The sequence below is a fragment of the Paenibacillus sp. LC231 genome, from assembly GCF_001860525.1.
GTDB lineage: Bacteria > Bacillota > Bacilli > Paenibacillales > Paenibacillaceae > Paenibacillus_AQ.
Genome location: NZ_JFOM01000049.1, coordinates 57,672 through 173,014, shown reverse-complemented (window position 1 = coordinate 173,014; position 115,343 = coordinate 57,672). Strand labels below are relative to the sequence as shown.

Here is a 115,343-nt window from a genome sequence, read left to right as displayed (position 1 = left end):
AAACGACATCTAATAGCGAATGGAGACGATGAATATGCTGCAAGGTTTAACAAGCGCAGGACTCGGAAAACTTGAAAGCGATTTACAGTTTATCGAACTCGCGGCCAAATACGAATTCCAATGCATCGATATCGATGCCAAAGGTCTTGTAGACCGCCTTGGCGTGGAGGCGGCAGCCGATATGCTGAAATCCCGCCAACTGGAGATCGGGGCCATTGGCCTTCCCGTAGAATGGAGAGGAACGGACGAGCAGTTCCTAAGCGGCCTCGAGAAACTCCCGGCAGCTGCAGCTGCTGCCAAGGCTCTCGGATGCACACGCTGCTGTACATACATTCTTCCTTCCACCGATGCACACGCTGCTCATTTCATGGCGCTGGCCACTACCAGACTGCGGGCTTGTGCCAACATTTTGGGGGCATACGGAATTCGATTGGCCTTGGAGTTCGTAGGACCGCATCATCTGCGCACCCAATGGAAGAACCCGTTCATCTGGACGGTACAAGAAACTTTGGATTGGATTGATGCCATCGGGGAGCCGAATGTCGGGCTGCTGTATGATGCATATCACTGGTACACCAATGAGATGACGGTTGCGGATATCCGGCAGCTGCGCGCCGAACAAATCGTTCATGTCCATATCAACGATGCCAAGAACATACCCGTGGGAGATGTGCTTGATAACGATCGGCTTTATCCGGGTGAAGGCGTTATTAATCTGCCTGGGTTCCTTCAGGCTCTGAATTATATCGGCTATGCAGGCCCGGTGACACAAGAAATATTGACGCCTTCCACGCCGACCGGGACCCCTGAAGAATTGGTTGCTAAATCACGGCGAGCCTTTGACAGCGTATTCGGTGCTGCTGGACTGTAGTAGAGGATCCAGGCCATATAACGGAATGATTCCTCTTGTTCAGGGCACACTGAAACGGTAGATTAAGTACCTTTTCGGGAGGTTTCAGGTATGAACGGATTTGAGAAAGAAGAACGGGATAAATTTACGGATCTATCCACCGTGGAGTCACAGCGGAACGATTTAACCGCGGAGGAATTCCCGGAGGGTCCTTACGGATCCAGCCTGCGGACCGAAACGCTTGGTAAAAGCAGTCCATGGAGAGCGGATCAAAGACCACCGAACTCCTTCGATTACGAAAACAGAGGTCTCCACAAAGAGATGAAGCGAGATTATCCTTCGGAAGACCAGATCTTGCAAACCGAGTTGGACGAGGACTGACCCGCTCATGTCGCTAAATCCCCCTCTTTATCCTTTAATAGGACAAGGAGGGGGATTTTTTGCTAAAAACAGCCGCTGCAAGAAAGCATACCGCCTCTTCAGCATACATAAAATGGCATGAGAAAACCTGATTCGACGCGCCTTGATGGAAGAGGTTCCGTCATGACGGCGGGTTCACATCAGCATCAGGTTTGCACTCAACATATCGTTCACACTTGGCCGTTTGCCTAATTACCAAATAAGGAAGGCGAGGTGGACACCTTGTAGGAGGGGATCTGAATGCCTAGCCTGAAGCGTAAAGATGACTTTGTCGTTTATGTGGTAACATTGTCCAATATGAAACGGTACATCTCGATTGAATTCATTGGGGGGACATGCGGGTACATCATCGGTCAAAGGGGACTGCATTCCGACATCTTCGGTATGCTCGGCAGCATGGCGGCACCCATGGCTATCCGGGCCGTGCTCCAATGGCAGGCACCTAAACCGAAGCGAGCCTCTTCCCGGAAGAGGCTCGCACTTTTGTTCCTTCTACATTAACACGCTTTACAAGTTCTGCTGCAGCTTGCCATCTCCCCCTACGGCATCAGCGCCTGCCTTGGGATCAGCATCGGAACCAGCCGTCTCTTCTTCCAGCATTTCTTTGCTGCCTCTCCGGAACTCCTTGATCGTTGTTCCGAGCGCCCTTGCCAATCGGGGCAGCTTGGACGGGCCGAACAACAACAGACCGATCAGTACCAATACAGCTAGACCTGTAAATCCGATATTCAACGGCATGAATCCAGTCTCCTTTCGCCTCTTTTTTCACACTAGCCCATAGGCCTGTTCATAAAATTTGCCCCTGACGGAAATGACAAGGCTTGCCGATCCGCCGCTTTCCTTGGGAAGCGCGGTAAGCAAACTCGCGGCTGGCCCGTCCCCGCTCCGAAGCTCCAGCTTGAGGACATTGGAATAGTTTTTCATCCGGTAAGGAACATTCTGGGACGCGTAGGCGGCTGGCCGAATCCAAAGCGCGGTATCCGAGGTCCTGTTCAAGGTCACTGCGGCTTCCGCCTCCTGATAATCCGGGTGATTGTCGATGGCCGCAGCCGTAAACAAGGCATATTTGCTCTGGAATGCTTTCTCCCCCAAGAACATCCCTTTGGAGAAATCATCGCTTCCCGTTCCGCCGGGAAGCGGAAGGGGCGTCCAGGACCGGTAATCCCATGAAGCCTCCTGAACAGCGTAGCGGAAGAGCGCCTCTACATCGAAGGAGCGTGCCGTCGAAGGCTGCATCGCACCCGCCTTCGTCAGCCGATGTTCAATGACTCCGTTATTATTTCGGAGCTCCACCTGAAAATGGTATTCCCTAAGATGGATATGCCCGAGCCTCCGCATTCCCGGAACGATCCATGCACCCTGGCAGTGCTCCATTTCCTGAAACTCCGTTTTTGAGCGATTGTATGGAAATTCACAGTTAATGAGCCGGGGGAGAACCGTGTATGGGCTTGCCCTTACCGGTCCGCTTTCCGCCCGGCAATTGATGAAAGTCGGCCTGATGACCCGATCCAGCACGATGGAAGCACTTTCCCGCGTCTGGATGGAGCAGTTCACGAATCTCGGATGGTTGATCCGGTAAGGAACACCGCTTCCGATGAAGCCGTCAATTTTAATCGGTGTGCTGTCCGGTTCGATCCGGCTCTCCCAGCCTGGGGCGAACCCGTTGGAATGATGATCCGTACCGGAAAAAAAGGAGTCGGACACAAGCAAATGCGATAATCCGAACTGTCCCTCGGTCCGGGCATCGTCAACGGGAGGGGTAAAGCCTGCGGCATCCGGCGGATTGCCTTCGTCACCGCCCAGAACGGCGAGCCCGATTTTGCCCTGAAACAGGCAATCTTTAATGGTGGCATATTCAATGGAGCCGTATTCCGCGGTTGCCGATAACCGCCCCGATGCATCCAGAAACACCCCCGCTTTCTGCCAGTAGCCGACAACAGAGACGCGATCCAGCTTCACATGAGTAGCATTATCAATCCACAGCCCAACATCGAACATGGCATGTTCATCCGTATGCTGGGTCGTAATATTCCCTAGCGCGTCGCGAATCTTGAAGTGGGACAGGATCTTGAGGTCGGACAGCTGGGTACCGTCTGCATCGGCATCCAGCTTCACGGCGCAGGTAAAGTCCCGAAAATCGTTCCGGTTGCTGGAATACGTCCGGGAACCGTTTCCCGTAAACATAAGAACGGTGCCGTTCTCCATATCCAGGATGCTATCCGGGACTTCATTGCGCCTTTGGCCAAAAGCATACCACGAGGAAGCACCGCTTCCGCGGACAAACGTATTACGGGGGATGATCAGCGTATCGGTCAATCGAAAAACCCCCGGCGGGAAAAACAAACTCTTTCCTCTGGCTGCTTCCAGAGCCGAACGAACCGCTTCCGTATCGTCGGACATTCCGTCGCCTACTGCACCAAACCATGCAGCGTTAACGCTTCCGTCATGCAGTCGCTTAAAGCGGGCTCCGGCAGCGGATGCAACAATCGTTCCGGTATTATCGGGAGAAGTGTTATCTGCAGGATCATATATGAAATGCCCCTCCTGTCCCGGGTCCGTAACGAAATAAATCAAATCCTCTCTCGGCTCCTCCATACCCCGGAGTTCAGCCAAGGTAACGGCAATGATATAACTCATGTTCATTAACAATGTTGGTTTGATTTTGTCATCGTCTCCATAAACGGCATCGGTTACAGCCGGAGCGCCTTGACCAAAAGCCGTTCTCGCCAATGGACCTTTCAGAAAATGCTCAGCTGCCAATGCCGCCCCCGCAAATCCGAGGGCGGACAGCATACTGCGCCTGCTCATTGGACGCTCCATCAGCGGCTGCTGCGCACGTTCACCTTGGACGTCATCACTTTCATGCCGACTGCTCATCATCGATCCCCCCATCATTCATCTTCTTAAACCTTGACGGTTTGCAGCCAAACCTCCATCGCCTTTTTAGCCTCGAGTGTGGTAACGCCGCCGGATCTCACCGTCGATCCCATGGGCACGCCTTGAAGAGCGGCCAGCATTTTCGCCGAGGAGGGGTAACCGAATCGGAGCAGCGCGTCGAGATATACAAGCTCCCGGTGAAGCTTCTCCGCATGGGCCGATCCTTGCGAAGCCGCCCTCCAGAAGTCTAAAACAGAGCCTGCTCCGGCAGCCGAAACGATGGCCATGATTCCCTTAGCGCCTTGGCGAATGGCTTCCAGCATGAACGGAGTGTTCGCCTGGTAAACAATCGTATCAGGAGCCGCCTCGATCTTACCCATAATGCCTTCCATCGTACAGGTTGTGTCCTTGATCCCGATCACGCTGCCAGTATCCGTTAACCTGGAATAGACCCAGGGTTCTATTGCATAGGGCTCCACCAAGGGCCACTCATAGAGTATGACCGGACATTCCGCTATATCGGCCAGCCCCGCGAAGTGATCCGCGAGCTTGCCTTGGTCTACCCCCATGCCGGCCGAGGGGACAAGAACCACGCCCGCAAGCCCCGTATCCATCACTTGCTTCAGCTCTTCCTGCTGCAGCTTCGGAGCCTCAAGATTGCCCGTAGCCACAACCGGTGTGTTCCCCGCCAGCTTCACAGCCCTTCTCATCAGCTCCAACCGTTCCGTTAATGTCAGCCATTTCATTTCGCTGCTGCCGCATACGGCAAACAAGCCTTGGGGCCGGAAGGACAGCTGCCACTCCACGTAGCGTTCATAAGCCTCCCAATCGATGCTTCCGTCCTCGTGAAACGGGGTTAGCAGTAGGGAGAAGACGCCCTCGAACTTCTTGGTTAACTCCGCTTTTTTGGTCAAAGCCCATATCCTCCTATCCATATACGAGAGATCGAAAATTCCGAATGTTGTGGAACGTAATCAAGTTCCCATTATGCGCATCCTTGGCTCTGGCATCGCCCGATCGGCTGGCAATGAGCAGATCTTCCCCGTCGATGGCCATGCTGGCATAATGCCGCGACTGCTTCGGCGAGGCTCCGATCGACACGATAGCCGCAAAACACCAGTCGATGCAATTCGTTGAGTAATGGAGCTGAAGACGGTGCCGCTCGTTGTTCGGCAGATCGAAGCGCTCCGCCGGCAGGCGCTCCTTGCGCGTCATGCTGTCTCTGGACTGCGAGCTGAGCAGCCAATACAACCTGCTCACCTCGTCAAATAACAGATGAAACTTCATTTGCCCTCCCGGGCACGGGACAAACACTGCTCGTTTGCCGGAAGGCGTCGTCTCCAGCATCGTTGTCATTGTGCCGTCGTCGTTCTCCACTACTTTGGCGATGGCGGCAAAACCGGTACCTCCCGTATGAGCTCTCGCCCACAGATGAAACGTCCTGCCCTCGGGATCATACCAGTAATGGTCAGGATCGGTGAATTGAACGACGTTCGTTTCCAGCCAGCCGACGGGCGGGCAATTCAACTGACCCTTGAGGTAATCCGAATTTTCGGTGAAAAAGGGGACGCCAAAATAATCGAGACGATCCGACGGAAAGGCATCGACGGCTGTTAAGCGGGAAGCGTAAGTCCAGCTGACCGGCTCCAGCAGGTCAGCGTCTTCCCGCGCCCGCATGAGGACCGGCTGGATTTCGCTAACCGGCCACACCGTCATGTCATGCTGCCGAATATCCTCCATGACCAGGTATACATTCCCCTTGGCATAATGGACATTGCAAGGAGCCTGGTGCCAATCCCCTTCATCGGTCAGCTGGACCGGCTCGGACCAGGTAAGCCCCCCGTTATCGGATCGGATGATCATCAGATTGACGCAGTGCCCTAGAATGTAAAGTGCTCCTCCGGCCAGAAAGGGGCGTGCATGCATAAAGGGGAAGTCATGCGTATGCTGCCAAGTACGCCCTTTGTCGTCCGACACAAACACTTTCCCTTGTGTAATAAACCCTTTGCGTGAACCTTTCGGCCCCGGAAGATCGGGGACTCCCTTTCCTCCGAGATCCATTGTTAATACGAGCCGTCCGCCTGGCAGATTAATAATGGCAGGTGAGTAACAATAAACGGACTGTGGATCCGGCGACTCGAATACGGTGACATAATCATCGGCACACGGCCTAATCATGTGCGCGGTTTCTTCCATGTTCATGCGGTTACCCTCCCGATTCGGTTGTTATATGGGGCAGTAGCTTAACGCACGCTGCCGCCACCTTTGATGTCAACTACGGATATAACGGTCATATGCCTGCTGTTTGATTTCGATCATTTCATCCAATCCCATTCGCTTTAAATCTTCTACGTATTTGTCCCATTCAGCTTCAATGCCGCCTTCCACAATCCATTTGGCTTCCATCTTTCGGACATACGTCATGATGTCGGTTGCCAGTACGCCAAGACGTTTGTTCTCTTCCGCCGTCATATACAAATTAGGGTATGTCCGATCCTCCGGAACGATATAAGGCTTATAAATTTCATAAAATCCGTTGCGCAGTTTATCGCTTTCGCTCTTCTCCAGCTTTTGCAGCCATTCGCTGGAGACCAGAAGCGGGAAAGCCGTCGAAGGCGTCGTGCTGCCGATCCAAGTGGAGATATCCATTCCGTCCTGAGGCGGCACGATTTCAATCTTGCCGTCCGACTTCTCCTTCAGATGGCTGCCGAAGGGACCATATTTAAACTGCATCGCCGATTTCGGATCGTTCAATGTGTCGACCAAACGCATCGTCGCTTCGGGGTACGGGTTGTTCTTCGTAATCGAGAAGAAGTTGAGAATGATCCGGTTGTCCTGCCTTCTCCACAGTTGGTGACCCTCCGGTCCTTTCAGCGGAGGCATCGCCACGTATTCATGAACTCTGTCCCCCAGCTCATACGTTCCGTTAAAAGAGGCGATCAAACCGGCCTTCGGCGTCTCGTCCTTCGTCTTGGATAGCATCTGTTTGGCATCCTGGGTAAAGGATTCCTGATCCAACAGCCCTTCCTCGTATAAGCGGTTCAGGAACGCGATTGCCATCTTGTACTCGGGAATGGCCGGCTCGAACACCACCTTCTTATCTTCGACGGAGAAGCCGGTAAGCGCATCGGCAAGCCCAAACGCCCCAAACAGCTCATAGTACCCATTCGTCGTCGTGTTGTGACGGAAGGTTGACGGGATTTCATCCGCTTCGCCGTTCCCGTTCGGATCTTGCTCTTTGAACGCCTTTAGCACTGCAATCAATTCATCCGGCGTTGTCGGCACTTCAAGGCCGAGTTTATCCAGCCACGTTTTATTCAACAGAAATGTGTTCCGATATTGAAAATGGGCCTGATCTTCAAACCACGGGATGGAATATATGTGTCCGTCCGGCGCCGTAGCCATCCGCCGTACTTGCGGATTCTCATCCAAAATTTTCTTGATGTTCGGCGCGTATTTGTCGATCAAATCCTCCAGCGGAATCAGAACGCCCTCCGTTCCGTAATCCACCACATCCTGTGTCGTCAGCCCGTTGAAAAATGCGTCCGGGAATTCTCCGCTGGCCAGAATTAAATTTTTCTTCTCGGTCCAGCTCTCAGACGGGATCTGTTCCCACTCGACATCGATATTCGTTTTTTCCTCCAGGTCCTGCACCAGCACCATTTCGTTATAATCCTTGTGATAATGCTGTTTGACCACCGGAATCCGGATGCGGATCTCTTCATTGACGACCGGAAGTCCCGTTTCGTTGAAATTCGCTTCGGTGCTTGGAGCCTGTGCACCTTCCTTTGCTTCATTTCCGCTGCTGCAGCCCGCCAGAAGAAGAGCCGCCGCCACCGCGTATGCCGTAGACCTCGCCATCCATCGTTTCAAGATAACCACCCTTTCGTGATCTTTGGATTAGCCTTTCAAAGAACCAATCATGACACCTTTCACAAAATACTTCTGAACCATCGGATACAGGATGAGCACAGGAATGCTGGCTACGATGATGACCCCGTATTTGATGGATTCCGACAGGCTGTTGCTGGCACCGAGATCCAGGTTCATTAGTTCCTGCACCTCGTTCTGGATGAGTATGTTCCGCAGGACCAGCTGAAGCGGGTACTGAGCTTCATCCCTTAAATAGATCAGCGCGCTGAAGAACGAATTCCAATGGCTTACCCCGTAAAACAGGACTAGAACGGCCAGAATGGATTTTGATAATGGAAGCGCCACTTGCAGAAAAAACTTGAAATCCGAGCAGCCGTCCATGGCTGCCGCCTCCCGGAGTTCATCCGGAATGTTGTGTTGGAAGAAGGTACGGGTAATAATCAGATTCCAGACACTGACGGCCCCTGGTAATATCAAAGCCCACATGGAATTCATCAAGCCCAAAGATTTAACCAGCAGGTAGGTCGGAATAAGCCCTCCGCTGAAAAACATGGTGAACGTAATGAGAAACATGAACAGATTCCGGCCGTACATGTCTTTGCGGGACAGGGGATAAGCCCCCGTAACGGTTATGGCTACATTGACCGCAGTCCCGACCGTCATGTAAACGAGCGTATTTTTGTATCCGACCCATATCGTCTGGTTCTCCATTATCCTCTGATACCCCTCAAGGGTAAAATCGACAGGAAACAGCCATACCTTGCCCCCGCTTACGCTAATCGGATCACTTACAGATGCGATGATAATAAAATACAATGGATATAGGATCACAATGAGCAGCAGTGTAAGAAACGCATAGTTGAATAAATCGAACACTCTATCCGCCCTTGATCTGGAATGCATGCCGGAGCTCCTCCTTTCTACCAAAGACTCGTTTCGGTCTGTTTTTTGGCGATCCGGTTGACGGTGACGAGCAGGATAAAATTCACGATGGAATCGAACAAGCCTACCGCCGCCGAGAAGCTGTATTGGGTACCCAGCAGCCCTGTCTTATACACATAGGTCGATATCACTTCCGACGAGTCCAGATTCAAGGAGTTCTGCATCAAAAAGGTCTTCTCGAAACCGACCGTCATGATCGAACCCAGCTGCAGGATGAGTACAATGATGATTGTCGGCAGGATCGAGGGGATGTCGATGTAGCGTATTCGCTGCAGTTTGGTCGCCCCATCGATGATGGCGGCTTCATGAAGCCCCGGATCCACCCCTGCCAATGCAGCCAAATAGATGATCGCCCCCCAGCCTGCCCCCTGCCATACGCCAGAAAGAACATGCAGTGTCTTGAACCATTCGGGCGAGCCGAGAAAAAAGACAGGATCCCCTCCCAAACCAACGATAAGATGATTGATCAATCCGCTGCCCGGGGACAGAAAAATCGTCAGCATCCCCACAATGACAACCGTCGATACAAAGTGAGGCGCATAGGTTACGGTCTGGACAAACCGTTTAAAACGGTGACTGGACAGTTGGTTGAGCAGAAGCGCAAGCAGGATTGGTATCGGAAATCCTAGAGCCAACCCGTATAAACTCAAGCCCAGTGTATTTTTGATTAAAGTCCAGAACTGGAAGGAATTAAAAAAACGCTCGAAGTGTTCCAAACCGACCCAAGGACTTCCGATAATTCCCCTTGTCGCCAAAAAGTCTTTAAACGCGATCTGCACGCCGTACATCGGTATATATTGAAAAATCACGAAGTACGCAAGCGTAGGTAAAAACAATAGGTACAGCTGGTAATGCACCCTGATTTTTCGCAGAAACAGCTTCATCCGTCGTATCACCCCCTCTCTGTACACCAACATAAAGGGAACGGCGGGAGGTGTAAATTTACCGTTTATGTACAGGATAAACGGGATGTGACAACGGAGTTGACGGCTTCTGCCGCCGATTGACGAACGGCATTGATCAAATATGACCTGTATATGCAAGCGTTTACAATCACTTGTGCTTCATGGTACGGTAATCGCCGGGCGTCATGCCTTCCTGCTCCTTGAACTTTCTAATAAATCCGGAGACGCTTCCGTATCCGATTCGGTCCACCACTTCCTGCAGGTTCCCTTCCCCATGCTTTAACAGCTCCTTCGCCTTTTCCATGCGCAGCCGGTTCACGTAATGAGAAATGGTGAAGCCCGTCTGCTCCTTGAAATAACGGCTCAGATACGAGGCGGACATCCCCAGCTCATCCGCCAGATTTTGCACCGAGAACTGCGTGGATCCGAAATGCTCCCCGATATACAACTTCATTTTCTCCACAGGCTCTCTGTTTCCGCTCTCCTTGCGTTCGCTTAAAATTCGGCGGATATCCGCGGAGATGTCCTTTACCAGTTCGATCAGGTCATCCACGGTTTCAAATTCCGTCAGTTTCACCACATCCGGATATCTCTCAGCCAGCGCCTCTTCATCAAGTTCCATGTCCTCCAGAATAGCCAGGATCACGTTGATCAGATCAAAACAAATGCACTTGACCATAAATAACGGAAGCTGCTCTTTACGAATCCGGTCGATCAGCTGACGGAGAAACACTTCTATGCCGCTGGTGTCGCTTTGGTAGATGAACTGCTTCAGCCGGTTCCATTGGCTCTTCGAATAACCGTTCCGGTTCGTCTCGGCTTCAGAAACGGCTTCGCGGAAAAAAATCAGGCTTCCCTTCCCCTTAATCAGTCTGTAATTTAGCGCTCCGCAGGCTTCGATATAAGATTTGCCCAGCTCCTCCAGCTTTACGTAAGAGTTACCGACCCCGATGGTAACATCCATGCCGAGTGAACGGCTAAGGGTCTCATGGGTCATCTTCAGCAGCATCTCCATCGTTTCAACAACTTCGTCTGTTCCCATTACCAATACGAGCTGCTCGGCTTCGAGCCCCTCGATACCGAAAACCTCCGTGCCCTGAGGGAGGGCTTCACACCATCCGTCCGGCAGTCCCGCAACCGACAGGTGTCCGTGATTTTTCGGAAAAAGAAGCACCATGACGGTATAAAACACGCTCTCTAATCGGAGCCCTGCCAGCTCTCCTTTTCCGCGCAGATCATCTTTGCTTTTGTATTCGCCTTTAAGCAGGTTCAGGATCAGGTAATACTTGAGTGCTGGACGGCTTCTTTCAATCTTCCGGTTCAATTCATCGTTGTTCTCGGACATCACATCCAGCGCTGATCGAATCGATTCAATCTCGCCAAGCCTACTCCCCGGGGGAATGTTCACTTTACTGTCGGCAAGCCGCTTTAGCATCCGGATCGGCTTATAATTCATATGGGTGGCAAAGAAAATAAGAATGCTTCCCACCAGCACAAGCAGCAGCAACCCGTAAAATGTCCTGCTTTTGGCCTGCTCCACCTTTAGCATGACCGTATCCTTGTCCACCAGCGTGATATAGGTCCAGCCGAACTTGGCAGATTCATCCTGAAACACGAAATATTCACGCTCTTCAACATTCAGCGTGCCTTGACCCTCGCTGTTTGCTTGCAAACGTTCTAGCAGGATTTCGGTTTTGCCCGGATCCATGCTCTGGGAAGAGGTGATCAGCTCCCCCTTCTCGTCCAAAATGAGCGTGTTGCTCCATGCATCCTCAAACTTCTTTTTAATTAATTCCTTAAAACGGTTTTCGTTGATCAAATATATGACCGTACCGAACGAATCGGATGGATTCGGGCCGATCGGCATCACGTAGGTAATATAGCGTTCGCGGCCACCAACCGCTGTTCGTACATCTTCGGATTTCCGTACGTAGGGAATGGTCGCTTCGTTAATGTCCCGATAGAATTGCTCCGGCTCCCAGTTTTCGAAGGTGTAGATTTTGTCTGTGAATTCGGCTGCGTCGTACGTGCTGTAAGGTGAATATACTTTATGATGTCCATGGAAATATAACAGGAAATTGGAGATGAAGGTGTTGGCGCTGACATAATTTCGCAGCTGGGAGATGGTGTCAAGCTCGGTAAACGGATTTTTTGTCACCTGGTAGGGGGTGAGGCGGGTGTTGCCCGAAATATGGAAGGCGATGTTGTGAAGCTCGGTCATCTTGACATCCACATTCTCTTTCACCTGGGAGAGCAGATTCAAATTGCTCCGGGTTACTTCGTCTTCCAGCAGCTGAATGAAGTACTGGTATACAAAAAAACCGACCATCATGACCGGAAGCAGTAAGATGACCACATACGTAACGACGTATTTGTACAACAGTTTGGAATTGAACCGGCTTAAGCCCATTTGCATTCCCCCTTTTTTCATCTATAGGATTTATTTTCATTGTAAGTGAATTATCGCATATGTAAATGCTCCGGCGCTGTCCATAAAACGGCGATAATGATTGGAGCAGGTTTGAAATGATGCTCTCCGCGGAAGAAAACCGCTTGTCCATTACGCCTTAACAAAATGCACCTATCCTCTGCACAACTCTTGAAGAGCCAAGCTTTAGATAGATGCAACGAGCCATCATGGCTTATCCGTTCTTGAAAATATTTCAACACCGCTTCTTCCTACCGTTTCTGCTTGTAAAACTCATGATACAGCTTCATCAATGCCCGCTTCTCGATCCGTGACACATAGCTGCGCGATATGCCGAGTTCCTTGGCGATCTCACGCTGCGTCCGTTCTTCTCCGCCCGCTTCCAGCCCAAAACGACCAATAACGACTTCCTTCTCCCGGTCGTCCAATATATCGAGGTTCCGATAGATCTTACTCTTCTCAATCTTTAACTGCACGGCATCCACTATATCATCCGCTTCCGTCCCTAAAATGTCAATTAATGTAATTTCATTTCCTTCTTTGTCCGTTCCTATCGGATCATGGAGGGATACGTCCTTGCGGGTTTTCTTGAGTGAACGCAAATGCATCAGTATTTCATTTTCTATACAACGGGCAGCAAATGTCGCCAGCTTCGTACCTTTGTTCGGCCGAAAGCTTTCAATCGCCTTGATGAGTCCTATCGTCCCGATGGAAATCAAATCTTCCAAATCCTCGCCGGTGTTATCAAACTTTTTTACGATGTGTGCGACCAGCCGAAGATTATGCTCAATCAGTTTATTCCGCGACTGAGGATCGCCTTCGGCCATTCGCTGCAGATGTTTAGCTTCCTCTTCCTCGGTCAGAGGCTGGGGAAACGCGTTGTTTTTCACGTACGAAACGAGCAGGGTCAACTCTTTTATGAACAAAGCAATTGCGGTAAACAATCCAGGCACTTTGGGACACCTCCTGCGAAGTTACAATGCAACCGGCCCTTATCGCGCTCGGTCTCTCGGTCTTCTCATTGTATGTAGGCAACGGCCCAGAAGTGCCTGTACGCGGGAAAGTGATTCGTAAAAACGTTTGCCGATTCCTCAACCAAACAGCAAACAACAGCGGCAAAGAGTCATCCCTTTCAATACATACCAATATATCATGTTATAAAAATAGTCCATAACGACCCATGAATTGCTTTTGCCGCCACGGGATGTTTCTAATTTAAATTCATGCTTTTATCTCAAATCAATCATTCAATATCCGGCATGTCCACATCAAAACGAGGGAAGTTGACTTTTGGCAAATATACAATTAAGAACCGGCAGAATGACCGACAAGATATTCATTATACCCATACAATATAACAGCCATAATTTTTATCTATATAATATATTGACATTAAATTGGTATGTAATTATATTGAATGTAAGCGTTTTATATAATAACCTTACAAAGTGATTCCCAACCCTGAAGAATGAAGGGAGCAGAGCTTACCATGTACACGTTGGACTATTTTTCTGTATTACATGATTTGAACCGCACGATCATCGAAGGCACCTCAGCTTACCCGAAGCTCGGACATATGTTTAGAAACATGCTGGACAATACGCTGAGTTCGACCATTCAACGACAGCCCGACGGTACCACCTTTGTCATCACCGGCGATATTCCGGCCATGTGGCTGAGGGATTCGGCTGCCCAAATCCGCCCCTTCCTCGTTCCGGCGGGTGAAGACGACAAGCTGGCCGATTTGATCGAGGGGCTCGTTCGCAGGCAAACGGCATTCATCCTGCTTGATCCATACGCCAATGCATTCAATGATTCGCCTTCCGGTCAAGGCCATCAGAACGACCGTACCGCCATGAATCCATGGCTATGGGAGCGCAAATATGAGATCGATTCGTTATGTTATCCCCTCCAGCTTGCTTACCTGTTATGGAAAGAAACCGGCAGGACCTCGCATCTGGATCAAACGTTCCATTCAGCCGCCAGGGTCATTCTGGACATCTGGCGAACCGAGCAGCATCATGAAACCGACTCGCCTTATTTCTTCGAACGCTTCGATTGTCCTCCAAGCGACACGCTGCCGCGCGGCGGCAAAGGTGCGGAGGTGGCTTACACGGGAATGACTTGGTCCGGCTTCCGCCCGAGCGACGACGCCTGCGCCTACGGATACCTCATACCGTCCAATATGTTCGCTGTCGTTGTGCTTGGTTATCTGGCGGAGATTTGCCGTGATGTCCTGCGCGATTCCGAATTGGAAGCGGAGGCGGAGAAACTAGCCGATGAGATCCGTCATGGCATCGAGTCGTACGGCGTGGTCGATCATCCCGAATACGGCAACATTTATGCCTATGAAACGGACGGGAAGGGAAACCATCTGCTGATGGATGATGCCAACGTTCCCAGCCTTTTGTCCATTCCGTATTTGGGCTATACAAGCGCTGATGACCCGATCTATCAGAATACCCGCAGATTCGTGCTGAGCCACGCCAATCCGTACTATTATCAGGGCACTGCCGCTGCGGGTGTTGGAAGCCCCCATACGCCTGATCGTTATATCTGGCCGATTGCGCTTGCGATTCAAGGCTTGACGACTACCGATCGGGAAGAGAAACTTCGACTGTTACGGCTGATGGCGGAGACCGATGCAGGCACCGGCATGATGCATGAAGGATTTCTGGTCGATGACCCAACCCGTTATACCCGCCCATGGTTTTCCTGGGCTAACATGATGTTTTGCGAGCTGATGATGGATTACTGCGGCCTTCGGGTCAAAGCAAATGGTATCGGAGGAGGTCGTCGGGATCACCATGGGAACCAATAGGAAGCTTCGCGGCTGGGTCATCGGATATTTGTTCATTTTACCGTCCATTATCGGCTTCAGCGTTTTTGTCGCCTACCCCCTGTTGTCGTCCATGTATTACGCCTTAACAGAATGGAGCGGGTACGATTCTCCCCGTTTTGTCGGCTTTGAGAACTTTAGATACCTGTTCACCGAGGATCCTGCTTTTTGGCCTTCGATCAGGGCGACGTTTTACTTCGTAATCCTGAGTGTTCCTTTATCGCTGATCCTAGGCTTGTTGTTGGCCATGATGCTGAACAAAAACTTAACTGGCATCAAATGGTTCCGGACGATTTTTTATCTGCCCGTCGTCGTTCCCTCCATCGCCACGCTCACATTGTGGCAATTTATTTATGAGCCGCAATATGGTCTGGCAAATTCACTGCTAAGAGAGTTCGGTCTGCCGCCTGGCACTTGGTTAACCAGCGAAACGACAGCGCTTCCATCCATCGTGTTAATCGGTTTATGGCAGGTCGGATCCAGTGTCATCATTTTTCTGAGCGGTCTGCAGTCGGTGCCCCAGGAAATGTATGAAGCGGCGGAAGTCGACGGAGCCTCCCGGTGGCGGATGTCGCTAAACATTACGCTGCCCATGATCACTCCGATCCTGTTCCTGCAGCTTATCCTCGGCATCATCGGCGCATTCCAGGCGTTTAACCAGGTTCAGGTGCTGACCGGGGGCGGCCCGAACTTTTCCACCTCCCTGCTGAATTACAAAATCTATACCGACGCCTTCAATGGAAGAATGTTTGGCTATGCCATTGCGGAGGTGTGGGTGCTGTTCGTCATCATCATGATTTTTACCGTTATATCCTACCGGTACTCCAACCGGTTCGTTTATTACGAAAGCGATAAATAAGGGGGTAAGAAGTGATGCAAGCGGAAGTACGGCACAAACAACGAGGAAATCTGAATGCAGCGGACATACGCGTTAAGCGAAGAGTACGGTTGAACTGGATAGACGCCTTTCGTTTTGTCTTATTGGCTATCGGCGCCATTGCGATGCTGTTTCCCCTCTTCTGGATGGTTACGATTGCGCTGAAGAGCAACAATGATGTGTTCAAGATTCCGCCCGAATGGTTTCCTCGGGAATTTCATTGGTCCAATTTTGTAACCGGTACGAAGGAAATCAACTTTTGGCAAACGTTTGGAAACTCCCTGTTTATCGCGATTACCTGCACGATCGGGCAGATTATAAGCTCGGTGCTGGTGGGCTACGGTCTCGCACGGCTGAAGTTCCCGGGACGTAAACTGTGGTTCTCGCTTTTTGTAGGGAGCCTCATGCTTCCCGGATTCGTTGGCATGATCCCGATGTTTAACCTGTACACCAGCATCGGATGGTACGATTCCTGGCTGCCGATCATCGTGCCCGCCTTTTTTGGAAACGCCACGTTCTCGTTCCTGTTTGTGCAGTATATCAGAACGATCTCCGTTTCATTTGACGAGGCTGCCAAAATCGACGGGGCATCTGACCTTTATGTGCTGCTCAAGGTGCTGGTGCCTATGTCCATGCCGGTCATCATGACCATGGTGATCTTTGCATTCCAAGGGGCGTGGAATCAATATTTGGAACCCCTGCTCTATATTATCGATCCAAGCAAATGGACGTTGTCACTGGCGATGGCTACCTATACGGGCACCTATGCGACAGCCTGGAATCTGTTTATGGCCGCGGATTTAATTTATATTCTGCCGATGCTGCTGCTCTTCTTCTTTGGCCAGAAGTTTTTTATGCAGGGGCTGGGCTCCATGAATTCCGCGGGTTTAAAGTAAAACTTCCGACCGTATGGGAGGTGATGCCGATTCTTGCTTGACTGAAGTAAAAAACATGGGATGTTCAGTTCATTAAATTACCATTGGGGAGGTCTTTCAATGAGACAGGGTGTTAGAAGGTGGGCCAGCGGAATCATCGCTTTACTGCTAATTTCAAGTCTGCTGGCCGCTTGCGGCGGCAACAGCGGCGGAGGCTCCGGTACGGCGAGCCCCGGGAACACGCCATCCGGGGAAGATAACGCCGGGTCCAAGAAACCCGTCGAAGTCACGATGATTACCTGGGAGTCGGCGGCCATGAACGAAAAAATCATGGCCTCCATGAAAAAATTCGAAGAGGAAAACCCCGACATCAAAGTGAAACTCATCCCTACTCCATTGGACAATTACGGTGTCAAGATTAACGGAATGATCACGGCGAAGAAAGCGCCTGACATCTTCATGACCGGAAACGACATGCTGCTCGATAATGCCGGCAAAGGACTTCTCTATGACTGGACGGAGCTTGCAGCACAGGACAAAGCGTTCATGGAGGGCTTTTACGACGGCGTGGTAGACAGCTGGTACTATGAAGGCAAGTTGGTCGGATTGCCTGGACTCTTGAACACCTACGGCATTTTTTACAATAAAAAATCATTCCAGGATGCAGGCCTCCCGGAACCGAAAATCGGCTGGACCTACGATGAATTCTTCACGGCGATGGAGAAACTTTCGAGCAATCAGGGCGGTGTGCAGCAATTCGGTTATTACGCCCCCCTTGACCCTTTCCACGTCTCTCTCTATTCGGTTTCCACCGGCGGCGCTCCCTTCGCTGATGCCATCATCAATCCAACGAAGGTGGAAATCAGCGAACCGTTCAGGGAAGGCGTCGAGAAATATAAGTCAGCCATTGCAAATGGCTATATGAATCCCCCCACCTTTGACTTAACCAATGCCATGAGTTCATTCAAACAAGGTAAAGTCCCGATGACCCTGCAGGGGCAGTGGGTAGCCGATGACTTGATCCGCACGGCTCCGAAAGAATTGGAATGGGGCTACGTTCCGATGCCGATCGTAAACAGCCAGACCGAGATTTATGACGCCGTAGGCTGGTCCAGTCCGGCAACGCTCAAAAATCCGGAAGCGGTCTGGAAAGTGCTCAAGTACCTGGATTCCAAAATGTACGAGGAAGTCCTCCCTTCAACTCCGGTGGCTCCTGCAGCCTATCAAGCCTCTTCCGCTGCTTATTACGAAGCGCTGAAAACGGCCGGACATCCTGAAGTGGGCGAAGGCCTTGATCATATCCTGAAATCCCAGAATACGCAGCCGGTTCGCTTCCTGTCAACATGGGCAGGCAAAGCGTACCCGTTCATCGAAGCATCATGGAAAAACATTCTGATGGGCAAAGCCCCGATCACCGAACTGGATGTGATGGCCGAAAAAATCAATAAAGTGATTACGACCGGCAAGTAGATAGTAACCGGGTATCGCTAAACTCATGAAGCCGATCATGAATGGAACGGATCGGCTTCGATTTGAAAATAAAGGAGGAACATTCATGTCACTCAAATCAGGTCAACTATTCAAGTTTCTGGCGCTGCCTCTGGCTATCGCGCTCATGCTCGGCTCCATGCCCGGCATCGGGTCGTCCAAGGCCTACGCCTATACCGCATCGGATGGGGATACAGCGATGAGAGCATTTAACGATACATTCTGGGATCCAAACGCCAAGATGTTCTGGAAGGACTCCAAGCGCGAAAAGCATCAGGACTTCTGGGTGGAAGCAGAGCTGTGGGAATTGGTCATGGATGCGTATCAGCATACATCCGATCCCGCCTTGAAAGCCGAGCTTAAAACGCAGATCGACGATGTGTATGACGGCACCGTTGCGAAGTACGGCCAAGATTGGACGAATAACCCGTTCAATGACGATATTATGTGGTGGGCGATGGGAAGCGCCAGAGCCTATCAAATCACCGGGAATCCAAGATATTTGGAGGCCGCAAGAGATCATTTTGATTTCGTGTACGATACGCAGTGGGATGAAGAGTTCGCAAGCGGCGGCATTTGGTGGCTGAACAGCGAGCATAATACCAAAAATGCATGCATTAATTTCCCGGCGGCGCAAGCTGCACTTTATCTTTATGATATTACGAAAGATGAACATTATCTGAACGCGGCAACCAAAATATTCAGATGGGGCAAAACGATGCTGACGGACGGAAACGGAAAAGTGTTCGACCGGATCGAAATTGAGCATGGCGCGGTTCCGGATGCTACCCACTACAACCAGGGTACATACATCGGGTCGGCCGTTGGATTGTATAAAGCGACCGGAAATGCCGTTTACCTCGATGACGCGGTCAAGGCCGCTAAATTCACCAAAAACCATCTGGTGGATTCAAACGGGGTGTTGAATTACGAAGGACCTAACGGAGATCTGAAAGGCGGCAAAACGATCCTGATGCGAAATCTGGCCCATCTGCAAAAGACGCTGGATGAAACCGGCCAATACCCGGAATTCAGCGCTGAATTCGACGAATGGCTTGCATTCAATGTCGAGATGGCCTGGAGCCACCGCAATGCGGATCATATCGTGGATGGAAACTGGGCGGGACAGCTGCTGTCCGGAACTTATGAATCCTGGTCTTCAGCCGCTGCCGTTCAAGCTTTAAACGTGATCAAGCCGATGGAAGCGGAGCTTCGTTATGCCGTTAAAAACCCCTTCGAGAAAATCGAAGCGGAACGCTACAATATCGGGACCGGATTCGTTCTGGAAGGGGCGTTCGAAGACTCGCTGCAATTAGGCGGGATCCAGCATGGCTCTTATGCCGCTTACAAAAATGTGGATTTCGGATCAGAAGGCGCGATCGGCTTCATTGCCAGAGCGTCCAGCGGAACGGGCGGAGGTAACATCGAGATCCGGCTTGATTCCAAGGACGGCCCCAAAGTCGGGACGTTGAACGTAGAGGGAACGGGCGACTGGAATCATTATATCGATGCCGTCACCCTCCTTAAGGATGAACAAGGAGCGCCAAGCACGATAACTGGCGTCCATGATCTGTATCTTGTCTTCACCAAGACGAATGACGATTATTTATTCAATTTAAACTGGATTCAATTTACGACCACGGATCCGACGGAAACTGACGCCTATGCCAAACTGAAGGCCGGAAATTATGACAGCAGCGAAGGACTTAGCAAACATGCCGAGTTCGGATATTTGGACGGAATCCATCACAATGCCTATGCCTCTTATGAAGGAATTGATTTTGGATCCGGCGCGGCTGGTATCACTGTTCATGTGGCGAGCGGAAATCAAGGCGGCACGATCGAGGTTAAATTGGACAGTCTGGATGGACCTACCGCAGGTGTCGTTCCAATTCCGGCGCTGGGAAGCTGGGATAACTGGGTCGATATCATGGCGAATATCGATGACAGCTTGGCTGTAGGCGTTCATGACGTATACCTGGTTTTCAAGGGAGCAAACGGCAGCGACTATCCTCTCAATCTGGAGTGGTTCACCTTTACCACCATGAAAGGAAAAGCAAGGGATGCTTCCGGCAAGCTGGAAGCAGAAAACTATACGAACGGGGTAGGGTTCGGCAGAGAAACCGGCGGCGGGGAAACTTACCTGGCCGGGATGTTTGGTCCGAATAACCCTTATGCCATGTACAACTATATCGATTTTGGCAGCGAAAGCCCTACGCAATTCCATGTCAACGCAGCCAGCGCCACGGCTGGCGGGACGGTCGAGGTCAGACTGGACAGTCTGGGCGGTCCGGTCATTGCAACAGCCACCGTCTCCGGGACCGGCGGATGGCAGAATTTCAAAGTTTTCTCGACGGATGTAACTGCCCCTGTAACGGGAAAACATATTGTATTCCTGTCTTTTAAAGGGGGAGACTGGTTATATAACTTGGATAAATTCACATTTGGCGATCCGGCCGTATTTACAGAAACTCCACCTCCTCCTATACCTGAAGAGGACCATATTGCTCCCGGGGAGGTAGAGAATGTTCAGGCGAAGCGCGGCGAAGGCAGCATCACGCTGTCTTGGGATGGTCCCTATGATATCGATGCTCAAAAAGTGCAAATTACGCTGCAGAGCGATGGACAGCAGGTCGGCGACGTCATCGAGGTGAATCGGGGAATTCAAACAGCAGTGATACGGGGAATCGAGGCGGGCAAGGATTACTCGCTCTTCATCCGGTCCGTTGATCGGTCCGGGAATGTTTCGCAGGGAGTCACCATCGAGGTTACCGATTCTCCCTCCTTCTCTCTGACCGCCAATGGAAAGAGCTTTGAAGATGGCGATGCTTTGGAGGATTACATGGTCCTCAGCTTCAAAATCATGGACACTTCCGCCATTCGATTTGCCGAAATAACCATCAACGGCAAAGCCTATACGCTGGATCCATTGGCCAAGGATGCCATCGACATCGATCTGGCCGGGAAATTGGGCGACATAACGGCAACCGTTACGACTGAAGACCGCTCCGGTAACAAGCTTCAGAAAACAATCCAGTTCCAAGTCATCACGAGCGTGCATTCCATGAAGCAATTAATCGCCCGATTCGTGGATTCAGGAGATGTACGCGGAGCGATCATTCCTCAGCTGACCAACGCACTTAACCAGGTACAGCATCATCTGGATAAGGGAAGACAGGATCAGGCTGTCAAGCATATGCTGAATTTCACCAAGCACCTGAACAAGGAGGCGATGGGGCGTAACGTCAGTGATCAAGCCAAAACAGCATTGAATACCGATGCTGACTTCCTGCTCCAAGATTGGCAGGCTGGCTTGAAGTAAACAAAATACGCTAAAGCGGCAACCATGCTAACATATAAAAAAAGTGACTCCTGATGATTTGGGAGTCACTTTTTGCTTTAATTTACCTGTACTAATGAATCTTGCGGTCCATACGCGCAAGGCCTGTCACACGTAGTACTGATAAGCAGAGGCTAGGTAAACTAGATAGCCTTCACAAGTCCGGGCTGCTTAGCCTTTCAAACAACCAGTCGTACGAAAACCGGCCGCTAATTTCGTGTGCTCCGGGGAACAGATCAGTTCGCAGCCTCTCCTCCGCACCGGTGCGCCGATATATTTCCCTGAGCTCATGAGCTGCTGCTTCAAAGCCGGCAGCAGGAAATATCCGATCATGGGTTCCAGACTCCAGAAACAAGGGCTTGGGACAGATCAGTCCCAACCATTCCGGCAGCTCGGCATGGTTCAGGATGCCGGGGATGTAATTGCATAGACAGTGCTGCATCGCCATAATGCTGTCCTTGAAAGTATTGGGGTACCCGGCAAGCACGGCAGCCCGTATTCGTTCATCCAGCGCCGCGCTCAAGAACGAGATTAGCCCGCCTCCCGAAAAACCCATGATGCCGATTTGGTCAGCCTGAACCTCCGGGCGTTCGGCCACGTACTCCAGTGCCTTCAGCGTCTCGGCTACGCGGAGACCAGCGAGCGTCTTGCCATGCATCATCAGCTGGGTGGACAGCCGGTGGCAGGAGTTCGGGGCATCCGGATTCCGCGCGAGATCCGCATCAAGGCGCCGCTCACCGAAACCGGCAACATCCGGAGCGATCACCACCATGCCTCGTCTTACCAACTGGACAGCAAAATGCCGATGTATACCAGGTGTATCGGGATCGCTTGATCCGTCCTGCCTCAGCCCAACAATCTCCCTGCTTCCATAGCCATGACCATGAACGGCGACGGCTGCTGGCATCGGCTTCATCTGATTCCCTTCCGGAATTAATACATATGCCGCAAAGGACACGCCCGGTATGGCGGATAGCTCCACCCTCTCCCGAATGTACCCATCACATTGCACCTGTTCGAGCAGTACAGGCTTATGCCTCTCATTGGATTCGAATTCGCCGATCAATTGCCGAAGCGTCTGCTTCAAATGCCCTTTGCGCTCTTCAGCACTCATGGAAACCTGCCTGTCTTTCGTTCGTCCCATTGCTTCGTTATACATGGATTCCAGCAAAGCATCTGCGCGCCACATCCCATATTCACCGCCTTCCATTTACTCCCTGTTTTTAGACAAGGTGTTCCCCTGGATCAGATCATGCATTTCACCTGTATATCTGGGCATCAAGGCCCCATATTCACCAGAACGGCTTCGGGCCCGGTCGGTCTCCGGCTTCCCCCTTTGGGCTCCATGCTGACGACAATCCGCTTCGCTTTCTCTGCTCCGTAACCGTAGTAATAGCTCTTTCCCTGCGGGCCCTGTACAAGCATAAAACCTGCGCTCGACAGCCGATCCTCATCCTGAAGCCACACCTGATAGTCTTTCTCCTCCAAGGAATGCAGGCCATTGACAACGATCAGCATTTCTCCCGAGCCGCGTTTCAACCATACTGAGCCGCTGCCGTAGAAAGGTTCAATCGGCTGTATGACATACCGCTCGGTATCCTCGCTTTGCATATCGGCAATGCGCTGGCTTACCGCATGTTCGAAGGCCGCATGAGTCTGCCCCTCGTTTCCCTTCATGATGAATAAACCCGCAATCAACAGAATGAGCAGCGCTCCCGACAACGCCTGCAGGACAACGTGCTTTTTGATTCGGAGTCGGCCTTGGATTGACCGTATATAAGCCGCACGCATGAGCCTGCTGCGCACCCGGCTTTGAGGCATAGGTTCATCAGAGAATTTATTCTTATTCGTTGACTCACCAATGGCCATTCCCGCGCCTGCCGGCTGTGTCGATCTGACGAGCGGTTCTCCATGATCACAACCTCGATCCAGCTGTGACTCATGTTCATCGACAGGATAAGAAGGCATGGCGAGATCTACAGCCCCCATTAGCTTCGCCCATTCCGCCGCTGTCCCGGAACATATCTCACATTCTTTAAGATGTCGCTCGATATTCATGCGCTCCGCGTACGGCAATCGCTTCATAACGTAATCAACAAGCTTTTCCTCGGGGTATAACGGGCAGTCAACGTTGTCTTGAGCGAGAAACTCATGGTCTTGCTTTGAATGTTTCATGCTGCGAGCTCCCCCCTTCCTTCCCGCTCATCGCTTCCAGCCGCCGCCTGACATTGTGAATGCCGTACCGGATTAAAGATTTAACTGTTCCGACAGGCCGGTTTAACAATTCCGCCATTTCCCGGTGGGAGCGCTGCTCGACATAACTCCCGTAAACCGCCATCCTCTGAAGGGGCGGAATCCCCTGAAGCGCCTCCTTTACCTGCTCCAGCTCCACCCGGCGCAAGGCGGCCAGCTCTACCGATTCCTGACCTTCGCCCCATGCCGTTTCCGGCAGAGCCTCTTCCATCCATTCGGCTTCAGCCATACGCTGCCGTTTGCGCAGCCGATCCATCGCCCTGCACCGCGTTCTCACGGCCAGCCAAGCCTCAACGCTTCCGCGTGCAGGATCATACTGATCCGCCTTATGCAGCACTTCCATGAAGATATCCTGGCATAGTTCCTCCGCCTCGGCCGGATCCTTGGTCATCTGCAAAGCCAGCCGGTAAACCAGGCGGGCATGGGTATCATAGAAGCGCCGGAACGCTGTGGCCGAACCTTCTGCAATCTCCTCCAGCCACATCGCAGAATGATCGTTCATCCCCGAACTCCCCCTAACCTGTTCTCCTCTCATACATCATGATGGCCTGCCTGCGCACGGCCATTTCCGATCAATATTTTAGCAAACGCTCCTTGTCTTTTGAATAAACCGGGGCACTTTTCAGCTTCCTTTAATGAATTTTTTAGGTAATTTTAATCTTTCCGATAAATCCAAACCCGGTGCTTCCAACGTACTCATTATGAATCATAAATTAGGAGGGGTAGTGTCATGAAATTGCTTAGAAAGAGAACCAAGCAGCTGAACCTGCTGCTCTTGTTCATCCTGGGTACTTACTTGTTTAGTGGAGGAAATACCGCGTTCGCCGCCGGGGAAATCACCTTGTACACACCTTACACCTCGATTTCCGTTCCACCGGGGGAAGTCATCAATTATCCCCTTGAAGTCAAAAACAATACGAGCGGCGTCATTACGGTCCCGCTCCAAATCAACAGCCTGCCGAGCGGCTGGAGCACCAAGCTTAACGGCGGAGGCTGGCAGCTGAAAGAAGTGTCCGTGAAGCCGGGCGAATCGGAATCGGTGTCCTTGGAGGTTACCGTACCGCTCAAAGTAGATAAAGGCTCCTACCGGTTTCAAGTAACGGCGGGATCCATGGCCAGTCTGCCATTAACCGTGGATATCACGGAAAAAGGAACCTATCAAACCGAGCTCACAACCGATCAAGCCAATCTGGAGGGGCATGCCGATTCCACGTTTACCTACACGGTGAATCTGCAAAACCGAACCGCCAATAAACAAAACTATGCCCTCCAGGCCGATGCCCAGGCGGGTTGGAACGTTACATTCACCTCAGGCGGCAAGCAGGTATCCTCCGTCGAAATCGAAGCGGGTGCAAGTCAATCTATCACCGTCGATATCAAACCGCCTGCCGAAGTGACGGAAGGTTCCTTCTCCATTCCGATCCGTGCCTCCAATTCATCGACATCCTCCGAGCTTGCGCTGGAAGCCGTCATTACGGGATCTTATGGGCTGGAGCTTACAACACCAAGCGGTTTGCTCAGTACAAACGTCAATGCGGGCGGCAGCAAAACCATTGAGCTGCTGGTCAAGAATACGGGGACCGCACCTCTCTCGGATATTAATCTTAGCTCCGATACGCCGGTGGACTGGGAAGTAAGCTTCAACCCGAAAACGATCGAAAATCTGCCCGCAGGCAAATCCACAACGGTTGAGGCCAAACTGACGTCAAGTGACAAAGCCATTGCGGGTGATTATGTCACCAACCTGAAGGCCGCCGCGGCTGAAGCAAGTTCCGACGCCCAATTCCGCGTTGCCGTCAAAGGCTCCATGCTGTGGGGCTGGATCGGCGTGCTTGTCATTGTTGCTATTCTGGGAGGCATCTATGTTCTCATTCGTAAATACGGAAGGAGATAACCTTGATGGATACGGTCATTGACATTCACGAATTAACGAAGAGTTACAGCGAAACGAAGGCGGTAGACCGTTTATCCCTCCAAATTAAACGCGGCGAGATCTTCGGTCTGCTCGGCCCGAACGGTGCGGGCAAGTCCACCACGATCCTGATGCTGCTCGGACTCAGCGAACCGGATTCAGGAACCATTAACGTGCTCGGCCTCAATCCGACAAGAGAACCGATCCCGGTCAAGCGGCGGGTCGGATACCTGCCTGATGACGTCGGCTTTTACGAGGACCGAACCGGATTGGAGAACCTGATGCTAACGGCCCGGCTGAATCGAATCCCCGATTCCCAAGCCCGGGAAAGGGCACTGGAGCTGTTGGAGCAAGTCGGGCTCACGCAGGCAGCCCATAAGAAGACAGGAGCCTATTCCCGCGGGATGCGACAGCGGCTCGGGCTCGCGGACGTCTTGATGAAATCCCCGGAGATTATCATCCTCGATGAACCGACCTTGGGCATCGATCCAACAGGAATGGAGGAGCTGCTGCGTTTGATACGGAAGCTAAGCCGTGAGCAGGGCCTTACCGTACTGCTATCGTCCCACCAGCTGCACCAGGTTCAGCAGATTTGCGACCGCGTCGGCCTGTTCGTGCGGGGACGGCTTCTCGCCGAAGGGGATGTCGAGGGGCTGTCCCGGACCCTGTTCGCCGATGATCCGATTATGATCACGGTGGAGCTGAATGAGCTGCGGCCCGAATTGCGGGATGAGATCAGCGCCATCGAAGGGGTTCACCTGATCGAGGTTCCGGCTGTCGAAAGCGATCCGGCTGAGCATGCGTACACCCGGATCAGAGACCTTCCAGCTAGGGTTCTGATCCGGGCCGATAGGGATTGCAGCCCTGAAATTGCCCGAGCGGTTGTGAATGCAGGTGTCCAGCTGTTCTCGCTGAACCGCCAGCAGTACGGTTTGGATGAAATCTACCACCGTTATTTTGCAGGAGGTGATGAGCATGGCAGAGCGAAGAGCGCCGAGCGTACAGGATAAGCTGGCTGACATTGGCCGCCGGCTGCAGTCCTACTCTGAAAACATCAAAAAAACATTTTCCAAGCGAACCAACACGCCCGGTCAATTAGCGACAGGAGAATCAGTCAAATCGACCACGCCTTCAGCTTTCGGCGTGCTGGTCCGCAAAGAGATCGCGGACCATATCCGGAGCTGGCGCTTCATATTACTGCTGGGCATCATTGCCTTAACCTGCGTGGCTTCGCTTTATACGGCTATGAACAGCATCCGGGAAGCTCTCGGCTCGGAGAACGGGGTTGATGATTTTGTCATCCTGAAACTGTTCACCCTCTCGGACGGAACCCTTCCGACCTTCATCGGATTTGTCGGTTTCTTAGGTCCATTGCTCGGAATCGGCATGGGCTTTGATGCCATCAACAGTGAACGGAACAAAGGGACGCTCAGCCGAATCATGGCCCAGCCGATTCACCGCGACGACCTGCTCAATGCGAAGTTTGCCGCTTCCCTGATCGTGATCAGCATCATGTTTATCACGCTCGGGCTGCTGACCATGGCGCTGGGCACCCTGATTATCGGCATACCGCCAACCTTCGAGGAATTTTTGAGAACCATCAGCTTTCTGGTCGTGACCATTTTTTACGTTGGCTTCTGGCTGAATCTGTCCATTATGTTCTCCGTAAGATTCCGCCAGCCGGCGACCTCCGCCCTGTCAAGCATTGCGGTCTGGCTGTTCTTCAGCTTCTTTTTTGATATGATCCTGCAATTGCTGGCACGAGGATTGGCTCCGGACTCCGCCTCAGCCACGGCCCATGATGTCATGAGCTATCAGAATCTGATGCTCTGGCTTGGCCGGCTGTCGCCATATACCCTGTTTAATGAAGCAACGAGCACTCTGCTGATGCCGTCCATCCGCAATCTCGGACCGCTCACGCAGGAGCAGGTGTACGGTGCCATTGCTAGTCCGCTGCCGTTTGGTCAAAGCCTGCTGCTCGTCTGGCCGCAAATTACCGGACTGACCGCAGCCACGCTGATCTGCTTCGCCATCTCTTACGTCCTGTTCCTCCGACAGGAGATTAGAGGCCGGTCCTGATCTTTAGGTTATGCGAACAAGCTCATATGAATTTTTCAGATGAGCTTGTTTTTTGCATGAGTTCTCAAGTTATGCTGCTCAGTCCTACCTTCCCTGCACGACCGCTTGCGACAGGAATCCGATCTTCTGCAGCCAGCCCGCGCACAGGCCCGTCCATTGCGAAACACTGGCATCTTCTTCCGCAAGACCAAGACCATGCCGGCCCTCCGGAAAAACATGAAGCTCAAACGGGATGCGCTGCTTGCTTAACGCTTTGGCATACATAAGGCTGTTCTCAACGGGAACCGCGCCGTCGTCAGCGGTATGCCATAGAAAGGAAGGAGGGGTCTCCGGTTTCACCGCAAGCTCAAGCGACAACGCATTTCTCAACTCTTCCGGCGGGTTCTCTCCCAACAGCCTGGTCATGGAGCCCTCATGGTAATAATCCTTAAAAGAAATGACCGGGTAACACAGGATGGAAGCGTTCGGGCGGGAGCTCTGCCGGTCCACAGCATCCACGGCCTCCGGGTTTCCTTCGTCGAAATGAGTGCTGGCGCTCGCCGCGAGATGTCCGCCTGCTGAGAACCCAAGGATTCCGATACGATCCGGATCGACGTTCCACTCCTTGGCGTGATGCCTTACAAGCCGGACTGCACGCTGGGCATCGCCCAGCGGATAGGGATGGCGATAAGGGGCCACACGGTAATGAACGACAAAGGCGGATAGCCCAATTGAATTCAGCCACATGGCAATCGGATCACCCTCATGATCCGCGCGCCGCTCGTACCCGCCCCCCGGAAGCACAAGCACGGCTCCGTGAGGGGTTTCATTTTGTAATAGATAAGGTGTCATGTAGGGTATGAACTTCTCTTCCACCGATTCATGTCCTGGAATATCCTGTTCCCAAAGTTTCATCATATCCATTCCTTTCTGTCTTCATATCCAGTCGTCTATCCATTCATTTCTTCAACATTTCTTTCAGCTTTAGGCACTCAGAGACCAAGCAAATCCAGTCTCAGCGGTGTAAACGTATCCAAAAGAGCGGAAGGTTCCAGAGCTTTTACCCCATGCTCCGCCCCGCCGGGAATGACGATGGTATCTCCCTGCCGCACCAGGGTCGTCTCACCGTTGATATAAAATTCGATGGCACCCTTCAGGCAGTAGCTCATCTGCTCATGGGGATGACTATGCAGTGCACCTTCCGCCCCTTCTTCAAAATGCACCTCCATCATCATCAGCCCCGTTCCGGGTTGAAACACCTTCCTTGTCACCCCAGGCTCCGCTTGTTCCCAAACGCCGATTTGCGCCATGCTCCTCCTCCTCTGCTAATCCAAGTACCGAATTTACGTGTTCATCGATTCATTAAATAAAAAAACCTTTATACTTCTTCGCCGAAGGGCCTATGTATTCCTATTATCCAAGTCATAAAAATTCAGAGCGTCATCCCGGCTGACTGATCCAATACATCTAGAGGTCCTGGCTCATAGATCATCTACCCGTACCTGCTCGTAGAGATGAGAACACAGAATCCGCAATATCCAGCTTTCGTCCCTGCAGCCCCCCGAGCTCATGCAGCGTATAGCGGATAAGAATCGCCTGTGTTCCCGCATTCATGTCCCCTTCAATCTCACCCTTGCCCAGTGGAACCGCCTCCGGCATGTCAGGATAATACTCACCTTGCTTCACTTGAGCCACATTCGGTGCCGGCGGGGAGTGATCGATTTCCCTGGAAAAGCCGCCGTCCGCCCGCTTGAGCCGCGCCATATTCCGCAAGGTGATTTCCGCGATCTCCAGAACGTCCTCTTCCGGAATCAGCAGCTTCATCGAGGTCAGAAGGCTGATCGGGTTCCGAATATAACACATGTCAACGGCCTTCTCGCTCCGCAAAGCGTGCAGCAGGGACCGGTATATTTCCGGCGTCTGCGGCAGTGGAGCCTGAAACCGGTTATAGAACGTCAACAGCTTGAAGGTTCCCGATATTCGGACATAAGGCGTGCCTTCGCCCCACAGCCCCGTCTCCGGATCTTGTATGCTCTCAAAATACGACAGCGCCTCACGTAAAAACGGCTCCCTCTCATCCTGCGGCATTTGGGATAAATAGGGTGCTGAGTTACACAGCCGGTCGCAGCCGCGCCAGCTGTTCGCAAGACTGATGGAACGCAGCCACTCCGCATAAGCCTCAGGAGCGCGGCAGTATGCCGGAGCCATATTCCGATTACCCGGCAACGGATGCAATGGGGCTGCGCCCAACGTTCGGAGTGCTCCTACGCTGTAGCCAAGTGCACGGCCCACCATCACATCGTCTTTTCTCATCTTGGGATCAGCATCATAGAAATACCCCGTCCCAGGGTCTTGCTTGGACTGGAAAAAACGCACAAGATCCGCCTTGATGTCATCGGTCAGCCTTTGCTGAAGTCCGCAGCGCTCGATAATGCTCAATGCTTGTGCCGTCGATTCGATGTCCGTCGTGAACGCATCGGCATCCCTGGAACTGCGGGCGTAATAAAAACCGCCGGAAGCAGCGTCATACTGTCCTTCGAGCCATTCGAAGAAACCTTCAAACAGCCTGTCGCCCCCCTCCAGAATGTTCTCTAATCCCTTTGTCATGGCCTATCCCTTCTTTCAGCTGATGATGACGTTATATGAAAAATCCCGAAAAATCACCGTGCCTTTGCCGACGGCATCCAGTCCGATGCGGAGGCTCTGAAACCCGCCAAACGTGTTGTGATGGAATCCTGAAACATCTGCCACTTTGTCATACCGGATCCATTCCACCCCATCGAAGCTGTAATAGAATGAAACGATATGCGCATCGTTAACCAACCGCAAAAAAGCCCTGCGAGTATGGTTCTGCATCGTGCCGTAGCCCTTGAATGACCGGAAATGCCTCACTCCATGCTCGTTGACTCCCATACCAAGATATGCCGCATCGTTATAATAGAGGAGCAGGCGGCCTTCTGCCGGACCCTCCACGATGATCTCAACCTCTGCTGAATAACGCTTATGGCCCGCCATATAGAGCAGCGGAGAAGATTTTTCCTCCTCGGAGGCGGCCTCGGCTACCAATTCATGATTCCCCGGACGGAACCGTGCAGAAGGCTCCACGCCTTCGCACTGCCAGTGCAACCCCAGCTCAGGACCGTCAAAGGGATCCCTGAATGAGGCTCCTTGATTCCCAGCATTGGCTTCTCCTTCATCATGCGGCCGATCGTACTGGTCAATAAGACTCTCACGGCCTCCTGCAGCACGAAACCATCCATCGGAAGTCCATTCGATCGGTTCAAGCAAGGTCTGTCTGCCCAGTGAATGGAACCCATTGGCATAAGCATGGTAGATCATCCACCACTGGCCGTCCGGCGAGTCGATCAACGAGGCGTGTCCTTTGGACCACCAGCGTTCATCCCTGGATTCCGTATGGATAATCGGGTTGTACGGAGAGTGTTCCCAGGGCCCCCATGGCGTTCTGGATCTTGACGATACGGCCATATGGCTTGTAGGCGGACCGGCCGTCCCTCCGACGGCTGCCGTCAGATAGTAATAACCATCGTGAACGGTAATTTTCGGCCCCTCCAGGCTGTACGCCTCCACGACCCAATCGTCCGGATACCGCCAGCCGTTATACACATGTCTGACTTCACCCGCGATCGCGAGTCCGTCCGCCGTAAGCTCTACAAAATCACCGCCTGACATATGCAAATAACGCTTCCCGTCCGGTCCTGCCGTATGCCCTGGATCAATTCCCTTGATCCCCAGATTGATCGGTTTGCTCCACGGTCCCGCCGGACTGGACGCGGTCACGACCCAGTTCGTCCGCCCAGCCGGATAATAAATATAATACATCCCGTTATGCGCTACGAAATCCGGCGCCCACACATTCCCCTCGTAGTGGGGCAGCGCAGCCCCAACTCGGCTCCAATTGAGCAAATCGCGCGAATGCCAGATAACGAGCCCGGGCGTCAGCTTGTAGGAGGAATGCGTCATGTAATAATCCTCGCCGACCCGGATGATCGACGGGTCCGCATAATTGCCGGCAATGATCGGCGCATATCGTTTCTTTTCCAACACCAACCTTCGCTCCTCTCTATCCCTTGATGGAACCCAGCAGCGCACCCTTCGCAAAATGCTTCTGCAGGAACGGATACACGCACAGAATCGGAAGCGTAGCAATGACGATGACCGCCATCTTCACCGTCTGCTCCGGCGGTCGGACAAATTCGTCCATGCCGGAGGTGTCCGCCGCCAAACCGCTGGCCAGGATCACGATCTGCCGCAGGATGACCTGCACCGGCCATTTGGCCGCATCATTCAGGTACAGAATCGCCGACATATACGTGTTCCAGTAAGTAACCGCATAAAAGAGCGATATGGTCGCAATGGCAGGCATCGACAGCGGAATCACGATTCGAAACAGGATGCCCCAATCGCCGGCCCCGTCGATCTTCGCGGATTCCTCCAGTCCCTCAGGCAGGTTCTGAAAGAAGTTTCGCATGATGATAAGATTGAAGGCATTGATCGCTGTAGGGACAATCAGCGCCGCATACGTATCGATCAGCCCCATCTCCTTCACCACGAGAAACGTGGGGATCATTCCGCCGCTGAACAGCATCGTGAACAAGACCATGAACATGATGAAATTTCGGCCATCCAGATCCCTGCGCGACAGCCCGTAGGCCATCAAGCAGGTTAACAGCATGCTGAACAAGGTGCCTAAGAAGGTGACTCCAACGGAAACGCCAAGCGAGCGAAATACCGTATTGGTTGAAAACACATATTTGTAAGCATCAAGGGACCAAACGGTCGGAAACAGGACAAACTGCTTCTGCGCCAGCTCCGTCACCGTTGTGAAGGATCCGGCGATGACGTGAAGGAAAGGCAGGATGGTAACCAGGCCAATGATCAACAGCAGCGTATAATTCACGATATCGAAGATTCGGCTCGATATCGTTTTATCTTGTACCATAACGGTCCACCTTTCTGTAGTTAATAGATGCCTTCTTCTCCGGCTTTTTTGGCCAGCCAATTGGCCAGCATTACCAGAATGAGACCGATCAGCGATTTAAAGAACCCGACCGCCGTACTGAAGCTGAACTGACCTTGCTTAAGACCTGCGGTATAAACATACGTATCGAATATCTCCGCCACATCCCGGTTCATCGAGTTTAAGAGGAGATAGATATGTTCGAACCCAAGTTCCAGCACGTCGCCGATTTTCAAAATCAACAAAACGACGATCACGCTTCGAATCGAAGGAAGCGTAATATGCCACATTTGCCGAAAGCGGCTCGCCCCGTCAATCCGGGACGCTTCGTATAGACCGGGATCAATCGCCGCCATGGCAGCCAAATAGATGATTGTTCCCCAGCCTGCCTCCCGCCAGATAATCTGCAGGACATACATCGGCCGGAACCATTCGCTGCTCATCAGAAAATTGATTTTTTCGAATCCGGCCATAACCAGCAATTCATTAATGATGCCGCGATCCATCGAAAGCATGACAAACGAAATGGATACGATGATAACCCAAGACATGAAGTGGGGAATGTACACCAGCGTCTGGATAAAACGTTTAAACACTTCGCGCCGAACCTCGTTGAGCATTAAGGCAAGAATGATCGGCACCGGAAAATAGAATGCCAGGTTCAAAAAAAACAGCAGCAGCGTGTTGCCCAAAATCGTGAAAAACATCGGCTCGGTAAACAGCCGTTCAAAATGCTTGAGCCCCACCCAGGGGCTTCCCGTAACGCCGAGATAAGCCTGATAATCCTGGAAGGCTATGATCAATCCCGACATCGGGATATATTTAAAGATCAGGAAGTATAAAAATCCCGGAAGAATCATGAGGTAGATCGCCCGGTTTTTTATTATTCTTCTCATTCGACCGGTCTCCGGTATTTTACGGGCGCTCTTGCTCAACCCGGTCTTCACTGCGGTTTCGCTCATGATCTCAGACTTCCTTTCTGTCCCGAAGCCTGCCGGAGACTGCAGCATTGCAGTCTCCGGCCGTTCGGGATGCTGGCTTGTTCATTATTTGGAAGATTCGTAGGAAACGTTGAACTCATCGATGATTTGCTGACCGCCGCTCTTAAGCCAGTTATCCACCACAGCCTGGAATCCGGCCTCATCGATATCGCCAAGCATAAATCGATACGTGCCGTCTTTAATCATCTCCTGCAGCTGTACGCCCTTTTCGTTAAATGTCTTGGAATCCAGTGAAGCCGAAGGATCCTCTATGAGGTATTCATTATTCTCCATAATCATTTCCTCGGATTTCGCTTTGACCGGGAGCATATGCTTCGCCTCATAAAATCCTTCAATCGTTAACGGTCCACCGACCTGCATGGCTTGATAAGGCTTCACTTCGCGATCAGTCAGCTTCGTGTCTTCCGAAGGGATCACCTTGCCTTCCTCCAGCTTGTGATGCTGTCCTTCAACCCCCCAATAGATGAGGTTGCCAAGTTCCGTACTCATCAACTGATCCATGAAGGCAAGCACATCCTTTAGCTCTTCTTCCGATTTGATCGCTGTTTTCGGAAAGAGAATCACCGAGCCATAGCCGGGAACCGACCAGATTCCGAAGCCATTCGGGCCACCTTCGATTTTATTCTGAACATCGAGCTCCGCATCCGGATTCACTTCGACGACCTTGGGATGAAGGCTGGATACGTCCCCCATCGCTCCGATATAAACGCCCGACTTTCCGGTAATGAACAGATTTTGTTGATCGGTTTTGCTGGTAACCGGGAAATCCTGATTGATCAGACCTTCCTGGTGAAGTTTCTTGAAGAATTTCATCGTCTCCATATATTCGGAGAACATAAATTCGGGAGCCAGCTTACCGTCCTTCTCGCCCCAGTTATTCGGCGTGCCGAGCCACGAGCTTATCGTTTTGAATGCGCCATAAATCAGGTCATTTCGATCCGTCAGCGGGATGGTGTCATCTTTGCCGTTGCCGTCAGGATCCTTCTCCTTGAACTGCTTCAGCATATTATAGAATTCGTCCACATTGGTCGGGGCGCTGAGCCCAAGCTTGTCGGCCCAATCCTTGCGGTAAATGATGCCCTGGCGTGACAAAGGCACTTCACGGTAAAGCGCATAGATTTTGCCGTCCACCGCCGTGTTCTTTAACACTTCAGGTTTCAGCTTGCTGAGGTTCGGATACTGATCCAGCAATGGCCCGATTTCCCAAAATTGCCCGTTACGGATCGCATCACGCATATTCACAAGCGAAGCGGCATTCTTCAGGTACGTCACCTGCGGCAGCGTTCCGGTTGCAAAGGAGGCATTGACCTTTTCATCATAAGTGCCGTCCGGCACCCACTGAATGTCGAGCTTGGTGCCCGTTTTCTCTTCCAGCAGCTTCTCAATCATGTCGGAGGGAACTTCAGGGGTATGGAGGTTGGCCATAATCGAGATGGATACCGGTTCGTTCTTGTTCTCGCCTTGGGCCGAACTTCCGTTTGAGCTGCCGGTTGCTGCAGGGGCGGAGTTGCCGCCACAGCCAGCCAACACGGATAAAGCGGTTACAATTGCCAGGATGGTACTGGCTTTCTTCTTCTTCATCTTCTGACCTCCGTTTTAAATTTGAATAGGGACTGACAAGAAACAGCTTAGTTGAGGGAAGCCCGGTACGTATATAATCCTGAGATTGGATATGGAGAGTTCGGTCACGCCCGACATTTAATGCTGCGGAATCAAATCTAATGATTATGTTGTCAATGAGATCGCTCACGCAGTGCAAAACAAAAATACCGCCGGGGACATTAATCCCCTAGCGGTATTTATCATGTAAATAGGGTCCGACCGTGCTTCGGTAGGAAGCATTATATTCCTCGATAATCTGCCTGCCCCCCTCTTCCAGCCAACGGTCGATCTCGGCCTCGAAACCCTGCTCATCGATCATTCCTAACATAAATTGATAGGTGGCATCCCGTATGCGTTCATTCAACCTGACGCCAATTTCGTTATACATTGGAGACTCCAGCGGTGCGGTGGGATCGTAAATGAGGAAACTCTCATTATCGTAAATCAGCCGCTCGGCTTTATCCTTAACCTGATTCGTGTTAACCGGCTGCAGCATGCCCGGTATGGTGCTGAATCCTCCGGCCATCAAAGCCTGATAGGGCTTTACATCCTTTTCCCTTAATTCAAAGGCATCCACCGCCATCGCTTTGCCATTCTGAACGGTATAATGGATCCCTTCGATTCCCCAATACATCAGGTTTGCAAGTTCAGGACTCATCAGCGCGTCATAGAAGGAGAGTACGCTCTTCAACTCCTCTTCCGTAGCAATCGCGGACTTCGGAAACAGAATCACCGTCCCGTACCCCTGCGAAGCCCATATCCCGTACCCTTCCGGCCCGAGAACCCGATTGTGAACGTCCAGCACTGCCTTGGGATCATTCGCCAGCAGCCTTGACTCCAGGGACAGGACATCTCCCATCGCGCCGATATAAACCCCGGCTTTTCCCGTTACGAACAGCTCCAGCTGGTCGGTCTTGCTGGTAATCGGGAAGTCTTCATTGATCAGTCCTTCGTTATGAAGCTTCTTGAAGAACTTCATCGTTTCCATATATTTCGGAAAGACGAATTCCGGCTGCAATGAATCGTTATACCATCCCCAATTGTTCGGTGTTCCATAATAGGAGCTTATTGTCTTGAAAGCCCCGTAGATTAAATCGTTGCGATCCGTCAAACCGATGGTGTCATCGATACCGTTATTGTCCGGATCGTTATATGTAAACCCTTTCAACATTTCATATAAATCATCAAGCGTTTCCGGTGCCGATAGCCCAAGGCGATCTGCCCAGTCCTTACGGTAAATGATGCCTGAACGGGCTAAGGCTCGCTCCTGGTACAGGCTGTAGAGTTTACCGTCGATGGCCGTATTCTTCAAAACCTCGGGCTTCAATCTCTGCAAATTCGGATAGTCCTTAAGATACGGGCCGATTTCCCAGAATAGCCCGCTCCGAATCTCATCCCTGAAATAGGATAAGGATGCGGCATTCTTCAGATACAGCGCTTGCGGCAAAGTCCCTGTTGCAAGCGAAGCAAACACCTTCTCATCGTAACTCCCGTCGGGTACCCACTGAATGTTAAGCTGCACGCCCGTTTTTTCCTCGATCCATTTCTCGATCCGATCGGAGGGAACCTCGGTGGTGTGCAGGTTGGCCATAATTGAAATGCTGGTTTTGCGATCAGAAGACGTACTTCCGCCATCCGCTCCCGATGATCGTGCCATGCTGATGCACGCGGCCGACACCATCAGGATAGCAAGCGTAAGAATGACATAGTTTGACAGACGGGTCATCAATCCGTTCTACCTCCGTTCCCCCATGTTTCTTGCGGATCCCGTGTGTTTGGGATGATCCTAACATATGTACATCTTTTTTCATGACAAACCGTGATGATCAAATACAGTGATTATTCTTTTTGAAATGATTATTGAATGTAACCCGGGTTGCCCATACAATGATTATACACTTTGTTAAACAGGAAGGTGTACCTATTGCATCCAAAAAGTAGCTTTTATTCTAAAATGGTCCTGTACGGCTGTTTCATCAGCATCATTCCTCTCGTGGCCCTCGGCTTCTTCTCGTTCATGAAATCATCCACCTCCGTCCAAAATCACGTCAACAGCAGCAATATCCAGATTATGAATCAAACGAACAGCAATCTCGAACAGGTGCTGCGGACTGTGGATTATACACTGAATTACGTCATTAATTCCAATATTCTGCAAAGCGCGTTGTATCGGCCCCTGTCCTATTATGACTTCCAATTGTATAACAAACTGAGAGAAGAGATGAGTCTGCTGCAATCTCCGGAGACCAAGGTTACAGACGTCATCCTTGCGAACACGACAACCAACTGGCTGATCAATAACCGGGGCATGTACAAATTTAATGAATACGCTTCCAAGGATGCGCTGTTGACACTCATGGAGCTTCAAGGGAACTCCAATTGGGTGATGCTCGAAACGGAATCTCTCGGGTCCAGCGATACGCTCAGTTATGCCTGCCCCTACACGATTGCGCTGGTGAAGAAAATGCCGCTCTCCTCCTCCAGCGCCCGGGGTGTCGCACTCGCCACCATTCCCAGCTGCAGTCTTGCGGCTATGATGGATACCCCTTCCGAAACCCGGGAGGTGATGGTTCTGGACCATAATTACCGGATCGTTGTACATCCCGAGCAAGGAAAGCTCGGGCAATATCTGACCGATACCGGGTATGCGGAGACGGAGCTGGACCATTTTGACAGTAAATCGGGGCAGTTCGAGACGAAGATTGACAACAAGCCGGTGTCCGTAACGTTCGTCCGGTCCGATTTTAACGGCTGGTTGTATGCCTCCTTTACCGAAATGTCCGCCATTACCAAGGAGTCTCGCTCCATCGGCTGGTTTACGCTGTATATCTGCATGCTGATGATCGGTTTCAGCATTCTGCTGGTTTGGCTTGGAACGCGGAAGATGTACACGCCCATCCGGCACATTTTTGAAAATATCGTGGAGCGTCTGCCGGAAATCCAAGCCAACAAAAAGAGCGAGCTGCAAATCATCGATGAGCATATCCGGGATATGTTCAATTCAAACACAAAGCTCCGCAGCGAGCTTCGGCAGACCAGCCAGCAGGTGCGCACCTTTTTTCTCCATAAGCTGTTTCTGGGCAAGAGCAGTCCGCCCGAAGTCATGGAGCAGATCGAGCTGTTTGGCTTCAAGGAGCAGATATCCGCTTGGGAGCACCTGGCGGTGTTTACCCTCCAGATCGATATGCTGGACGAAACCCGGTATGAGCGCAAGGATAGTGACCTGCTGCTGTTTGCCATCAACAATATCATCGAGGAGATGATCCCCTCCTCCCATCGCCTCCCCTCTGTCATTATCGATCTCACACAGGTGACGCTCATCGGACGAGGCGGCATCACGCTGGAAGAATTCAATGACTATATCTATACATTATCGGAGGAGATCCAGAAGACGACGCGCAGTGTTCTCGATCTGGAGGTCAGCATCGGCATCAGCCTGCCTTACGAGAACCTATCCAAAACGGCACGCGCTTACCAGGAAGGGCTCGAAGCCCTTAAACACCGCATCAAGCTGGGAACCGGTGTCATTATCCCTTATTTCAGCCTGAACTCGGGCAAGCACACACGGGTCTATTTCTACCCGATGCAGGTGGAGAACGAGCTGATTGATGCCATCAAGCTGGCTGATGAAGATCGAGCAGCGGAGCTTCTAAAGCAGTGGCTGCTCGAAGTGTTTCGGAAGGATCGGACCCCGCATGATTATCAAATCTCGCTCATCCGGCTGTTAAATGATCTGATGATTGTAATGCAAGAGAACGGGATCATGCTCGAGCAGCTCGACATCCGGGACAGCTCTCTCGTGGAGGAGCTTCTTCGGCTCTACACCAATCACGATATCGAAAGCTGGTTTAAATCCCGCATCATCCGGCCGATGGTTAGTGTATTCCGGGATCGCCAGGACTCTCAATACCAGAATCTCTCCGAGCAGATGATCGAGATCATCCGCAATGAGTTTGATCGCAATATTACACTCGAGGAATGTGCTTCCCGCCTCCATTACAACAATTTTTATCTTAGCAGCGTGTTCAAAAAAGAAACCAATATGTCGTTCAGCGAATACCTGTCCCAGTACCGCTTCAAAATGTCCAAGAAATGGCTTGTCGAGACCGACATGCCCATTAAGGATATTGCGGAGAAGCTAAGTTACAACAATTCGCAGAACTTTATCCGCTCCTTCCGCAAGCTGGAGGGGATGACGCCCGGTCAATATCGCAGCAAATACAAAACCGGACAATAAGCCTTAAAAAACGGCATCAGATTACCAAAAAAGGTCACCTGTGTCCCGTACTTTTCCTGCTGGAGAGAGTCTACAATTAGAATAGTCACTGATTTGTTGTGCTGATCTTGTGGATCATGTATGAAACTATCCCAAAAGGAGAATCTGTCAATGATACGAGAATTGCAGGCCGATATCGTCATTCTCGGCGGCGGGACAGGGGGAACAGCCGCTGCGCTTGCCGCCGCTAAATCAGGAAAGACGGTCATCATGACCGAGGAGACCACTTGGATCGGGGGACAGCTAACCAGCCAGGCGGTTCCGCCCGACGAGCACCCGTGGATTGAATCCTTTGGCTGCACGCGCAGTTACCGGCAGTTCCGCGAAGGCGTCCGCCAGTACTACCGCGATTTTTTCCCTATGACTCCCAAGGCCAAATCCAATGTGCAATTAAACCCCGGCAGCGGCATCGTGAGCCGGCTGTGCCATGAGCCGCGCACGGCCCTCGCCGTCCTGCAACAAATGCTGGCCCCGTACATTCACAGCGGTCGGCTTAAGATCCTCTACCAATATGCGCCAGAGTCTGCCGACGTTTCAGGGGATCGTGTGAACAGCGTAACCATTCGTCATCTTAAGACGCAGGATCAAATTGCACTTCACGCTCCGTTCTTCGTGGATGCCACCGAGCTCGGCGATTTGCTTCCGCTGGCGGGCATCGAATATGTTACCGGCGCCGAGTCCAAATCCCAAACAGGGGAACCGCATGCCGTTGACGGCGATCCCCTGCCGCAGGACATGCAGGGCTTTACGTATTGTTTTGCCGTGGATTATCTGGAGGGGGAGGACCACACGATCGAGAAGCCTGCCCTTTACGATTTTTGGCGGGAGTATAAACCCGATTTCTGGCCGGATAAGCTGTTAAGCCTGACCGCCGTCAAGCCGTCCACGAATGAGCCGGTCGAGTATGAGATCTTTCCGGGACACGGCAAGTTTCCGCTCTATCAATACCGGCAAATCCTGGACCCGAAACATTTCGCGGAAGGTACGTTCGAAAGCTCGGTATCGCTTGTGAACTGGCCGCAAAACGACTACTGGCTGGGCTCCATTATCGATGTGCCGAAGGAAGACGCTGCCCATCATATCTATCAAGCCAAACAGCTTAGCTTGTCCCTGCTGTATTGGCTGCAGACCGAGGTGCCTCGGCCGGATGGCGGGAAGGGTTATCCCGGACTGCGCCTGCGTCCCGATGTGGTCGGAACGGAAGACGGGATGGCCATGTATCCTTACATCCGCGAGTCGAGAAGAATTCAGGCCGAGTTTACGGTGCTTGAGCAGCATGTGGCAACCGAATCGCGACCAGACGGCGTTGCCGAAACGTTCCACGATTCCGTCGGCATCGGCTGTTACCGGATCGATCTGCATCCGAGCACGGGCGAGCGCCCATACATTGATATCTCGTCCCTGCCGTTCCAAATCCCGCTGGGCAGCTTAATTCCGAAACGGATGAAGAATGTGCTGGCTGCCAGCAAAAACATCGGGGTCACCCACATTACGAACGGCTGCTACCGGCTGCATCCCGTAGAATGGAACATCGGCGAGGCCGCCGGATATTGCGTCAGCTACTGCCTGGACCATGATATTCTGCCGACGGAAGTCCGGAACGACGAAGAAAGACTCGCCAGCTTCCAGCAAAAACTCGTCAGTGAAGGCATCGAGCTGGCATGGCCGGCACTGCGCCCTGTCTGATCCACCACTATTATAGAAACGCCAAGAAACCAGCTCAAGGGCATCGTCCTTGGGCTGGTTTTTGCTGGTTCCGTTCATAACTCATAACTCATAACTCCTCAGCGGTTACGAATTGGACATCCTTAGGGAAATGACGGCTAATGCCGCACACCGACAGCTTGTAACCTTCTTCCACCGCATACTGTCTAAAATAATAGGCCTCTCCGTTCTCGCCAAGCACAGGTGCCCACTCGCTGCCTTGCAGCGCCAGCGCAAAAGAATCCAACGGCAAATGCAGGCCCTTGCCAACGGCCTTGATATAGCTTTCCTTTAACGTCCATAGATCAAAGAAGCGGGAAAGCCGGACGGAAGGATCACAGTCTAACAGCGCATTAAACTCGGTTTTATGGAAATAGCGCTTGGCGATATCCATATCGATGGCCTCCATTTTCTCCACGTCAATCCCTACCGGCGTGCTGCTAACGGCGCACACGATCCAATGCCCGGAATGGGAGACATTAAAATGCAGGTTGTCATAATCCTTTAAGAACGGCTTGCCATAAGCGTTCCTTACGATTTCCATATGCATCGGGTCAAGTCCCAGCTTATCCCGAAGGATTCGATGGACCATAGCATCACCCAGTACTGATCGCTGATAATCGCTCGCTCTTCTGAATTTGGATACATAATCCTGTCGATCGGGCGATAACGTATCGAACAAGGCACGAAACGTCTCATCGCGAATTTGGTCCGAATTCTTGATTGCATATACTTCAATATGACTTGGTTGGTCAGCATGAAAAGTATTCATAACTCCCTCCTTTCAATATAAAACATAGTCACGTGTTCACTTCGATATGTACGTTCAGATCCCCTGCTTGCTTTATTAGACTCCCTCTTCCCAATTCCAACTGTAAACGGACGAACAGATCAATAGATTGACAAAGGAAAGAATTCCCGAACATAATGGATGAATATCTTACAGGGAGAAAGGTGGGGGGGCGAGTGGACATGCAATGGGTTTTGGATCAAGCGGTCGACTTGTTTAAGGAGGAGCTCGGCGACAATCTGGTCGGCATTTACTTACATGGCTCGTTAGCTATGGGCTGCTTCAACCCGGACACAAGCGATATCGATCTGCTGCTCGTGGTAGCGGACAAGCTTACCCGGGATCATATGAGACGGCTGGCCAAAAAAATCATAGCGTTCCACGATGGAATGCCCAATCGACAGGGGTTGGAGCTGAGCCTAGTCCTCGAATCCAGTCTGCAGGAGCTCGTCTATCCGCCTCCATTTGAATTCCACTATTCCGCCTTTCATCGCGAGAAATACCTGACCGAAGACGATTACCTATGCGGCGGATTCCAAGACGCCGACCTGGCCGCCCATTACACCGTAATTTTTCATCGGGGCATTGCCCTATATGGCAAACCCGTTCAAGAGGTCTTTACTTCCGTTGACCGGCAGCATTACATACAAGCTATTCTCCATGACGTGGAGGGTGCGGTACAAGACATCACTGACTCCCCTATGTACTACACGCTAAACCTGTGCCGAGTGCTGTACTATCTGAAGGAAGGCGTGGTTTCCTCCAAACAAGAAGGCGTTGAATGGGGGCTGCGCACGCTTCCTCCGAAGTATCATCGGATTATAGAACGTGCCTTGCATCAATATAGCGGCGGAGCCCAGAATCCTGCGGATTCCGAACCGGATGAACTCATCGCGTTTGCCGGCGATATGCTGGAGCAAATCCATGAGGATCTGGAATAGGAATCGCGGGGATCGCGTGCCGGACGCTCCTGAAGGAATGACCTCCATTTATGCGGAAGAGCTCCACTTAAACTAAGAAAGTCTCAGAGGGGGAAGTTTTCCCCCTTAACCAGGGTTTACTGAGATACCCGGACGCTGCACAAATCAAGCTGAAGGGGTTTAAACAAGGATGCTTTGCCATGATTTAAATCCAAAAAGTGCTCAATACAATCACCAACAGGATAAATAATACCAAGACAATGCCTACTGAAGTTCCATATCCGCCGTGACAGCATTTATCGTAACTCATCGATATTAACCTCCTTGCATTGTGGAATGGTACAGTTTATGTACATAGATGCCCTTAGACAGGGCATTTCGGCAATGATGGTCAAAATGTGTTTTTGTCCAATATCTATGCCATGGCTCACCTCCTATTTATTGGAACTTTGTGAAGACTCCTGTGTAATATTTACTTTAAGGAGCTGATCACATTCTGAAGAGAGGTGCGCAGTATGAAAAAATTCAGGTCTGGAAGATCCCGTTTAGAAAACTCGGCAAACATCGTTCCCCTCTTATCGGATATCGTGTTATAAATCCCAAGACTGATGATGAAAATATTAAACTGAAGGCTGGATGGATGGCCTCTGCGACGTACTGTAACCCCATTTAGAATTAGAATGTCTACTACGGTCTCATTATCAAAAAGGGGGTAATTGGTTGAAGGTTTTTTTAAACTGTATTCGGTATTTAATTATCCCGCGTCCTTTTCGATTATTGGTTCTGTGGGGTTGAATTGTATTATTTATATCTGTTGGAATTAGATTCAGTTGGTTCTTCTAACTCACTTATACTTGATGACTTTATTATATTGGAAAGTTTCTTATGGATAAATTAACGCTTGTAATCGTGAAGTCTCTGGCAGTTGTTATATTCATCCTTCTATTTATCGGTGTTTTCTTACTTGGCAGATTTGTTGGTAACGCAACTCCTTGGTACATAACAACCTCTTTGCTCATACTGCTGATTCTTAGTTGGATTCACTTAAGAATAAAAATAATCACTAATGATACGGATCGATGCTCCATCCGTATTTGACAGATCGTTTTTTTGTGCTGATACTGAGCACCTATGTACAACAAAGACCCGTTCGTTATTAACGAACGGGTCTTCTGCGTTTAACGGTTAATGAATTCAGCCATTTGCAGCATTCGAGTTAATACGACCGCTCCCTCAGCCCGGGTAGAATGGGCTTCCGGAACGAACCGGTCAGAAGAACGTCCTTCCATCAACCCGGATTTGACGATGGCCGACACGGCCTCTTCGGACCAGGACGCAATGCGTTCGCGATCCTTGAACCCTTCCAAAATGGTGTCCGTATTTCCTGTCTCCAGATCCGTACCGGCAAGCTTCAGTGCACGGAGCAGCAAGACACTCATCTGCTCACGGGTGATCTCCTCGTTCGGACGGAACGTACCGTTGCTAAAGCCTTCGATCAGCCCATGCTCCACTGCCGTAGCGACTGCGGCTGCATACCAATCGTTTGCCTTCACGTCCTGGAAGCTCGCATGGTCACCCTGATCCTTCAATCCGAGCGCACGGACGAGCATCGCCGTGAACTGCGCTCTCGTGATCGGTTCGTTCGGGCCAAAACGAGTATCACTTAATCCCTCGATCAATTGTTTCGAAGCCAGCAGCGAAATGTCCTCGCGGGCCCAATGGCTGCTTAAATCCTCAAACGTCTTCGCATGGGAGACAACGGAGTAAACGCCGCTATCCCTCCACTTAAACTCCGCTTGGGATTTACCGTTCGACGTGCGAATGAGCGCCGGTACGAAGACCAGCTTGCCGGATGCCGGATCCATCCGCAGCACCGTCGTTTGGGATGGACTGACGACACTGGATAGAGCCTTGGTAAACTTAGCGTAAGGTCCCTTAAGCGCTGGCTGCGCAGATAACGTATCCCCCTGTTTCCAAGCTAAGGTTATGGAAAGTGATGCATCCAGCTTGGAGGCTCCTGCCTCCAACGCTGCCTTTACCCGATCCTCTTCTTCTTTTGAAGCTAAAGCGACGCGAATTTGCAGACTTTCCGCCGTACCTCGTTGTTGTAAAGCTTCCGACAGCGAATGCAGCGGAATTTCCAATCGGCCTTGGGAGGATTCCAGCACGATGGAGCCCCCCGAAAGGTCCTTCACGGCAGCACTCAACCCCTGAACAGGCAAGTGAAGAACGACGGAATCCGAAACGTCGGTCACCGAATACGTAAGCACGCGTGAAGCCGCCGGCAGCTTGCTGAGCCGTTCCACGTCGCTGAGCATGCCCTTCTCGCTCGCATCCGCTACGATAACCGTCCCACCGCCCGGTGCCGTCTCTTTCTTGATGCTCAACCGCTCGGGTTCCGACGGTTTAGGAGGTGGTGTTGTCGATCCTCCACCGGGTGAACCGGATCCTCCGCCCGGAGTACCCGGATCGGATCCGCCGTCTCCCGTAGTAGTCCGGATGACCTCAAACGTCTTGCTGTTGGTTTTGAATTCGTCAACGAACACGTCCACGGTAATCGAATTGACGCCTGTTTGCAGAGGCACATTAGCTGTAAATTCACCTTTCGCTGACAGAGTCGCATCGGCGCCGTTCACCTTGACAGTTGCATTACCGGGCCCGAGAACTTCCACAAGCCCTTTCAGTGCAAGCTGGCTGTCGCGGGTCTCTTTGCCCTCGTCATCCATCAGCCCGCTTAATACGGCTGAACGAACCTGATCCCCGGTATTGTAAGCATTGGCAACGAGCTGACGCAGCGTTCTCGTGCCTGACGGGTCCAGAGTGGAAATGACAAAACCTCCCTGCGGAATAACACTGTTATTCTCTTCTGGCGCTCCCCAGCTCCAGTTGATCGCTTGGTTCCGGTTGACCACGCGGGTCACGTGGCCCGTGTTGTCCACCACCACTTCAACCCCGAAGCGGTTCGTGCCCGTGGAGTATCCGAAGGCTTCCGTCATCACGTTGACATTGCCCTCGATTCGGTTGATATTATAGAAATTGCCTTCCAGGAACGAATCCGGACTTCCCGGCAAGCTCATCCCGAGCTGGTAATCCTTAACCCACTCCTTATCTTGGAGAGCAGCCGCCGCGATCGGCCAGTTGACCTGGGATGCGTCAAACAGCATCAGGCCGTTCGTGGACTTCAGCCCTGCCTGGAACACTTCGCGCTGCACGGCCGGCGCCTGCACATTGTTCATGGCAATGCCTGCATACAGCGGAATTTCACCGTTCGTTACGATATTGCCGAGCGTTATATATTTCTGGATTTCCTGGCTGGTGGTTTGATAAGCCCCGATCATCAGAAAGTCCAAATACTCGATATACCCGGTTTGATAGTATTCCGGCGTATACACCGATTCGTCCGGCATGCCGAGCGCGGGATTGAACCGGAAGTTCTTGCTGCCCCAGTTCACGCCGTTCAAATAATACGTTTCATACCAGGATCCAACATAAGAGGATACCTCGATCTTTCTGCCTGTTGAAACTTCATAGGAATCCACCAGATCCTTCACTTCGCCGAAGAAGCTCTGAATCGTCCCCGAGCGGAATTCCCACCAGTCCTGAATCAGCGGGCCGTATACCCGAACATTGTTTTCATAGTAAAAGATATCGTTTGGCCATTGGTTAAGCTGCTTGCCTCGGGCCTGCAAAAACTGCTCGAACTTCACGCGGGTTTCGTCGCTGAAGTCGGCCCCCTCGTTGTCATATCGGCTCCGGTCATGGACAACGCCGTCCACATTATAGTTCTTAATGATTTCTTCGAATGTTCGAAGCTGATAATTGCGAACCTCGTCATTGGACGGGTTGACAAAGGCTACCAAGCCCTGCTTTTTGCTTTCGCGCAGACGCTTGATCTCGCCATTGTTCTCCGCGAAATATACACGTTCCTCCCAATCGAGGTGATCGTTCAGAACCGCATACTCGTTATGGGCAATCGATCCTTCGGCAAACACGTTGATCGCCGCATGAATCTCTAATCCCAGTGCGTGACCATGATCAATAAACTCCTGCAATAAGTCCAGATCCGGACTTGCGCCTGCTTTTTCGGGTGCCTTGATCTCGCTGACATAAGGTCTGCCCGTCAAATCGTTCTTCTTATAAGAGACATAACCTTCAACGCCCTTCACATCAAATGCCACCGAGGTAACGCCCGTTTCCTTGGCTTTTTGCAAGAATGCCAAAACATCCTCGCTCGTTTTAAACTTTCTGACATTGGAAGCCTGGTCCACCCAGAGAATGACTTCTTTTTCCGGGGAGAAATCAGGTCTTGCAAACACCGCAAGATGACGTACATCCTGCTCGATGTCATTCTTCATCACTTTGACTTCGATATAATTGGTGCCGCTTGTTAACGTGTAGTTATGCGTGAAGGTACCATCCGCTTCAAAAGGCACCTCGTTACCGTTCACTAGGAGTTTGATCGCGGTAATGTCGTCCATGTTGTCGATGCGCCCCGTGATAGCGGTACTGCCCTCTGTTACGGTGTACATCGTCTGGTTATCCAGCGTGAGCCGTGCAATAAGGCCATTGCCGCTCATGATATCGCGTACCTGAACCACTTCCCCGTTCTTCCGCAGCTTGATCATATCCCCGACCTTAAAATTCTCGGCTAAATAGCGCTTGATGTTATTACCTGCATAGCTGTTGTCCTGTGCCATCAGCACATAACCGCCTTCGGGAATTTCAAGCTCGGTCGGCCCTGTCCATACAGGCGGCTTCCCGTTGATCGAAGGATTGATCACCCGTAATACGCGGTTGTTGGCATCCACCTGCACGGCGACATTGGTCTGAGGAATCGTGATGGAATTGCCGTAATCTCTTGTAAAAATCGCCACGATGTTTGGCACGCCCGTGACATCCTTGTCGACATAGTCCAGCTTCTTGCGCGGACCTTCAATGTCGATCGTAATATCCTTCGGTGCCGCTTCGACTTCAATATAATCCTGGTTCTCGATCGGTTCGTACACGATATTCAGTGTTTGGACTGCCAGTTCGCCATCTCCCTTAAACAGTTTCACCTCAGCCGCGTTCGGGCCCGGCTCCAAATAAACATTCGTGCGAAACATGCCTTCCGCCGTAATCGCAGTTTCATCGCCATTAACCGTTACGCTTAAATCCTGATCTGCGGCATAATTTGCCACAAAACCCGCAATCTCAATGACCGGAATATCCACGGTCGTATCAGTTAGTGTAATCAGATGCAGTTCGGGTGGCAGCGGATCCGGACCTGGACCCGGCCCCGGCTGCTCCGGCAGGAAATCAGCCGCAGTCACTTCTTCGCCCGCCCGCATCAGCTTCACCGTATCTCCCGTTTTGTTATGATTGAAGAGAGGTTTCTGAAAAGCAGATTGATCCCACGCATTGGCGCCGCCAGCCACTACAACGTAACCACCGGCCGGAATTGGAAGCAACGTTCCCGGATCCCAAGTAGTCGGAGGATCGACGTCCGGTCCGAGAATGTCCAGCACTTGACCGCCGGCATCCACAGAGACCGCAACATGAAGCGTAGGCACCCATACCTCATCGGTATATACGGAACCCGTAACCGTTGCGCCGCTGGTATACAGCGCCAAATAATCATTTTTCCCTTCCACCGTATCGCCCGCCACGTTGATATCCGTGAACTCCAGACTCTCTCCGCCTTGGGAGACCAGGGTAACCGGTTCGGGACCCTCGCTTTGAACCGGAGGAATTTCGTTATCCGCGAACGCGGAAGAACCAACCGGAACGATGAGAGAAACGATCAGTGACAGACTGAGAAACAGCGCGATCCGCCTGCGAAATAAACGATACATCAAATGATTACCACCCTTCTCCTATTCAGAATGAACGATCACGTAAATATAAATTCAACAGTCACCCCCTTTACGAATTTTGAAAAAGCAGCTGCTTGCGCAGACTGCTTTTTCGTTTAGGTCATTTACTTCGTGGATTGAAACCATTCATTGGCTGCGGTCACCATATCGGCTCCACCTTCAGCTCTCCATTGAGCCAGGAATTGATCGTAAGCATCAATCGGCTTCGCTCCGGAAATGAATTGCAGCACATTGTCATCGAGCAGGGTCGTCAATTTCAGCAGGTTTTTGGATACAGCTTCAATTGGCGGTGCCGTTGACATCGGATCTACAACGATGATGCCTTCGGCATTTTTCTGGAAGGCTTCGAAATGCGCTTGCAGAATCGGATCCTTACGAACGCGTGCCTGCCAGTAGATTGGGTACTTCTCTTCGTCTACCCCTGTCAAGAAGCTGCTCGCATTATTCAATTCATCATTGAATATCGGCAGAATCGGATAGTACTTTCCGTCCTTTACTTCGTGATGGACGCCTTCTTTACCCAGCGCGATGCCTTTGAATGTCTCTGGCTCCAGCTTCGCGTTCAGGAATTCCATGGCGGCTTCCTTGTTCTTCGAGGATTTCAGAATGGCTACATACCAAGTGGTGTTCGCTTTGGCTCCGACCACCGCTTTGCCGTCCTTGCCTTTCAGATAAGGAATAATGGACGTTTTGGCTTCCGGGAAGTTTTTCTCCAGCGCAGCAATCGTTGTTCCGGCATTCCACCAAGCCAACTTATACATGGCCGCATTGCCGCCCGAGAATTTCTCGATGGACTTCTGTGCGGTATTGATCGGTGTTTCAGTGTCCAGTAGGCCTTCTTTATACAGTTTGTTCATAAAGGTAATGTATTCTTTCATCTCCGGCTGCTCGGCACGATGCACCAGCTTGCCGTCGACCTCTTTCCAATCCGTCAAAATGCCGAATGTCGTGGCAATGTCTCCGTACAGGGAATCCTTGCTCATGGTGAGCGGAATTACCTTTTTCTTCTCTTTGATCGTTTTGAGCACATTATAAAGCTCATCGGCAGTCGTAGGCATGGACAGTCCCAATTCGTCCATCCAATCCTGTCTTACCACAAGTTCCTCCCCGATGCTTACGCCAGCTCCGGTCTCGGGAATGCCGTAAATCTTCCCGTCGATGGTGGCACTGCCGAAGGATTCCTGCTTAATGGATTGCTTGATATAGTTGCCGTGGGATTCCAGCAGCTCATCAAGCGGCTCGAGCGCTCCCGCAGAGGCCAGATTGTAGAACTGCGCTGCATTCAATTTCACAAAATCATAGTTATCTTTGCTGGATACGAGCAGGTTCAGCTTCTCATCCGCGTTCTCGGCCGGCAGCAGTTCGTATTCCACATTAAATCCGGTTCTTTCCTGGATGTACTTGGCCACATACTCAGTCTTCGGATCAAACAATCCATATTGCATGATCATGCGCAGACCCGGTTTTTCAGCCGTTGTGTCTTTGTTCCCCTCATCCTTCGGGGTGCTTGCCGGTGTGTCCGATGGTTGAGCCGCCGGCGTGTCCGTCGTGCCGCCTCCCCCGCCGCCGCATCCGGACAGCGCCAGCGTGAATCCGAGAATCCCGGCCAGTACCGCGGATTTTTTAATCTTGATCATGGATAACCCTCCTTGTGATTGAGAAATTCAATGAATTCTGCCATCTGACAATACGAAGCGCATCACCACCTTTATTATGTAAGCTCTGATAATCTAGCCTTTAACCGAACCTACCAGCACGCCTTTGACAAAATATTTTTGCAGGAATGGATACACCAGCAAAATCGGGATCGTTGCCAGCAGTATCGAGGAAGCTTGTATGGACTGAGGTGTTGCATTAATCGCGGCGTCGACATTATCCTTCAGGAAGTCCCCGCTGGACGAAACCAGCAACTCCTTCAAGTACAGCTGCATCGGCTTGATCGCCGGATCGGTAATGTAGATCATCGCCGCAAAATAGTCATTCCAGAAAGCAACCGCAAAGAACAATCCGATCGTTGCCATAACGGGAAGCGAGAGCGGTACAATGACCGAGACCAGGATACGGATATTCCCCGCGCCATCCAGCTTGGCGGACTCCTCCAGCTCATCCGGAAGCCCCTCGAAATAGTTTTTAATGATGAGCATGTTGTACACGTTCACCATCGCCGGAAGGAATAAAACCGGGAAGGAGTTCACCAGATTCAAATTTTGCATGAGCAGGTACGTCGGAATCAGTCCGCCGCTGAAGAGCATCGTGAATACGAAGATCAACAGCAGGCCTTTCCGTCCCCGCAGCCGGTATTTGGACAACGGATAAGCCGTCAACGTAGTCAGAAACAAGCTGCAAGCTGTTCCGATGATCGTCAGAAAAATGGATACCTTGAGCGAATTCAAGAACATGGAATCCTGCAGCACGTACTTGTACGTTTCGAATTGAACCCCGACCGGGAGCAGCCCAACCTGACCCGATATGACAGCTCCCTCGCTGCTCAAAGATTTTGCGATCAGGTTCATGAAAGGCAGCAGGGTCGTTAAGCCCATCACGATGAAGAACGTATAATTGAATACCGAGAAGCATTTTTCCGAAAACGACGTTTGGATGACACCTCGGGTGGTGTTTGTTCCTTCCAAAGCTTTTTTGTGATCCATTTGCGCCACCCTTTCTTTACCAGATCCCGCGCTGTAAGTATTTTCTGCTCATGGCATTGCCCATGATGACCAATGTGAAGGATATAACGGCTTCGAACAAGCCAACCGCGGTCGAGAAGCTGTAATCCTGGTTCCCGAGACCCTGCCGGTATACATAGGTTCCAATGACATCCGATACCTGGTACACCACCGGATTGTACATGACGAGAATCTGTTCCGTTCCCGCTTCCAGCACGTTTCCGAGCCGCAGAATAAACATCAGGACAATAATCGGTGCGATCCCCGGGAGCGTAATGTGCCACAACTGCTTCCATCGTCCGGCCCCGTCGATCTTCGCGGCTTCATACAGCATCGGATCGATCATTGTAAACGCTGCCAAGTATACGATGGTGCTCCAGCCCGTTTCCTTCCAGCCTGCCGAGGTGATCAGCACGCCTCGGAAGACGCTGTTATCCAGGAAAAACGCAATCTGCTCCATTCCCAGGGATACCAAAACTTTATTGACGATTCCTCCGTTCGTTGAGAGGATATCGATAAACAATCCGCCGACGATGACCCAGGACAAGAAATGCGGAAGATAGATGACGGTTTGCACCGTGCGCTTAAATACCATATTCCTCAGCTCATTGAGCATCAGGGCGATAATGATGGGGAGCGGAAACAAGATCACGATTTTCAGGAAGCTGATGATGACCGTATTTTTGAATACCTGAGCAAAGTCCGGCGACGTGAACAGCTTCTCGAAGTGCTTCCATCCTACCCACGGGCTGTCGGCAAATCCGGTGAAGATGTTGAAATCCTTAAATGCAATCGTTATGCCGTACATCGGCGTGTACTTGAACAGCAAAATGAACAAGATGCCCGGTACGAGCAGCAAATAAAGATCCCACTCTTTCCATATGTCCGACCCTAATCGGCCCCAGTACCCTCGTTTTTTCTTCATCTCTCTATACGGTGCCGGCGATGGTTCTATCGTGGGTTTCATCGACTCGTCTCCCCCTTTCTATTGATTCAATCTCCTTGGTTACTACAAATTGTAATTCCCGGCGCAGGGACTGAGTAGGCGAGGATCATTACTATTTATGGTAATATGATGTTGTGTTGGGGCATGGACGTCAGTAATTATGCCATGAGGTTGCGGTGGGTGTTTCATGATGTGTTAACTTGTCACGATCGGCTAACCGTTGCTCCACTGAAATTCAAAACTGAAAATACACTGCCAAAAAAAGAGGATTGTTCATCACTCCGCATGCGGATTGTTCTTCCGATCCCTGTTACCCCCGGTTTTCTTCCGAATGAAAGAAACAATGTTGAAATCCGGGGATAAAGGGGACCGCTGCCGCTTCTCCAGAACAATTCCGCCTGCTCCGTTGAAGCTTGCTCAAGAATGATGTTGGCATTCGAAGACGGCAATACCGTGCTTCGTCGCCAAGGTGTGCCTCGCTGCTTTACGCCAAGCTTGGCCTCCCTACAAGCCCCCAAACCATACCCGTGCGGGTGATTACTTCTGCCCTGCCGATGGTTGGGGCTGGGGGTATAAACCAAACGAGCCGTTCGGGATGTACGCCCCGAACGGCTCGTTTGGTTAGTTTATGTAACTGCGCACGCTCTGCTGTGCTGCATTTTGCCCCCTCCCCCCGTTATCATGGGGGAGGATGGGGACCCACGCGGACCAGCGGAGAGGACGAATCGATTCCGGAAAAGCGAATGCGGTCGCCTTTGGAGACGAATTTCTTCCTCTGTAAAATCCATTCCAGGAAATTCGGCGACAACAGCGATTGGAGGAACGATACGACCGCGCAGCGGGCTTTCAATCTCTCCCTTCCCCCAACCTCTAGGGGGAGGCTTTTGGGTGGTTTGGACCCACGCGGACCAGCGGAGAGGACGAATCGATTCCGGAAAAGCAAATGCGGTCGCCTTTGGAGCTGAATTTCTTCCTCTGTAAAATCCATTCCAGGAAATTCGGCGACAACAGCGATTGGAGGAACGATACGACCGCGCAGCGGCTTGAAGAGGTTAGCAAGTGCCCTTACTTTTTTGCCCCACACACCCAGTCCATCCCCCAAAACTCATCCCTTAAACTCCCCCGGATTCACCCCCCAATACTTCCGAAACACCTTGGTGAAATAACTGACATCGCGGTACCCGACCAGCCGGGCGGCATCGTACACCTTAAGTCCTTCCTGCAGCAGCGACTTGGCCCGCTCCATTTTGCGTTCCAGCACATAGGTCGAGAAGACAACCCCCATTTCCTGCTTGAACAGCCGGCTGAGGTAGGAAGAATTGACATAGAGCCGATCCGCCACCGTATGCAGCGTAATTTCCTGATCCATTTCCTCCTCAAGCAGGTTCAGAATATCCTTCACCACCTGATTGCTCGTCGTTTTCCGCTGCTCGCTCATAAAGGAGACGATATGTTTCACCGTGCGCTCCAAGAGCGACCAGGTTTGCATTTTGGTGCTCAGCAGCTTGACGTTATGAAAATATTCGATATCCTCGCCGACGACTTTTTTTACCGTCCAACCCTGCTTCTGGATCATCCGGGTAAAGAAGCTGTTCATGAACAGAACCGCCTCATGAAATTCGTCCGAGGATTCGGATCTGGAGAAGGCTTCTTCCCATAACCCCTTCAGCGCCTCCAGCGCTTTCGTCTCGTCGGCCGTTTCCAGCGCGATCTCCAGCGTCTTCTCCAGATTCTGCTGCACGATCACGCCCTGGATATCCCGCTGGAGCTGCTCCCGGTAAGGAATCGCAAGGTCGTGTCCATACACGACGCGCTCCTGAAGCGCCCGGCAGGCCTGCGCATACAGCAGGCTCATATCTTCAATCGCCCCGATAGAAGCACAGATGCCGGCACTTGCCGTCAACTTCAGCACTTCCTTCGTCTGGGAGAGCAGCTTGGATACATCGGCATTCAGCCGCAGCATGGCCTCATTGGCGTCTTGATTTTCCTCCACGATCCACACCATCAGCAGCATACTCCCGGAATCCGACGTGATCCAGAGAGAGGGATGGGACAACAGCTCCTTGGCCAGGCACTGCATCGTAAACTGCAGCAGCTCGACATCTCCCCGTTGAAACCGGGTCTCATCCTCGGGCAGCGGATCCAGTTCGACCACAGCTACCGCAATACGGTCATGCTCCTGCAACGGAATATATAATTCATTGCTCTTGTTAAGAACATCCTGTTTTGCATATTTGCCGCTCACCCATTGAATAAAAAAGAGATTTTGCAGATGCGGAAGATTGTCCTTCCATTTTTGCTCCAACGCCGCCTTGCGCTGCCACTGCTCCAAATCCTCCCGAAGCTGCTGCCTCGCTTCAAGCACCGCTTCGAGAATATCCTCCTCGCCGGCAGGCTTCAATAAATATTTGGACACCCCGTATTCCAGCGCCAGCTGCGCGAACTCGAAGTTGTCATGTCCGCTCAGAATGATCATTTTCGTCAATCGGCTGATATCCTGCCGGCTTCGCAGCTCGCTGAGGAGTGTCAGTCCATCCATTTCAGGCATCTGCACATCAATCAGCATGATATCCGGTTTCTTCCGGCTTACAAGCTCAAGGGCTTCGACACCGTTGGACGCCATACCCACCACTTCAATTCCATGCTTGTCCCACGGGATATTGTAAGCCAGTGCATTACGCAGCCGGGGTTCGTCTTCCACAATCATGAGATTCATTCAGGTCCTCCCCTTTCGAGCGATCTATATATGAGTACCTACTTCAGGTTAACTTCCTTGCAGCGATCCAGCGGAATGGAGATCGTGACGGTTGTACCTTCGCCTGAGACACTGTGAACCGTGAGTTGGGCTTCCTTGCCATAATACAGCTTCATTCGGCTCAGCACGTTCCGAAGACCGAACAGATCCTTCATATGCTCTTCATCCTGGGAAGACGCCGGCACGCTGCGCGAACTCATCATCTCCAGCTCATGCTGGATATAACGCAGTCGTTCTTCCTTAATCCCCGGCCCGTTATCCTGTACGCTAATAACCACGGTCTGCCCCTTTTCGATCCGGCTGGATATGACCAGGCTCCCTCCGGAGGATTTACCCTCCATGCCATGAATGATTGCATTTTCCACCAAAGGCTGGAGCAGGAGCTTAAGGAGCGGAACATCCTTACTCTCTTCCGAAATGTGATAATCCACAGTGAAATTGTCCATGAAACGAAGCTGCTGAATTCGTAAATAGTAGTGCAGATGGGTGATGCTTTCCTCAATCGTGAACACCTGCCTGCCCTTATTTAGGCTCAACCGAAAAAACTTCGACAGGTTCATTACCATCTCGCTGATCTCATCCGCATCGTAGTTTTTGGCCGTCCAGTAAATCGAATCGAGGGTATTGTATAGAAAATGCGGGTTGATCTGGGATTGCAGAAACTTCAACTCGGTCGTCGTTAATCGCAGCTGCTGCTCATAATGATCCTCGATCAGATGCTTCTGTACGACGGCCATCTTGTTAAACGACTGAATGAGAAAGCCAAACTCGTCCTTCCGCTTGGTATCGACATGAATATTCAGCTCCCCGCTGCTGAGCCGCTTCATCCCGCGCGACAATTTCAACACAGGGGAGGCAATTCCGCTGTAAACCACCCATGAAATAATGATGGCCAGCAGGATGCTCAGCCCGATGATCGCAACCGTGAACAGGCGCAGCTGATCAGTCTCTTTGTACAGCTCGCTTTTCGGCTGAACCAGCGCGAGGCGCCATGCGGAGTAATCCGAGTCAATCGCTACGGTCATATCCTTGTCGGAAATGTTATCCTCATGCACTCTGCCGGTCTCCACCACCACTTGTCCCTTTTCGTTCAACAGGGCGATACGGCTGTTCTCGGAGGGAAGCAGCGTCTTGATGATATTTAACAGCTTGCTCTTGTTAAATGACACCACCAGCAGATTCGACTGCCGCTCGCTGTTGTACAGGTCCATCGCACGAATCAAGGAGACGCTGTCCGTATTCGTCATCTGGCCAAAAGTGATGCCCTCCGCCACTGGGGATTCCGACATCACGTAGGAAATCCCCGTTCCGTTCCTCCGGGCAGCTTCGACAAGCCATTCCCGCTGCGTCTCACCCGTCAGCTCTTTGCCGCCATAATGAGTAGAGATTAACCTGCTGGATGCCGGATGATACACCGAAATTTGGGATACAAACCGGTTCACCGAAACGGAATTCAATAACTGATCCAATATATCCGAGAAATCCACGATCGAATGAGGGGAGAAGTTGGTGCTGTTTTTGTTCAACAGCTCATTCATTCCAGGATCACTTGCAATCAGGGTGGATATCTCCTCCACGTTTTGCAGCGCCAGATCAAAATGATTCATCGCTGACGAAAGCGCCATCTCCGTCCGCTCGACCGCCTGTTCATACAGAATATCCCGGGACCGTTCCACCGCAAACAGGCTGATGATGACCAGCGGCAGCAGGATCAGCAGAAAATAACCGGTTAAGCGGGTTTGAATATTTTGCGAAAACCGATCCCGTACCCAGCGAATCAACGCCATCATTCGAGTCCCCCCTCCTTTGGCGGCCGACATCATTGTTTGGAGTACCATTCATTCACTTCCTTCGTGATTTCATCTCCTCCTTCTTCCTTCCACCTCTTCACATAGTCATCGAAGGCATCCAGCGGTTCCAGCCCCATAATGATCTTCGTAAACACATCCTCCAGATTTTTAAGCTTATTGCTGTACTTCGTCATGGCAGGTGTGGGAACGCCATAGAATGCATTCGGGGTTATATGCGAATGAATCATCTGCAAGTTGTTGTATAGGTTGAAATCGCCTAGTGAGTCAAGCCGCTCCTTAAACAGCATTTGGTCCGGCACATCTACAAGCGACTGATAAATTCCACGGTACAAATGCTTGTCGTGAAGCGCAAAATCCGTAACGATCGCCCCCTCCTCCCAACGCCAGATTTCGTTCTCGAAGCCGAGCTTCAGCGTCTTATAGTCACTGGCGATAAAGTCCAGAAACTTAATCACTTCGGCTGCTTTCTCCGATTCGGCGGGAATGACATTGTAGCCGCGGATAATATCCTTGCCTTCCACCCCTTTGAGTCCGTCCGGTCCCGTGGGATACGGTAGCGGAATCCACTTTGCCTCCGGATCCTTGCTCATATTGGCCGCAATCGGTCCCCGCGTATCGTACCAAGCTGCGGAGAAGAGGCCCACCGTGCCATTTTCTATTTTTTCGAACAGATTATTTTGCAGGTTAAGAGGAAACTCTCGATCGAGCAGATTCTCCTGATACAGCTTGGCAAAAAACGCGAGGGTCTCCTTTGTTTCAGGCAGAATGCTTCCGTTCACCAACTTCCCGTCCCGTTCAAACCACATATTACGCTGCGTGCCGAAGGCTCCGAAGAACGGGGAAGATCTGCCCAAATTCGATGTGAGCGTAAGGCCGATCGTATCCTGCACACCGTTGCCGTCCGGATCATCGAGCGTGAAGGCACGGATGACTTCGTAATATTCCTCCAGTGTTTCAGGCGGCTCCAGGCCTAGCCGATCAAGCCAATCCTTTCGGACATACATCAGCTCTGCCCCGGTCACCTCATTCAAGCTCGGAACCGCATAGATTTTACCGCCATATCGAACCCGATCCCAGACCTCCGGCGGAATTTTCTCCTTTAGATGGGGACCGTACTTGTCGATTAACTCATCCAGCGGCATAAATGCCTTTTGCTTGACATAATTGTCGAACCACACCGGTTCATACGTATGAAGCATATCCGGCAAGTTGCCGGAGGACATAATGACATCCAGCTTCTCGTTGTATACCTCAGGCGGCGGAAGATTAACTCCGATTTCAAGTCCCGTGCGCTCTTCAATGTAATTCAGATACGGATTGTCATTCTCGTCCATCCCGGCAGGAAACGTCATCCCGAGACTGGAAATGACGATGCTGATGGATGCGCTCTTCGGTTGATTCTCCGGCGGATGTTCTCCCTCAGAGTCCGTACTGTTACACCCGGCAGCAAGGAGCATCAGAAATACACAGACGGGAAGCAATAGAACGTTACCTTTAAGCAGCCTTGACACCCTTCGATTCCCATGTTGAAATAACTCATCATTACAGGCCTTGTTCATCGGCATATGTCCTCACTCCCTCAGCTAGTAAGCTAATATTACTATATAACGATTTTATGGTGAGCACGCTCACCTTTATAATCATTCTGTAATGTTTTGCAGCTTCCTTCACCCCGGATAAAAAGAAAAGAGCCGTCCCCGGTCTTCCCAAACCAGGGTGCGGCTCTATCTATAACAAAACATTCATCCTGACATCAAGGACCATGACGTCCCTTTTTACAGCTCGTGTTATTGTTTGGCACAACACACATGCAAGATTAAGCTCCCGCTCCAATTGATCGGCCCGCCCAAAAACTCGTGAGGTCAATTAGACCAACACTATTTTGGATCCTCTTGATCGCTGCCGTGTTCCAGAAGCGGAATTTCGTTACGCTGCTCTTCCGATTGCACCTGGATCACTTCGAACGTACGGCCACAGTGGGCACAAAACTTAGCGTTCATAGCGGAGCTGTTCCCACAGCCTCTGCATACCTTCTCATCCGTAAGATTGGCGATATGAAGCAGATTTTGTTCGATTTCAAAATTCAATTGATGAATCTTGGCCACGTAGCTCTTAATACTATCCTGATCAGGCGGCCATTTCCCAGCTTCGGTTGCAGCAAATACAACCTTGCCGATTTCCAGAAGCTGTTCATCGATGTCGCTTTTTTTACCATTGTTCTGCAGCTTTAACCGATTGATCTCCACCAGCGTTTTGGCTTTGTTTCCGGCGTCGGACACACCGGCCTTAAATTTATCAAAAAAACTCAAGTATGTTCACCTCTCTCTGTTCACCCGCGTTTGAAGCTTTAATTACTTTATTCCTATAAGGAGATTCTCAGAATTTTATCATGATCGGTATAGTTCACGCCAGCACCAAGCCCTCTTGCAAACACCTGAATCGGAACGTACGTCACGCCGTCGATCACTTTTGGAGCTACCGTAACGGTTTCCGATTTGCCGTTGTAAAAGACTGTTGTGCTGCCAATCGTGAGTGTTACTTTATGATTGCCTCTTTGCACGCCAATACTGGCCGCTTCGCGATTCCAGGTAACCTCAGCACCCATTCCTTCAGCGATTTCCCGCAGCGGCACCAGATTGACGTTGTTATACACCAACGGCTCACTGCCAAACTTCACCACGCTGCCGTTAACGAAAACTTTAAGACCCGACTTGGCATAAGCAGGAGCTGCCGGCTTCGGCGCAGTGGATTTTGTCGTACTATTCTTCGATGATTTGGCTTTAGGCGTCGATGAAGACGATGTGCTGCCTGAAGAGCTCCCTCCGCCATTATGATAATGATACTCGCCATAAGACAGACCCCAGCGTTCGCAATTGGTACGGCAGGTATGCCCGCCATTGGCATCCGTTCTTCCCGGATGAGCAGAAACAACCGAACCGGACACAAGCAATAAAGCGATGGTGCAGCACAGCATTTTTTTCTTCATAACTAACATTACCCCCTGGTATAATATTCCTCCACTACATTCTAGCATATTTTGTATATAGCAGATGAATATATAGAGGGCTACATAACATAGAAGAAAGACTATTGCATGCTGATGATCGCTTGCCTTGTTTCATTTTCAACCCCAGCGTTTATTCGTTACATATAACAGATCCTTTTGTGCCAAAATATTGCCAGAAAGGAATGAGGCCCTGATGAATAAAAAGAAACCTGAATATGATGGACAGTTCCCCGGCGTTGACCCTATTCCCGAACCCGATCGTCCGGATCAAGCCGCAACCGATAAACTCGACGATCTGGTCCTTGGCGTTTTGGAAGACAAAGATGAATCGAAAATCGATATCGATCCCGATACGGAAAATTACGATAAACTTCGCAAAAAGTAAGACAAGTCTCGCTTCAATATAATGTAAAAAATGAAATCAATCTGTAAAAGTGTTCAAAAATAATTTATCGTTCTCATTTTGAGAACGATTATTTTTATGTTATGATTAACATAGAAGCTTGGGACGAAGGGGGAGTAACCGTGAACTGTTTCTTAAAAACAGCAAGAATTCTTTGGATGCTGGTACTTGTTCTGGTTACGGCATTTGCCCTTTACATTCCCGTCCAGGAGTACTACAGCAGCGAAACCCATGATGAGCGGTATGTATACAAGCATGACCATCATCTGAAAGCGGCTGTTCTGAAACACTCTCACATTCTCTCCAAACTTAAGGCAGCCGGCAATGCCTTGCCGCTGTTCTTATTGATGTCGGCCGTTCTCATGCTGCAGGCTCCCAAAACACGTCTGCCTTATCGGCCGATCATTCCGCTTCGACTCCGGCTTTTATTATTATTCCCCATTAAATACACATCGAAGTTCGTTTAGTATCCTCCCCTTTTTCGCTTTCAAACTGACTGCGGTTTCTTAAATTCGCCCAATTTCTCATTTCTCAGGCAACCCTACGATCAACCTGTGATGATTTACGTATGCACATAGGTTTATTAAAGACTGTACAATTTCATCCTGAATGGATTATTGTATTTGGCTGCGTATATTTTGAGATCCGTGTGACCGGTCTGCAAAAAACTAAAAAAGTGTATTTTTAGGAGGATTTTAACCTATGCATGTTCGCGAAACAGATTTGCCCGGAATTGGTAAGAAGTTCGTAATTGATACCCGCGGTGGTGATAAACTGGTCATTATCATCCACGATGACGGCCGACGTGAAATGTACCATTATGAGCATGACGATCCGGACGAAAGCATCTCCATGATTTCCCTGGATGATGATGAGGCTCGCCAAATTGCCGCCATCGTTGGCGGTCTCACTTATAAACCTAAAGCGCTGGAAACGATCGACATCGCGCTGGACGAATTGATTATCGAATGGTATCGCATCGAGCCCCATTATTACGGGGCAGGCAAATCGATTGGTGATTTGGGCGTACGGCAAGCCTCAGGTGCAACCATCATTGCCACAGTTGATAAAAACAGTAAACAAATCAATCCCGGACCTGACGTTATTATTACGCCGGACTCGACTCTCGTTGTCGTCGGTGAACGTCAACAACAGCGGCTATTTAAACAAATCTTGATGAACGGACGTGGTTGATGAATGGATCATTTGGTTTTAGAAGTTGGACTGGCGATTTTCCTGATCGCCCTGGCGGGGTTGCTATCAGCTAAACTCCGGTTTTCCGTCGTCCCTTTCTACATTCTGGTGGGGATGGCGGTAGGGCCACATGCTTTTCATTTTGGATCATTCGATTTTCGTTTTATAGAAAGTGCCCCATTCATCGACTTTATGGGTCGCATCGGCGTGCTGTTCCTTCTGTTCTATCTTGGCCTTGAATTCTCGGTCGGCCGGTTAATCAAATCAGGGAAGTCCATCGTTGTTGGCGGCAGCATCTATATTGCCATTAACTTTACGCTTGGACTGATGATCGGGATCTTTTCCGGATTCCCCGTGGCGGAAACACTCATTGTTGCGGGAATAACCACCATCTCCTCAAGCGCGATCGTAGCGAAGGTGCTGGTTGACCTGAAAAGAACGGCGAATCCCGAAACCGAGATGATTCTTGGTATTATCATGTTCGAGGATGTTTTCCTGGCTGTCTATATCTCTATTCTGTCCGGTCTCGTATTGAGCGGATCATCATCGCTGGGCGGAGTACTGTTATCTGCGGTGATCGCCCTCGGATTTATGCTGCTTGTCCTTATTATCGGCCGTAAAGCCGTACCGCTTCTGAATAAAGCATTAAATATACGGTCGAACGAATTGTTTGCCTTAGTTGTTTTTGGCGCGTTGTTCCTCCTCGCAGGATTCGCCGAGACGATTCATGTCGCCGAGGCCATCGGCGCTCTGCTCGTCGGGCTTGTCCTGGCTGAGACAGAGCATCGTGAACGCATTGAGCATTTGATATTACCATTCCGTGATTTCTTTGGAGCCATATTCTTCTTTAGCTTCGGTTTAACGATTGTACCTTCCGAGCTTGGCGGAGCTGTGTGGTTATCGCTGATCGCCGTGATCATCACGCTCCTTGGCAACTTTATTGCAGGCATGCTTGCAGGACGCAGTGCGGGATTGTCCTCCAAAGCATCCTCCAATATCGGTCTGACCATCGTATCCCGCGGAGAATTCTCCATTATTCTCGCGAATATGGGGAAAGCGGGCGGGCTTGCAACCTTCATTCAGCCGTTCGCAGCACTGTATGTGCTGATACTGGCCATACTCGGACCGCTGCTCACCAAGGAGTCCAAGCATGTGTATAACTTCTTGAACAAAATCATTAAATTTAAAGACTATAAGGAGAAGAAACCGGTTAAACCGAAGCTAAAGGATGAAAGTGCTAGCGGATAAAGGAGGGTACATTGCCTATGGTTCAAGCCCCGGTCCGGGTAACGAACGGTCCGCAAAAGGTCGTAAATAAGGCAAGTACACGAAGAAGAATGAGCATGGCTGCCATCGGAGGCCTGATAGCGGCATTCGGTTTAGATTTATTTCTTGTTCCCAGCGGCATCATCGCGGGAGGCGTGACGGGAATCTCTGCGCTCGCTTCGCATCTGACGGGACTTCATACCGGCATGTTTCTGTTTGCATTAAACCTGCCTCTGCTCCTGCTGGCCTACCGTAGGTCCAACCGGGAAAAAGCCGTCATTGCCACCGTCGGGCTGCTTACTTTTTCCGTATGCTCGATCCTGTTTTTTCCGGTTCCCGCTCTCATTGACAGCAACATCGGGAGCGCAGGCATCGGCGGCATTATCCTTGGGCTGGGCATCGGACTCGGCCTTCGTTACGGCGTCGTCCTGGACACACTCCAAATGCCCAAGATGCCGCAGCAGATGTCACATCTGTTAACCCGTTTAAAGCTGCCATACGTCCATATCATGGTCAATACATTCGTACTGTCATTGGCCGGACTGCTGCTCGGCTGGGAACGAGCGATGTACTCTGCAATCGCATGCCTGATGGCGCTGGAGACCGGACGTATTACGACTTCAAGCCTTCCGCTTAAACGAGAGGTCCGAATTCGCAGCGTGAGCGAAGCGGAAATCAGACACAGCATGAAAGCCATCATGGGGTATGAATCCCAGGCTCCTAACACGAAAGATGACGCTATGCATGATGGTGACACCATCGGTTCGATGCAGCTGGTCTATCGGGTTCACATTCTGGAGATGCCCAGGTTCAAATCCATCGTGAGAAGCCTGGATCCGAATGCCGAGATTACCATCATTCAGAAGTAAGTTTCTCTCTAACATGTAACCAGGCCGGCTAAGGGTTTGCCCTAGCCGGCCTGGTTTTTTAAGATATCAGGAGTATAAACTCCGAAGCTTAAGCCTTCCTGATATCGCAAGAAAAACATCCCCTAACCGCTGTCTGTCTTCTAAAGAAAGTAAGTCGATAGACGTTTTTCTGATGACATCCCTGCTATTTACGAAACTGCTGGATCAGAAACAGAATCAACGAGCCCACCACGCTGATGACGAGGCAGGTTACAATCGGAAAATAAATTTTGACATGGGGTTTATCCACCACGATGTCACCTGGCAGCCGGCCGACAAATCGTCCAATGACAGGCCACAGCAGCCCGATCACAATTAGAGCGCCACCTATCCATAATAGAGCCCGAGTTACAGGATGCAAGGGTACGGTCACCTCATTCATCAAATCAAACACGTAAGCACGCGTGTTTCCTTGTATCATAGCGGATTTGGGGTGCCGCCTGCAAGGTCGGGCTTTCCTGTCAATCAAGCGATCATCCTTTCACCGCCCCCGCCGTCATTCCGTCGATAAAATACTTCTGGAAGGCCATGAACAAAATAAAGATCGGAATGATCGAGAAGAAGGAGCCGACAATTAATAAATCATAGTTGTTCCCGTAAGGAGTCAAGAGCGTCTTCAATCCGATCGGAAGGGTATACTTGCTATCGTCACTGAGCACCATGAACGGCCATAGAAAGTTGTTCCAGCTGTTCATGCCGTTCAGGATCGCCATAGCAGCGAAGGATGGCTTCATCACAGGCAGGATCAGCCGCATATAGATTCCGTATTCCGTCGCGCCGTCCACCCGCCCTGCCGCAATCATTTCTTTTGGAACCCCTCTTAAATACTGCCTGAAGAAGAAAATCGTGGCCGCGCTTGCGATCCCCGGCAGGACAATCGCCGAGTATGAATTCATTAGGCCCAGGTTGTACGTCAGGGAGTATAGCGGAAGAAGAAGAATTTCAAAAGGAACCATCATAATCAGAAGCACGCAGATAAACAAGAAGTTCTTGCCGATGAAATCGTAGGCTGCAAACCCGTAGGCAACGGTTGCGCTGACCAGCAGGGTTAACGTAACCTGCACCACCGTAAGGAGCAAGGAGTTAAAAAACCACATGAAGTAGGAGTGGTCGCCCGTAAACAGGTAGGTGAAATTGTCCAGGCTCATCACCGACAGGTCAAATTTCAAATTCAGTCCATACCGGATCAAATCCTCGCCGGGTTTAAACGAGGCAATGGTGACGGCGTAGAAAGGGACCAGGATTAAAAAGCAAAGTATGGAGAACAAAATGAAGAGGATTATTTTGACCAGCGTTTCTCTTCTCATCCTCAATCCTCCTTCTTGAACATGCCGGAGAGCTTTAGCTGCGTCAGGTTAATGAGCATGGTGATTGCCAGCAGCACAATCCCTACAGCGGCCGCATAACCCAGATTGTTCTTCTCAATGCCTTGACGGTACAGATAACCAACGATTGTGAGGCCGATATTTTTCGGGGAGTTGTTGCCGTTCCAGAGCATCATGCTTTCGATAAACATGGCAAGCCCCGCATAAATGCTGATCGTTAACACATAAATCGTGGTCGGCTTCAGCAAAGGCATCGTGATTTTGGTAAACTTCTGAAAGGCCGAAGCCCCATCGATGGATGCCGCCTCGTAATATTCGCCCGGGATGTTTTTGAGCCCCGATAAAAAATAGAGCATATTCACTCCCGTCCACCGCCATGTGGCAAGAGCTACCAGAGCAATATAACCGGTAACCTGTCCCTTCAGAAACTTCACCGGGTCGATCCCGAACCACCCCAGTATACTGTTAATGAGCGACCCTTCCATCTCGCCGAACATCAGCCGAAAAATGGTGCCTGCTACAACAACCGACGTCAGTGCCGGGAAGAAAAAGGATGACTTGAAAAACTCTCTTCCCCACATAAACTTATTGTTGATCAGTACAGCGAACAGCATGGGAAACGGAATGAGAATAAGGAGCGTCAGGATCATGTATATCGCGCTGTTCGTCACCGCCTTCAGAAAGACGCCGTCCCCCATCAGCTTCCCGTAGTTAGCCAAGCCGATCCAATCCGCCTCCTGCCCGAGCTGCGTCTTCTGAAAGCTCATGCTAAACGAGCTGCCCAGCGGAAACACCCAGAATATGAGGAATACCAGAATAAAGGGCAGGACAAACACGTAAGGAGCAACCTTTTGCGAGTACAGAAATTTTTTAATCATGATTCTACTCCTTTAATGAGAGCCGCTCACCGACGAATCCATGAGCAGCTCTTCGTTTTTGTACCGTATGAGCGAGAGTCATTTCAATTCCTGTTCAATTTGCTTTTGGGCATCGTTCAGAGCTTCGGTAATGTCCTTGCCATCCTCAAAAATCTCGTTGAAGGTCGTGGTGCACAGGACGTTGTTGATGGTAGGCGATGCGGAGGTCGATTTGATTAACCGGATTTCATCCCGGATCTCATTCAACACATCAAACGGGTTATTGACAAAATATTTCACGAACTGATTCTCGGCATTGTGCGTAACATCCTTCATATCCCAAACGTCCATATTAACCGGATCGAATCCCAGCGTGTTCCAGATCTCTTTATTGGCATCCAGGGACAGCTTGGCGAATGCCAGAAAGTCTTTCGCCAACTGTACGTCTTTTGCGGTCTTGGTAACGACCGTGCCGGTGCCGCCGCCGCCAACCGATCTTGGCATTCCTTCTTCAATGACCGGAATCGGCGCGATGGCTATTTTCCCGGACAAGTCGGACATGTAGTTGGTGTATCTGGACATTTGCCATAGCGGCATAAAAGCCGTAGCGTAATTTCCTGCATTAAACTCTCCATATGCTTCTTCAGTATCAGGCTGGCCGCCGGCAATGGTCGCTATGACATTGTTATCCTGCAAGTCCTTGAGCAGCGTCATCGCCTTCACCATCGCTTCCGAGTTCACGATCGGATTGCCGGAATCGTCCGTCAGATCCGCACCTTGCTGCGCCAATAGCATAGAAGCTTGCCAGGCTGCGCTTGTATCGGCTGTTCCCATGTACTTGCCTGTTTTTTCATACACCTGGATTCCCGCCTGCTTGAAATCCTCCCAAGTTACGATATCCTCATAGTTGACCCCGGCCTCCTCCAAAATCTCGGTATTATAGAAGGCAACGGATGCGCCAACATGGGTCGGGATGCCGTAGTTCACATCTTCCTTGCTGTATAGGTCAATTCGGGATTTGACGATGGTCTCCCGGTATGGATCAATCACGTCATTGAGCGGTTCTAACTGCGGCGTACCGGACAGGAAATCCGGAAACTTCCCAAGCTCGATATCCGCAATGTCGGGTGCCCCTGTCCCCGATTGAACCGCAATAGACAATTTGTTATGCATGTCGTCATACGGCATGACCGTCACGTTCAGCTTGATTTGGCGTTCGGGATTCTCAGCGTTCCATTTACCCAGCATTTTCTCGAAATGCTGTCCGTGCAGCTCAACAAACGTCCAATACGACAGCTCCGTAGCGCTTTCCCCTGCCCCTCCATCCAGAACAGAGGTTTCGCCGCCGGCATTGTTTGATTTACCGCACCCCCACAGAAACAACGTCAAACATAACACCATGAATACAACCATCCATTTTTTCATCATCCTACTGGACCTCCCTTAATGTTCGTTCATACAAACCTACACTTCAAAAATCGTACTTCTGCCACCCTCCAGAAATAAAGCGCTTTCATAATGTGTGTAATTTGATATGAGTATTTGGGAGACGGGGCGGTCCATGGTTCAACCGCCCCTGAATTTCCTTAAGCTTTTTTCAAGCGAATAACGTTCCATGATGCTTTACCAAGCCTTGCGGTAACCATGCCATTATCAAGCTTAGCTCCACCCTGATGATGAGGCTTGACTCTTTCCTCGGATGCGGTATTCACCGCTTTGAGATCCTCATGCTCCATCACGATATGCTCCAACAGCCGGTAGCCTTCAAAGCTGCGCACATCACATTCGAGCTCCAATGCTTCCTCCAGATGACGATTCACGGCAAAGATCGTAATTTCTTCATCCTCTTCGTTATGAACAACCGCGCTGTCCAGATACGGAACATCGGTAAAATCCTTGGAATCATACTTCGGTGACTCGACGATTGGCAGCAGCGATACGCCCCGGCCAAATTTGGAAGCATGCAGATACGGATAAAAGATCGTCTGCTTCCAAGAACGGCCGCCGTTCTCGGTCATAATCGGCGCGATTACGTTGACGAGCTGTGCCAGGCAAGCCATCTTTACCCGGTCTGCGTGGCGCAGGAAGGTGATCAGCATGCTGCCGACAAGAATGGCATCCTCGAAATTATACACATCCTCCAGCTGCGGCGGAGCAATGCTCCATGGATCAATCTGCCTGTCGGCGTCATTGGAATGGTACCAGACATTCCACTCGTCGAAGCTGAGATACATCGTCTTTTTGCTGCGTTTCTTAGCCTTGATGTAATCGCAGGTGGATTTGACCGTATGAATAAAGTGATCCATATCCAGGGAAAGGGCCAGATAGTTGGCGGTATCGTTATCGCGGTTACCGTAATATTGATGCAGCGATATGTAATCCACTGCCTCGTACGTATGATCCAGCGTCACGGCTTCCCATTCAGGGAATGTCGGCATCCCCGTGCTCGAGCTTCCGCATGAAACCAGTTCAATGGTCGGGTCGACAAGCCGCATGGCTTTTGCCGTCTCCAGCGCAAGCCGGCCGTATTCCGTCGAGGTCTTATGCCCAATCTGCCAAGGTCCATCCATCTCGTTGCCAAGGCACCAGGTCTTGATCTTGTGCGGCTGTTCATAACCATGACTGCGTCTTAGATCACTCCAGTATGTGCCTCCGGGATGGTTGGTGTATTCCAGCAGATTTCTGGCGGCGTCGATCCCCCGAGTACCCAAATTCACGGCCATCATGACATCCGAGCCCACTTCCTTGGCCCAGGATATAAACTCGTTCGTGCCGACATCGTTCGGCTCCAGCGTTCTCCAGGCCAGCTCCAGCCGCTTTGGCCGTTCGGCAACAGGACCTACGCCATCTTCCCAGTTATAACCCGATACAAAATTCCCGCCGGGATATCTTATAATCGGGACATCCAGTTCCTTGATCAGTTCCTTCACGTCGTTACGAAAGCCGCCTGCATCCGCGGTTTCATGGCCGGGTTCGTAAATCCCGCCATATACAGCGCGGCCCAGATGTTCAATGAACGAACCATAAATACGGTTATCAACTTGCGCGATCCGAAACGACTTATCCACGATCATACGTGCTTTCAATTTCTCAGCTGCCAAGTCCTTCACCTTCCGTTGATATAATTATGAAACAATTCAAATAATATTGAATGAATTCGTTTTCATGTATAAAATATCATATGAGAGGTCGGCTGTAAATATATAAATATAAAATGATTTATATAAATTAGAAATGAATTGTTTTCCTCCCTAAAAAATCGTTTGGTTCTGCTCAAAATCACCACTTTTTCGTATGTCTCGATTTATTATTTTCATAATAATTTCAAACAAAATGATTTTTAACTATTCAAATTGTTATTTTTCAATCAAATTCATGAAGAATTAGATGACATCTTTATTTAGCGCTCATATTGATTTATAATTATTTGAAATAAAAGTCTTTACCTATTACCATCGTTATATAATCCTCTAATCGGAAGAAGGTTTGAGATAAGATGATCTACATTAAAGATTTAATGAGCGGGCTTGATATTTTTAAAGCGCTCAGCTCGGAAATTCGCATTCAAATTTTGGAACTGCTGGCCAAGAACCAAAGCTTGAACCTGAACGATCTCGCGAACAGGCTGAATCTCAGCAATGGCGCTATTACCATGCATATCAAGAAATTGGAAGATAGCGGCCTGATCGAAATCAATACGACTGGGGGGAAGCATGGCATTCAGAAAATCTGCTACCTGAATAAAGATACCCTCATGGTTGATCTTCGCAGCAAGGACATTGATAACTTGTACGAGGTGGAGATTCAGGTTGGCCATTACAGCGATTATCAAGCTATCCCGACCTGCGGGCTTGCGACCAAGGACAGCATTATCGGAGATTTTGACGATCCGCGTTATTTTGCCGATCCGGAGCGGATCAACTCGGAGATCATCTGGCTTACCGAAGGTTTCCTGGAATACCGGATTCCGAATTATTTGAAGTCCAACCAATCGTTCCGCGAGATCCAATTCTCTCTAGAGCTTGGCTCCGAGGCGCCGGGATATTGCGACAATTATCCATCGGACATTTTCTTTTACGTTAACGGGATCGAGATTGGCAGCTGGACAAGTCCGGGAGATTTCGGGGACAAACGGGGTACCTTCAACCCGGAATGGTGGCCGCCGCATTTGAATCAATACGGCATGTTGAAGCTGATCCGGATTAACAAGGAAGGCAGCTTTATCGATGGATGCCGCATTTCGGATGTCGGTCTGAACCAGATTCAGCTTGATTACAAGAGCGAGCTCACCTTCAGGATCGCCGTTAACGAGCGATCTGTTAATAAACGCGGTTTAACGATTTACGGCAAGCATTTCGGCAACTACAGCCAGGACCTGTTGGCTCGCGTGCTGTATGATGTGAAGGAAGATTAAGAGGGAATTAGCGGTATCGGTGGAATACAAGCCTCACGCGTACAAGAACCGATGGATTATGATACGTTATTTGAATGCTTTGAGACACATAGGATTTCAACAAAAAGGGGCTTTCCATGATCATTCGATCATAAAGGGCCCCTTTTTCATAGATACCATCATATGCCTGTGTTAAGAACAAGAATGATAACTTCACTGTTTTATTGAACGATTACAGTTCATGATTCATCCACTTCCATGGACTGTCCCGTCTTTTCTAACCAACCTTGGCCTCGTTCAATGCCCTCAAAATGGTATGGCGGTCGCGCAGCGTGTGCGCCTCCTGAAGACTCTCCCGGAACAGCTCGTCATCAATGCCAAGCTCCTGCAGGGTTGACGGACCTCCGGCTTGCCGCAGCAGCTCGGCGATCTCCTCCTTCGAAGGGACCTTACGCAGCCACTCCCGAACCTGCTCTCTATATGTCTCCCAATGTGCAGGCTCGGCATGAGGATACATGCCCTTATCGGCCGCGTCGTGATAAAGGCTCGATATTTCGCTGCAGGCCACCCCCACTTTGGCACCATGCAGCAGGGCCCGGTTGCCGCGGCGCAAGTACTCCATCTCCCAATAATGCGACAGATGATGTTCCGCCCCGGAGGCAGGGTGGGACTGACCGAACAGCAGCATCGCGATACCCGACTCGATTAAAGCCGTCATCAGAATGCGAATCCCTTCCTCCGTGCGCTGGCCAATCGCCTCCACATGCTGAATGCAAGCCTCAAGCGCCTTCTCCGTAATGGCCGCCACCTGTTCATCATAGGGCTCGCCGGCCGTGGTCGAAGAGAATTTCCAATCCAGCAGCGATGTATATTTGCCTAGCATATCGCCAAAGCCTGCCGCTACCAGCGGCTGCGGTGCCTTCACAAGAATGTCCGGATCGGCGAATATCGCGATCGGAGCCGTGGCCGCAAAGGTTTGCTTGACTCCCCGGACCACGATCGGCGCTCCCGCCGAAGTAAAGCCGTCGACCGAAGGTGCCGTAGGTACCGAGATAAACGGCTTGCCGCTCCGATGACTCACAAAGCGCGTAATGTCATGAATGGTCCCGGACCCCACAGCGATCAGGCATCCTGTCCCTTCAGGCTCCACTTCGATAAACAGCTGCATCAAGGAGCGTTCATCCGCGACAACGTCGCCTTGCTCATCTGGCTGAATCAGGCACAGCCGGGGCTTCTGACCATCGGCTTCCAGGCTCTGCACCAGCTTTTTACCCGCCGCTTCATACGTATTCGCATCTGCAACAACGATTGGTGAACTGAGGGCCTGCCGTTTAAGATACGAAGGCACGTCTTGCACAGCGCCGGGCTCAAGCACCATGGTTTCTAACCCGCGGAACGTCGGCTGCAGCTCCCTAATCCGGTTCATTAAACCTTTTGCATCGTTCAAGTAATCCGTCACGTTCGTTCCTCTCCTTCATCCCATCCTGCCGTATTTATTCAGGCTTCTAGTCTGACAGGGCCTATTCAGCCGATTGCTTAATTCGTTTCAGCCGTTTCATCACGTCGTTTTCGCCCCGGCCAAAATAGTCATGCAGCTTGCTGTATTCCTGATACAGCTGCTCATACACTTCCACATGCTCCGGAATCGGCTTGAAGGTCTCTTCCTTCACCCGTGCCATCTTCTCGGCGGCATCGATAATCGAATCATACCCGCCCTGCGCCTCGCCCGCAGCGACTGCAGCGAACATCGCGGCACCAAGCGCCGGCGTCTGTTTGGAATCAGCCACCATAATTTCGCGATTCGTCACATCCGCATAAATCTGCATCAAGAGACGGTTCTTTTGAGGCAGTCCGCCGCAAGCATAGAGGACGTCCACCGCGACACCGTTCTCGTGAAAAGCGTCCACGATTTTGCGCGTGCCGAATGCCGTCGCCTCAAGCAAGGCACGGTAGATTTCCTGCGGCTTCGTCAACAGGGTCATCCCTAATATCAGCCCGGTCAGATCCGTATCCACCAGCACGGAACGGTTGCCGTTCCACCAATCCAGTGCAAGCAATCCGGTTTGACCCGGCTTATAGGCAGCCGCTTCTCGCTCAAGCCATTGATGCACGCCGATTCCTTCCTCGGACGCAGCTTCCTTTACATACGCGGGAAGTGCTTCCTCGACGTACCATTCAAAAATATCGCCTACTGCCGATTGCCCGGCTTCATAACCGTATAATCCGGGAATGATGCCATCCTCGACGACACCGCACATCCCTTCAACCTGCTTCTCTTCGGTACCGAGCAGCATATGGCAGATCGATGTGCCCATCGCCATCACCAGCTTGCCCGGTGTGACGACACCGACCGCAGGCACCGCGGCATGAGCGTCAACGTTGCCGACGGCCACGGCAATCCCTGGAGTTAAGCCCATCATCTCCGCCATCTTCTCAGTAAGACCGCCTGCGCTGCTGCCGAGGGGACGGACCTCTCCGCGCAGCTTCGTATCGGTCAGATCCTCCAACCGGGGGTCCAGCGCCTTAAAATATTCCTTGCTTGGATATCCGTCTTGTTTATGCCATATCGCCTTGTAACCAGCCGTACAGCTGTTGCGGACAATCTGGCCGGTCATTTGGGAAATGACCCAATCGGTCGCTTCCAGGAATCGGTCCGCACGTTCATAGATCGCTGGTGCCTCATCAAGAATTTGCCAGACCTTGGCAATCATCCATTCGGAAGAAATCTTCCCGCCATAGCGGGGCAAGAAGGCTTCTCCGCGCTCAGCGGCAATCGCGTTGATCTTGTCTGCTTCAGGCTGGGCGGCATGATGCTTCCACAGCTTAACCCAGCTGTGCGGCTGGTCGGCCAGCTCCGGTTGGAAGCAGAGCGGCTCCCCAAGCTCGTCAACGGGCAGCATGGTGCAAGCCGTAAAATCAATGCCGATGCCGATCACATCCGCCGGATCAATGCCGGATTGCTGAATAACGGCAGGCACGGATACCTTCAGAACCTCCAGATAATCCCCCGGATGCTGAAGCGCCCAATCGTGCTCCAGCTTCTTACCGGAACCTGGTAAAAACTCATCGATAACATGATGCCGGTAAGGCGTAACATGATCCGCTACTTCCTGCCCGTCAGCCAAATTAACCAACACCGCACGTCCGGACTGTGTTCCGTAATCGACACCAATGGTGTATTTATTCCCCATCTCATTTCCTCCTACAGATGAAATCATGAATGACAATCGTTACTTTTGACCGTAATAGGCATTAACTCCATGCTTCCGCAAAAAATGGCGATCCAGCAGCGTCTGATCCATCGGTTCGGTTTCCGGATTAATTTGCTGCATCCGGGCTGCAATCTTGGCGCACTCCTCCAGCACTACCGCATTATGCACCGCATTATGCGGATCCTTGCCCCACACGAATGGCGCATGCGAATGGACAAGCACACCGGGTACCATGTTCGGATCCAGGTCCGCGAATCGCTCGACAATGACGTTGCCCGTCTCCAGCTCATAGGCCCCCTCAATTTCTTCGCGGGTCATGGGCCGTGTAACCGGAATCTCTCCGTAAAAATAGTCGGCGTGCGTCGTTCCATAGGCAGGAAGCGCACGTCCGGCTTGAGCCCAGCTCGTTCCCCATGGTGAGTGGGTATGCACAATTCCGCCGATCTCTTTAAAGTTCTGATATAGGACCAGATGAGTCGGGGTATCGGAGGAGGGACGCATATCCCCTTCAACGACATTTCCCTTCAAATCCAGAACGACCATGTCGGCCGCTTTTAAATCCTCATAGGGCACACCGCTGGGCTTAATGACAAACAGTCCACGTTCACGGTCGATGCCGCTGACATTTCCCCATGTAAAGGTAACGAGTCCGTGCTTCGGAAGCTCCAGATTCGCCTCCAGCACCTGCTGCTTTAAATCCTCCAACATGAACAACCGCTCCTCTCTATATTTGAAAAAAATAGTTGTACGTACAAGTTGGCAGACAAAGGTCCGAAACTCGGACCCTTTACTCCCTTATTCTCTACCGTTTCTTCACCGATTCTCTCTCCACCAACTCCGGCTGAAACACCGTATCCTCTATAACGGTATGAAACTCAATCATACTAATTAATTGTCTGGCCGCCATGATTCCCATCTCTGTTTTCGGGTGGGTCATCGTCGTCAGCTTCACGCCGGAAGCAACGGCAAGCGTCGAATCATCGAAGCCGACCATGGACACGTCCTGCGGAATTTGCAGTCCGCATTGCCCGGCAGCCTCCACTAAAGATACAGCCAGCTCGTCGTTATAACATACAAACCCCGTCGGTCGCTGCTCCTCCGGCTGCTTCAGCAACTGGATGGCCTGATCATACGGAAGACTTCCCTTCTGCTCCGTTGTATACGTAACCACCCGCTCCGGTGAAACGGGAATTCCAGCCTCGCGATGTGCACGTAAGAAGCCTTTCAACCGGTTCACGCCTTGAAGATCATCCCGCTTGAAGAATCCGGCTATCGCTTGTTGTCCGTTCTCGATCAAATGACGTGCGGCCTTGTATCCGCCAAGCTCATCATCAAGCTTCAGACAAGGACATTCCAGCTCCCGATACTTCTCATTGATCATCAAAAACGGAATTCCCTTCTCCTGCAGGGACAGGAAATACGTCAAATTCGGGTTCCCCTCCGCACTCTTGGTCGGCTCGATAATGAGCCCGCTGAGCGGCTGGCTGGTCATGAGCTGAAGACTCTCCATCTCCTTCTCCTTGTTGTTATCGGTACTGGAGAGCAGCAGGCGATATCCCTTGCTGCGCAGCTCCGCCTCCGCTCCCCGAACGATATGCGGGAAGATATAATCCGAGATGTAGGTTGTAATGATGCCGATCGTCTTAACCTGCTCACTCTCCCGCCGGTCGGGATTTCTGGCGAACGTCCCTTTGCCCTGGATCCGTTCCAGCCAGCCCTCCTTCTCCAACTCGCCGAACGTTTGGCGGACCGTCTGGCGGCTTACGCCGAACTGGTCGGCGATTTCATGCTCCGAAGGAACCTGTTTGCCTGCTTGAAGCCTTCCGGATTCAAACCAGGAGAGCAGTTCGTTTTTTAATACAATATATTTGGGTATCCGTCTATTATTCATCATTCACCTCTAGCCTCACGCACTCATTATGTTAGGATCACCTGCAATCCTAAGTTATCTCGCTATTGTAACACAGGCCAGGGGAATGCCGACAGAACCAGTTACCGCAGACGGTATGCGGCTTCACTCCAACGGAGCTCGTTCTTGAAGCGCGGTATCGTTGTATCCTTATCAATAATGACCGTTTCAATGCCGACCATCTCCGCCCAATCGCTCAAATGCTCTGCCGTCATAGCATAAGAGAGGACGGTATGATGCGCTCCGCCAGCCAAAATCCACGCTTCCGCAGACTCGCGAAGGGATGGCTGCGGTTTCCACAGCACACGGGCGACCGGCAGCTTCGGCATCGGCTGTTCAACCTTGACGCCATCCACCACATTCACCAGCAGTCTGAAGCGATGGCCCAGATCGACCAGGGAAGCATTCACAGCTGGGCCGTCCTGTCCGTTAAACACGAGACGTGCCGGATCCCCCTTACCTCCAATCCCGAGCGGATGAACCTCCAGCGTCGGTTTATCCAATGCGATGGTCGGACATACCTCCAGCATGTGCGATCCAAGAATCATATGATTCCCCGGCTCGAAGTGATAGGTGTAGTCCTCCATGAAGGAAGTGCTTTTATTGCCCGCAAGCACCTTCAATACACGGGTCAGGGCAGCTGTTTTCCAATCCCCTTCCCCGCCGAAGCCGTAACCCGACTCCATCAGACGCTGTACGGCGAGTCCAGGAAGCTGCTTCATTCCATGCAGATCCTCAAAGGTCGTCGTGAATGCGCCAAAGCCGCCTTCCTCGAGGAAACGACGAAGCGCAATCTCGATCCGTGCTTGGTACGCAATGGAATCGCGTACGGGGCCATCGCTAAGCCCTTCCTTGGTTATCGAATACAATTCGGCATATTCATTCAAGAGGGCTTTTACCTCATCATCGCCGACTTCATTCATGGACTGTACAAGATCGCCGATGCCATAACCGTTCACGGACCAGCCAAGCTTGATTTGCGCTTCTACTTTATCTCCTTCGGTTACCGCCACCTGGCGCATATTATCGCCGAAGCGGGCCACCTTCAGCCTGCGGCTTTCGGCATAGGCCGCGGCAGTCCGCATCCAGCCGGCAATGCTGTCGCGAACCTCCCCGTCTTCCCAATGGCCCACAACCACCTTGCGGGCAATGCCGAGACGGGCACCGATATGACCATACTCGCGATCACCGTGCGCAGACTGGTTGAGGTTCATAAAGTCCATATCAATCGTTTCCCAAGGGATATCCCGGTTGAATTGGGTATGGAAATGAAGAAGCGGCTTCTGCAATTGGGCTAGCCCCGCAATCCACATTTTGGCCGGGGAGAAGGTGTGCATCCAGGTCATAATCCCTGCGCAGGACTCATCGTTGTTAGCCTCAAGAATCAGGTTGTATATTTCATCGGGTGTCGTTACGATCGGCTTGAACACAATGGGATAGGAAAATACAGGATCTTTATCAAACTCCGTTGCCACGATGCGGGAATGCTCAGCTACCTGCTCCAGCGTTTCGGGACCATACAAGTGCTGGCTTCCGGTGACGAACCAAAAAGAATACGGTTTCAATTTCATAATAATAACGCCTCCTGTATGAATGCTTGCTCACTAACTTGTACATACCTATATACAATCATTATCAATATACTTATAAATGTACGTACAAGTTGAATCACTCACATTCTAACCCCGCATCTCAAAAATAGCAAGATCAAAAATAAAAAAAAGAGCTGCCCCTGCAGGTGGAAAAAACGAACCCTTACAGAGACAACCTTCTATTTATTCAAATGATGATGATCATTTACCTCCAAACGCCAATGAACTTGAATGAATACTCTTCCTTAGACCGTCAAATAATGCTCGAACTGCTCCATATCGATAGCATCCTGTACCCCTTCGGCAACAATTGTACCTTTATCCATGACATAGATATAGTCGGCTACGCTCCGGACAAACTCGATGCTCTGCTCCACCAGAATGACCGACGTTTCCCCTTTGGCTTTGATCCCCCGGATCACGTCTTGAATTTCCTCCACGATGGAAGGCTGGATCCCCTCAGTCGGCTCGTCGAGCAGCAGAACCTTGGGTCTGGAGGCGAGCGCCCTCGCAAAGGCTAGCTGCTGCTGCTGACCACCGCTTAAATCACCACCTTGACGGTGGTACATTTGGGGCAGCATTGGGAACAGGGCTAACACATCCTCCGGGAATGCCTTCCTCCTCGGCACGATTGGCTCAAGTCCGAGCAGCAGATTTTCCATCACGGTAAGCTGGGGGAAAATCTCGCGCCCTTGCGGAACATATCCGATGCCGCCTCTCGCTCTTTTTACGGAATCCCAGCCGGTAACCTCCTGCTCGCCAAGAGTCATCCGTCCCTGTCGGATTTTCAGCTGCCCGGTCAGGGTCCGCATGAGCGTGGTTTTGCCGACGCCGTTGCGCCCTACCAGACATACGACCTTCGCCGGGTCGACAACCATGGATACGCCGCGGAGGACGGGACTCTCCCCGTAGCCCGATTCAATGCCCTGCAGCTTGAGCATTCGCCTCCCTCCTTTTTCCCAGATAAACCTCGGCTACCAGCGGATCGCGTTGAATCTCCTGCATGGAGCCTTCCTTCAGCAGTTTCCCTTCATGCATCACGGTAACCTTAGCGGCAAAAGAGCGCACAAACTCCATGTCATGCTCAACGACAACGACGGAGCATTCCTTGGCGATACGCTGGAGGAGCGCGCCGGTCTTCATCGTCTCCTCGTCCGTCATCCCCGCTACCGGCTCATCGAGCAGCAGAAGCCGCGGCTTCTGAAGCAGCAGCATGCCGATCTCCAGCCATTGCTTCTCTCCATGCGACAGAGAGCCTGCCCGAACGTGTAGCCGATCGGGCAGCCCGATCAACTCCAGAACCTTCTTCATCTCGAACGTGGTGCACCGATTTCTCCTGGCCTTCAGCGCACGGAACACGCTTCGATCGGGATCGACTGTCAGCTCCAGGTTTTCTTTGACGCTCAAGTTTGGAAATATCGACGGCGCTTGAAATTTTCGCCCCACACCGAGACGGGCGATTTCATACTCCCGCTTTCTGGTGATTTCCTGTCCGTCCCCAAGCAGCACCTTTCCTGCGGCAGGCTTTGTTTTCCCGCAGATCACGTCCAGCATCGTGGTTTTTCCCGCGCCGTTCGGGCCGATCAGAAAATGCAGCTCATGCTGACGCAGTGCCAGATTCATGCCGTTTACTGCCACAAACCCGCCAAAAGTGACCGTAATGTTCTCCGCGGACAACACGATGGGGGGAATACCGATGTCCCTGACTTCTCCATGGACAGCTAGCGGCATATCAACTCTCTTCGCGTATGGCTGCATGCACAGTCCCTCCTCTTCGAGATAATGACGAAACCACCTTGCTCCACAATCCGGTCAATCCTTTTGGCATCAACACAACAACGATGACAAATAATGCACCCAATACAAGCAGCCATCCTTCCGGATAAGCCTCGCTGATCCCGGTCTTGGCTGCGTTCAGCAGCACGGCGCCAATAATAGCGCCGATCAGCGTTCCCCTGCCGCCGAGAGCGACCCAGAGCACCATTTCAATGGATGGAACGATGCCCATCATTGACGGCGAAATAATGCCGACCTGAAGGACAAACAGCATGCCTGCAAGCCCGGCCAGACCGCCCGATACGGCAAAGGCAAAGGTCTTGTAACGGGAAGGGTCAAAACCCAGAAACCGCACCCGGTTCTCCCCATCTCTGGAGGCTTCCAGCACCTGGCCCACCCTGCTGTTCACAATTCTTCGGCACAGAATATAGGCTCCTGCCAAAGCGGCAAGCGTAATAAAATACAACCCGATTTTCGTTGACGGAGAGTTCAGATTAAAACCCAAAATGGAATTGTATCCCGTAAGCCCGTTCGTGCCCCCTGTCCACTCCTGCTTGCCTACAAACAGCGTAACCACAATCATGACCAGAGCCTGCGTCAGAATCGTAAAATACACGCCGACGATCCGGTTGCGAAACGTAAAGAATCCGAGTATCAACGCAAGCAGGGCCGGAAGCAGCATCCCGAGTAGCAAGGCTGCGGGGAACGATCGGAACGGCTCCCAGAACCACGGGAGCGCCGTTACTCCGCTCCATCCCATGAAGTCAGGCAGGGACGCGCCGCTGGCGTCCAGCTTCAAATACATGGCCATGGCATAAGCGCCTAATCCAAAGAACACGCCGTGCCCAAGGCTTAGAATGCCGCCATAGCCCCAGATCAGGTCAAGCCCGACCGCCAGGATCGCCAAAGCCAAAAATTTCGTCAACAATCCGAGGCGAAAAGGGGTCGTGAACAAAGGTGCCATACACATCAGGAGCAGTACCGCGCTCCACATCATCCGTTTCGATCGGCTGCCGGGGTTTCCTGTCAACCATTTCAGCACCATACCATCCCCTCCTCTCTAATCCAGGCTGCGTGTTCGTAGTGCAACGAGCCCGCGTGGCTTCCACTGCAGGAATGCCACGATGCAGGCGAATACCAGCACTTTGCCGATGGATGCCGAAGTGTAAGTCTCAAACAGCGTATTGAACACGCCGATGCCCAGTGCCCCGGCAACCGTGCCGATCAATTTCCCAACGCCGCCGAGGACCACCACCATGAAAGCATCGACGATATAGTAGGTTCCTATCGAGGGACCGATCGGGCCGAGCAGTGTCAACGCACAGCCGGCAATGCCGGCAATGCCCGAGCCGATCGCAAACGTCAGGCCGTCCACGCGTCGGGTTGAAATACCGAGACACCCGGCCATGCTTCGATTTTGCATCACCGCCCGCATTCTTCGGCCTTGGACCGTTCTATAAATATAGAGATACATGGCTGTCAGCACGACGGCCACCAATACGATGATGAACAGCCGCTTGTATGGAAGGACGATGCTTGAAGTGATCCCCAGCCCGCCATTTAGCCAGGACGGGCTGGTAACAGCCACATTCGGCGCGCCGAAGATGAATCTTGCGATTTGCTGGAGCATCATCCCGACGCCCCATGTGGCGAGCAGACTATCCAGCGGCCTGCCGTACAGATGGCGTATAAGCACCATTTCAAGCAGCCATCCGACGGCCGCTGCAACCAAGAACGATACAAGCAAAGCCGCGATGAAATAGGTGTCGAACCAGGATTTCGGCATATACGCGGTAAACAAACCTTGCGTGACGTACGTTGAGTAAGCACCGATCATGATCAGCTCGCCATGGGCCATATTAATGACATTCATCAAGCCGAACGTCACCGCTAAGCCAAGAGCAATCAATAATAGGATCGAGCTGACGCTGAGTCCGTTAAACACTTGCAGAATCGTCATTTCCATCCGGGTGAACCTCCTTTCACGAAATAGCCCGAAGGCCATCCATGCATGAAATCAAGCTTTATTCTCCGCTTAATCCCTTCGCCCAATCATAAGTTTTCAGATAAGGGTCCGGTTTAACGGGTTCTCCCGAATTCCAAAGCTCCTTGAATTGCCCGTCAGCCTGCACCTCGCCGATGCGCACCGTTTTATGAATGTGCTGATTCTCCCCATCAATGGTTACTTTTCCTTCCGGAGCGGCGAACTCAATGCCTTTTGCCGCTTCCTTCACCTTGGCCACCTCCGTTGTTCCTGCCTTCTCCACCGCGGCCTTCCATAAGTACACCGCCGTGTATCCTGCTTCGATCGGGTCAGCCGTCACGCGGTCAGCGCCGTATTTTGCTTTGTATTTGTCGACAAAAGTCTTGTTCTCCGGAGTATCGGTAGATTGATAATAGTTCCAGGCTGCCAGATGCCCCTCCAGTATATCGGCGCCGATGCCGCGGATCTCCTCCTCCGCCACGCTGACGGACAGCGTGGTCATATCCTTGGAGGTAATGCCCGCATCCTTCAGCTGCTTGAAGAAGGCCACGTTGCTGTCGCCGTTCAGCGTGTTATAGACGATATCGGGCTTCGCCTCCTTGATCTTGGCTATAATCGTGCTGAAATCGGTATGGCCCAGCGGCGTGTATTCCTCCCCGGCCAGTTCACCGCCCTCTGCCGTCAACTGTGCCTTGATGATCTTGTTGGCCGTTCTCGGAAACACGTAATCGGAGCCGAGGAGGAACATTTTTTTGCCGCGGTTCTCCAGCAGCCAGGACACTGAGGGTACGATCTGCTGATTGGTTGTTGCGCCCGTATAAAAAATGTTAGGTGAGGATTCCAGCCCTTCATATTGGACCGGATAGAATAAAAGGCCGTTGTTCTGTTCGAAAACAGGGAGCATGGCTTTCCGACTGGCGGAGGTCCAGCCTCCGAATACGGCGGCAACCTTATCCTGCTGCAGCAATTTTCCCGCTTTCTCCGCGAAGGTCGGCCAATCGGAGGCACCGTCCTCGATTACGGGTTCGATCTGCTTGCCAAGCACGCCGCCAGCTGCATTGATTTCTTCGATGGCAAGCATCTCCGCATCCTTAACGGATACCTCGCTTATGGCCATCGTTCCGCTGAGTGAGTGAAGAATGCCAACCTTAATTGAATCGCCAGCGGCTTCTACCCCCGGACTCCCGTTATCCGCACCGGCGGTTGGAGCGGCTTCCTTTTCCGTCACGCAGCCTGACATCAAGATTGCACATAAAACAAATGAGGCCCAGCCTTTAACGATCACGCTTTGTTTCTTCATTCGCTCCCAACTCCCTTTTTTACGTTTCCGAACATTCTATCTGCAAACTGCCTTCTCTGTTCGTTATCCCACATTATAGTTGCCTTATATTTCCTATGTCAATAATCATGACATTATTTTATTTATTTTTTCAAAAATAATAAGATTTCAGTTTATTTTTCGTAATTTAAGTAATATTTTCTTACATAAACATAAAGAAACCCTGAAACTCACTCTTAACATTTAAATTTCTGTTATATTTTCTAACATAAAAAACAACCCTTGATTTCTCAAAAGGTTGTCAACACCGTTACGCCATTTATCTGATCATTTTCCTGTTCGAAATTGAAATCGGTACCCGATCCGGGTAATCCGTAATAATCCCATCCACGTTAATTTGAAGAACATAAGGAATTTGCAGCATATCCCGGATGGTCCAGACCATCGTTTTCAGCCCGGATTGATGTATCTTTTGAACCAGCCCTTTGGATACCAGCCTCATCGATACATTCACATACTCCGCATAGGTCTTCATATCTACCAGCCGCTGCTTGGATAAGTCGCCCGCACTGGTGATAACAACGCCCAGCGGGATATCGGGCATCAGTTGACGAAATCGAAGGAGCGAGTCCGTATCTGCTGACTGCACGATGATCAGGTCCTTGTACCTCTCACCACCATCAGCGCCGATGATATACCTTTTCAACTCGTCTGCGACCCTTTGCTCGATACCCGGATACCGGGAGGGAGATTTCAATTCGATCAACAGCCCGATGCGCCCCGCGAAATGCTCAAGCACCTCCGCCAAAGCGGGAATGACTTCTCCTTTAAACGCCGAATCGTACCATGAACCTGCATCCAGCATACGCAGCTCCTCAAAGGTTAAATCGCCTACTTCTCCCTGCCCATCGGTGGTTCGCTCAACCGTGGAATCATGAATCACAACGACCTGTCCATCCTTGCTCAATTGGACATCCAATTCCAGCATATCCGCTCCCATATCAAATGCTTTAACAAAAGATGCCATCGTATTTTCCGGGGCATAACCCGACGCGCCCCGATGGGCGATATTAACCCAGGATTGATCGCGCTCATTCTCCGACCTCATCCAGACTTCCCGTTCCCCGGTTTGATGATAAGGATAATGCGGGACATCAGCCGTATTTTGAGAACCGGTCACTGCAAGCACAGCTGTTAGAATTACAATCATTCTTTTCATCGGGTCATCAATCTCCTAGTCGTACCTTGTTCACTTCATAGCTAGCCTTGCTGAAGAACATTTCAGGGCAGCCTGCCCATCCCCATTGATGCTAGTTCTTCCCTTTCTGCTGCAAGTTCAGTCAGATATAAATGAAGTCGGCTAGATGTTAACCAGGTATAATTATGGTTCATTTAGGAATTAGCTCTTGTAATATGAACATAAATGGAGTAATTTGTACTTATATGAACATTATGAATTCATTATAATAGAATGATGAGGAGATGAACGAACATGGAAAGACGTTATGCATCACACCCTAATGAAGTGAAACAATATGACACAGAAAGACTTCGCAAGGAATTCCATATCCCCGTCCTGTTTACGCCTGACAAGCTGGAGCTTGTCCTGACGCACGAAGATCGTATGATTATCGGTGGTGCCGCTCCCGTTCAAGAACAAGTCAAATTGGAAACCGACCTTAAAGAACTGGGTGTTTCCTCTTTCCTGGAACGCCGTGAGCTTGGCATTATCAATATTGGCGGACATGGTACCGTACTGGTGGACGGTGCGGAGCATGAACTGAACAACAAAGAATGCTTGTACGTTGGCATGGGCACGGAAGAGGTTATTTTTAAAAGCACGGATCCATCCAACCCAGCCAAATTCTATTTGAATTCTGCGCCAGCGCACCAATCATTCCCGACAGCCAAGGCCACTCTGGAGGAAGCCGATTCCAGCGCTTTGGGCGATATCAAAAATTCCAATGATCGCGTAATCTATCGTTTCATTCATCAAAAAGGCATCGAGAGCGCCCAGCTTGTCATGGGTATGACCCTGCTGAAAGAAGGAAACATGTGGAACACGATGCCTGCCCATACTCACCCAAGACGCATGGAGGCATATCTCTATTTTGATTTACCGGAAGAAGCGGTTGTCATCCATCTGATGGGTGAACCCAATGAAACGCGGCACATCGTCATGCGCAATGAGCAGGCCGTGATTTCGCCAAGCTGGTCGATCCACAGCGGGGTAGGCACAAGCAACTATACCTTTATCTGGGGCATGGCCGGAGATAATAAACGTTATGATGATATGGACCCGGTGTCCATAAAAGATTTAAAATAGAGGGGATTATCCATTAACCCACGGAAGAGTTGAGATTCATATGAACCCGTTACGACGCTATGAAAAAATAATGGAGTACCTTCTAACCCATAAAGAAGTGACTGTCGCCGACCTAAGCCAGCAGCTTCAAGTAACCGGAAAAACCATACGCGAGGATCTGACCAAGCTGGAGGAACAGGGGCTAATCGTTCGTGTGCATGGTGGAGCTGTCCTTGCACACAGCGATCAATTCGGCATCCTGCCGTCCAAAGAACCGCTTGCCAAACATCCGACTGAAAAGACCGAAATCGCGCTGAAAGCGCTGAAGCATATCAATACCGATGACATCATTGCCTTAGACGGAGGCAGCACCACGCTGGAGATTGCCCGCAGGCTGGAGGATGTGCCTCTGACAGTCATTACGAACGATGTGTATATCATCAGCGAATTGGCAACCAAGAATCATATCCGTTTGGTCGTTCCGGGGGGCTACCGGGTCCGCAATATGCTCGCAGGCCCTGAAGGTGTATCGTATGTATCACAGCTGAACATTCAAAAAGCCTTCATATCCGCCACGGGCGTCCATCTTGATCATGGATTGTCCATATATACCGGGGACTTGATCCCTTTCAAACGGGCATTAATCGAAACCTCGCTGGAGGTTTATGCCGTTGTCGATCATCACAAATTCGGTCAAACGGCATTAAGGACATTTTCATCCCTGCAGGAGATCAGCGGCATCATTACCGATGCGGGACTGTCATCCGAGACGATCAAACAATATGAAGGTGCCGGCGTTACCATGCTGTAAACGCCGCATGAAAACTCAAAACCGACCTAACTTCATAATCACTAATAGAGAGCATATGAGAGGGGATACTGGGGCATGAACAGGTTTGACTTATCAGGCAAAACTGCAATCGTTACCGGCTCCGCCAGAGGACTAGGGCAAGGCATAGCGATAGCTCTAGCCGAAGCCGGCGCGGATATCGTTGCCGTGTCCATGAATACAAGCGCCGAAACGATAGAAGCCATTACTTCACTCGGCAGAAAAGCTTCCGAAATCAAGGTCGATCTAAGCGACCAGAGCAAACTCCAGCAAACTTTTGACCAAGCACTGGAGCTGACGGGGCATGTGGACATTCTCGTAAACAATGCGGGTATTATCCGCCGGACGCCTGCCAAGGATCATGGTACTCAAGATTGGCTTGACGTGATTGATTTGAATCTGAATACCGTATTTTTCCTGTCCCAACTTGCCGGAAGACATATGATTGAACGCGGCAGCGGCAAAATCATTAACATTTGTTCCATGCTATCCTACCAAGGCGGAATCAACGTGCCCGGATATACGGCAAGCAAGCATGGTGTTGCCGGCCTTACGAAAGCTTTAGCCAATGAATGGGCCGCCAGCGGCATCCAAGTGAACGGAATTGCTCCCGGTTATATCGAAACCGATAATACGGCAGCCATCCGTCAGGATGAGGAACGACGGACTTCCATTACGGAACGTATTCCTGCCGGACGCTGGGGAAAACCCGAGGACATTGGCGGACCCGCCGTATTCCTCGCTTCCGCCGCTTCGGATTATATGAACGGACATGTGCTTTGTGTTGATGGCGGATGGATGGCCCGATAAGGAGCATAAAGCGTGTATCAAGAGCATGTCAACGTTAGCTTCAATTCTATCTAGCAAAAATAGGCTGTGCTTTTCCGCTGCTGCTGCAGGCGGAGATAGCACAGCCTATTTTCATTCTCCTTTTCCATCCAATTAGAGACCCTAAGTTCTTGCCGTGTACCGACATTTCACGAATATACGAACCATCCTTTGGGACATCCTAACTTTACGAAATGGGCCTCGAAGGACCGTGAATAAAGAAAGGATGGTTTCTGGAATCATGCGCGGAACAAAATCGATACGTTGGATCAGTCTTGCCTGTTTATTCACACTGATCGGTTCAATTGTACTTACCGGATGCACGCCTAACAGTAATGACCGGGTGCCGACCCCCAACATGGGCGTAAATCCTTACCGGGTGAACACGGGCTTCCTGCTTCGGAATGCCGTGGAGCGCGGGACCCTGCGAATTGCAACGGAACGGGATTATCCCCCTTTCAGTTACCATGGAACGGGCGGAAGACTTACAGGCTTTGATGTGGAAATCGCTGAAGAGGTTGCCCGCCATATGGAGCTAAGAGCAGAATTCGTTGAAACCGAGTGGGAGAATCTGCTGCAAGGATTGACGGAAGGCAAATACGACGCCGTCTTCAACCAGATTGAAGACAAGCCGGACCGGCGGGCTCTCTATGATTTTTCCGTTGCTTATTTATCCTCAACCCCGGTTCTGCTTGTGCGTTCCTCGGGTGAAGATAAGATTCGCACCTTCTCGGACATCAAGGATAAGCGTGTCGGCCTGAACCCAACCGGAATTTATAAGGATATGGCCAAGAAGCATGGAGCGGAAATTGTCCCGATCAAATATATATCAGACGCAGCTAACAAGCTCGCAAACGGAGAGCTGGATGCCGTCATTTCAGATCAATTATCCGTAACCAACCTGAAGCAGCAGTTCCCGAATCTGCCTGTCGCTGCCGCCGAATCCGCCGATCAGGTGTCCGAGATTTCCGCAGCCTTTGTAAAAGGGAATCCGGATCTCGTGGCCGCCGTTGATAATGCACTGGCTACCATGCAGCAGGACGGAACGTATCTGACCATTTGGAACAAATACTTTGGAGACGCCCCGATGAGTTATAAAGGCATCCATGATCGCAAGGTTAAATAGAATTTTCTAATTTCCTGACAAAAAGGCGCCTGCTCCGCTGGATTCCAGCATAGCAAGCGCCTTTTTAAATGTGCATATTATGATTCTTCGGTTGTCTCTCCCGCATCCGCTTCCTTAGCTTCCGCTTCATCCACCGTCTCTGCAGCCTCAACGGCTCGTGGCACGATGACGGTTGCGAGAACCTCCTCATCCGAAGCGTGCAATGTAATACCTTCCGGTACTTTAATATCTGCAACCGTAAGCTTGTCGCCTATCTCCAGAGCGGATACGTCCGCTTCGAGGGTAGTAGGCAGCTCGCCCGGCAATCCCTCTACTTCGATTTCGGTCACCTGGGTTTGCAGAATACCGCCAGATTTCGTTCCGGCAGCAGTACCTTGATAATCCACCGGTATGCTGACACGAACCGGCTTGTTCATGGAGATCCGCAGAAAGTCCACATGGGATACAGTGCCGCGTCTCTTTTGAATGTCCTTAATCAAAACCGGAATTTTACCGGAGCCTGGAATATCAAGCTGGAATACCTCTGAACGTCCGGTGTGGAACAGCTTGGCCGTATCCTTGAAATTAACAGCTACAGGGATACTTTCCTCGCCCGCGCCGTATACAACGCCGGGGATTCCGCCATTTTCGCGAAGCACTCGGCGAGAAGCCCGGGTGAATTCATCACGAACATCTGCTTGGAGTTGAACTGTGTTTCCTTTTGACATGAGTGACATCCTCCTTTATCGAAAACAAAGTCTATCTCATTATTACCCTATTTACCTGCTAACTAATCATGAGTTTCAGATGTTTTAAATTTCAAGCCTGTGGGTAATGAATGGTACCCCTTTTGAAATATAAATAACAGGAGCCCCCTTTTCAGTACAAAAGGAGGGCTCCTGATTTTTTAATATACAATCCTTAATACAATCCTTAATACAATCCTTAATACAATCCTTAATACAATCCTTAATACAATCCTTAATACAATCCTTAATACAATCCTTAATACAATCCTCAACTCGCCATATCCCGCTGTTCTTGGCCCTCGGAGCCGTCGTCTTTGACGCTTACCAGCGAGATCCGTACCTTGGCTTCGTCTGGCGGAATATCGATAAACCAGTCGTTCTCGCCTTCCCGATCCTCCCAATCATTCAACCTGACGATACAGCCGACCCGCTTGGTTCCGGAAGCTGCATAGAAGACCGCTCGAGCTTTGCCGCCGTCCACGCTTGAGAACGGCACGCTGCCATCCTCCACGCCCGTTCCCCACACCCACACGTTCCAGCCATCATATGCTTGATCACGTCTCTCATATTCAATCTCAACGGTAGTCAGCCCTTGCTTCTTCTGGGTCTGATCTTCGTACAACACCATCAGCGACAACCCTGGAACCGCTATAGCTCCTTGGTCCAACGTCTTGATAGTATCCGTACCTGCCTGACGATCATTCACCACGATGCTCCAGCGGTAAGGTGTTGGCGGCAGATCAACCGTCATTTCATGCTCATTCCCGTTCACGATCACTACAATCTGGCCCCAGCTATCTTGTGGATGATGCGTTAATCGGTACGCGATAATCCGATCGCTGCTGCGCAGCACTTCCATATGTTCCTCAATCTCTTCTCTTGCTGCCATACGAAATGCCGGATGAGCTTTGCGCAAGGCAATAAGGCCTTTGTAATAGTCAAACACGGGTTTGAATCGTTTCTTGTTCGACCAGTGGATCGCATTAACGGCATCGCCGCTGCGGTAGCTGTTATGATCGCCAAATTTCGTGCGGAGCAGCTCATCGCCGGCATGCAGCAGCGGAATCCCTTGAGAGAGCAGGACGATCCCGTTAGCCAGCAAGCTGCGGCGCACAGCCGCTGCCGACATTACATCTTCATCAGGAATACCGGCATAGGGTGTTGAAGCAGCCGTAGCCTGCCATACATCGCCGCCGTTAACCAGCTTCCCGTCTGTCATGCGAAGCAGACCTGCCTGTTCTTCCATCCCGCAAGCAACCAAAATTTTGTCCCACAGATTCAAATTATCGTGCACGGTGACATAATTGACCGTCTCATCCGGATGAAGCGCAAAATCATGGATCGAGCCCATCATCCCTTCAACGACAGCGCCCTCGTACCACGGTTCGCCCGTAGCAAAGCCTCGGCCGCGCCCGTCATTGTCACCCTTGATGGCATGCCGGAAATGATCATTAAATACAGCGAAACCTTGACCCTTCTGGCTTCCTTTGACGGTTTGCTCTGTCAACGGACTCATTCCTCCCGTCCAGGGCTCACCGTAGAACAAGAGAGAGCTATCGACCTCACGACGCAGCTCGCTTACAATCTCTTTCATCGTTGTTGTATCGATCAGAGCCATCAGATCAAATCGAAAGCCGTCGATATGATACTCCTCGGCCCAGTACCTTAAGGAATCCTTGATATATTTGCGTACCATCGGCTTCTCTGTAGCCAGCTCGTTGCCTACACCTGAACCGTTCGATAAATGTCCATATCCATCCTTGCGATAGAAATACCCTGGCGCCAATCGTTCAAACGGACCGTCATCCACCGTATACGTATGGTTGTAAACTACGTCCATGACGACACGGATTCCCCTTGCATGCAGAGCCAGAATCATCTCCTTCAGCTCCCGGATGCGCAGGATCGGATCCATAGGATCTGTCGAATATGAACCTTCAGGAACATTGTAATTCTGCGGATCATACCCCCAGTTATACTCGCGGCTCAAGCTGCCGGCTTTATAGCCGTCCAGCTCATTGACCGTTCGAAAATCAAATATCGGCAGCAGATGCACATGGGTCACACCTAATTCTTCGAGATGATCCAGTCCAATGGTATTCCCTTCGGAATCCCGCAGGCCACCTTCTGTGAATGCCTTATATTTACCTCTATATTTCATTCCCGAATCGGTATGAATCGAGAAATCGCGTACATGAAGCTCATAGAGCACCGCATCCGTAGGCTTCAACAGCTTGGGTCTAACATCCTGCTCCCACCCCGGCGGATTGCTCTTCGCCAGATCGACAACCGCCCCGCGGCAGCCGTTGGCTGATACCGCTGTTGCATAGGGGTCAACGGCATAATGCACGTCGCCGTGCGCTGACTCGATTTGGTACATATAATAGGTTCCATGAAGATCCCTGTTTACGACAGCCGACCATATGCCGTCGCCATTACGTTCCATCAAATATAATGTGCCACGCTCGTGATCCGTTACGAGACCTTGCTCGTTATACTCTCCCGGGCTTTCATACAAAGCCAGTTTCACATGAACCGCATCCGGAACCCACACCTGAAAGGTCGTTTCCTCTCTTCGGTACGTTGCCCCCAGCTTAACACTTGTGCAGCTCTTGATCATGTCCATAGTCATCATCACCGTCACTTATAAGTAGATTTACTTCCTAGTATGGGCGCCTGAATCATAAGACAGACCTCTAGCACATGAATGTAGAACGCTTTCATATATCATGATATGCCAAAAGCCCTGATTTGGTTTGGGTTTGATGCCAAATAACTATATATTTAGGCTATTATACTAGCAAATATGCCGGGTGTCTTTCTTTTGACAAAAAAAACATCTGACCGAATGGACAGATGTTGTCAATGTAAAGCTATCGTGGAAAAAGTTGGTATAGTACCCAAAAAACAAACGAAATACGACACTGCATGGATCGATCAAGATGTTAAGTTGTCTTCCTTCTTACTCCGCTGCAGTTTCTATGGATTCCACCAGAGCCACAACTTCCTCTGCGGTACCCATTTCAAGCGCCTTGGCAGCGAGTGCCTGCATATCACTGCGGGACAGCTTCCCGATCTGGCTGCGCGCCGGAAGAATGGATGTAGCGCTCATGCTAAACTCATCCAGCCCCAGACCGAGGAGAATTGGAATCGCCGTGGCGTCACCCGCCATTTCACCGCACATGCCAACCCAGCGGCCTTCGCGATGAGCAGCATCGATGACCATTTTAACCAGTCGCAGAATCGCCGGATTATAAGGTTGATACAAATAAGCAACCCGTTCATTCATGCGGTCAGCGGCCATCGTATACTGGATAAGGTCATTCGTTCCGATACTGAAGAAATCAACCTCTTTGGCAAACTGATCCGCCAGAACCGCGGTAGATGGAATCTCCACCATGATCCCGAGTTGGATGTCCTCGGATACCGGAATGCCCTCGCTCACAAGCTTGGATTTCTCTTCCTCCAGAAGAGCTTTGGCTTCACGGAATTCACCGAGCGTCGCGATCATGGGAAACATGATTCGCAGATTGCCATGGACGCTTGCGCGCAGCAGTGCCCGAAGCTGGGTTCTGAAGATATCCTGACGGTCCAGGCACAGCCTAACGGCCCGGAAGCCCAGGAACGGATTCATTTCTTTTGGCAGATCCAGATAAGGCAGCTCCTTGTCCCCGCCGATATCGAGGGTGCGGACAACAACCGGCTTGCCTTCCATTTTCTCCAGTACCGATTTATAGGCGACATACTGGATCTCTTCGGAAGGAAGTTTATCTCTGCCCATGTACAGGAATTCCGTACGATACAGTCCTACCGCTTCTCCGCCATTCTCCAGCACGCCGGTTACATCGTTCGGTGTCCCGATATTGGCGGCCAGCTCCACATGGATCCCGTCCTTGGATACCGTTGGTTCGGAGCGGAGTTTCTTCCATTCCTCGACCTGTTTGGCATAGGCATCCTGCTTCGCACGGTATTGGGCCACGATGGCTTCCGTAGGATTAATGATGACATCCCCTTCCAGTCCGTCAACGATGATCAAATCCCCGTTTTGGACCGAAGAGAGCACGTTTTTCGTTCCGACGACAGCCGGAATTTCAAGCGAACGGGCCATGATGGCAGAATGCGAGGTGCGCCCGCCAATATTGGTCGTGAATCCTTTAACGTAGTTGCGGTTCAACTGCGCTGTGTCCGAAGGAGTCAAGTCCTCTGCAACCACAATTACTTCTTCGCTGATTTCTGAAGGGCTGACATAATTCAGGCCCAGCAGATGCTTGAGAATACGTTTGGTTACGTCGCGCATATCCGCTGCCCGCTCCTGCAAGTAAGCACTCTTCATGTTCTCGAACATTTGAATGAATTGGGTTGCCGTTTCATTTAAGGCGTACTCCGCATTAACCGAATCGGAAGCGATTTTCGCTTTGACTGGTTCAATCAATTCCGGATCATTCAGGATGAGAAGGTGAGATTCGAAAATCTCAGCCTTCTTCTCCCCGAGTTCCTGAAGCGTGCGGGCTTTGATCGCTTCAAGCTCAGCCTGGGACTGAGCCAGCGCCGCATCCAGCTTCGAAAGCTCGGCATCCGTGTCTGCCACTTGCTTTTCCGTAACAGAATAATCAGGATGCTCCAGTGTAAAAGCACGTGCAATCGCGATGCCCGCGGAAGCCGCGATTCCTTTCAAATTATTCATGAAGCTCGCCTAACCCTTCGTTCACCATCACTTCTTGCAGTGCTGTCAGCGCTTCGCTCTCATTGCCGCCTTCCGTGATCAGTGTCAATGTATCACCTTGCTCCAGTCCGAGGGACAGAACGCCCAGGATCGATTTCAGCGTTACTTTTTTGCCGTTAGCTTCAGCAAATGAATTGGTGTCCTGGAATTTGTTAGCTGTATTTACCAATGCTGTTGCCGGACGTGCGTGAATTCCATCTTCATCAATAATTTTGAATGTTTGTTGCATGTTCATCATCCTACTTTCGTATATTTAAATTTTTTAAGAATCCTTGAGATCACCGTGAGGTTAAGGCTTCGAAATGGTGATGATCCCTTTTTCACCGCTTTTTACTTCACCGGTCTTGTTCAGCTTCACGGAAGCTCCCTCCGGCAAATTCGAGAAGATCACAGGAGAAATAATCGATTTGGCATTCTCCTTCACATAATCCAGATCCACCTGCATGATCGGTTGGCCCGTGGATACCAGATCCCCCTCTTGTACAAGAACTTCAAAACCCTGCCCCTTCAGCTTAACGGTATTGACGCCGATATGGACAAGCACTTCCTTACCGCCATCGGACATAATGCCGACCGCATGCTTGCTGGGGAATACGTTAAATACGGTTCCGTTAACAGGAGAAGCGATCGTTCCGTTATGAGGTAATACCGCAAATCCATCTCCCGTCATTCGTTCTGCAAAGACTGGATCAGGCACATGGGAAATATCCATTAGCTCTCCATCGACTGGAGATACGATTTCCTCCATGACAAGCGTTTCCCCGTCCTGACCAGCCTGCTGCTCCTCTTGAGCAGTCGGCATCGTCTTCGGATCCGCTGTTTCAGGCGCGATTGTCGGCGTTATTCCCGACATAATGTCCTGGATTTGCGATTTGATAGTATCGGAACGTGTTCCGAATATCGCCTGGATATTATTCCCCACCTCCAGCACACCTGACGCACCCAGCTGTTTCAGCCTTGCCTTATCGACATGGCCCTTGTCTTTCACCTCTACCCGAAGCCGGGTAATGCAGGCATCCAGATGAGCAATGTTAGGTTGGCCGCCAAGCGCAGTCAGAATGTTAAGCGGCAGATCATTTTTGCTGTCACCGCCTGCTCCCCGGGAACCTGATTCCGATTCCGTTGCGGAAGCTTCCTCCCGGCCCGGCGTCTTCAGATTGAATTTCCGAATGACAAACCGGAATCCGAAATAATAGATTACTGCCATGATAGCACCAACAATGAGTACATTCCACCATGGCGTCCGGTTCGGAATGACACCGAATATCATGTAATCGATCAGACCGCCCGAGAAGGTCATGCCTATCTTGGTACCCAGAATATGCATGGTCATGAAGGACAGACCTGCGAACAATGCATGTACGGCGAACAAGATCGGCGCGACGAACAGGAAGGAGAACTCAAGCGGTTCCGTGATTCCTGTCAAGAAGGAGGTCAGCGCTGCCGAACCCATAATACCGGCGACAAACTTTTTGTTCTCCGGTCTCGCTTCATGATAGATGGCAAGCGCAGCCGCAGGAAGACCAAACATCATAAACGGATACTTACCCGTCATGAAGGTGCCTGCCGTAAACTCGACGCCATCCCGAAGCTGAGCCATGAATATATTTTGATCACCGCGCACCATTTGACCTGCCTGATTCAAATATTCCCCGAACTCAAACCAGAAGGGAGAATAGAAAATGTGGTGCAGACCGAACGGAATCAATCCGCGTTCCACAACGCCGAACACAAAAGCGGACAGCGTCAGGTTTTGTTCCAGCATGAAATGGGATGCAGTGTTAAGCGCAGACTGGATCGGAGGCCATATAAAGACCATCAACAGACCAAGCAAAACGGAGGTTGCAGCCGTCATAATCGGAACAAACCGTTTTCCTGCAAAAAAGCCCAGATAGGACGGAAGCTCTATTTTGAAAAATCTCCGGTACATGCTTGCCGCTAATATACCTACAATAATCCCGCCGAATACCCCAGTGGCTAAGGTCGGAATGCCAAGCACGCTGGCATATTCGTAATTCGTGCCAATCATCGATGGCGTCACGCCGATCACGCTGCCCATGGTAACGTTCATGACGAGGTAACCGATGATAGCCGCAAGCCCGGCCACACCTTCGCCTCCGGCTAGGCCGACGGCAACCCCTACTGCAAACAGCAAGGATAAATTCGTGAACACGATTTGTCCCGCATTCATCATGACGGTGGCAGCTGACTGAACCCAAGCCGCATCGAGCCACGGTGCGTACTGCAGGAAATCGGGGTTGACCAGCATATTACCAAGGCCGAGCAAAAGTCCAGCCGCCGGCAATATGGCCACGGGCAGCATCAGAGCTTTACCGACCCTTTGCAGTACGCCAAAAAGCCGCTTAAACATGAAAATTCTCACCCTCTATCTAGTTGTGGTCACAAGCTGTTTGTAGAGCATCATAAAACAACCAAATCAAAAAAAGGCATGAGTAACCACGGGAAAATGGATGGCTAATCTCATGGATTAGATTACCCAGAAATGGGTAAAAACAACCAAATTCCTGCAATACTCATGCCTGATCGAATCAGTTACACGTTTGATTTGCAGTTTTATGCTTCATAACTGTTCGTATTGTAACACCGTTCATTTTTCGTTGCAACCACATGGTAAGGGACTTAATAAAATCTTCACATTTGCTCGCCCTGCTCTTTGCGCTGGACCAGCCGCTCCAGATGAATGGTCAAATAACCGGCCTCGGCGGGATATACAGGCTTTTTCAGCCGCTGCTCCATCATCTTCGTCAGTTTCCATGCCAAGGAATACGTTTCGGGATATTCGCGCTTCAGCAGACCATCCAATGAACTCGTCTCGTTCACCGCTTCTCCCCGCCGAACCCGCTCCAGGGCAAACCGGAGATGAGTCAGCAGACGGGAATAATCCAAGGTATCCCTCGGGATGGCATAATCCAGCTGCTGTTCAACGGTACGTACTAAATCCGCAATCAGTTCCGAATGCTTGCGAACCTCCGAAATGTGCTGGTTTGTGAGGGCACCGTGAAAATGAAGGGCAATGAATCCGATTTCTTCTTGGCCCAAGTCGACCCCAAGCTTCTCCCGGATGGTACGGACGGCGTATTCCGCCATCTCGTACTCTTCAGGATACATCTCTTTGGTTTCGTATAAAAAAGGATTATGGATATAGAGACCTTGGGCATGACGTTTAATGGCAAATGCAATATGATCAGTCAACGCTATGTGGATATGCTCATTCAGAGGAGCGTCGCTGGATTTGGCAGCATTCAGAATAATGTCATTCATCGCCTCAATCAGCTTCTCATCGATATGAGGCACCAACTGCTTATACTGCTCCTGCTCCTCCGGTTTGGTCAAAATGAACATCTTCTCGGCAGCGGAGGCCGGGATAAGGTCTTTATTCTTCCGGTTAAAGCCTATTCCCTTGCCAATAACAACAACCTCGCCATGTTGAGGATGCTTCGCTATGATTACATTATTGTTCAACACTTTAGCCACTTGTAAGCTGCTCACGTTTGCACCTCTTTTTGATTCATACGCGTATACTCGGATATCTTATCAGAAATATAAGTGCGCGGCAAAATCATATGTGGTTGCCAAAGTCTCCAAAGTGCCGTACCGCTGCCTGTGACCGCTATCCCAGTCCTACTTGCCGCTCGCTCTACTCTTCCTTAGCAGCACTTGTCTCAACAGGCACCGGTACCGGAACAAGCTCCTGTTCAACAGCTACTTGCTTTTGGACTGGAGAAGCTTTCTTTGTCGTCAATCCCTTAATCAGTTCTTCCACATCAATCCCTGACACACTCTTCAGCATTTCAGGCGCAGTGGACATCAGCTCGGTCACATAATTGCTCACGCGAGCCGCACCTTCGCCTTTGCCTGTATCTACAACCGTCAGCTTGTCAATGGACGAGATTGGCTGAGCAATCTTGCCGGCAAGCTCAGGCAGCATTTTTACGATGATATCGAGCACAGCAGCTTCTCCAAACTTCTGGAACGCTTCGGCAAGTTTCTCCTTGGCATCGGCTTCGGCAATACCGCGCAGGCGGATGACTTCGGCTTCGGCCGTACCTTTGGCACGCTCGGCATCCGCAACGGCCAGACCATCCAGGCGCTTCTGTTCGGCAGACGCTTTGGCCTGGGTTTCGATGGAGTACTGCAAGGCATCCGCTTCGCGCATCTTGCGGGCCTTATCCGCTTCGGCCGCCTGCTCAACGGCATAGCGATCAGCTTCGGCTTTCTTCTTCACGTCCGCGTCATACTGCTTCTCGCGAATCATGATTTCTTTCTCCTGCAGATCGATTTCGCGCTCCTTACGAACGAGCTCAACCTTCATTTGTTCCTCAACTGCCGTCTGTCTGGCACGGGCTTCCTGGATATGATAAGCTTGGTCCGCTTCGGCCTTCGCCGTATCCTGCTCCTTCTTAAAGGACGCAACCTTCAGCTCCCGTTCCTTCTCGGCTTCCGCGATATTGGTATCGCGTACGACCTCGGCCTTTTGTCCTTCTTCTTCCGCACGCGCTTTCTGAATCCGCGCGTCGCGCATCGCTTCGGCTTCGGCAATCTCCGCATCCCGCTTTACGGTAGCGATCCGCGGTTTACCCAGCGCTTCCAGATATCCATGCTTGTCGCGAACGTCCTTAATGGTAAAGGATACAATCTGCAGACCCATTTTCTTGAGATCTCTTGCAGCGACACCCTGAACTTCCTGCGCGAACTTGTCACGGTTACGGTATACTTCCTCTACCGTCATGGAACCGAGTATGGCACGAAGATGACCTTCCAGCACTTCCTGGGCTTCGCCCTTCAGCGCTTCAATCGGCTTGCCCATGAATTGCTCGGCTGCCGTTGCCACGTCTTCGATCGAGCTCCCCACTTTTATGATGGCTACCCCATCGGCCATAACCGGAACGCCTTGCTCCGTGTACACTTCAGGCGTCATAACATCCAGTTTATGAGATAAAAGCGATACAAATTCGGAGCGCTGAAATACGGGGAGTATAAAAGCGCCGCCGCCGCGAACGATTTTGATTTTGCGGCCGGATTCATCCTCCGATAAATTTTTGCTTCCCAAAAAAGAACCGGTTACGATCATCGCTTCATCCGGACTCACCGTTTTGTAACGGGCCCAGAACGCAAGTCCTAACACAACAATGACACCTACAACAATTGACGGAATTACTAAGTATTCTGGCATTGAATCAATCCTCTCCTTTTCGTTCTTCCAGTTCGGACACTCTCAGGACACCCTCAACAACGTCAACAACCACCACGCGGACTCCTGCGGGAAGATTTTGGCGATCAAAGCTAGACGCGATGTGCGTTGTGTTGCCTGCGCCAATCTTGACCATCACTTCGCCGAATCCCTCTGCAGGAAGCGGTACGGTGACAATGCCGATCATCCCAGCCAGCTCCTTGATAGAGAAGCCCGTCGAGTTCTCGCTGTTCTCCATCGGTTTCACGTACCCGAAATAGACGAGAATCGAAATGACGATAGCCGCTAAGATAGACAGCGTTACATGGGCACCTGCCGCCAATTCCGTGTATTTCGTCAGCATGATTCCGGTACCGCCAAATACGGTGATTCCTCCAGCGATCACAACCGGATTGAAAAAATCCACTGACAAAAAGTCCAACAATCCGTCAAGCGCCGAGCTAAGTATGTCGCCAAGCACCACGGTTACGATGGCAAATATCACGCCTCCGATCAGACAGCCCCAATATAACGCTTCCATGTTGATTGCCCCCTCTGAAATCCCTTACTGTGTATAACAAGTAATACGGCAAAATGTTTGCTAAAGTTTCAATTATTTCCCTCAAACGTATGGAAATCTCTTCATATCTATATTCGACACACCCGCAAAAAAGCCTGCACGGCATGAACCGGCAGGCTTTATAACCATTTCAATTCCTTGTCATATAACGACAGGACAACCCTTATAGCGACATCCGATAAATCTCCACGACGTCTTCACGCTGCAGCTTGCGGAAGTTGCCAAAAGGACCAAATCGCATCGCCTTATCGGCCATTGCCTCGATCTGGCTGTCATCAATATCGTACGCCCCCAGCGTGCTTGGCGCACCGATGGAAGTCCAGAAGCGGCGAAGCGCTTCGATCCCTTCCAATCCGACGGCTTCATCGGTCTTTCCTGCCGGGTCAACGCCGAATACGTTCACGGCAAGAGACTTAAAGCGCTGAGGATCCGCACTCCGATTATATTTCATCCAATTCGGGAACAGGATCGCCAAGCCGCCGCCGTGCGGAATGTCGTAAACGGCAGATACTGCGTGCTCGATATTATGGGTTCCCCAGTCGCCGGCCATCCCCATATTGATCATGCCGTTCAGCGCCATCGTACCGCAGTACATGATCGTCTCGCGGAGCTCGTAGTTCTCCAGGTCCTCAACCAGCTTCGGCGCCGTATCGATAACGGTCCGAAGGATCGTCTCGCAGAAGCCGTCCTGCACCGGCGTATTGGTATCCTGGTGGAAGTAGTGCTCCAATACGTGAGACATGATATCCACGATACCGTACACCGTTTGATCCCGCGGAAGGGAGAACGTATGTACAGGGTCAAGAATGGAAAATGCAGGGTAAGCATAAGGGCTTCCCCAGCCCATCTTCTCTTGGGTTACTTCATTGGTAATGACGGAGCCGCCGTTCATCTCGGATCCGGTCGCAGCCATCGTAAGCACGGTTCCAAGTGGGAGACCCGCTTGCGGGACGGCTTTGCGTTCGACGAAATCCCACATATCTCCTTCATACTTGGCCCCTACAGCAATGGCCTTGGAGCAGTCAAGGACGCTTCCGCCGCCAACGGCCAGTATAAGATCAATGTTATGCTCCCGGCACAATGCCACACCTTTGTGGACCGTCGACAGGCGCGGATTCGGTTCCACACCGGCAAGCTCCGTTACCACCGCATTCGCTTCCTTCAGTAACGCGATAACCTGATCGTACAGCCCGCTGCGCTTGATGCTGCCGCCACCATATACAAGCAATACGTTCCGGCCGTATTTAGCCACTTCACCACTTAAAGCGCTCAGCTTGCCCTTACCAAAAATCAACTGAGTCGGATTATGAAAGACAAAAGGTCTCATGTACATTACCTCCATCGCATCTGGTTCGCATCTATTTTTTATCTTGCATGCTTTTTCATTCTATACCATTCCCCTTATGCAAAACAAACAGCCGTCCTTCTCCAGAAAGATCGGCTGTTTGCATAATGATCAACTTCAATACATCATTTATCCATAAATGAATGTCTATTTGCTGCTTGGGACGTATCCCATATGGCTCAGGAATCGCTGAAACGCCTGTTGTCCTTCTGCCGTCTGTTTATATACCCCGGCATGCTCCAAAATCGTCGTGAACTTGTGGCCGACCTCCCGGCGAATCAGCTCGATCGCCCCGGCTTTATCCAGCGCTGCTGTTTCCTGTCCACGCAGATCCTCGATCCAGTCCCCGTGGACGGCAAGCGGATGGTCCGCAGCCTTGCTGTCCGCGTACAGCTCCTCGTTCCCCGCAAGGATGTCGGCGATTTGATCGAGCTCTTCCTTAAGCCTGCCCGGCAGGATCGCCAGCCCCATCACTTCGATCAGGCCGATGTTTTCCTTCTTGATGTGGAACATCTCCCGATGAGGATGGAAAATCCCTTCCGGATATTGCTCATTCGTGCGATTGTTCCGCAGAACCAGGTCCATCTCGTAGATGCCCTCGTCATTTCGGCGGGCAATCGGAGTAACCGTATTGTGGCGGATGCGCTCTCCGTCCACTTCGCTGAACGCTTCAATGTCCGCTGAAGGATCACTGTAGATTTTCCATGACTCGTAAATGCCGTTTGCGCATTCAAGAAGCGAATTCCGATCGCTTGAGGATAGCCGAATCACCGACATCGGCCACTTCACGATGGCCACGGATACGTCTGGATAATCCGCGTGCGTAAACCCGGCCACCTTCGGTGCTTTCTGGATCGGGAAGGTATGCCGTCCTCCCTGGAAATGATCATGCGTGAGAATCGAGCCCCCGACAATGGGCAGATCCGCGTTCGATCCGAGAAAATAATGCGGATAAGCATCAACAAAACTCAAAAGGCGGGCAAGCGTCTCTTTGGTCAGCTTCATCGGCACATGGTCATGATGGAATACAATGCAGTGCTCATTATAGTAAACATACGGCGAGTATTGGAAGAACCACGGTTCCCCGTTTAGCTCCAACGGAATAATGCGCAGGTTTTGCCGTGCCGGGTGGTTGACTCTGCCTGCATAACCGACATTCTCGCGGCAGAGCTGGCATTTCGGATAAACCGGCGGAGGCAGCAGTTTAGCCATGGCGATTTCCTTCGGACTTTTCTCCGGCTTGGAGAGATTGATGGTAATCTCAATATCGCCATACGGGCTGGCGTGCCGCCAGTATTCATTTTTGGCTACGCGATCCATGCGAATGTAGTTGGAGTCGATGCATAGATTGTAAAATTGGCGGGTTGCCGCAATGATCCCCTGCTCCTGCTGGACCGTCCGGAACTGAGCCGTTACGTCCGAAGGTCTGGCCATGAGCCGACCCATGATTTTGGCGTCCAGCAAATCCCGGTACGTATCGGTATTCTCGGGAATCATTCCATGCGCTGCACCGTAATCGATCATCACGTCGAGCATGGCCTGAGGCCCATCCGGTACCGGGTCGTTCATTTCGTCTCCGTACGGCTCGCTGAACCCGAAATCCTCCAGCAGCAGATTGCGGCTGTAATCCGCATCCGCTGCCTGGATAAGACCTTTATGAAGTGCAAAACGCACAAGCATTTCAATTGCATGAAGAACCTGCTTGGATTCGGGAGTTCCTGATGTTGCTGCATTCATGGTCATCGTCCCCCTTGGATTAATTGTCACCGTAACCGTCCGGGTGACTGCTGTGCCATTTCCACGCGCTCTCGATAATCTCTTCCAGCGTCGTTCTGGATGGGGTCCATCCGAGAACGGTACGCGCTTTATCCGAAGATGCTACCAACACGGCAGGGTCACCGGCACGCCGTGCCTCCATGACAACCGGAATGTCAGCACCCGTCACCTGCTTTGAGGTCTCGATAACCTCCTTAACCGAGAACCCGAGTCCATTGCCGAGGTTAAACACATTGCTGGACTCTCCGCGGCGGAGGTAATCAACCGCGCGCAGATGAGCGTTCGCAAGATCGCTGACGTGAATGTAATCGCGGACACACGTGCCGTCAGGCGTTGAATAATCGTCGCCAAACACCGAGATGCTTGGGCGCTGTTTCAAAGCGGTTTGCAGGACAAGCGGGATCAGATGGCTCTCCGGACGGTGATCCTCGCCGATTTTTCCGCTGGCATGCGATCCGGCTGCATTGAAGTAACGAAGGGACACATACTTCACGCCAAGCACGGTATCAAACCAGGACATCATCCGTTCCATCATCAGCTTGGTTTCCCCGTACACGTTCGTCGGCTGCGTACGGTCCGTTTCCTCGATCGGCACCTTCTCAGGCTCGCCGTAGGTTGCTGCCGTTGACGAGAAGACGATCTTCCGGACACCCGCTTCATTCATGGCTTCCAGCAGGCAGAGCGTTCCGTATACGTTGTTATCGTAATATTTCACCGGATCCTTCATGCTCTCGCCAACCAGTGAATTCGCGGCAAAGTGGATAACGGCATCAATATCGTTTTCCGAGAACAACTGCTTCAGCAGCGCCTTGTCGCGCAGATCGCCGACATACAGCTTTCCACCCAGCAGCGCTTCGCGATGTCCCGTCTCCAGGCTGTCGATCACAACAACTTCTTCCCCTTGCTCCAACAGCTCCGCTACGGTATGAGAACCTATATATCCCGCACCGCCAGTCACTAAAATAGCCATCTTATTCGCCCTCCTTCACTTCATGAACACCTTGACCTACGCCGCATACATAGAAGTCCGGCTTCAGTCCCGTTCTGGCTTCGTACTGCTGCCCCACCTCTGCGATGAAACGCTCCACCGCATCCTCGTGTACAAGAGATACCGTACAGCCTCCAAAGCCGGCTCCTGTCATTCTGGAACCCAGCGTGCCCGGAATCCGCTGTGCTTCTTCTACCAGCGCATCCAGCTCGTCGCCTGTTACTTCGTACAGATAACGCAAGGAGTCGTGGGACTGATTCATATATTGTCCGAATGCTTCCAGATCTCCGTTCCTCAAGGCCTTCACGGAATCATGCACACGCTGGTTTTCTTCAACGACATGCTGGGCACGTCTGCGGACGGTTTCATCCCGGATGCTGTCCTGTAGGCTGGCGAATTGATCCGGATTCAGCTGAGCGAGATACGATAACGCCGGCAGCTCCTTCTGCAAAATTTCCAATGCGCGGTCACACTCGCTGCGGCGTTCATTGTATTTGGAATCGACGAGTCCGCGCCGTTTGTTGGTATTCGAAATCACGATTTTGTAAGCTCCGGTCCGGAATGGCACCAGTTCATATTCGAGCGTATCGCACATTAACAGAATGGCATGATCCTGCTTGCCGTTGGCTACGGCGAATTGATCCATAATGCCGGAGTTGACGCCGACGAACAGGTTCTCCACCCGCTGCGAGAGCTTCGCAATCTCCACCGTATCCGTCTCCTTGCCTTCCATCTTCAAGAAGGCGTAAGCCGTGACCACTTCGATGGACGCCGAGGACGAGAGACCCGCGCCGTTCGGGATATCCCCATGGTAGAGCAGGTCGTAACCGCTGCTAAGGTTACAGCCGATTTTATTCAGCTCCGTTATGACGCCAACCGGATAATCTGTCCATTGATCGCTTTTGTAGCCATAATCCTCATCCAGGCTGATCGTTAATTCATAAGGGATATTGGTGGATGAAAAGCTCACCTTGTTATCATCGCGAGGCCTTATAATCAAGGTCGTGCCAAACTCCAAGGCGGCCGGGAGCACGTAGCCTCCGTTATAATCCAAATGCTCCCCGATCAGGTTCACGCGGCCGGGCGCGTTAAATATGCGAACCTTATGCTGGCTCTCACCGTGCTTGTCCATAAATCTTTCCATAAGCTGTTCCGTCGTCACTGCCCATCACTCCATCCTGTACATATGGTAGTTTTACTGTCTTCAGTATAATGGAAATCTCGTTAACCGATAATGAAATCTTGTGCGTTACATATGGATTTATGTGACTTCTGGAGGTACAATAAATTCATAGAATCAACCCTGTCCTCACAGTTCCTCTTTTTCCCAAACTTATTGTAAAGGAAAATGAATAATGAAACCAACCTATTCTGTTGCTTCCAATCCTGCGCAGCAAGGCAGCGATTCGCTTCACGTCCGATTCGCCGGCGAGAGCCAGACCCTGCCGGAGCATGCATTGGGTCCGAAAATATACGATCATTACTTATTGCATATCATCGAGTCGGGACATGGCATATTCCGAACCGAAACCGACAGGTATCAGCTCGGCCCCGGCGACTGTTTCCTGATCCATCCCGGTCAGATTGTCAGTTATGTATCCGATGCGAGCCATCCCTGGCGTTACCGATGGGTCGCCTTTGATGGAGAACACGCCGGCGAAGGGGTACACCGTTCGGGACTCACCCCCGAAAAGCCTGTCCTCCATCTCATGGAGAACAACCCGATTCCGGGCTACGTGTCCCTCATTCAAAGCCATTTTCAATCCAGGGAGGAGAGCTCCCATATCGCCGCCATCGGTTATATGCATTTAATCTGGGCCGAGATCATGAACCGGAGTGACCGACCGTCCCGTTTAACGCTGGCAGAGCCGCAGGTTCAGCGCACGGTGAAGCAGATGATCAGTTATATGGCTTCCCAATACGCCCATCCCGTCTCGATTGAACAAATGTGCGCAAGCCTGGGCTACAACCGGGCGTACCTGTCGCGCATCTTCAAGCAGGAAACGGGCATGACTCCGATTACGTATCTGCTTAAATTAAGAATCGACCAATCCAAGCGGCTGCTGCGCGAACGTCCCGATTTGTCCATCGAGCAGGTTTCTGCATCCGTTGGACTCACCGATCCGCTCTATTTCTCGCGTCAGTTCAAGCGTCTCGTCGGTCGATCCCCTACAAGGTACCGCAAGGATATCCTCTCATCATCCGCACTTTCTTAACGATATCGTTTGCCCGATATATCTGAACGAAAAAGGAGCGCCTGTCAGGTCTGTCATCCATCCTGAGGCGCTCCATTCATGTAGCTTGGTATCTATGTTATGTGTTCAGCATGCAATCCTTAGTGGTAATCATTATCCCTCCGCAGAAGAGGCGTTCTCCGTTTTCAGGATCGCTTCAATGCGATCCAGTTCTTCCTTCGAGAACTCCAGGTTGTTCAAGGCAGCCACATTGTCCTCGATCTGGCTCACCTTGCTTGCCCCAATCAGGGCAGATGTCACCCGGCCGCCGCGAAGGACCCAAGCGAGAGCGAATTGGGCGAGACTCTGATTCCGCGCTTGAGCGATTTGGTTCAAAGCTCTGATCTTGCGCAGCACTTCTGGCGTGATATTGCTTTCGTTCAAGAATACGGATGCGCTTGCGGCGCGTGAATCGCCGGGCACGCCATTCAAATATTTGTTGGTCAATAGTCCTTGAGCCAGCGGAGTGAAGGCGATGCTTCCGACCCCGTTCTCTTCCAGGACATCGAGCAGTCCGTTCTCCACCCAGCGGTCCAGCATGGAGTAGCTTGGTTGATGGATGAGCAGCGGAGTTCCCAGGCTTTTCAGAATCGAGATCGCTTCCCGCGTCTTCTCCGGCGAATAATTGGAGACTCCGACATATTGCGCCTTGCCTGAACGAACAAGATGGTCCAGCGCTGCCATGGTTTCCTCAAGCGGCGTTTCCGGATCCATCCGATGATGATAGTAAATATCGACATAGTCCAGGCCCATACGCTTCAAGCTCTGATCGAGACTTGCAACCAAATATTTACGCGAACCGAAGTCGCCGTAAGGTCCCGGCCACATATAATAGCCCGCTTTGGACGAAATGACGAGCTCATCACGGTATGCCTTAAGATCCCTTGAGAGAACTTTACCGAACGTCTCTTCGGCAGAGCCTGCAGGCGGTCCGTAATTGTTCGCCAGATCGAAGTGGGTAATGCCCAAATCGAAGGAACGCGTTATCATATTACGCCCGTTTTCATACGTGTCGACACCACCGAAATTATGCCATAATCCAAGGGAGATCGCCGGAAGTTTCAATCCGGATCGCCCCACGCGGTTATACTTCATTCCTTCATAGCGGTCTTCGCTAGCCACATAGGTCACTTGCAATCCCTGCCTCTCTAAGTGATAGGTCCATTGCTAAATTCCATCTTATCGTGTTTGGTCGTCCTTTGACAAGAAAACGATTACAGTCATTGGTGCAACAGCGCGTCCGCCGCTATCGCCGTTACGTGTTGATCAGCTTATCCACCTGCGTCAAGACCTGACCGATCCGATCCGCAATCAAAAGGCCTGCGCGGTGATCGTAAGGGGTTGGATCTGCATTCAGCAAAGCTACCTTGCTCCCATGAAAATAGGATATCAAACTCGCAGCGGGGTGTACCGTCAGCGAAGTCCCGCCAATAATCAACAAATCTGCCGTCGATATTTCCTGGATCGAGCGCATGATGATGTTCTGATCCAATTCCTCTTCATACAGCACGACATCCGGACGCACCAGTCCTCCGCAATCCTTGCAGCGCGGGACGGTTTCCTTGATGTCCAGAATATCCTGGAGGCTGTAGAACCGGGAGCAATCCATGCAATAATTGCGGTGCACAGAGCCATGAAGCTCCAGCACCTCGGAGCATCCGGCGGTCTGATGCAAACCGTCAATATTTTGCGTGATTACCGCCTTCAGCTTACCGTCATGCTCCAGTCTCGACAATAACCGGTGACAGCCGTTGGGCTGCGCATGCGGATGAAGCATCTTGCTTCGGTAAAAGTCGTAAAACACTTCCGGATGTTTCATGAAAAAAGTGTGGCTGAGCATGACCTCCGGCGGATACGGAGATTGGTGCTCGCTCTGGTATAGTCCGGCTGCCGAACGGAAGTCAGGAATCCCGCTCTCCGTGGAGGTACCGGCTCCCCCGAAAAAAACAATGTAGTCGCTCGCTTCGATCCATGTTGCCAACTGCTCGATCTTTTCCCTGTTCTCCACTCTTTTACACCTCCGTACAGCCCTTAAATTAACACGTCTACCTGTACACGTCTAATTCATTATAATCGGATATGACGACATCGGCATCTGTCAGATGTACAGGTTCCCCTTCATCTGTCATTAAACCCACAGCCAGAGCCGCGCCTGCTTGCTTCGCCATTTGCATATCCGCGTTGCTGTCACCGATCACCACCGCTTCCTCGGGCATAATCCCAAGCAGACGGCAAGCGGTCTCGGTCATTTCCGGGTGCGGCTTGCCGTTTCGAACCTGATCTCTTCCCAAAATGGTTGTAAATGAAGTGTGCAGCCCCATCCAATCCAGCTGTTCCTTGGCATTAGAGGTGTCGTCCGAAGTAACCACGGCCATCTTCACGGACGCCAAGCTGCATTTCTTCAGAAAATTCTCCAGCCCGGGCATCGGGAATGCCGGCTTCTGCTGACGAACCTCATACATGGCGTTTTTCGTAATCTGATGGACCTGCATAATCGCTTCGTTCCAGGGCATTCCTGCAGCGTACAGCTGCCAAGCCAGCAGCCCGTTCGTCTCCTCCACAGTACCCATGGCGAGAGGACCCTGAACGTCGTACCCCGTCATACGTCCGCTTGCATCATGCTTAGTGCCCAGCACCTGCTCTTTAGGCAGCGTGAAACCGGCTCCCATTAATCCCAACCGTTCCTCCATGAACTTGAGCACATAATCGGCCCATCCTCCCCACAGCGCCATAAAATGGAGCAGCGTTCCGTCTTTATCAAACAAAATCCCTTTGCAGGGAACAGTTCGTCCCTTCACTTGAACAAACGGCAATGTTAAAAAACCTCCCTATCCTATTCTTGATCATACTCTTATTAAACCATGAAATAAACTCTGATTTAAGCGGAAATAACGCCGGACTAAGAAATCGATCCGAAATGGAAATTTACCAATCTTTAGTCGAATGTTTTGATTCATGACAAATAAGCCGTGGTAAGTAACATATACGCATAGCAAATACGACGGTAAAGGAGTGATTTGTGATGGCAACAAGCAGCAATCGAAAGATGACCCGCGAAGAAGCAGGACGTCTTGGCGGCGAAGCGACCGCGAAAAAACACAGCCGAGAATTCTACCAGGAAATCGGTAAAAAAGGCGGCAAAGCGACGTCCAAGAACCATAGCCGCGAGTTTTACCAGGAAATCGGTCAAAAGGGCGGCGAAGCCACCTCGCGGAATCATAATCGTGAATTCTATCAGGAAATTGGCCGCAAAGGCGGCAAGAAATAGCATCACCACTCAAAAAGGAGCCTTATCCCACTCAAGGGAAACAGGCTCTTTTCATGTCATCACAGCTGGCGTCTTTCCATTGCTTCCTATTAATATCATGTAGAAAAACCTACCTTTTTGTGATAGACTCATTTAAAACCTATTCGCTGATTACAGGTACCCGGCTGCTTTGCCGGAAGACCGCGCTAAAGCGTAACAATTTTATAATAGATCTGGGGGGAAATCGACATCATGACAACCAAAAAAATGCGTTCAGACATGATCAAAAAAGGCTTTGACCGCGCGCCGCACCGCAGCCTTCTGCGTGCAGCAGGCGTTAAGGAAGAGGATTTCGGCAAACCGTTCATCGCCGTATGTAACTCTTACATCGACATCGTTCCGGGTCATGTGCATCTTCAGGAATTCGGTAAAATCGTGAAGGAAGCGATCCGTGAAGCTGGCGGCGTTCCGTTCGAATTCAACACCATTGGCGTGGATGACGGAATTGCCATGGGTCATATCGGCATGCGCTACTCGCTGCCAAGCCGCGAGATCATAGCGGATTCCCTAGAAACCGTTGTATCGGCTCACTGGTTCGATGGCATGGTATGTATCCCGAACTGTGATAAAATCACGCCCGGCATGCTGATGGGTGCCCTGCGCGTCAATATCCCTACGGTGTTTGTCAGCGGCGGGCCGATGAAAGCCGGCGTGGACAGCAAAGGCCGTAAATTGTCCCTGACCTCCGTATTTGAAGGCGTCGGCGCTCACCAGGTCGGCAAAATCAATGATGATGAGCTCCTGGAGCTGGAACAATTCGGTTGTCCAACCTGCGGTTCCTGCTCCGGCATGTTCACCGCTAACTCCATGAACTGTCTAGCCGAAGCGCTGGGTCTTGCTCTCCCGGGTAATGGTACCATTCTTGCCATCGCCGAAGAGCGAAAAGAATTCGTCAAGAAATCCGCCAAACAATTGATGGAACTCGTCAAAATGGACCTCAAACCGCGTGATATCGTAACCGTTGAAGCAATCGACAACGCGTTTGCGCTGGATATGGCGATGGGCGGCTCCACCAACACCGTGCTTCATACGCTGGCTCTCGCACAAGAAGCCGGTCTCGATTACCCGCTGGAGCGGATCAACGAAGTTGCTGACCGTGTTCCTCACATCTCCAAGCTGGCTCCAGCTTCGGATTACTTTATTGAAGACGTACACTTGGCAGGCGGTGTGAGCGCGGTTCTGCATGAGCTTCTCAAGAAGCCGGGCGCACTGCACGGAGATTGCATCACCGTAACAGGCAAGACGCTGGCCGAGAATGTAGCGGGCTGTGAAATCCAGGATGAGAACGTCATCCATCCGATCGATTCCCCGTATTCCGAACGCGGCGGTCTCGCGGTACTGTATGGCAATCTGGCTCCTGAAGGTTCTATCATCAAAGTCGGTGCCGTTGACCCATCGGTTGGCGGATACCATAAAGGGCCTGCTATCTGCTTTAACTCTCAGGACGAGGCGCTTAGCGGAATTGCCAACGGCAAGGTCAAGGAAGGTCATGTGGTTGTCATTCGTTATGAAGGGCCTAAGGGCGGACCTGGTATGCCGGAAATGCTGGCGCCGACCTCACAGATCGTAGGTATGGGACTCGGAGCCAAAGTCGGTCTGATCACAGACGGACGCTTCTCCGGTGCTTCCCGCGGTATCAGCATCGGACATATCTCGCCGGAAGCGGCGGAAGGCGGACCTATCGCTTTCGTTGAAGACGGTGATATCATCGAGCTTGACCTGAATAACCGGACCATTCAATTGCTGGACGTTTCCGACGAGGAAATGGCTGTACGCCGCAGCAAATGGGTTGACTTCGAACCGAAAGTGAAGACCGGTTATCTTGCTCGCTACTCGAAGCTTGTTACGAACGCCAGCTCAGGCGGCGTATTGAAAATCTAATTCATCATTCGTACAAAGCAAAGGGGTTATCCCTCGCAGGCATTGAAGCCTGCGGGGATAACCCCTTTTTAATATCCACGCTACATCTATTAGATAATCCAACATAATGACAGTAAACCATCGATTCGATGAACTACATGCCCTGCGATGCACCGGCAACCGCCAGGTCAGCCACATGTTCCTGCTCTATTTCCTGCTGCTCCTCGGATGGAGGCTGAATCTGACTCTTCTTCTCAGCATAACGCCCGATCAGAACATCCACCGGCATCATCAGCATTTTTGGCTCCATGATCTGACTGCCCTCTTTAAGACGGGCCTGCCCTTTCGGATGAATAACGCTAAGCAGCAGTTTCAGATACAGTCTGGACGAGCTTGCAAACAGTCCCCGCGGTAAATCCATGACATGAAATCCGAATTGCTCCGGTCCCCGTGAAATCATGGTTACAGCATACAATCCCTTGATATCCTTGTACTCAGGCCGTTCCAATACCATATTAGCCAGAGAAGGAAGATCATTCTGCACGGCACGAATCATTTTGATGGCGAGCTGCACTTCCGAATGGGAGCGGCTGCCGATCTCAAACAATTTTTTGTTATCAAAATGGAGCTCCAGCACCTGGTCTCCCTTTTCAAGCTGGCTGCCATCTTCCATCACGACCGTTTTGCCGGTAAAAGCGCGCTTTCGGAAATGCAGCATCGGATCTGCCGGCGAGACCGTTTTGAGCGCAAATACCGCATGAAATCCTTTTTCCCACAGAAGCCACAACGAGACAATCATACGCTTCAGAGGAGACAGTTTCTTCGCTTTCGCTTTGCTTTCCTTCGCCATCATATCGTCGATTCGGATGCTTCTCATTCCCTTCTGCTCTGCGACTTTCAGAACACGTTCCAGCGCGATCAGCATTTGCTCCGGTGCATCGGGATTCGCCCCCATTGTCGTGCCGCAGTCATGTAGGAGCATAACCTCACCACCGTTAAGCTTGGAAAGCATTCGCTGGGTCAGCTTGTCGGCGCCGATCTTGCTCCGCCAATCATTAAACATCGAGGACCATAGGATGATCCGGCAGCCGGTATTTTTGGTAAAATCGAATAAATTCACGATTCCCCACGGCGGTCTGTAATACCTCGATCGTTCACCAGTGATGGAGTAAATAATATCATCCGTGCGCTTGACTTGTTTACGGACAGTGACCGGCCGCATGAACCAATTGCTCTTGTGAACATAGTTGTGAATCCCGATCAGATGACCCTCACTATGAATGCGTTTTACAACTTCTGGATGCTTCTCCGCATGGGAACCCACCAGGAAAAACGTCGCCTTCATATTATACTGCTTCAAAAGATCCAGAAGTCTTGGTGTATAGAGCGGATCAGGACCATCATCAAAGGTTAAGGCAAAGTCGTTCGAGCCTGTTCCCCTGCGAAATACTCGGAAACCAAATATCCGGGTCAAGATGCCGGGAATAAATGCATAAAAAGATGAAAGGTAAAACAACCATAGCAGTAATGTTTGCATGCTAACTCCCCGCTTTTTATTTCTTTTTCTAATGAACCCACTATTATTATTTTAGCATAGCACTTAAAGAAATAGGCTTTTTTTTCACAAATCGTGTACAATGATATCAATTAATAAAGTATAAAGGAGCCGATATCCCACTATGCTTCCCTTGTATAAAAAATATTGGAGAACCGCCTTTGATATAGGTTTAATCGTGCTTACGGTTTACCTCATCATGTTCATATTCAGCAAGCTGTACCAAATTGCGGCTCCGGTGTTTTTATCTTTCCTCGTTTTCCTGATTATCGAGCCTTTCTCCAAATTTTTGCACCGCAGGGGGCTCCCGAAACCATTTGCCGCGGCAATATCCGTTCTGCTCTTCCTGCTCGTCATTCTGGGCGTCCTGTTCGGAGCAGGGGCTCTCATCGTGTCGCAGTTCATGAACCTGCAGGATAATTTGCCGGCTTACACCCAAACGATCCAGAAACATTTCTCGGAAACCCTCGTATTCCTGCAGACCAGGCTCGACGCCCTGCCACCGGATCTGACAGAACGTCTGAACGGTTATTTCCAGGACATCACTACCTTTGCCCAAGGTGCTGCAGAATCATTTTTCCATTATGTCGTCGGATTTATGGGATCGTTCTCCTCGTTCATCGCGAATTTCGGGGTTGCGATTATCCTTGCCTTCTTCCTGAGCACTGAGATCGGCAGCTGGCGGAGAATCGCCAAAGACAAGACGCCGAGAACCCTCAAGACGGCTTTTGTTTTCCTCAAAGATAATGTATTCAAGGCAATTGGCTCCTATTTAAAAGCTCAGATGAAGCTGGTCAGCATTACCTTTGTTATTGTATATATAGGACTTCTGATATTAGGTACGGGAAATTCCCTGTCCGTTGCGCTCATCTGCGCCGTGTTCGATGTATTGCCGCTGCTGGGTGTTCCCGTTATTCTTATTCCGTGGATTACCTATTTGTTCATCGTCGGGAACACGGGACTCGCCATTGGCTTGATCGTGCTGCTTGCCGTGGTTGTCATTTCCAGACAGCTGCTCGAGCCTAAAATTACAGGAAACTCGATCGGCGTATCCTCTGCATTTCTGATGTTGTCCTTTATGATGATCTCGCTGTCCATTTTTGGAGTTGCCGGTTTGATCCTGGCGCCCATCCTGCTGATTCTCATCAAGGAACTGCTTACGCAGGGATACCTGAAGCAGTGGATCCGTCTGCCGAGCGAAGAATTCGATGTGTCTCCATGGGACATGTCCCGCTCTTACGCAGAGCCGGAGGCCGATTCAACCGAAGCCAAGAAATCGGAAACCTGACCGAATATGTCGGTTGCCTGATTGCTGCTGTTCGGGTTCCGATTCTCAACCAATACAGCCACGGCATAACGTGGCTTCTCCACTGGGCCGTACCCGACAAACCACTGGTTGTTTCGGGCACGGCCTTTCACTGTTACCTGGGCCGTACCGGATTTACCTGCAAGAGTCCATATGCGATTTTTTAATGAGCTGCCTGTTCCCTCTTCGACAACCTCCTCCATCCACTCAAGCAGAATGGATGAGGTTTCCCGGGAAATACCTTTTCCAGATGTTCGTTCCTTTAAAGGATCCGTATCTTGCAGCAATTGCCCGTTAGCATACCGGATCTGCTGTAGAATACGGGGCTGGGTCTTCACCCCGCCATGTAGCAATGTTACCATCGCATTGGCGGCTTGCAGCGGGGATACGGCAGCATCCCTTTGGCCTATGCCTGTCTGGACTCTAACACCTGCATCTGAGGCGTCAGCCGTGCTGGAAAATACCGTACCCTTCTCTTCATGATCCAACGGCGCAAAAGAACGGAGACCTAGAAACTGCTGAGATTTCCAACCTACCGTTTGCCCGAATCCCAGTGCGGCGGCCGCATCCGCCATTTGCTGAGCGGACAGTCTCTCCGCAAGTGTAGCAAATACAACGTTGCATGATTCCGCGAAGCCTTCACGAAGATCTATCGTTCCATGCCCCCCCTTTTTCCAGCAGGACATTCCAAACTTACCGTATTCGCCATCACAATGGAAATGTTCGCCTTCAGAGCTTAAACCATGCTCAAGTATGGCTGCAGCCGTGACCAGCTTGAAAATGGACCCTGGCGTGGCTGCCTTCAACCCGCGATTCTCCCACTGACCATCCTTCGGATGAATCTGCTCCGGATTGTAGAATGGTCTTGAAACCATGGCCACGATATCCGCATTTCGGGCATCCAGCACAACAACCGCCCCTTCTTTCATGCCCGCTTTCTCCGTTATAGCCTCAATCCCTTGTTGAATATCGATATCAATCGTGGTGGATATCCGTAACGGATAGTACCGATTATCAGGCGCCTTCACCATGGGCTTGATATCCTGAATGACTTCATTGGTGCTGTTAACTGGAAAATAGACAATGGTCGGCCCTCCCCCCCGTATCAACGAATCCATCGTTTTCTCCAATCCACTGGTTCCGGTAACCACTGGATAATCGTCAAAGAACAGGCTTTCCTTACGCTGACCGGACACAAAACCAAGCCACTGCATTCCCGATTGGCGATTGCCGTATCGCTGCTCATAGGGAAGAACCTTGAGTTTCGGAAGTTCAAGCTCTTGAATCTGCGTTATCTCATCTTTGGTTAAGGAACGAGGAATAAGGGAATTGTCTCCATGCCACAATTCTGGTTCCTTTAACTTACCCCAGGTCTGTATCAAATGATCCTTATTCGTTCCCAGTATACGGGCCAGCTTCACTAACTGTTGATGGGAGTTCTTTAGTTCCTGCTCGTCAGCAGGAAACATCACGGCTGCCCAGATGAGCTTGCCCGTGAGCGGTTTTCCGTTCCGATCCGTAAAATGACCGCGACCGGAATCCAGCACAATGCCCCGCTCCCTCTGGATCAGCGATGCCTCAACCATCGTATGCCGGCTGCCGGGAACCCGCTGATGCTTCATCACGAGCTGCACCCATGCAAGACGCAGCGTCAATACGGCGATTAAAAGCGTGAGTATCAGCCATCCGTATGTAATTCGCTTATTGCGGATAAGCCTCATGTCTTGCTCCTCCAATATGGTCTATTGTCTCATCATTATTTCCATATGGAAGCTGGCTCAATCACCTTCGCTTCTCTACCAAAATGAGCTCTCCAGAAAAGACACCCCCTGATTAAAACGTTGACTCTTAATCCGGTTTCTTTGGCTGCTTCCAGGGCGGGTCACCATATTTGTGCAGATACTGATTTATTTTGAATAGGGTGAACGGAACGATGATGAGCAGGAGCGTGCATATCACAACAAGCGGATTTAACAAAAGGTCATAGCGAAGTTCCATCATTTCCCCTCTTCTCTTATTCGGTACCGGTAACGGTTCCAATGGTTCTGACTTTTGCGTCAACGTTCACATGAATCTTGCATTGCGAAAATATAGATTGGCCACGGTCCCAGTCATTCTTGTAACGCACCCATGTGCGATATTCCCGCTCTTGGCATTTTTTCCAAAACCCCAGGAAGTCGGTTTTATATTCGTTCTGCGCCTTAAGAATAACGTCCATGGCAATTTGCTTGATCCGTTGCTCGGCTTTGCGTTTGATCTCTCCGTTTAATTCACGAACGTTTTCACCTTGATCCAGCTCCGACTCTCCAATATTTC

General features: G+C 51.0%; 93 protein-coding genes and 1 pseudogene (1 of these 94 only partly in view). 28 read left to right on the top strand and 66 right to left on the bottom strand.

The window, feature by feature from the left end; translation table 11 throughout:
* Positions 1–34: 34 nt before the first annotated feature.
* The 3 genes from AK95_RS26300 (at position 35) to AK95_RS26290 (ending at position 1,771) form a co-directional block, all read left to right on the top strand.
* Positions 35–871, top strand: coding sequence for a sugar phosphate isomerase/epimerase family protein (locus AK95_RS26300; RefSeq protein ID WP_071222865.1), 837 nt, complete (start codon positions 35–37; stop codon positions 869–871).
* 90 nt (positions 872–961) lie between these two features.
* Positions 962–1,231: a hypothetical protein gene (locus AK95_RS26295; protein ID WP_071222864.1), complete on the top strand. Its 270-nt coding sequence runs from the start codon at positions 962–964 to the stop codon at positions 1,229–1,231.
* A 279-nt stretch (positions 1,232–1,510) separates the two neighbouring features.
* On the top strand, positions 1,511–1,771 hold the full coding sequence (locus AK95_RS26290) for a hypothetical protein (protein ID WP_235613232.1): 261 nt from the start codon (positions 1,511–1,513) through the stop codon (positions 1,769–1,771).
* Positions 1,772–1,777: 6 nt separating this feature from the next.
* On the opposite strand, the gene AK95_RS26285 is transcribed toward AK95_RS26290, so the two are convergent.
* The 9 genes from AK95_RS26285 to sigK form a co-directional block, all read right to left on the bottom strand.
* On the bottom strand, positions 1,778–2,008 hold the full coding sequence (locus AK95_RS26285) for a twin-arginine translocase TatA/TatE family subunit (RefSeq protein WP_071222863.1): 231 nt from the start codon (positions 2,006–2,008) through the stop codon (positions 1,778–1,780).
* Between the two features lie 27 nt (positions 2,009–2,035).
* On the bottom strand, positions 2,036–4,150 hold the full coding sequence (locus tag AK95_RS26280) for a glycosyl hydrolase family 28-related protein (protein WP_162487658.1): 2,115 nt from the start codon (positions 4,148–4,150) through the stop codon (positions 2,036–2,038).
* A gap of 23 nt (positions 4,151–4,173) precedes the next feature.
* On the bottom strand, positions 4,174–5,061 hold the full coding sequence (locus AK95_RS26275) for a dihydrodipicolinate synthase family protein (RefSeq protein ID WP_071222861.1): 888 nt from the start codon (positions 5,059–5,061) through the stop codon (positions 4,174–4,176).
* 13 nt (positions 5,062–5,074) lie between these two features.
* Positions 5,075–6,349 carry a sialidase family protein gene (locus AK95_RS26270; protein WP_083397735.1) on the bottom strand — a complete coding sequence of 425 codons (1,275 nt, stop codon included), beginning with the start codon at positions 6,347–6,349 and terminating at the stop codon, positions 5,075–5,077.
* Between the two features lie 69 nt (positions 6,350–6,418).
* On the bottom strand, positions 6,419–8,020 hold the full coding sequence (locus tag AK95_RS26265; RefSeq protein ID WP_162487657.1) for an extracellular solute-binding protein: 1,602 nt from the start codon (positions 8,018–8,020) through the stop codon (positions 6,419–6,421).
* Between the two features lie 27 nt (positions 8,021–8,047).
* Entirely contained in the window at positions 8,048–8,923 is an 876-nt protein-coding gene (locus AK95_RS26260) for a carbohydrate ABC transporter permease (protein WP_071222859.1), read from the bottom strand.
* 17 nt (positions 8,924–8,940) lie between these two features.
* On the bottom strand, positions 8,941–9,846 hold the full coding sequence (locus AK95_RS26255; RefSeq protein ID WP_235613231.1) for an ABC transporter permease: 906 nt from the start codon (positions 9,844–9,846) through the stop codon (positions 8,941–8,943).
* Between the two features lie 169 nt (positions 9,847–10,015).
* Complete coding sequence (locus AK95_RS26250) at positions 10,016–12,277, bottom strand: helix-turn-helix domain-containing protein (protein WP_071222858.1); 2,262 nt, start codon at positions 12,275–12,277, stop codon at positions 10,016–10,018.
* 269 nt (positions 12,278–12,546) lie between these two features.
* On the bottom strand, positions 12,547–13,248 hold the full coding sequence (gene sigK / locus AK95_RS26245) for an RNA polymerase sporulation sigma factor SigK (protein ID WP_006208952.1): 702 nt from the start codon (positions 13,246–13,248) through the stop codon (positions 12,547–12,549).
* A gap of 536 nt (positions 13,249–13,784) precedes the next feature.
* Between sigK and AK95_RS26240 the strand changes: the two genes are divergently transcribed.
* From AK95_RS26240 to AK95_RS26220, 5 genes are all read left to right on the top strand, one after another.
* Positions 13,785–15,116, top strand: coding sequence for a glycoside hydrolase family 125 protein (locus AK95_RS26240; RefSeq protein ID WP_071222857.1), 1,332 nt, complete (start codon positions 13,785–13,787; stop codon positions 15,114–15,116).
* Positions 15,103–15,993 carry a carbohydrate ABC transporter permease gene (locus tag AK95_RS26235; RefSeq protein ID WP_071222856.1) on the top strand — a complete coding sequence of 297 codons (891 nt, stop codon included), beginning with the start codon at positions 15,103–15,105 and terminating at the stop codon, positions 15,991–15,993. Before AK95_RS26240 ends, AK95_RS26235 begins: the two co-directional genes overlap by 14 nt.
* 14 nt (positions 15,994–16,007) lie before the next feature.
* The gene (locus AK95_RS26230) at positions 16,008–16,907 is read left to right on the top strand and encodes a carbohydrate ABC transporter permease (protein ID WP_071222855.1); all 900 of its coding nucleotides are present in this window, start codon (positions 16,008–16,010) and stop codon (positions 16,905–16,907) included.
* A 99-nt stretch (positions 16,908–17,006) separates the two neighbouring features.
* The gene (locus tag AK95_RS26225) at positions 17,007–18,356 is read left to right on the top strand and encodes an ABC transporter substrate-binding protein (protein ID WP_071222854.1); all 1,350 of its coding nucleotides are present in this window, start codon (positions 17,007–17,009) and stop codon (positions 18,354–18,356) included.
* A gap of 85 nt (positions 18,357–18,441) precedes the next feature.
* Positions 18,442–21,696 (top strand): carbohydrate-binding protein, encoded by a 3,255-nt coding sequence (locus AK95_RS26220; protein ID WP_071222853.1) that lies wholly within the window; start codon positions 18,442–18,444, stop codon positions 21,694–21,696.
* Between the two features lie 172 nt (positions 21,697–21,868).
* Here the strand turns inward: AK95_RS26220 and AK95_RS26215 are convergent, their stop codons facing one another.
* From AK95_RS26215 to AK95_RS26205, 3 genes are all read right to left on the bottom strand, one after another.
* The gene (locus tag AK95_RS26215) at positions 21,869–22,903 is read right to left on the bottom strand and encodes a dienelactone hydrolase family protein (RefSeq protein WP_071223062.1); all 1,035 of its coding nucleotides are present in this window, start codon (positions 22,901–22,903) and stop codon (positions 21,869–21,871) included.
* Positions 22,904–22,992: 89 nt separating this feature from the next.
* On the bottom strand, positions 22,993–23,889 hold the full coding sequence (locus AK95_RS26210) for an anti-sigma factor (protein ID WP_071222852.1): 897 nt from the start codon (positions 23,887–23,889) through the stop codon (positions 22,993–22,995).
* Positions 23,864–24,469: an RNA polymerase sigma factor gene (locus tag AK95_RS26205; protein WP_071222851.1), complete on the bottom strand. Its 606-nt coding sequence runs from the start codon at positions 24,467–24,469 to the stop codon at positions 23,864–23,866. The genes AK95_RS26210 and AK95_RS26205 overlap by 26 nt, the downstream gene beginning before the upstream one ends.
* A 228-nt stretch (positions 24,470–24,697) precedes the next feature.
* On the opposite strand from AK95_RS26205, the gene AK95_RS26200 reads away from it, so the two are divergent.
* From AK95_RS26200 to AK95_RS26190, 3 genes are read left to right on the top strand one after another with little or no spacing between them, the layout of a single operon-like run.
* The gene (locus tag AK95_RS26200) at positions 24,698–25,861 is read left to right on the top strand and encodes a COG1470 family protein (RefSeq protein ID WP_071222850.1); all 1,164 of its coding nucleotides are present in this window, start codon (positions 24,698–24,700) and stop codon (positions 25,859–25,861) included.
* 5 nt (positions 25,862–25,866) lie between these two features.
* Positions 25,867–26,889 carry an ABC transporter ATP-binding protein gene (locus AK95_RS26195; RefSeq protein WP_071222849.1) on the top strand — a complete coding sequence of 341 codons (1,023 nt, stop codon included), beginning with the start codon at positions 25,867–25,869 and terminating at the stop codon, positions 26,887–26,889.
* Positions 26,855–27,958, top strand: coding sequence for an ABC transporter permease (locus AK95_RS26190; protein WP_201259436.1), 1,104 nt, complete (start codon positions 26,855–26,857; stop codon positions 27,956–27,958). Before AK95_RS26195 ends, AK95_RS26190 begins: the two co-directional genes overlap by 35 nt.
* An 84-nt stretch (positions 27,959–28,042) precedes the next feature.
* On the opposite strand, the gene AK95_RS26185 is transcribed toward AK95_RS26190, so the two are convergent.
* From AK95_RS26185 to AK95_RS26150, 8 genes are all read right to left on the bottom strand, one after another.
* Positions 28,043–28,852, bottom strand: a complete 810-nt coding sequence (locus AK95_RS26185) for an alpha/beta hydrolase (protein ID WP_071223060.1) — start codon at positions 28,850–28,852, stop codon at positions 28,043–28,045.
* 77 nt (positions 28,853–28,929) lie between these two features.
* Entirely contained in the window at positions 28,930–29,247 is a 318-nt protein-coding gene (locus tag AK95_RS26180) for a cupin domain-containing protein (RefSeq protein ID WP_071222848.1), read from the bottom strand.
* A gap of 178 nt (positions 29,248–29,425) precedes the next feature.
* Positions 29,426–30,544 carry a hypothetical protein gene (locus AK95_RS26175; protein WP_071222847.1) on the bottom strand — a complete coding sequence of 373 codons (1,119 nt, stop codon included), beginning with the start codon at positions 30,542–30,544 and terminating at the stop codon, positions 29,426–29,428.
* A gap of 15 nt (positions 30,545–30,559) precedes the next feature.
* Entirely contained in the window at positions 30,560–31,999 is a 1,440-nt protein-coding gene (locus tag AK95_RS26170; protein ID WP_071223059.1) for a family 43 glycosylhydrolase, read from the bottom strand.
* A 19-nt stretch (positions 32,000–32,018) separates the two neighbouring features.
* Positions 32,019–32,897, bottom strand: a complete 879-nt coding sequence (locus tag AK95_RS26165) for a carbohydrate ABC transporter permease (RefSeq protein WP_071222846.1) — start codon at positions 32,895–32,897, stop codon at positions 32,019–32,021.
* Between the two features lie 20 nt (positions 32,898–32,917).
* Positions 32,918–33,811, bottom strand: a complete 894-nt coding sequence (locus AK95_RS26160; RefSeq protein WP_233355169.1) for an ABC transporter permease — start codon at positions 33,809–33,811, stop codon at positions 32,918–32,920.
* 150 nt (positions 33,812–33,961) lie between these two features.
* On the bottom strand, positions 33,962–35,497 hold the full coding sequence (locus tag AK95_RS26155; RefSeq protein ID WP_071222845.1) for an extracellular solute-binding protein: 1,536 nt from the start codon (positions 35,495–35,497) through the stop codon (positions 33,962–33,964).
* Positions 35,498–35,705: 208 nt separating this feature from the next.
* Positions 35,706–37,244, bottom strand: coding sequence for an extracellular solute-binding protein (locus AK95_RS26150; RefSeq protein WP_071222844.1), 1,539 nt, complete (start codon positions 37,242–37,244; stop codon positions 35,706–35,708).
* Positions 37,245–37,442: 198 nt separating this feature from the next.
* On the opposite strand from AK95_RS26150, the gene AK95_RS26145 reads away from it, so the two are divergent.
* On the top strand, positions 37,443–39,755 hold the full coding sequence (locus AK95_RS26145; RefSeq protein ID WP_201259435.1) for a helix-turn-helix domain-containing protein: 2,313 nt from the start codon (positions 37,443–37,445) through the stop codon (positions 39,753–39,755).
* A gap of 150 nt (positions 39,756–39,905) precedes the next feature.
* A complete protein-coding gene (locus tag AK95_RS26140; protein WP_071222843.1) occupies positions 39,906–41,480 on the top strand; it encodes an FAD-dependent oxidoreductase in 1,575 nt (524 codons plus the stop codon).
* Between the two features lie 88 nt (positions 41,481–41,568).
* On the opposite strand, the gene AK95_RS26135 is transcribed toward AK95_RS26140, so the two are convergent.
* On the bottom strand, positions 41,569–42,270 hold the full coding sequence (locus tag AK95_RS26135) for a 4'-phosphopantetheinyl transferase family protein (RefSeq protein ID WP_083397733.1): 702 nt from the start codon (positions 42,268–42,270) through the stop codon (positions 41,569–41,571).
* Positions 42,271–42,470: 200 nt separating this feature from the next.
* Here AK95_RS26135 and AK95_RS26130 point away from each other — a divergent pair, with 200 nt between their 5' ends.
* Positions 42,471–43,229 carry an aminoglycoside adenylyltransferase domain-containing protein gene (locus tag AK95_RS26130; RefSeq protein WP_235613235.1) on the top strand — a complete coding sequence of 253 codons (759 nt, stop codon included), beginning with the start codon at positions 42,471–42,473 and terminating at the stop codon, positions 43,227–43,229.
* Between the two features lie 184 nt (positions 43,230–43,413).
* Here the strand turns inward: AK95_RS26130 and AK95_RS34620 are convergent, their stop codons facing one another.
* The 11 genes from AK95_RS34620 to AK95_RS26080 all read right to left on the bottom strand — a co-directional run bounded on the left by AK95_RS34620 (position 43,414) and on the right by AK95_RS26080 (position 60,227).
* Positions 43,414–43,518: a YjcZ family sporulation protein gene (locus AK95_RS34620; protein WP_127596271.1), complete on the bottom strand. Its 105-nt coding sequence runs from the start codon at positions 43,516–43,518 to the stop codon at positions 43,414–43,416.
* Positions 43,519–44,386: 868 nt separating this feature from the next.
* The gene (locus AK95_RS26125) at positions 44,387–49,042 is read right to left on the bottom strand and encodes an S-layer homology domain-containing protein (RefSeq protein WP_071222841.1); all 4,656 of its coding nucleotides are present in this window, start codon (positions 49,040–49,042) and stop codon (positions 44,387–44,389) included.
* A gap of 125 nt (positions 49,043–49,167) precedes the next feature.
* Positions 49,168–50,700 carry an extracellular solute-binding protein gene (locus AK95_RS26120; protein WP_071222840.1) on the bottom strand — a complete coding sequence of 511 codons (1,533 nt, stop codon included), beginning with the start codon at positions 50,698–50,700 and terminating at the stop codon, positions 49,168–49,170.
* 93 nt (positions 50,701–50,793) lie between these two features.
* Positions 50,794–51,711, bottom strand: coding sequence for a carbohydrate ABC transporter permease (locus AK95_RS26115; protein ID WP_071222839.1), 918 nt, complete (start codon positions 51,709–51,711; stop codon positions 50,794–50,796).
* A gap of 16 nt (positions 51,712–51,727) precedes the next feature.
* Entirely contained in the window at positions 51,728–52,696 is a 969-nt protein-coding gene (locus AK95_RS26110; RefSeq protein WP_071222838.1) for an ABC transporter permease, read from the bottom strand.
* Positions 52,697–53,354: 658 nt separating this feature from the next.
* Positions 53,355–53,759, bottom strand: a complete 405-nt coding sequence (locus AK95_RS26105) for a hypothetical protein (protein ID WP_071222837.1) — start codon at positions 53,757–53,759, stop codon at positions 53,355–53,357.
* Between the two features lie 21 nt (positions 53,760–53,780).
* The gene (locus AK95_RS26100; RefSeq protein WP_071222836.1) at positions 53,781–55,391 is read right to left on the bottom strand and encodes a response regulator transcription factor; all 1,611 of its coding nucleotides are present in this window, start codon (positions 55,389–55,391) and stop codon (positions 53,781–53,783) included.
* 38 nt (positions 55,392–55,429) lie between these two features.
* Positions 55,430–57,220, bottom strand: coding sequence for a cache domain-containing sensor histidine kinase (locus tag AK95_RS26095; protein WP_071222835.1), 1,791 nt, complete (start codon positions 57,218–57,220; stop codon positions 55,430–55,432).
* A gap of 29 nt (positions 57,221–57,249) precedes the next feature.
* Positions 57,250–58,806 (bottom strand): extracellular solute-binding protein, encoded by a 1,557-nt coding sequence (locus AK95_RS26090; RefSeq protein ID WP_071222834.1) that lies wholly within the window; start codon positions 58,804–58,806, stop codon positions 57,250–57,252.
* 312 nt (positions 58,807–59,118) lie between these two features.
* The gene (locus AK95_RS26085) at positions 59,119–59,550 is read right to left on the bottom strand and encodes a zinc ribbon domain-containing protein (protein ID WP_071222833.1); all 432 of its coding nucleotides are present in this window, start codon (positions 59,548–59,550) and stop codon (positions 59,119–59,121) included.
* 53 nt (positions 59,551–59,603) lie between these two features.
* Positions 59,604–60,227: a copper amine oxidase N-terminal domain-containing protein gene (locus tag AK95_RS26080; protein ID WP_071222832.1), complete on the bottom strand. Its 624-nt coding sequence runs from the start codon at positions 60,225–60,227 to the stop codon at positions 59,604–59,606.
* 214 nt (positions 60,228–60,441) lie between these two features.
* Between AK95_RS26080 and AK95_RS26075 the strand changes: the two genes are divergently transcribed.
* The 5 genes from AK95_RS26075 (at position 60,442) to AK95_RS26055 (ending at position 63,980) form a co-directional block, all read left to right on the top strand.
* Entirely contained in the window at positions 60,442–60,633 is a 192-nt protein-coding gene (locus AK95_RS26075) for a hypothetical protein (protein WP_071222831.1), read from the top strand.
* 140 nt (positions 60,634–60,773) lie between these two features.
* The gene (locus tag AK95_RS26070) at positions 60,774–61,118 is read left to right on the top strand and encodes a hypothetical protein (RefSeq protein ID WP_162487655.1); all 345 of its coding nucleotides are present in this window, start codon (positions 60,774–60,776) and stop codon (positions 61,116–61,118) included.
* 235 nt (positions 61,119–61,353) lie between these two features.
* Positions 61,354–61,845: a cation:proton antiporter regulatory subunit gene (locus AK95_RS26065; protein WP_071222829.1), complete on the top strand. Its 492-nt coding sequence runs from the start codon at positions 61,354–61,356 to the stop codon at positions 61,843–61,845.
* Positions 61,846–61,848: 3 nt separating this feature from the next.
* Entirely contained in the window at positions 61,849–63,093 is a 1,245-nt protein-coding gene (locus AK95_RS26060) for a cation:proton antiporter (protein WP_071222828.1), read from the top strand.
* Between the two features lie 17 nt (positions 63,094–63,110).
* A complete protein-coding gene (locus AK95_RS26055) occupies positions 63,111–63,980 on the top strand; it encodes a YitT family protein (RefSeq protein WP_071222827.1) in 870 nt (289 codons plus the stop codon).
* A 184-nt stretch (positions 63,981–64,164) separates the two neighbouring features.
* Here the strand turns inward: AK95_RS26055 and AK95_RS26050 are convergent, their stop codons facing one another.
* From AK95_RS26050 to arfA, 5 genes are all read right to left on the bottom strand, one after another.
* The gene (locus AK95_RS26050) at positions 64,165–64,380 is read right to left on the bottom strand and encodes a DUF2905 domain-containing protein (protein WP_071223055.1); all 216 of its coding nucleotides are present in this window, start codon (positions 64,378–64,380) and stop codon (positions 64,165–64,167) included.
* Positions 64,381–64,492: 112 nt separating this feature from the next.
* On the bottom strand, positions 64,493–65,326 hold the full coding sequence (locus tag AK95_RS26045; protein WP_071222826.1) for a carbohydrate ABC transporter permease: 834 nt from the start codon (positions 65,324–65,326) through the stop codon (positions 64,493–64,495).
* Positions 65,327–65,328: 2 nt separating this feature from the next.
* Positions 65,329–66,222, bottom strand: coding sequence for a carbohydrate ABC transporter permease (locus AK95_RS26040; RefSeq protein ID WP_071222825.1), 894 nt, complete (start codon positions 66,220–66,222; stop codon positions 65,329–65,331).
* A 78-nt stretch (positions 66,223–66,300) separates the two neighbouring features.
* Complete coding sequence (locus tag AK95_RS26035) at positions 66,301–67,629, bottom strand: ABC transporter substrate-binding protein (RefSeq protein ID WP_071222824.1); 1,329 nt, start codon at positions 67,627–67,629, stop codon at positions 66,301–66,303.
* Between the two features lie 158 nt (positions 67,630–67,787).
* The gene (arfA, locus tag AK95_RS26030) at positions 67,788–69,275 is read right to left on the bottom strand and encodes an arabinosylfuranosidase ArfA (RefSeq protein WP_181469944.1); all 1,488 of its coding nucleotides are present in this window, start codon (positions 69,273–69,275) and stop codon (positions 67,788–67,790) included.
* Between the two features lie 422 nt (positions 69,276–69,697).
* Between arfA and AK95_RS26025 the strand changes: the two genes are divergently transcribed.
* The gene (locus AK95_RS26025; protein ID WP_071222822.1) at positions 69,698–70,615 is read left to right on the top strand and encodes an ArsR/SmtB family transcription factor; all 918 of its coding nucleotides are present in this window, start codon (positions 69,698–69,700) and stop codon (positions 70,613–70,615) included.
* A gap of 256 nt (positions 70,616–70,871) precedes the next feature.
* On the opposite strand, the gene AK95_RS26020 is transcribed toward AK95_RS26025, so the two are convergent.
* From AK95_RS26020 to AK95_RS25970, 11 genes are all read right to left on the bottom strand, one after another.
* Positions 70,872–72,053, bottom strand: coding sequence for a sn-glycerol-1-phosphate dehydrogenase (locus tag AK95_RS26020; RefSeq protein ID WP_071222821.1), 1,182 nt, complete (start codon positions 72,051–72,053; stop codon positions 70,872–70,874).
* A gap of 61 nt (positions 72,054–72,114) precedes the next feature.
* Positions 72,115–73,785 (bottom strand): ribulokinase, encoded by a 1,671-nt coding sequence (locus tag AK95_RS26015; RefSeq protein WP_071222820.1) that lies wholly within the window; start codon positions 73,783–73,785, stop codon positions 72,115–72,117.
* Between the two features lie 39 nt (positions 73,786–73,824).
* Complete coding sequence (gene araD / locus AK95_RS26010) at positions 73,825–74,514, bottom strand: L-ribulose-5-phosphate 4-epimerase (protein WP_071222819.1); 690 nt, start codon at positions 74,512–74,514, stop codon at positions 73,825–73,827.
* A 94-nt stretch (positions 74,515–74,608) separates the two neighbouring features.
* Positions 74,609–75,697: a GntR family transcriptional regulator gene (locus tag AK95_RS26005; RefSeq protein WP_071222818.1), complete on the bottom strand. Its 1,089-nt coding sequence runs from the start codon at positions 75,695–75,697 to the stop codon at positions 74,609–74,611.
* Positions 75,698–75,798: 101 nt separating this feature from the next.
* Positions 75,799–77,286, bottom strand: coding sequence for an L-arabinose isomerase (gene araA / locus AK95_RS26000; RefSeq protein WP_071222817.1), 1,488 nt, complete (start codon positions 77,284–77,286; stop codon positions 75,799–75,801).
* Between the two features lie 266 nt (positions 77,287–77,552).
* The gene (gene urtE / locus AK95_RS25995; RefSeq protein ID WP_071222816.1) at positions 77,553–78,248 is read right to left on the bottom strand and encodes an urea ABC transporter ATP-binding subunit UrtE; all 696 of its coding nucleotides are present in this window, start codon (positions 78,246–78,248) and stop codon (positions 77,553–77,555) included.
* Positions 78,226–79,065, bottom strand: a complete 840-nt coding sequence (gene urtD, locus AK95_RS25990) for an urea ABC transporter ATP-binding protein UrtD (protein ID WP_071222815.1) — start codon at positions 79,063–79,065, stop codon at positions 78,226–78,228. Before urtD ends, urtE begins: the two co-directional genes overlap by 23 nt.
* On the bottom strand, positions 79,040–80,128 hold the full coding sequence (gene urtC, locus AK95_RS25985; RefSeq protein ID WP_071222814.1) for an urea ABC transporter permease subunit UrtC: 1,089 nt from the start codon (positions 80,126–80,128) through the stop codon (positions 79,040–79,042). The genes urtD and urtC overlap by 26 nt, the downstream gene beginning before the upstream one ends.
* Positions 80,129–80,143: 15 nt before the next feature.
* Positions 80,144–81,049, bottom strand: coding sequence for an urea ABC transporter permease subunit UrtB (gene urtB, locus AK95_RS25980; RefSeq protein ID WP_071222813.1), 906 nt, complete (start codon positions 81,047–81,049; stop codon positions 80,144–80,146).
* Between the two features lie 58 nt (positions 81,050–81,107).
* The gene (gene urtA / locus AK95_RS25975; protein WP_071222812.1) at positions 81,108–82,367 is read right to left on the bottom strand and encodes an urea ABC transporter substrate-binding protein; all 1,260 of its coding nucleotides are present in this window, start codon (positions 82,365–82,367) and stop codon (positions 81,108–81,110) included.
* A 298-nt stretch (positions 82,368–82,665) separates the two neighbouring features.
* Positions 82,666–83,565, bottom strand: a complete 900-nt coding sequence (locus AK95_RS25970) for a glycerophosphodiester phosphodiesterase (RefSeq protein ID WP_071222811.1) — start codon at positions 83,563–83,565, stop codon at positions 82,666–82,668.
* A 273-nt stretch (positions 83,566–83,838) separates the two neighbouring features.
* Here AK95_RS25970 and kduI point away from each other — a divergent pair, with 273 nt between their 5' ends.
* From kduI to AK95_RS25950, 4 genes are all read left to right on the top strand, one after another.
* Complete coding sequence (gene kduI, locus AK95_RS25965; RefSeq protein ID WP_071222810.1) at positions 83,839–84,672, top strand: 5-dehydro-4-deoxy-D-glucuronate isomerase; 834 nt, start codon at positions 83,839–83,841, stop codon at positions 84,670–84,672.
* 40 nt (positions 84,673–84,712) lie between these two features.
* Positions 84,713–85,462: a DeoR/GlpR family DNA-binding transcription regulator gene (locus AK95_RS25960; protein ID WP_071222809.1), complete on the top strand. Its 750-nt coding sequence runs from the start codon at positions 84,713–84,715 to the stop codon at positions 85,460–85,462.
* Between the two features lie 75 nt (positions 85,463–85,537).
* Positions 85,538–86,290, top strand: a complete 753-nt coding sequence (gene kduD / locus AK95_RS25955) for a 2-dehydro-3-deoxy-D-gluconate 5-dehydrogenase KduD (RefSeq protein ID WP_071222808.1) — start codon at positions 85,538–85,540, stop codon at positions 86,288–86,290.
* Between the two features lie 259 nt (positions 86,291–86,549).
* Entirely contained in the window at positions 86,550–87,434 is an 885-nt protein-coding gene (locus AK95_RS25950; RefSeq protein WP_071222807.1) for a transporter substrate-binding domain-containing protein, read from the top strand.
* A 77-nt stretch (positions 87,435–87,511) separates the two neighbouring features.
* Here AK95_RS25950 and AK95_RS25945 read toward each other — a convergent pair whose 3' ends face one another.
* The 12 genes from AK95_RS25945 to AK95_RS25890 all read right to left on the bottom strand — a co-directional run bounded on the left by AK95_RS25945 (position 87,512) and on the right by AK95_RS25890 (position 103,927).
* A complete protein-coding gene (locus tag AK95_RS25945) occupies positions 87,512–88,141 on the bottom strand; it encodes a 50S ribosomal protein L25 (RefSeq protein ID WP_071222806.1) in 630 nt (209 codons plus the stop codon).
* 289 nt (positions 88,142–88,430) lie between these two features.
* Entirely contained in the window at positions 88,431–90,782 is a 2,352-nt protein-coding gene (gene pulA / locus AK95_RS25940; RefSeq protein WP_071223054.1) for a type I pullulanase, read from the bottom strand.
* A gap of 342 nt (positions 90,783–91,124) precedes the next feature.
* The gene (gene ptsP / locus AK95_RS25935) at positions 91,125–92,846 is read right to left on the bottom strand and encodes a phosphoenolpyruvate--protein phosphotransferase (RefSeq protein WP_071222805.1); all 1,722 of its coding nucleotides are present in this window, start codon (positions 92,844–92,846) and stop codon (positions 91,125–91,127) included.
* Positions 92,839–93,114, bottom strand: a complete 276-nt coding sequence (locus AK95_RS25930; RefSeq protein ID WP_071222804.1) for an HPr family phosphocarrier protein — start codon at positions 93,112–93,114, stop codon at positions 92,839–92,841. The genes ptsP and AK95_RS25930 overlap by 8 nt, the downstream gene beginning before the upstream one ends.
* Positions 93,115–93,174: 60 nt before the next feature.
* Complete coding sequence (gene ptsG, locus AK95_RS25925; RefSeq protein WP_071222803.1) at positions 93,175–95,256, bottom strand: glucose-specific PTS transporter subunit IIBC; 2,082 nt, start codon at positions 95,254–95,256, stop codon at positions 93,175–93,177.
* 281 nt (positions 95,257–95,537) lie between these two features.
* Positions 95,538–96,395, bottom strand: a complete 858-nt coding sequence (gene glcT, locus AK95_RS25920) for a glucose PTS transporter transcription antiterminator GlcT (protein WP_071222802.1) — start codon at positions 96,393–96,395, stop codon at positions 95,538–95,540.
* A 148-nt stretch (positions 96,396–96,543) separates the two neighbouring features.
* A complete protein-coding gene (locus tag AK95_RS25915) occupies positions 96,544–98,079 on the bottom strand; it encodes a flotillin family protein (RefSeq protein ID WP_071222801.1) in 1,536 nt (511 codons plus the stop codon).
* 4 nt (positions 98,080–98,083) lie between these two features.
* Entirely contained in the window at positions 98,084–98,617 is a 534-nt protein-coding gene (locus tag AK95_RS25910) for an NfeD family membrane protein (protein WP_071222800.1), read from the bottom strand.
* Positions 98,618–98,819: 202 nt separating this feature from the next.
* Positions 98,820–99,983 (bottom strand): iron-containing alcohol dehydrogenase, encoded by a 1,164-nt coding sequence (locus AK95_RS25905; RefSeq protein ID WP_071222799.1) that lies wholly within the window; start codon positions 99,981–99,983, stop codon positions 98,820–98,822.
* Between the two features lie 165 nt (positions 99,984–100,148).
* Positions 100,149–101,738: a UDP-glucose--hexose-1-phosphate uridylyltransferase gene (locus AK95_RS25900; RefSeq protein ID WP_071222798.1), complete on the bottom strand. Its 1,590-nt coding sequence runs from the start codon at positions 101,736–101,738 to the stop codon at positions 100,149–100,151.
* A 19-nt stretch (positions 101,739–101,757) separates the two neighbouring features.
* On the bottom strand, positions 101,758–102,747 hold the full coding sequence (galE, locus tag AK95_RS25895) for a UDP-glucose 4-epimerase GalE (RefSeq protein WP_071222797.1): 990 nt from the start codon (positions 102,745–102,747) through the stop codon (positions 101,758–101,760).
* Between the two features lies 1 nt (position 102,748).
* Entirely contained in the window at positions 102,749–103,927 is a 1,179-nt protein-coding gene (locus AK95_RS25890; RefSeq protein WP_071222796.1) for a galactokinase, read from the bottom strand.
* Between the two features lie 193 nt (positions 103,928–104,120).
* Here AK95_RS25890 and AK95_RS25885 point away from each other — a divergent pair, with 193 nt between their 5' ends.
* Positions 104,121–104,981 carry an AraC family transcriptional regulator gene (locus AK95_RS25885; RefSeq protein WP_071222795.1) on the top strand — a complete coding sequence of 287 codons (861 nt, stop codon included), beginning with the start codon at positions 104,121–104,123 and terminating at the stop codon, positions 104,979–104,981.
* Between the two features lie 132 nt (positions 104,982–105,113).
* On the opposite strand, the gene mgrA is transcribed toward AK95_RS25885, so the two are convergent.
* The 3 genes from mgrA to AK95_RS25870 form a co-directional block, all read right to left on the bottom strand.
* Positions 105,114–106,130, bottom strand: a complete 1,017-nt coding sequence (mgrA, locus tag AK95_RS25880) for an L-glyceraldehyde 3-phosphate reductase (protein WP_071223053.1) — start codon at positions 106,128–106,130, stop codon at positions 105,114–105,116.
* Positions 106,131–106,254: 124 nt separating this feature from the next.
* Entirely contained in the window at positions 106,255–107,007 is a 753-nt protein-coding gene (locus tag AK95_RS25875; RefSeq protein WP_071222794.1) for an NAD-dependent protein deacylase, read from the bottom strand.
* A gap of 37 nt (positions 107,008–107,044) precedes the next feature.
* On the bottom strand, positions 107,045–107,812 hold the full coding sequence (locus AK95_RS25870; RefSeq protein WP_071222793.1) for an HAD family hydrolase: 768 nt from the start codon (positions 107,810–107,812) through the stop codon (positions 107,045–107,047).
* 209 nt (positions 107,813–108,021) lie between these two features.
* Between AK95_RS25870 and AK95_RS25865 the strand changes: the two are divergent.
* A pseudogene (locus AK95_RS25865) lies at positions 108,022–108,261 on the top strand (KGG domain-containing protein); the annotation flags it as partial.
* Between the two features lie 237 nt (positions 108,262–108,498).
* The gene (gene ilvD / locus AK95_RS25860; protein WP_071222791.1) at positions 108,499–110,187 is read left to right on the top strand and encodes a dihydroxy-acid dehydratase; all 1,689 of its coding nucleotides are present in this window, start codon (positions 108,499–108,501) and stop codon (positions 110,185–110,187) included.
* A gap of 133 nt (positions 110,188–110,320) precedes the next feature.
* On the opposite strand, the gene AK95_RS25855 is transcribed toward ilvD, so the two are convergent.
* Entirely contained in the window at positions 110,321–111,703 is a 1,383-nt protein-coding gene (locus AK95_RS25855; RefSeq protein WP_071222790.1) for a polysaccharide deacetylase family protein, read from the bottom strand.
* A 142-nt stretch (positions 111,704–111,845) separates the two neighbouring features.
* Between AK95_RS25855 and AK95_RS25850 the strand changes: the two genes are divergently transcribed.
* Positions 111,846–113,009 (top strand): AI-2E family transporter, encoded by a 1,164-nt coding sequence (locus AK95_RS25850; protein ID WP_071222789.1) that lies wholly within the window; start codon positions 111,846–111,848, stop codon positions 113,007–113,009.
* On the opposite strand, the gene AK95_RS25845 is transcribed toward AK95_RS25850, so the two are convergent.
* Both AK95_RS25845 and AK95_RS25840 read right to left on the bottom strand, forming a co-directional pair.
* A complete protein-coding gene (locus AK95_RS25845; RefSeq protein ID WP_071222788.1) occupies positions 112,958–114,748 on the bottom strand; it encodes a peptidoglycan D,D-transpeptidase FtsI family protein in 1,791 nt (596 codons plus the stop codon). The genes AK95_RS25850 and AK95_RS25845 overlap by 52 nt on opposite strands.
* Positions 114,749–115,041: 293 nt before the next feature.
* Positions 115,042–115,343, bottom strand: the 3' portion of a protein-coding gene (locus AK95_RS25840; RefSeq protein WP_071222787.1) for a Ger(x)C family spore germination protein. 850 nt of this gene lie beyond the right edge of the window; the window shows 302 of its 1,152 coding nt (coding positions 851–1,152); its start codon lies off the right edge, out of view — the gene reads right to left on this strand; it ends in the stop codon at positions 115,042–115,044.

Excerpts from the sequence above, each read along its gene's own strand:
- AK95_RS26300 (WP_071222865.1), top strand. The coding sequence starts at position 35 with ATGCTGCAAGGTTTAACAAGCGCAGGACTCGGAAAACTTGAAAGCGAT.
- AK95_RS26295 (WP_071222864.1), top strand. The coding sequence starts at position 962 with ATGAACGGATTTGAGAAAGAAGAACGGGATAAATTTACGGATCTATCC.
- AK95_RS26290 (WP_235613232.1), top strand. The coding sequence starts at position 1,511 with ATGCCTAGCCTGAAGCGTAAAGATGACTTTGTCGTTTATGTGGTAACA.
- AK95_RS26285 (WP_071222863.1), bottom strand. The coding sequence starts at position 2,008 with ATGCCGTTGAATATCGGATTTACAGGTCTAGCTGTATTGGTACTGATC.
- AK95_RS26280 (WP_162487658.1), bottom strand. The coding sequence starts at position 4,150 with ATGATGAGCAGTCGGCATGAAAGTGATGACGTCCAAGGTGAACGTGCG.
- AK95_RS26270 (WP_083397735.1), bottom strand. The coding sequence starts at position 6,349 with ATGAACATGGAAGAAACCGCGCACATGATTAGGCCGTGTGCCGATGAT.
- AK95_RS26260 (WP_071222859.1), bottom strand. The coding sequence starts at position 8,923 with ATGCATTCCAGATCAAGGGCGGATAGAGTGTTCGATTTATTCAACTAT.
- AK95_RS26255 (WP_235613231.1), bottom strand. The coding sequence starts at position 9,846 with ATGAAGCTGTTTCTGCGAAAAATCAGGGTGCATTACCAGCTGTACCTA.
- AK95_RS26250 (WP_071222858.1), bottom strand. The coding sequence starts at position 12,277 with ATGGGCTTAAGCCGGTTCAATTCCAAACTGTTGTACAAATACGTCGTT.
- AK95_RS26240 (WP_071222857.1), top strand. The coding sequence starts at position 13,785 with ATGTACACGTTGGACTATTTTTCTGTATTACATGATTTGAACCGCACG.
- AK95_RS26235 (WP_071222856.1), top strand. The coding sequence starts at position 15,103 with ATGGGAACCAATAGGAAGCTTCGCGGCTGGGTCATCGGATATTTGTTC.
- AK95_RS26230 (WP_071222855.1), top strand. The coding sequence starts at position 16,008 with ATGCAAGCGGAAGTACGGCACAAACAACGAGGAAATCTGAATGCAGCG.
- AK95_RS26225 (WP_071222854.1), top strand. The coding sequence starts at position 17,007 with ATGAGACAGGGTGTTAGAAGGTGGGCCAGCGGAATCATCGCTTTACTG.
- AK95_RS26220 (WP_071222853.1), top strand. The coding sequence starts at position 18,442 with ATGTCACTCAAATCAGGTCAACTATTCAAGTTTCTGGCGCTGCCTCTG.
- AK95_RS26215 (WP_071223062.1), bottom strand. The coding sequence starts at position 22,903 with ATGTGGCGCGCAGATGCTTTGCTGGAATCCATGTATAACGAAGCAATG.
- AK95_RS26210 (WP_071222852.1), bottom strand. The coding sequence starts at position 23,889 with ATGAAACATTCAAAGCAAGACCATGAGTTTCTCGCTCAAGACAACGTT.
- AK95_RS26205 (WP_071222851.1), bottom strand. The coding sequence starts at position 24,469 with ATGAACGATCATTCTGCGATGTGGCTGGAGGAGATTGCAGAAGGTTCG.
- AK95_RS26200 (WP_071222850.1), top strand. The coding sequence starts at position 24,698 with ATGAAATTGCTTAGAAAGAGAACCAAGCAGCTGAACCTGCTGCTCTTG.
- AK95_RS26195 (WP_071222849.1), top strand. The coding sequence starts at position 25,867 with ATGGATACGGTCATTGACATTCACGAATTAACGAAGAGTTACAGCGAA.
- AK95_RS26190 (WP_201259436.1), top strand. The coding sequence starts at position 26,855 with ATGGCAGAGCGAAGAGCGCCGAGCGTACAGGATAAGCTGGCTGACATT.
- AK95_RS26185 (WP_071223060.1), bottom strand. The coding sequence starts at position 28,852 with ATGAAACTTTGGGAACAGGATATTCCAGGACATGAATCGGTGGAAGAG.
- AK95_RS26180 (WP_071222848.1), bottom strand. The coding sequence starts at position 29,247 with ATGGCGCAAATCGGCGTTTGGGAACAAGCGGAGCCTGGGGTGACAAGG.
- AK95_RS26175 (WP_071222847.1), bottom strand. The coding sequence starts at position 30,544 with ATGACAAAGGGATTAGAGAACATTCTGGAGGGGGGCGACAGGCTGTTT.
- AK95_RS26165 (WP_071222846.1), bottom strand. The coding sequence starts at position 32,897 with ATGGTACAAGATAAAACGATATCGAGCCGAATCTTCGATATCGTGAAT.
- AK95_RS26160 (WP_233355169.1), bottom strand. The coding sequence starts at position 33,811 with ATGAGAAGAATAATAAAAAACCGGGCGATCTACCTCATGATTCTTCCG.
- AK95_RS26155 (WP_071222845.1), bottom strand. The coding sequence starts at position 35,497 with ATGAAGAAGAAGAAAGCCAGTACCATCCTGGCAATTGTAACCGCTTTA.
- AK95_RS26150 (WP_071222844.1), bottom strand. The coding sequence starts at position 37,244 with ATGACCCGTCTGTCAAACTATGTCATTCTTACGCTTGCTATCCTGATG.
- AK95_RS26140 (WP_071222843.1), top strand. The coding sequence starts at position 39,906 with ATGATACGAGAATTGCAGGCCGATATCGTCATTCTCGGCGGCGGGACA.
- AK95_RS26135 (WP_083397733.1), bottom strand. The coding sequence starts at position 42,270 with ATGAATACTTTTCATGCTGACCAACCAAGTCATATTGAAGTATATGCA.
- AK95_RS26130 (WP_235613235.1), top strand. The coding sequence starts at position 42,471 with ATGCAATGGGTTTTGGATCAAGCGGTCGACTTGTTTAAGGAGGAGCTC.
- AK95_RS34620 (WP_127596271.1), bottom strand. The coding sequence starts at position 43,518 with ATGAGTTACGATAAATGCTGTCACGGCGGATATGGAACTTCAGTAGGC.
- AK95_RS26125 (WP_071222841.1), bottom strand. The coding sequence starts at position 49,042 with ATGTATCGTTTATTTCGCAGGCGGATCGCGCTGTTTCTCAGTCTGTCA.
- AK95_RS26120 (WP_071222840.1), bottom strand. The coding sequence starts at position 50,700 with ATGATCAAGATTAAAAAATCCGCGGTACTGGCCGGGATTCTCGGATTC.
- AK95_RS26115 (WP_071222839.1), bottom strand. The coding sequence starts at position 51,711 with ATGGATCACAAAAAAGCTTTGGAAGGAACAAACACCACCCGAGGTGTC.
- AK95_RS26110 (WP_071222838.1), bottom strand. The coding sequence starts at position 52,696 with ATGAAACCCACGATAGAACCATCGCCGGCACCGTATAGAGAGATGAAG.
- AK95_RS26100 (WP_071222836.1), bottom strand. The coding sequence starts at position 55,391 with ATGAATCTCATGATTGTGGAAGACGAACCCCGGCTGCGTAATGCACTG.
- AK95_RS26095 (WP_071222835.1), bottom strand. The coding sequence starts at position 57,220 with ATGATGGCGTTGATTCGCTGGGTACGGGATCGGTTTTCGCAAAATATT.
- AK95_RS26090 (WP_071222834.1), bottom strand. The coding sequence starts at position 58,806 with ATGCCGATGAACAAGGCCTGTAATGATGAGTTATTTCAACATGGGAAT.
- AK95_RS26080 (WP_071222832.1), bottom strand. The coding sequence starts at position 60,227 with ATGAAGAAAAAAATGCTGTGCTGCACCATCGCTTTATTGCTTGTGTCC.
- AK95_RS26075 (WP_071222831.1), top strand. The coding sequence starts at position 60,442 with ATGAATAAAAAGAAACCTGAATATGATGGACAGTTCCCCGGCGTTGAC.
- AK95_RS26065 (WP_071222829.1), top strand. The coding sequence starts at position 61,354 with ATGCATGTTCGCGAAACAGATTTGCCCGGAATTGGTAAGAAGTTCGTA.
- AK95_RS26060 (WP_071222828.1), top strand. The coding sequence starts at position 61,849 with ATGGATCATTTGGTTTTAGAAGTTGGACTGGCGATTTTCCTGATCGCC.
- AK95_RS26055 (WP_071222827.1), top strand. The coding sequence starts at position 63,111 with ATGGTTCAAGCCCCGGTCCGGGTAACGAACGGTCCGCAAAAGGTCGTA.
- AK95_RS26045 (WP_071222826.1), bottom strand. The coding sequence starts at position 65,326 with ATGAGAAGAGAAACGCTGGTCAAAATAATCCTCTTCATTTTGTTCTCC.
- AK95_RS26040 (WP_071222825.1), bottom strand. The coding sequence starts at position 66,222 with ATGATTAAAAAATTTCTGTACTCGCAAAAGGTTGCTCCTTACGTGTTT.
- AK95_RS26035 (WP_071222824.1), bottom strand. The coding sequence starts at position 67,629 with ATGATGAAAAAATGGATGGTTGTATTCATGGTGTTATGTTTGACGTTG.
- arfA (WP_181469944.1), bottom strand. The coding sequence starts at position 69,275 with ATGATCGTGGATAAGTCGTTTCGGATCGCGCAAGTTGATAACCGTATT.
- AK95_RS26025 (WP_071222822.1), top strand. The coding sequence starts at position 69,698 with ATGATCTACATTAAAGATTTAATGAGCGGGCTTGATATTTTTAAAGCG.
- AK95_RS26015 (WP_071222820.1), bottom strand. The coding sequence starts at position 73,785 with ATGGGGAATAAATACACCATTGGTGTCGATTACGGAACACAGTCCGGA.
- araD (WP_071222819.1), bottom strand. The coding sequence starts at position 74,514 with ATGTTGGAGGATTTAAAGCAGCAGGTGCTGGAGGCGAATCTGGAGCTT.
- AK95_RS26005 (WP_071222818.1), bottom strand. The coding sequence starts at position 75,697 with ATGAATAATAGACGGATACCCAAATATATTGTATTAAAAAACGAACTG.
- araA (WP_071222817.1), bottom strand. The coding sequence starts at position 77,286 with ATGAAATTGAAACCGTATTCTTTTTGGTTCGTCACCGGAAGCCAGCAC.
- urtE (WP_071222816.1), bottom strand. The coding sequence starts at position 78,248 with ATGCTCAAGCTGCAGGGCATTGAATCGGGCTACGGGGAGAGTCCCGTC.
- urtD (WP_071222815.1), bottom strand. The coding sequence starts at position 79,065 with ATGCAGCCATACGCGAAGAGAGTTGATATGCCGCTAGCTGTCCATGGA.
- urtC (WP_071222814.1), bottom strand. The coding sequence starts at position 80,128 with ATGGTGCTGAAATGGTTGACAGGAAACCCCGGCAGCCGATCGAAACGG.
- urtB (WP_071222813.1), bottom strand. The coding sequence starts at position 81,049 with ATGGAAATGACGATTCTGCAAGTGTTTAACGGACTCAGCGTCAGCTCG.
- urtA (WP_071222812.1), bottom strand. The coding sequence starts at position 82,367 with ATGAAGAAACAAAGCGTGATCGTTAAAGGCTGGGCCTCATTTGTTTTA.
- AK95_RS25970 (WP_071222811.1), bottom strand. The coding sequence starts at position 83,565 with ATGAAAAGAATGATTGTAATTCTAACAGCTGTGCTTGCAGTGACCGGT.
- kduI (WP_071222810.1), top strand. The coding sequence starts at position 83,839 with ATGGAAAGACGTTATGCATCACACCCTAATGAAGTGAAACAATATGAC.
- AK95_RS25960 (WP_071222809.1), top strand. The coding sequence starts at position 84,713 with ATGAACCCGTTACGACGCTATGAAAAAATAATGGAGTACCTTCTAACC.
- kduD (WP_071222808.1), top strand. The coding sequence starts at position 85,538 with ATGAACAGGTTTGACTTATCAGGCAAAACTGCAATCGTTACCGGCTCC.
- AK95_RS25950 (WP_071222807.1), top strand. The coding sequence starts at position 86,550 with ATGCGCGGAACAAAATCGATACGTTGGATCAGTCTTGCCTGTTTATTC.
- AK95_RS25945 (WP_071222806.1), bottom strand. The coding sequence starts at position 88,141 with ATGTCAAAAGGAAACACAGTTCAACTCCAAGCAGATGTTCGTGATGAA.
- pulA (WP_071223054.1), bottom strand. The coding sequence starts at position 90,782 with ATGATCAAGAGCTGCACAAGTGTTAAGCTGGGGGCAACGTACCGAAGA.
- ptsP (WP_071222805.1), bottom strand. The coding sequence starts at position 92,846 with ATGAATAATTTGAAAGGAATCGCGGCTTCCGCGGGCATCGCGATTGCA.
- AK95_RS25930 (WP_071222804.1), bottom strand. The coding sequence starts at position 93,114 with ATGCAACAAACATTCAAAATTATTGATGAAGATGGAATTCACGCACGT.
- ptsG (WP_071222803.1), bottom strand. The coding sequence starts at position 95,256 with ATGTTTAAGCGGCTTTTTGGCGTACTGCAAAGGGTCGGTAAAGCTCTG.
- AK95_RS25915 (WP_071222801.1), bottom strand. The coding sequence starts at position 98,079 with ATGCCAGAATACTTAGTAATTCCGTCAATTGTTGTAGGTGTCATTGTT.
- AK95_RS25910 (WP_071222800.1), bottom strand. The coding sequence starts at position 98,617 with ATGGAAGCGTTATATTGGGGCTGTCTGATCGGAGGCGTGATATTTGCC.
- AK95_RS25905 (WP_071222799.1), bottom strand. The coding sequence starts at position 99,983 with ATGAGACCTTTTGTCTTTCATAATCCGACTCAGTTGATTTTTGGTAAG.
- AK95_RS25900 (WP_071222798.1), bottom strand. The coding sequence starts at position 101,738 with ATGAATGCAGCAACATCAGGAACTCCCGAATCCAAGCAGGTTCTTCAT.
- galE (WP_071222797.1), bottom strand. The coding sequence starts at position 102,747 with ATGGCTATTTTAGTGACTGGCGGTGCGGGATATATAGGTTCTCATACC.
- AK95_RS25885 (WP_071222795.1), top strand. The coding sequence starts at position 104,121 with ATGAAACCAACCTATTCTGTTGCTTCCAATCCTGCGCAGCAAGGCAGC.
- ilvD (WP_071222791.1), top strand. The coding sequence starts at position 108,499 with ATGACAACCAAAAAAATGCGTTCAGACATGATCAAAAAAGGCTTTGAC.
- AK95_RS25855 (WP_071222790.1), bottom strand. The coding sequence starts at position 111,703 with ATGCAAACATTACTGCTATGGTTGTTTTACCTTTCATCTTTTTATGCA.
- AK95_RS25850 (WP_071222789.1), top strand. The coding sequence starts at position 111,846 with ATGCTTCCCTTGTATAAAAAATATTGGAGAACCGCCTTTGATATAGGT.
- AK95_RS25845 (WP_071222788.1), bottom strand. The coding sequence starts at position 114,748 with ATGAGGCTTATCCGCAATAAGCGAATTACATACGGATGGCTGATACTC.